Genomic DNA, 114,169 nt, shown 5'->3' with positions numbered 1-114,169 from the left:
ACCGCCCGCGAGGCGAGGGCGACCACCAGTGCGGCGATCTCCTCCGGGGTCGCGTCCCCACGGACGATCTTCAAATGGCTCATCGGGCTCCTTCCGTCGGCCTGTGCCCACCGGTCCGCTCGCTCATGACGCCTCCGCCGGCTACAGCGGGATGTTGCCGTGCTTCTTCGGGGGCAGCGTCGCGCGCTTGTTGCGCAGCGCGCGCAGGGCCCTGACGATCTGGACGCGGGTCTCGGACGGGCGGATCACGGCGTCCACATACCCTCTTTCGGCCGCGAGATACGGGTTGGCGAGCGTGTCCTCGTAGGCGGTGACGAGCCGGGCCCGCTCGGCGTCCGGGTCGCCCGCCGCGGCCAGCTCGCGCCGGTAGAGGATGTTGACCGCGCCCTGGGCGCCCATCACCGCGATCTGCGCGGTCGGCCAGGCCAGGTTGACGTCGGCGCCCAGGTGCTTGGAGCCCATGACGTCGTAGGCGCCGCCGTACGCCTTGCGGGTGATCACCGTGACCAGCGGCACGGTCGCCTCCGCGTAGGCGTAGAGCAGCTTGGCGCCGCGGCGGATGATCCCGTTCCACTCCTGGTCCGTGCCCGGGAGAAAACCCGGTACATCAACAAATGTCAGGACTGGAATATTGAAAGCATCACATGTCCGTACGAAACGGGCGGCTTTCTCCGAGGCCGCGATGTCCAGCGTGCCGGCGAAGCTCATCGGCTGGTTGGCCACCACCCCCACCGAGCGCCCCTCGACCCGGCCGAAGCCCACCAGGATGTTCGGCGCGAACTGCGCGTGCATCTCCAGGAACTCGCCGTCGTCCAGGACGCGCGCGACCACCTCGTGCATGTCGTACGGCTGGTTGGCCGAGTCGGGGATCAGCGTGTCGAGTTCGAGGTCCTCGCCGGTGGCCTCCAGGACCGGGTCGGTCTCGAAGACCGGGGCGTCGTCCATGTTGTTGGAGGGCAGGTAGGACAGGAGGGCGCGGGCGAACTCCAGGCAGTCGGCCTCGTCGGCCGCCTCGTAGTGCGCCACGCCCGACCGGGAGTTGTGCGTGTGCGCGCCGCCGAGCTCCTCGAACGTCACCTCCTCGCCGGTGACCGTCCTGATGACGTCCGGGCCGGTGATGAACATGTGCGACTTCTCGGAGACCATGAGGACGAAGTCGGTGAGCGCGGGGGAGTAGACCGCGCCGCCCGCGCAGGGACCCATGATCAGGGAGATCTGCGGGATCACCCCGGAGGCGTGCACGTTCCGCTTGAAGATCTCGGCGTAGAGGCCGAGGGAGACGACGCCCTCCTGGATGCGCGCCCCGCCGGAGTCGTTGATGCCGACCACCGGGCAGCCGGTCTTGAGCGCGTGGTCCATGACCTTGACGATCTTCTCGCCGAAGACCTCGCCCAGCGATCCGCCGAAGACCGTGAAGTCCTGTGCGAACACCGCCACCGGGCGGCCGTCCACGGTGCCGTGCCCGGTCACCACGCCGTCGCCGTACGGGCGCTCGTTCTCCAGGCCGAAGCTGGTGGAGCGGTGCCTGGCCAGCGTGTCGAACTCCACGAAGCTGCCGGGGTCGAGGAAGGCGAGCACGCGCTCGCGGGCGGTCATCTTGCCCTTGGCGTGCTGGCGCTCCACCGCGCGGGCGGATCCGGCGTGGGCGGCCTCGTCCAGGCGGCGCTCCAGGTCGGCGAGCTTGCCCGCCGTGGTGTGGATGTCGATCTCCGCGGATACCGGTTCGGCGCTCATCGGTCGCTCACCACTCCTCATTCGCTACGCGGCCCGCTCGTCCCTCACGAGCCGCTCTGCTCACCGTGCCGGGCTCGCTCATGTCCAGCAGGGTAACCGTCTGCTGACATCCCGAACTATCGGGGGCGGCCGTTCGTTGCGAAGGAGAAGCCGGAGATCATTAAAGTGGATATATGACAAAGTAGGGGCCATGACGGACATTACGGATGCCGTGCGGACGCAGGGCCTGTTCAAGCGGTTCGGGCAGCAGGTGGCCGTCGGCGGGGTCGACCTCGTGGTCCCCCGGGGCAGCTTCGCGGGCCTGGTCGGACCCAACGGGGCGGGCAAGACCACCACGCTGAGCATGGTCACCGGTCTGCTCCGCCCGGACGCCGGGCTCATCCGCATCGACGGCGCCGACGTCTGGCGCGACCCCGTCGCGGTCAAGGCCCGCATCGGCGTCCTGCCCGAAGGGCTGCGCCTGTTCGAGCGCCTGTCCGGCCGTGAGCTGCTCTCCTACAACGGCCAGCTCCGCGGCATCCCCAAAGCCGAGGTGGAGCGGCGCGCCGAGGAACTGCTGCGGGTCATGGACCTGGCGGACTCGGCCGACAAGCTCGTCGTCGACTACTCCACCGGCATGCGCAAGAAGATCGGCCTGGCCGCCGCGCTGCTGCACAACCCCAAGGTGCTCTTCCTGGACGAGCCCTTCGAGGGCGTCGACCCGGTCAGCGCCAACACGCTGGTCGAGGTGCTCCGGCGCTACACCGCCTCGGGGGCGACCGTGGTCTTCTCCAGCCACGTCATGGACCTCGTGGAGCGCCTGTGCGACTGGGTCTCGGTGATGAGCCGCGGCCAGATCGTCGCGCAGGGCCCGCTGGAGGAGGTGCGCGGCGGCCGGAGCCTCAACGAGGCCTTCCTCGGCCTGGTCGGCGCGGGCGCGAACGGCAACGGGGAGGAGGGGCTGTCGTGGCTGGGAGCGACCTCGGCATGAGCGCGGACACGGCGGGCACGGGCCCGGCGGCGGGTACGGCCGGCACGGGCTCCGGCGGGCCGCCGCGGGACCCCGCCGGGGCGGGGACCGCGCGGGTCGGCCCCCGGCTCTTCGTCCGGCTCAAGCTCCGGCTGATCGCCGGGAACCTGCGCGGCGACACCACCCGCCTGCTCGGCTTCGTCTTCACCGTGCTCGCCGCCCTCGTCGTCGCCTCCTTCGGCTTCCTCCTGATGGCGATGCTGCGCATGGCGCCCGCGGGGGTCGCGGCGGACGTCGGGACCGTGCTGTTCACCGTCCTCCTGCTCGGCTGGACGCTCGTCCCGCTGCTCGCCTTCGGACTGGACGACACCCTCGACCCGTCCCGGCTCGCGCTGCTCCCGCTGCGGACCCGGCAGCTCGCGACCGGCATGTTCGCCTCCTCGGTCACCGGCGTCTGGCCGCTCGCCACGCTGGTCGTCACCTCCGGCGCGATCGCGGGCCTGGCACGCGGGCTGGGCGGCGTGCTCGTCGGCGTCGTCGCGGTGCTGCTCCAGTTCACCCTCTGCATCGTCGTCTCCCGGCTGGTCACCACCTCGCTCTCCGGGATCCTGCGCACCCGCCGCGGCCGGGACGTGCTCGCGATCTCGGTGATCTTCGTCATCCTGGGCGCCCAGCTCCCCAACCTCCTGCTCAACCGGGGCCTGACCGGCGACCCGCTGGTGATGCTGGACGGCGTCGCCTCGGCGCTGCGCTGGACGCCGCCCGGCATGGCCGCGCACGCCATCGCCGACGGCGGCCCCGCGGCCCTGGCCGAGCTGGCCTTCCTCGCCGCCCTGGCGGTCGTGCTCGGGTGGCTCTGGATCGTCGCGCTGCGCCGGTCCCTGGTCACCGCGGACGCCTCCACCGAGGCCGCCTCGGTCCGCAACTCCAGAGGGCTGCTGGCCCGCCTCCTGCCCGACGGGCAGCTCGCCGCGGTCGCCACCAAGGAGCTCAGGTACGCCCGGCGCGACCCCCGGGGCCGGGTCGGCTGGTTCGCCGCCCTCGCGGTCACCGGGATCATGGCCTTCTCCCTCGGCGGGCAGGAGGGCCCCTCGCCCGGTCCCGCGCTCGCGATCGGCCCCGCCTGCATCGGCGCGCTGATGATCGGCCTGCAGGCCTGCAACTCCTTCGGCATCGACGGCCGCTCGTTGTGGATGAACTCCGTGGTGTACGGCACCGCCCGCGACTGGCGGACCGACCTCGCCGGCCGGCACCTGGCCGTCGCGACGATCGGGGTCCCGGCGCTCGGCCTGCTCTCCCTGGTCGCGGGCCTGATCGCCGGGAACGCCGCCTGGGCGGTCCCCGCCATGTTCACCGCCTGGGGCGTGCTGGGCGTCGGGCTCGGCATGGGCGCGCTGACGAGCGTGCTGCTGCCGTACACGGTCCCCGAACGGCTCAACGCCTTCACCGGCGCGGCGCCGGGCCAGGGCGGCGTCGCGTTCCTGGCGTCGTTCGGCGCGATGATCGGCACCGGCCTGCTGGCGCTGCCCGTCGTGCTGCCCATGCTGTTCGGCCTCGACTGGGTCGTCGCGCTCGCCGCGCCGTACGGGGTCCTGGTCTCCTGGGGCGGGCGGAGGATCGCCGGGAACCTCGGGTTCGCCCGGTATCCGGAGATCCTCGGGGCGATCTCCAAGGCCACCTGAGCTGCTCGCGATTGGTCTAGTCCAATAGGTGAGACCGGCCTCCGCCCCGGAAATCGCTCTCGCTACGCTGGCAGACATGTCCGCCAGCGCGCCCCATCAGGCCGAACGTTCCTCCGCCGTCACCGAGATGCCCGACGAGCTCCGCGCGGACGTGCGGCTGCTCGGCGGGCTCCTGGGCCAGGTCATCGCCGAGCACGGCGGAGACGACCTGCTCGCCGATGTCGAACGCCTCCGCAAGGCCGTCATCGCGGCCCGCCGCAGGGAGATCTCGGTCGACGAGATCACCGCGATGGTCGCCGAGTGGCCGATCAGCCGGGCGGTCAAGATCGCCCGGGCCTTCACCTGCTACTTCCACCTGGCCAACCTCGCCGAGGAGCACTTCCGCATCCGCACGCTCCGGGTCCGCGACACCGGCGACGAGCCGCTGCCCGAGTCGCTGGCCCAGGCCGTGCAGGAGCTCGGCGGCGAGCGCGTCGCCGAGCTCGTGGAGGGCCTGCGGCTGCACCCGGTGCTGACCGCGCACCCCACCGAGGCGCGCAGGCGCGCGGTGGTCACCGCGATCCAGCGGGTCAGCGGCCAGCTCGCCGCCTACAACAGCCCCGAACGCGGCGCGGCCGAGCGCGCCGAGACCCGGCGGCGGCTGCTGGAGGAGATCGACCTGCTCTGGCGGACCGCCCAGCTCCGGCACACCAAGCTCGACCCGCTGGACGAGGTCCGCACCGCGATGGCGGCCTTCGACGAGACGCTCTTCCGGATGGTCCCGCACGTCTACCGCGCGCTGGACTCCGCGCTCGGCGAGGGCAGCGGCACCCGTGAGCCGCTGGCCCGCCCGTTCATCCGCTACGGCAGCTGGATCGGGGGCGACCGCGACGGCAACCCCAACGTCACCGCCAAGGTGACCCGCGACGCCGTCCTCATCCAGGCCGAGCACGTGCTGATCGCCCTGGAGAACGCCACCCTGCGCATCGGCCGCAGCCTCACCGTGACCGCCGAGTACACCCCGGCCTCGCCGGAGCTGCGCGCCGCGCTCGCCGCCGCCGAGAACGACCACCCCGAGCTGGTCTCGGAGATGGCCACCCGCTCGCCGCGCGAGCCGCACCGGCAGTGGCTGCTGTACGTCGCGGCCCGGATCGCCGCCACCCGGCAGCGCGGCCTGGACCTGGCCTACCGCTCGCCGGAGGAGTTCCTGGCCGACCTGCGCGTCGCCCAGGCGTCCCTGGCCGCCGCCGGGGCGAGGCGGCAGGCCTACGGCGAGCTGCAGCACCTGATCTGGCAGGCCGAGACCTTCGGGTTCCACCTGGCCGAGCTGGAGGTGCGCCAGCACTCCCAGGTGCACGCCGCCGCGCTGGCCGAGATCGCCGAGGGCGAGACCTCCGAGCGCACGGACGAGGTCCTGGCCACCATCAGGACGATCAGCTGGATCCAGGAGCGGTTCGGCGTGACCGCCTGCTCCCGCTACGTCGTCTCCTTCACCCGCTCCTCCGACGACATCGCCGCCGTCTACGAGCTGGCCCGGCACGCCCTCGGCGAGCGGGCGCCCGCGCTCGACGTGGTCCCGCTCTTCGAGTCCGGCGCCGACCTGGCCGCCGCGCCCGGCGTGCTCTCCGGGATGCTGGAGATCCCCGCCATCCAGGAGCGGCTCGCCGTGAACGGCAGGCGGCTGGAGGTCATGCTCGGCTACTCCGACTCCGCCAAGGAGCTCGGCCCGGCGGCCGCCACGCTGAAGCTGTACGAGGCGCAGGAGGCGCTGGCCGCCTGGGCCGCCGAGCACGACGTGGCGCTGACTCTCTTCCACGGCCGGGGCGGCGCCCTGGGCCGCGGCGGCGGACCGGCCAACCGGGCGGTGCTCGCCCAGGCCCCCGGCTCGGTCGGCGGCCGGTTCAAGGTCACCGAGCAGGGCGAGGTCATCTTCGCCCGCTACGGCCACGAGGCCATCGCCCGCCGCCACCTGGAGCAGGTCACCTCCGCGGTGCTGCTCGCCTCCACCCCGGCCGTCGGGGCCCGCACGGCCGAGGCCGCCGCGCGCTTCCGCACGGTGGCCCAGCAGGTCGCCTCCGCCTCGGAGAAGGCCTACCGCTCGCTGACCGAGGCACCCGGCTTCCCCGAGTGGTTCTCCCTGGTCAGCCCGCTGGAGGAGATCGGCTCGCTCCGGCTGGGCTCCCGCCCCGCCCGCCGCGGCCTGGGCGCGCCCCGCTCCCTGGACGACCTGCGGGCCATCCCGTGGGTGTTCGCCTGGGCGCAGACCCGGGTCAACCTGCCCGGCTGGTACGGCCTGGGCAGCGGCCTGTCGGCGGTCGTCTCCGAGACCGGGCTGGACGGCCTGCGCGCCGCCTACCGGGAGTGGCCGCTGTTCGCCTCCCTGCTGGACAACGTGGAGATGTCCCTGGCCAAGACCGACCGCGACATCGCCTCCCGCTACCTCGCGCTCGGCGGCCGGGACGACTTCATGGAGCAGGTCCTGGCCGAGTACGACCTGACCCGCCGCCTGGTCCTGGAGGTCACCGGTCACACCCGGCTGCTGGAGAACCGCCGGGTGCTCTCGCGCGCGGTCCAGCTCCGCGACCCGTACGTGGACGCCCTCTCCCACCTCCAGCTCCGCGCCCTGTCCCGGCTGCGCGCCGACGAGGACCTGCCGGAGGAGGAGCGCGACCGGCTGTCCACGCTGCTGCTGCTGTCGGTCAACGGCGTCGCCGCCGGCCTGCAGAACACCGGCTGACCGCCCTCGCGGGCCGCAGCGCCCGGCGGGCCGGCACGCGGAGCCGGCCCGTCAGGCGCCGAGCAGTTCGCGCACGCGGCCGGCCCCGGCCGCCAGCAGCAGCGGCGGCAGCCGGGGCCCGCTCCCGCGGCCGGTCAGCAGCCGGTAGAGCAGCGCGCAGAACGCGCGCTGCGCCGCCTTCAGCTCGGGGGTGGGACCGGCGCCGGCGGGCAGCCCGGCCCGGATCCTCGGCACGCCGTACACCAAGGCGGTCAGGCCGTCGAGCGACCAGTGCCCGTCCAGGCCGTCCAGCAGGAGCCGGATCGAGGCGCGCTCGGCCGGGCCGAGCGAGGCGAGCAGGCCGGCGTCGGGCCTGTCGCGGAGCCGGACGCGGTGCCCGGCCGGGACGCGGGCCCCGATCCAGCGCGCGGCCCGGTCGAGGCGCGGCCGGACCTCGTCCAGGGAGGCCACCGGGTCCTCCGGGTCCAGGCCGCGCAGGAGGCGCAGGGTCTCCTCGTCGCGGCCCGCGGTGAGGCCCGCGACCGCGGCCAGCAGGCGGTACGGCAGCGGCCTGGGCGTGACCGGGAGCGGCCGGGGCTCGACCGGGCGCGGCGGGGACGCGGTGGGGAACGGCCAGGCGACGGCCGCGACCGCGCGGCGGTGGGCGGCGGCCTCGGCGGGCTCCGCCGTGCCGTCGGCGGCCTTCCGGGCCAGGGCGTCCCATTCGTCGTAGGTCCGCTGGAGCTCCCGGCCGAAGGAGACGGCGAGGGGCCGGTCAGGCGGCTGCCGCGCGTACAGCCAGCGCAGCACCGGCGCCTCCACGAGCTCCAGCGCCTGCCCGGGGGTCGGCGTGCCGCCCCGCAGACCGGTCGCCAGGACCGGGCCGGCCTGCGCACGGTACCGGGTCAGGACCGGGTCGATCCTCCCGTGCCCGGGCCCGTCCACGGCGAAGGGCAGCTCCTCCCGGTAGGCGGCGGACGTCCGTACGAACTCCTGGCTGATCGAGTAGGGCGCGACGCCCAGCGCGGCGAGCGCGTCGATCATCGGCGCCTCCCAGTGGTACGCCCAGTTCAGGTAGGCGCTCCAGGGCGGCGGCGGCACCGAGGCCAGCGGCTTGCCGAGGTGTTCCCGCCACGCCCGCGGCGTCCCCGGCGGGAGCGCGCGCAGCGGGGCGAGGTCGTTCCAGAACAGGACGTGCACGCAGTCGCGGCCCCGGCGCTGGATCTCGTCGGCCACCAGGTGCGCGGTCATGACCCCGCGCAGGTCGCCGAGGTCCATCGGCCCGGACGGGGTGAGCTCCGAGGTGCAGGGGATCGTGCCGCCCGGAGCGCGCCGCTCCGCCTCGGCGACGACCTCGTCCGCCAGGCGGGAGACCCAGTCACCCCCGATGCCGTGAGCCGCTCCCCGCACGTCCCCTCCCCTCCGGCACGCAGAGGATAGGACAGAACGGTATGCCTGTCGCGTCGCCGATGAGGGGGCCCGGCATGGACATCCGGCTGGCTTGTCCCGATAATTCGGTGAATCTGCGGATCGCGACTTCCGTCATCGCGGCTCCCCGTCAACTCCCGGTGACCTCCCACGCCCGGGTGACAGAAGGGCTGCCCCCATGAAACGGACCTCCCGCCTGCTGACGCTCGCGGTGTCGATGCTGCTCGCGCTCGCGGGCGTCCTCATCGCGCAGACGTCGGCCCACGCGGCCAACCTGCTCGACAACCCCGGCTTCGAGAGCGGGACCCTCTCGCCCTGGTCCTGCGCCGGCGGGCTGGGCTCGGTGTCCGGCTCCCCGGTCCGCTCCGGCACGAAGGCGCTCACCGCCGCGGTCAGCGGCTCCGACACCGCCCGGTGCACCCAGAGCGTGGCCGTACGGCCGAGCACCGCCTACACCCTGAGCGCCTGGGTCCGCGGCAGCTACGTGTACCTGGGCGTGACCGGCGGCCCGTCCCGCTGGACCCCGTCGGCGGCCGAGTACACCCTGCTCACCGTCTCCTTCACCACCGCGGCGAACCAGACCACCGCCGAGGTCTACCTGCACGGCTGGTACGGCCAGGGCGCCTACCACGCCGACGACGTCAGCCTCGACGGGCCCGGCGGCACCCCGACCGCCACGCCCACGCCCACGGTCTCGCCCACGCCCACGGTCTCCCCGACGGTCTCGCCCACGCCGACGGTCTCGCCCACGCCCACGCCCACGGACGGCACCTGCGCGGTGAAGTCCCGGCCCGCGGGCAAGGTCCTCCACGGCTACTGGGAGAACTGGGACGGCGCGATCAACGGCGTGCACCCGCCGTTCGGCTGGACCCCGATCACCGACCCCCGCATCCGGCAGCACGGCTACAACGTGATCAACGCCGCCTTCCCGGTCATCCGCTCCGACGGCACCGTGCTGTGGGAGGACGGCATGGACGCCACCGTGAAGGTCGCCACCCCGGCCGAGATGTGCCAGGCCAAGGCCGCCGGCCTGACGATCCTGATGTCCATCGGCGGGGCGACCGCGGGCATCGACCTCAGCTCCAGCGCCGTCGCCGACCGCTTCGTCGCGACCGTCGTGCCGATCCTGAAGAAGTACAACTTCGACGGCATCGACATCGACATCGAGACCGGCCTCACCGGCAGCGGCGACATCAACCGGCTCTCCCCGTCGCAGGCCAACCTCATCCGGATCATCGACGGCGTGCTGGCCCAGATGCCGTCCAACTTCGGCCTGACCATGGCCCCCGAGACGGCCTACGTCACCGGCGGCAGCGTGACGTACGGCTCGATCTGGGGCGCCTACCTGCCGATCATCAAGAAGTACGCCGACAACGGCCGCCTCTGGTGGCTGAACATGCAGTACTACAACGGGAGCATGTACGGCTGCTCCGGCGACTCCTACGCCGCGGGCACGGTCCAGGGCTTCACCGCCCAGACCACCTGCCTGAACAACGGCCTGGTCATCCAGGGCACCACGATCAAGGTCCCCTACGACAAGCAGGTCCCCGGCCTGCCCGCCCAGCCCGGGGCAGGCGGCGGACACATGCCGCCCTCCCTGGTGGCCCAGAGCTGGAACGCCTTCAACGGCGGCCTCAAGGGCCTGATGACCTGGTCCATCAACTGGGACGGCTCGAAGAACTGGACGTTCGGCGACAACGTCAAGGCCCTGCAGGGCCGTTAGCCGCATCCGGGAGGGCCGCTCCAGGCCGGGAGCGGCCCTCCCCACCGGTCCAGGGGCGGCCCGGGAACCGGTCACGGCCCGACGCGCCCGGCTCCCGCGTAGACGTTGAAGCGCTCGCCGCGCAGGAACCCGACCAGGGTCATGCCGAACTCCCTCGCCAGGCCCACCGCCAGCGAGGAGGGCGCGGAGACGGCGCAGACCGTCGTCACGCCCGCGGCCAGGGCCTTCTGCATGATCTCGTAGCTCGTCCGGCCGCTCACCATCAGCACGTGCCCGGCCAGCGGGAGGCGCTCGCCCAGCAGCGCCCAGCCGGCGAGCTTGTCCACCGCGTTGTGGCGGCCCACGTCCTCGCGGAGCGCCACCAGGCCGCCGTCGGGGGTGAACAGCCCGGCGGCGTGCAGGCCCCCGGTCCGGCCGAACACGCCCTGCGCGCGCCGGAGCGTCTCCGGCAGGCCGTACAGGACCTCGGGAGAGACGCGCGGGCCGTCGGAGACGGGCAGAGGAGGGCAGCGGTCGCGCAGGGCGTCGAGGCTCGCGCTGCCGCAGACGCCGCAGGCGCTGGAGGTCACGAAGGTCCGGTCGAGGGCGGGCAGGTCGGGGAGCCGCTCGCCGCGCAGCCGTACGGTGACCGTGTTGTAGCGCGCTTCGGGCGGCACGTCCTCGTCGGTGCAGTAGGAGACGGACGCGACGGCGCCGGGCGCCGCGACGCCCTCGCCGTGCAGGAACCCGGCGGCCAGCTCGAAGTCGTGGCCGGGGGTCCGCATGGTGATCGCGACGGTGCGGCGGTGCCGCCCCGCCCGGATCCGGATCTCCAGGGGCTCCTCGGTGGCCAGGTCGTCGCGGCGGTCCCGGACGGCCCCGCCGGAGAACTCCCGGATCCGGACGCGCGTCACCGGCCCGGGCCGCCCGGGCTCCTCCGCCGGGGCCGGTCCGTCCGCGGTCCCGCCGTCCGCGGCGGTCACGAAGGGAGCTTCGCGATCGTGACGAGGGCGTTGTAGTCGGGGATCCTCGCGTCGGGGGAGCGGCGGGCGGCGTCGAGCAGGACGTTCCCCTCGGGCCAGTGGATCTGCAGGTTGCCCGGGGTCAGCGGGGCGCGCAGCACCCGGCCGCGGAACGTGCGCCCGCCGGCGAGCGAGCGCAGTTCCACCGGGGTCCCGTCGGGCAGGCCGAGCCGGTCGGCGTCGTGCGCGCTCATCAGCACGGCCTCGCGGGTCGCGCCGTTGAAGCCGTCGCGGCGCTCGTGGACCATGCTGTTGAACTGCTTGCCGCGCCGGGTGGCGACCATGAACGCCCCGTCCGGCCGCTCCAGGACGGGCAGCGCGACGGCAGAGAAGCGCCCCCGCCCGTCGGGGGTGGGGAAGCGGCCGCCGGGGCACAGGTGGCGCCCGCCGTACTGGACGTTGTCGCCGAACGCCGACAGGCCGGAGACGCCCGCGTAGAACGGGACGGCCCGCTCGATGTCGGCGCGGATCTCGGGGGTGCCGGAGTAGCGGATCAGGCCGGCCAGCTCCGGCCGGGCGCGGGCGGCCAGCTCGGTGAAGATCTGCCATTCGGGCCGGGCCTCGCCGATCCGGGGGCCGGGAACCTCGGGGGAGAAGATGATCCGCCGCTCGGTGGAGGTCTCGGTGACGCCGCCGGCCATCTCGTAGCGGGTCTGGGCGGGCAGCAGCAGCACGTCGCCCCCCGAGCCGTCGGGGCCCTCCGGGGGGACGAGCATCTGCGAGGAGAGCACGATGTCGATGTGCACGCGGAGCTTCAGGCGGGACAGGGCCTCGCGGCAGTGGTCCGGGTCGGGCAGCACCTCCAGGAAGTTGCCGCCGCTGGAGACCAGCACGTCCAGCTCGCCCGCGTGGGCGCGGTCGATCATGTCGGTGGTGGTCAGGCCGGGGGCGGTCGGCACCTCGAAGCCCCACAGCTCGCCGAAGTGCCGGGCGTTCTCCTCGGTGATCGGCAGGCCGCCGGGCAGGCCGGTCGCGTAGGCGCCCATCTCGGCGCCGCCCTGCACGCCGCTGTGGCCGCGGATCGGCATCAGCCCGCACCGGTCGCGGCCGACGAAGCCCCGGGCCAGCGCGAGGTTCACGATCGACTGGACGTTGTCCTCGCCGTGGGTGTGCTGGGTGACGCCCATCGACCAGACGAGCACCGCCGAACGCGCCTGGCCGAGCAGCTTCGCCAGCTCGAACATGCTCTCCCGGCCCGCCCCGGACAGCGCCTCCAGCTCCTCCCAGGACTGCTCGGCGACCGCCCGCCGCACGTCCTCGAAGCCCGTGGTGTGGGCGTCCACCCACTCCTCGTCCACCCAGTCGTTCTCGACCAGGTGCTTGAGCACGCCGTTGAGGAACCCGATGTCGCCGCCGATGTTCACCCCGAAGAAGTGATCGGTGATCTTCGTGCCGAAGACGGCGGACTCCGCGTTGGACGGCACCCAGTACTTGTCCATGCCGGGCTCGCGGTAGGCGTTGACCATCGCGATCCGGGTCCCGGCCTTCTTGGCGTGGTAGAGGTACTTCATCGCGACCGGCTGGTTGTTCGACGGGTTGGACCCGATGAACACGATCAGGTCCGAGCCGATCCAGTCGGTGTAGGAGCAGGTGGTCGCGGCCGCGCCGATCGCCCGCTTCAGCGTGACGGTCGAGGGCGAGTGGCAGATGCGGGCGGCGTTGTCGACGGAGTTGCTGCCGAGCGCCCGCACCGCCTTCTGCGCGGCGAAGTAGTTCTCGTTCGGTATGCCGCGGCTGGTCAGGAAGACGCCGAGCCGGGAGCCGTCGCGCAGGTGCGGCGCGGCCAGGTCCAGTGCCTCGTCCCAGCCGATCCGGGTGAAGCCGGCCTCGCCGGCGCGCCGCAGCATCGGGTACGGCAGGCGCCCCAGGTCGCGCAGCTCCGCGCTGCTCCTGCGCGCCAGGCCGGAGACGTCGGCCAGCGCCGCGACGTCGAGGGCGGGCATGGTGTTCAGCTTGAGCAGCCGGAGCCGGATGTTGCACAGGTGGATCTCGTCCATGGTCCAGTCGCGCATGCCCTTGGTGCCCAGCGCGCATCCGTCGCAGGTGCCCTGCCTGAGAAGCCGCAGGGCGTAGCGGCGGCTGCCCTTCACCGACCGGAACGCCTTGACCAGCTCCAGGTAGTTGTTCGGCTTGCGCTCGCCGATCCCGAAGGGTTTCCAGCTCGCCCAGTTGCGCGGGTCAAGACGTTTGCTCATGGGTCCATTTTCGCCCCATCGGACCGGTGCCGACAGCGGGGAGCCCGTACATCCGTGCACCGTATGGTCGTGATATTTGCTGGTCATCGCCCTGATTGTGCGACAGGTGTCTGCGCGGGGAGGGAAGATGGAGGGGTGCTGGACTCCCCCTTCACCGATCTCGACCGCCCGCCGCTCTCCCAGGCGGCGCTCACCCGCGCCCTGGTCCGCCCCGGCGGCCTGTGGTCGGACATCGCCGTCGTCGACAGGACCGGCTCGACCAACGCCGACCTCGCGCAGGCCGTGCGCGACGGCGCCCGCCAGGGGGCCGTGGTCGTCGCGGAGTCGCAGTTCGCCGGGCGCGGCCGGCTCGGCCGGACCTGGTCCGCGCCGCCGCGCTCCAGCCTGACGTTCTCGGTGCTGCTCCGGCCCGACCCGCCGCCGCACCGGCAGGGCTGGCTGCCGCTGCTCGCCGGCCTGGCCGCCGCCTCGGCGGTGCGCCGGGTGGCCGAGGTGGACGTCCGGCTGAAATGGCCCAACGACCTGCTGGTCGGGGAGCGCAAGCTCGCCGGGGTGCTCGCCGAGCGGGTGGACCGCGCGGTGGTCGTGGGCGTCGGGCTCAACGTGAGCCTGCGCGCCGACGAGCTGCCGGTGGAGACGGCCACCTCGCTTGTCCTGGAGGGCGCCGCCTGCGCCGACCGCGACCCGGTCCTCCGCGCGGTGCTGCGGGAGATCGAGGTGCACTACCGGGAGTGGTCGGAGGCGGACGGCGACGCCGACGCGTGCGGGCTGCGCGCCGCCTACCTCGGGGTGAGCGCGACGGTGGGGCGGCGGATCCGGGTGGAGCTGCCCGGCGAGCGGGTGCTCACCGGGCAGGCCGTGGGCGTCGACGCGTCCGGGCACCTGGTCGTGGAGTCCGGCGGGCGGGAGCACACGCTCAGCGCGGGCGACGTCGTGCACGTCCGCCCGGACGGCTCCTGAGCCGTCCGGTCCCCTCCTCGGGGGGACCCGGGCGCGGGCCGGGGAGTGCGCCCCCCTGACGGGGCGGGCGCGGGCGTGCCACGATTTGCTCCATGGGTCTCCCCGATCACCATCTGACGGAGGGGGAGCGGCGCATCCGGTCGTTCCACCCGCACTGGAAGCGCCTGGCCGTCCCGATCCTGGCGCTGATCCTGATCGTCGCCGCGGCCGTCGCCGCGATGTTCCTCATGCCCGGCTTCGCCTACGAGGGCTACGCGCGCGCCGCGGTGGCCGCGCTCGCGGCCGGGCTGCTCACCGTGTGGTCGCTCGTGCCGTACCTCCAGTGGAGGAACACCTCGTACGTGCTCACCTCGCACCGGTTCACGATCAGCGCCGGCGTGCTGAGCAAGTCCCACGACGACATCCCGATGAGCAAGGTCAACACGGTCAGCGCGGACCAGACCCTGATGGAGCGGATCCTCGGCTGCGGCACGCTCGTCGTCGAGTCGGCCGGCGACCAGGGCCGGATCGTCCTGCGGGACATCCCCGACCTGCAGAACGTCCGGGCCGAGCTGTTCCAGGCCCTCGACGACGCCGAAGGGGAAGCGCCGCCGGCGCGACGGGAGGGGTGATGTGGCGTAACCTCCTGTGCCGGAGGGAGAAGATGGACGGAGAGGAACCGGCGGGGCGTCCGACCGCCGAGCAGATCGAGCGCCTCTTCGTCGGCCCGCCGCCCCGCTACACGCGTTTCCAGGTGGCCGAGGTCGCCGGAGTCCCCCAGGCGCTGACCGAGCGGATCTGGCGCGCGCTGGGCTTCGCGACACTGGCCGACGACGCGGTGGCCTTCACCGACGCCGACGTGGCCGCGCTGCGGCGGGTCCGGGCCATGATGGAGAGCGGCCTGCTCGACGAGCAGACGGTGATCCGGATGACCAGGGCGCTCGGCCAGACCACGGCCAGGCTCGCCCAGTGGCAGGCCGAGATCATGATCGGCGCCACGCTCGACCCGGGCCGGCCCCCCACCGACGCCGACCTGGCCGCGGTCATGGAGACCGCACGCCGGCTGCTGCCCGACTTCGAGCAGGTCCTGGTGCACGTCTGGCGTTCCCAGCTGGCCGCCGCCGGCACCCGGCTGCTGGCCATCACCGACATGAGCGAGGAGGTCCTGCCCACCCGGCTGACCCTCGCGGTGGGCTTCGCCGACCTGGTCTCCTTCACCCGGGTCTCCCGGGAGCTGGACGAGTACGGCCTGGGCGAGCTGGTCGAGGGGTTCGAGTCCCGGGCCGCCGACGTGATCGCCGCGCACGGGGGGCGGCTGGTCAAGACGCTCGGCGACGAGGTGCTGTTCACCACGGCCGAACCGGGCAAGGCCGCCGCGATCGCGCTGGAGCTCGCCGACACGGCCGGAGGGAGCGGCCCCGAGGTGCGGGTGGGCCTGGCCTACGGCCCGGTGCTCCCGATGATGGGGGACGTCTTCGGGACCACGGTCAACCTGGCGGCGCGGCTGACGGCCGTCGCCCGGCCCGGGTCGGTCATCGTCGACGGGGGGCTGGCCGACGCCCTCGCGGACGTGCCGGGGCTGGAGACGCAGCGCATCCGCCGCAGGCCGGTCCGGGGGCTGGGGGTCGTCCAGCCGTACGTCCTGCGCGGGGCCTGACGCGGCAGGCGGGCGGCCGTACGGCGGCGCCGGGGCGCCGTACGGTGTGCGGCCGGGCCGGGCCGGGCCGGGCGACGGCCGGGGTGCGGGCCGCCGGCGAGGGGTTGATTTCCCCGATGGATTGTGGTTCCCCGGGACACGCGACCGTAACGTTCCGCGTGTCCTGAAGGGCCTCCCCGCTGAGCTGGGAATTTGTGGCCGAGCTCACATAGGCAAGCCTAACCATAGTCGGCTACCTTAGGTGTGCCTTACCTATGTGTTATGCTTCTTGAGAGGTCCTTCCCTCGCCATGTATGTGTGTGTCTGCCGTGCGGTTACCGAGAACGAGGTGCACGACTGCATCGCCGCGGGCGCGAAGAGTGCGCGCCAGATTCGCGACACCACCGGCGCCGGAGGCGACTGTGCTTCTTGCGTGCGCAAGATCTGTGCGATCCTGAAGCGGTCTGAGGAGTTGGCGACCGCATAGCAGAGGAGCTCGCCTATGCAGGGCGACAAGCAGATCATCGAATTGCTGAACGAGCAGCTCACCGCAGAGCTGACCGCCATCAACCAGTACTTCCTGCACGCCAAGATGCAGGAGAACTGGGGATACACCAAGCTTGCGAAGTACACCCGCGAAGAGTCCATCGACGAGATGCGCCACGCGGAGAAGCTGACCGACCGCATCCTGTTCCTGGAGGGCCTGCCCAACTACCAGCGGCTGGGCACGCTGCACATCGGCCAGACCGTCGCCGAGCAGCTCCGTGCCGACCTCGAGGTCGAGGTGGCGGTGGTCGGCCGCCTGCGTCCGGCGATCGCCCTCATGCGGGAGAAGGGCGACATCACCTCCGCCCGGCTCTTCGAGGAGATCCTCGCGGACGAGGAGCACCACATCGACTACCTGGAGACGGAGCTCTCGCTCATCGACGCCCTCGGTGAGCAGCTCTATCTGGCCCGCTACACGGAACCGCCGTCAGGTTCCTGAGAGAATCGCCCGGACACGCCCACTGGATCCGTTCTGGCTGGGCGTGTCCTGCTTTGTCGGTAACGCTCTTGGCGGCCCTGGTCTTTCCCGGGTGTCCCGAGGCGGACGCCGTACCCCCTCGTCGTGAACCGGTGCGGGATGACTATCCGGGATTTATCAGTGTTTGCCCAGGTCAATAGATAGGTCAACGGCACGTCAAACCGCGCGCTATGCCGGGGAAACGATCGCCTAAGGTCCTACGCTCTCAACATGACCTGCGTACTTCTCGCCGAGGATGACACCTCGATCTCCGAACCACTGGCGCGAGCGCTGCGCCGTGAGGGATATCAGGTGGAGGTGAGCCCCGATGGCCCGCAAGCCCTGGAGAGGGCTCTGTCGGGTGGCATCGACTTGATCGTTCTTGACCTGGGCCTGCCCGAGATGGACGGCCTGGAGGTGGCCCGGCGCATCCGGGCCGAGGGCCACGGCACGCCCGTGCTGATCCTCACCGCCCGCGTCGACGAGGTGGACACCGTGGTCGGCCTCGACGCCGGGGCCGACGACTACGTGACCAAGCCGTTCCGCCTGGCCGAGCTGCTGGCCAGGGTCCGCGCCCTGCTGCGGCGCGGCACGTCCGAGACACCGGTGGTGCAGGGCGTCCGCATCGACGCCGACTCCCGCCGCGCGTGGATGGGCGAGAAGGAGCTGCACCTGACGACCAAGGAGTTCGACCTGCTGCGCGTCCTGGTCCGCGACGCCGGGAAGGTGGTCACCCGCGAGCAGATCATGCGCGAGGTGTGGGACACCAACTGGTGGGGCTCCACCAAGACCCTGGACATGCACATCTCGTGGCTCCGCCGCAAACTCGGCGACGACGCCGCCAAGCCGCGCTACATCACCACGGTCCGAGGGGTCGGCTTCCGATTCGAGCGCGAGTAGGGGATGCGTCGCCGTCTGCTCTCCTCCACGCTGCTCGTCGCGGTCATCGCGGTGCTGCTGCTCGGCGTGCCGCTGGGCGTGGCGGTCAACCGCCTGATCCAGGAGGAGGCGACCCAGGAGCTCTCCGGGGAGGCCAAGAGCCTGCTCAACGACGTGGAGTACGCCCGGATCCAAGAGCAGCCGATCGATCCCGACCAGCTTGAGAGGAAGTATCCCGACCGCCACATCCAGATCTACGCCGGGGGCACGCCCCCGCAGGTGACGGCGGTGGGCACCGAGCCCGAGCAGGAGAACCGGCTGAGCGCGGACGCCCAGTCGGAGAGCGGGGTCTACGTCGTGGTGAGCCGCGACCGGACCCAGATCGAGCAGCAGGTCCACGCGTGGCTGCTGCTCATCGTGGTGCTCGCCGCGGTGGCGATGGCGGTGGCGGTGGGGCTCGCCGTGGTGCAGTCGCGCCGCCTGACGCTCCCGCTCCGGGACCTGGCCATGATCGCGGAACGGCTCGGTTCTGGGGAGGCCCGGCCCAGCAAGCACCGCTACGGCATCCAGGAGCTCGACCGGGTGGCCGAGGTGCTGGACCGCTCCGCGACCCGGATCGCCGACCTGCTGGCCAGGGAGCGCGAGTTCGCGACCGACGCCTCGCACCAGCTGCGCACCCCGCTCACCGGACTGACGATGCGGCTGGAGGAGATCGTGGCGGCCGCGGACGACCCCAGCGTCGTCAAGGAGGAGGGCGAGGCCGCGATCGTGCAGGCCGAGCGGCTGACCGCGGTGATCGACGAACTGCTCGCCGCGGCCCGGCGGCAGCGCCACGCCCAGACCGCGGTGGTCGAGCTCGACGCGCTGCTGGACCAGCAGTTCATCGAGTGGGGACCGGCCTTCCGCCGGGTCGGGCGGAAGCTGGTGCTCGCCGGCACGCGCGAGCTCAAGGCGCTGGGCACCAGCGGCGGCATCAGCCAGGTGGTCTCCACCCTGCTGGAGAACTCCCTCAAGCACGGCGGCGGGCCGGTGACGGTGACCACCAGCAACACCGAGAAGTCGATCGTGATCGAGATCGCGGACGAGGGGAAGGGCATTCCCGAGGACATCGCCCCCCGTGTCTTCGAGCGGAACATGAGCGGGGCCGGCGGGACCGGTCTCGGGCTCACCCTCGCGCGGGCGCTGGCCGCCGCCGACGGCGGCCGCCTGGAGCTGGTACGGCCCCGCCCGGCGGCGTTCGCGCTCTTCCTGCGCCCGGTCGGCGACCGGGGCCGGAACCGGGTGGTCAGCGGTCCCGCCTGAGCCGTTCCGGGTGACCGGCCGGCGGCCCGGCCCGCGCCCGCCCGCCCGGACGGGCACGCGCCGGATCCGTTCCGGCCGGCGAGCGGGTCAGAGCAGCGTGAGCGCCTTGGCCACGCCCGGGTCGCGCCCGGTGGCCAGGTCGAGGGCGGTCATGGGGGCGTAGTGGTCGACCGGCACGCCGATCGTGTCGATGATCTCGCGGGAGGGGCCGAGGTGCCGGACCCCGGGCAGGATCAGGACGCTGCCGTCGTCGAGGAGGTACCCCTTGCCGGGCCCGGAGACGGCCCCGGCGGTGCGGGTCCCGACGAGGGTGCCCAGGCCGTTGCCCTTGACGGCCGCGCTGAAGTCGTCGCAGGCCGAGGCGCACGCGCGGTCGGTGAGGACGATCAGGCGCGAACCGAGCAGCGGGACGCTGTCGTCGGTCCGGTTGGGCACGCAGTCGCCCTTGAGCGGGCAGAAGTAGCTGGTGACCTTTCCGTGCGCGAACGCGCCGAGCAGCCGCGTCACCTCGCGGGGCGACCCGCCGCCGTTGCCGCGCAGGTCGAGGACCACCGCCTCCGGCTTGCCCTGCAGCTTGGCGATGACCTGGTCGGCGGCGCCCTCGTAGAATCCGGGCAGCCGGACGTAGAGGGCGCCACCGGGAAGCGTCTTCGACGTCACCGCCGGGGGCTGCCGGGTGATGGGGCCCTGCTTGATCTCGACGGTGCGGGTCCGTCCCGTCGTGGGGCGCTTGAGCGTGAGCCGTACCGGGTCATCAGAGGCGAAGAGGTCGACGATGCCCTGGTTCACGGTGTCCCCGATGACCGTCGGCACACCGTTGACCTTGACCATGATGTCGCCGGGCCGGACGTCGGCCTTGGCGGCGGGGCTGCCGGGCAGGACCCGGGTGATGAACAGCGGCGGCCGGGCCGCCGGGTCGAAACGCGGGCCCTGCTCGGCCGACACGCCCACGATGCCTATCCCGACCGGCCCGCCCTCCGGCGGCGGGGTCGGCCTGATCGAGCGGGCGTGGTTGTCCTGCAGCCCGGCGACCATGCCGGTGATCGCGGCGCGCAGCGCGGCGGGGTCGCCGTCGCCGAGGGCCTCGGCGAAGGCGGCCCAGTCGGTGTCGCGGTTCCCGGTCAGGGCGGGCATCCGGAGTCCGGGCCGGTCGGCGCCGCGCCTGATCAGGTCCTGGGTGTAGGCGGCCATGGCGCTCTTCAGCAGTGCCCTGGAGTCCATGGCCGGGCCGCTGTAGTAGTTGTCCAGCACGCAGAAGTACGCCTGCCGGAGCGTGTTCACCGAGGTCGGCGGCGGCGACTGCGGCGGCGGCGCGGTGGCGGGGGCGCAACCGGCGCCGCCCGGGGTGGAGACCGGCTGGGAGGTCGGGGCGGACGCGGACATCGCGCAGGCCGTAACCAGGACGGCGGCGCAGAAGGTTCTGATCATGGCCGCCAGCGTGGCCGGGAGCGGGTTGCACGGCCGTGAACGCGACGGTTAACACCGCTGTAACCGCCGCTCGTGTAGGAACGTCGGTATGCGGGTGCTGGTGGTGGAAGACGAACGCGATCTGGCCGATCTCGTGGCGGTGGGGCTGCGCCGCCACGCCATGGCCGTCGACGTGGTGTACGACGGGGCCGCCGCGGTGGAGCGGCTGGCGGTGCACGACTACGACGTCCTCGTGCTGGACCGGGACCTGCCCGAGATGCACGGCGACCTCGTCTGCCGTGAGCTGGTGGCGCGCGGGAGCCGTACGCGGATCCTGATGATGACGGCGGCGGCATCGGTGCCGGAGCGGGTGGCGGGTCTCGGGATGGGGGCCGACGACTACCTGCCCAAGCCGTTCGACTACGCCGAGCTGGTCGCACGGGTGCGGGCCCTGGGACGGCGCAGCCGGCCGCAGGCGCCGCCGGTGCTGAACCGGCACGGAATCGTGCTCGACACCCACCGGCTGCAGGCCGCGCGGGACGGGCGGCACCTGCACCTGTCGCTCAAGGAGTTCGCCGTCCTGGAGGTGCTGATGAGGGCGGACGGCGCGGTCGTGAGCTCCGAACGGCTGCTGGAGGAGGCGTGGGACGAGCACACCGACCCGTTCACCACGGTGGTGCGGGTCGTCGTCAGCCGCCTGCGGGCCAAGCTGGGCGACCCGCCGTGCATCCAGACGGTTCCCGGCGCGGGGTACCTGCTGTGACGACGATCCGGGTACGGCTCACGCTGATCTACTCCGGGCTGTTCCTGCTGACCTCGGTCGTGCTGCTGGTCACGGTCAACCTCCTGCTGCGCCAGGCGCTGGCCACGCGGGTCGCGCGGCTGCCCGGGGCGGCGGTGGCACCGGTGGCGCCGACGCCGGGGAGCCCGGCCGAGCGGCTGCCGCACCGGCCGCCGCTGCCCGAGCTGGTGGACGATGTGATCGCCTACCAGTGGGAGGTGACCGCGCTGACGGTCGGGATCCTGACGGTGGTCTCGCTGGTGGTCGGATGGCTGGTCGCCGGGCGGATCCTGCGGCCGATCCACCGGATCACCGCCACCGCGCGGCGGCTGTCCCTGTCGACCCTGCACGAGCGGATCGCGCTCGCCGGGCCGGAGGACGAGCTGAAGGAGCTGGCCGACACCTTCGACGCGATGCTCGACCGGCTCGAACGCTCCGTCGAGGGGCAGCGCCGGTTCATCGCGAACGCGTCCCACGAGCTGCGGACCCCGCTGGCCGTCCAGCGGGCGGCGATCGAGATCGGCCTCCCCGAGGACGTCGGCGAGATCCGCGACACGCTCCTGCTCCACAACCGCCGCGCGGAGAACCTCATCGGCGCCCTGCTGGTTCTGGCCCAGGCGGAGCACGGCCTGGACGACAGGAAACCGGTGGCGCTGGAGGAGGTGGTACGGCTCGTCGTGGCGGAAGGGGGTTCGCACGACGCCACCGTGACGGCGCGGACCGAGCCGTTCACCGTCGACGGGGACCCCGTCCTGCTGAACCGGCTCGTCACCAACCTCCTCGACAACGCGGTCCGCTACAACCGCCCCGGCGGGACCGTCGAGGTGACGCTCTCCCGTGGCGTCCTGACGGTCCGCAACACCGGCCCGCACGTGCCACCGGAACGTTTCGGCGACCTCTTCGAGCCCTTCCGGCGGCTGCACACGACCCGTGAGCAGGGCGCCGGGCTCGGATTGTCGATCGTCGCGTCGATCGCGAAGGCGCACGGGGCCGACGTGCGGGCGAGCCCCAACCCGGGGGGCGGACTGGAGATCGTCGTGGTTTTCACGGGACGTGAGGGCGCGGCGTCCGCCACGGACGGAGGCCTGTCCGCGGAGCACGGGGCGACCGGTTGACTGCTCCCGGCCGGGGCTCCGGCCGGGAGCTCCGGGGGGTGCCCGGGCCGGACGCGTCACGGCTCACGCCGCCGGCCCGCGGGCAGGCGGCGCCGTACGGTCAGTAGATCTTCGTCTTGCCGGGGAGCTCCTGGGGGATCTCCTCCGTGACGGCGGTGGCGGCGAGGAAGACCCAGCGCTTGTACGACCAGAACCGGAACAGCGTGCCGAGGGCCGTGCCGACCAGGAGCGCGGCGTTGTAGCTGATCGGGTCGTCCAGGCCGAGCGTGTAGGTCACGAAGCCGATCACCAGCATCGAGATCAGCAGCCCGACGCCGTTGAGCAGGAAGAACAGGAAGTACTCGCGGGCCAGGCCGCTCTGCTCCCGGTGCCGGAAGGTCCAGTAGCGGTTGCCCAGGTAGGCGAAGGTCGCCGCGACGACCGTGGCGATGACCTTGGAGGTCAGCGGGCCCCAGTCGAGGCCGAAGCGGAGCAGGTTGGTGCCGCTGAAGTCGATCACGAAGGCGATGGCCCCGATGGTCCCGAACTTCGCCAGCTCGCGCGCCAGGACGGCGAACCGCTCGTAGGCGTGTCGAAGAAACTGCACGTCTTCTGCACGGTCCTTTCAGGGTCGGCTGCGGATCCGCCGGCGGGAGGATCTCGGCACTCGCCCCAGGCTACCGGTGGCGTCGCGAGGCCGGTGCGGGAGTCTGCCAGGTCGGTACATCCCCGTTGCTCAAGAACATTTCAATAAATGTCACACAACGACGGATAAATCCGTGCATCCGACGTTACCCTGGTCGGGTAGATCGCGGGAAGTCCGGCACGCCCCCTTCCGCGATCGGTCCAGACGGATCGCCGCACGTGACGGCCACGAACCCCCGGGACCACCCCTTGCCCCGCCGACTGACCGCCCTGCTCCTGAGCCTGTGTGCGCTGGCGGGCTGCGGCGTGCAGACGGAGGGCCGGGCCGCGGCTCCCGGCGCCGGGCCGTCGCCGGAGGCATCCGCCCGTACGGTCGGGCGCGCAGAGGCGGCCCAGGCGTTCGAGCTGCTCCGGCGGCTCGACGACGCCTGGCGGGACCGCGACTGCGCGGCGGTGGAGAGGCTGACCGCCTGGGCGGAGAGTACGCTGGGCGGCCGTGCCTGCGAGGCAACCCGGAACGGCCGCCCAGCTCCCGCCCGCAAGGAGTACTCCGACCCGGAGTTCTTCCTGCCCGCCACGGCCGGAGACGACCGCTGGTTCGCCGCCCTGGCCCGCGAACCCGGCCCGGCCTACTTCCTCTTCGTCCACCAGGGCGACCACTGGCGCCTCGCCGCCGGTCCCGTCCCGGTGGACGGCGGCGACGCCCCGGAACCGGTCGCGGATCCGGACGGCGGGGCGGCGGCGAGCGCGGTGCCCGGCGACGACCCCTCCACGGGGGTGCGGGCCCGGCTGGTGCCGCAGCGCTACCTGACCTACCTCACCGACCCGGCAGGGGTGAGCGGGGTGCGGTTCGCCAAGGGCGACGCCGCCGCGGACCTGCTCAAGGAGCTCGGCGAGCGGCCGGGGAGGGTCCGCCCCGACCGGCTCACCGCCGACGTCCGGCTGGTCGTCGGCCCGCAGCGGGCACTGGCGCTGCCGGAGGGGGGCGCGCTGGTGTTCCACGCCCTGGAGATCGAGTACCGGCAGCGGCCGGGAGCCGGCCGGTCCACGCTCGCCCACCCGATCTACGGCAGGGACGACCTGCGCGGGTTCACCGGGGGCGCCAGGGCCGCCGAGCTGACCGGCACCGAGATCCTGCTCGCCGTCACCGAGGTCACCGCCCGCGGCAGGCTCTCCACCGTCGCCTTCCGCCGCGCCCTGGCCGAGCTGTCCACCGGCTGACGGCCACCGTACCCGGGGCCGGTAAGCTCAACGGACGTGAGCAGCGCTTCCCCAACCGGCCCCGTCGTCGGCATGATCGGAGCGGGCCAGCTGGCCCGGATGACCCAGCAGGCGGCCATCGCCCTCGGCGTGGAGCTACGGGTGCTGGCCGACTCCGCCGGCGACAGCGCGGCCCGGGTGGTCGCCGACGTGCGGCTCGGCGACTACCGCGACCTGGCCGACCTGCGCGACCTCGCCAAGGGCTGCGACGCGGTCACCTTCGACCACGAGCACGTGCCCACCGAGCACGTCGCCGCGCTCGCCGAGGACGGCGTCGCCGTGCACCCCGGGGCCGCGGCGCTCGTGCACGCCCAGGACAAGGCCGTGATGCGCGAGCGGCTGACCGCGATCGGCGCCCCCTGCCCGGCCTGGCGGCGGATCTCCGCGGCCGCGGACGTCGAGGAGTTCGCCGCGGAGCACGGCTGGCCGGTCGTGCTCAAGGCCGTGCGCGGCGGCTACGACGGGCGGGGCGTCTGGGTCTGCCGGTCGGCGGAGGAGGCCGGGGAGGTCCTGGCGAGCGGGGTGCCGCTGCTGGCGGAGGCGTTCGTGCCGTTCGAGCGGGAGCTGGCCGTGCTGGTCGCCCGCTCCCCGCACGGGCAGGGCGTCAGCTACCCGGTCGTGGAGACCGTGCAGCAGGACGGCATCTGCGTCGAGGTCCTTGCCCCGGCGCCCGGCCTCGACCCCGAGCGGGCCGCGGTCGCCCAGGGCGTCGCCCTGAAGATCGCCACCGAGCTGGGCGTCACCGGCCTGCTCGCCGTCGAGATGTTCGAGACCTCCTCCGGGCTGGTGGTGAACGAGCTGGCCATGCGCCCGCACAACAGCGGCCACTGGACCATCGACGGCGCCCGCACCTCCCAGTTCGAGCAGCACCTGCGCGCCGTCCTCGACCTGCCGCTCGGCTCGCCCGCGCTGTCCGCGCCCGTCGTCGTCATGGCCAACCTCCTCGGCGGCGACGATCCGGACGTGTTCTCCCGCTACGAGCACGTGATGGCCCACGATCCCGGGATCAAGGTCCACTTCTACGGCAAGGACGTACGGCCCGGCCGCAAGATCGGGCACGTCACCGCGGTCGGGACCGACCTGGAGGAGGTCCGGGCCCGCGCCCGGCACGCCGCCGCCTACCTCGCCGACGGCGTCTACGTCTGATCGGGGACCCCGGCTCCGGCCGGGGCGGGAAGTCAACTCACACGACACGATCGGACACGGGTCCGGTGAAGGAGAGCGCATGGCCACCGTCGGCATCGTCATGGGAAGCGACTCCGACTGGCCGGTGATGCGGCTCGCCGCCGAGGCGCTCGCCGAGTTCGGCGTGGACTTCGAGGCCGACGTGGTCTCCGCGCACCGCATGCCGCAGGAGATGATCGAGTACGGCGCGCGGGCGGCTGAGCGCGGCCTGAAGGTGATCATCGCCGGGGCCGGGGGAGCCGCCCACCTGCCCGGCATGCTGGCCTCGGTGACCCCGCTCCCGGTGATCGGCGTGCCCGTCCCGCTGAAGTACCTCGACGGCATGGACTCCCTGCTCTCCATCGTCCAGATGCCCGCCGGGGTCCCGGTCGCCACCGTCGCCGTCGGCGGGGCGCGGAACGCGGGGCTGCTGGCCGTACGGATCCTCGCGGCGGCGGATCCGGGGCTGCGGACGAGGATGGAGGAGTTCCAGGCGGAGCTGAAGGAGCAGGCCCACGCGAAGGGCGCCCGGCTCCGCGAGGAGGCGGACCGGCTGACGGCCGAGGTCGCCGGGGGCCCCGGACGGGCCCGCTGACCTCGCCGGACCGTACCGATCGGTCGGCGTTTCCCGCGGCGCGCGGTCTCTATTCCTGGAAGCGCGCCTCCAGCTCGGGGGCGGTCCTCGACGGGACGAACTCGGTCACGCGGTAGACGCACACCCCGGCCGTGACGAAGGGATCGGTCGAGGCCAGGGACTCGACGGCGCCCCGGTCGGGGCCGGTGGCGAGGATGATCCCCCCGTCACGGGGGACCTTGCGGCCCGAGGCCAGGAAGAACCCGGCGGCGTACTGCTCGTCCAGCCAGGCGACGTGCTCGTCGAGCACGGCGTCGACCTCTTCGAGGGGGGCGGTGTAGGTGAGTTCCAGGACGAACATGCCCTCATTCTTCCACCCGGTCCTTGATCCCCGGATTCGGCATGACGGGCGTCGAGGCGGGCGGATACCGTGTACGCGGGCCGCGTCGGCTCCGAGGGCACCGCGCCGAGGTCGGGCGGCCCGACGACGAGGGGATGACGACATGGAAGCGGATCTGAGCGGGGCCATCTGGCGCAGGGCTGTCCCGGACGGCGCCGGAGACGACGGCGGGAACTGCGTCGAGGTGGCCGTGGTGGACGCCCCCGGCACCGGCCACAAGGCGGGTCTCGGCCCGCTGTACGTGCTGCGCGACTCCAGGGACCCCGAGGGGCCCAAGCTCTTCTTCACCCAGTCCGAATGGGACGCCTTCGTCGGCGGCGTACGGCTCGGCGAATTCGACGTCTGACGGAGCCATGGCCAAGACCACCGGTGCAGCATTGCCGGTGGTTTTGGCCCACCCCCGACTCCTCGCCGGTCTGTGAGTGCCTGGCCATCCGAACCGCCGGGAAGCAGGTGCAAATCCCCGAGTCTCGTACGGGAGGTTTGCGATGATGGACGCAATGACTGATCCGGGGTCACGGAAGGAGCGAGACGGTGACGTACGACCCGAAACTGGCTGCGGCGTTGTCGGGTGCGACCCTCCGTCAGCTCGCGCACTGGCGCAAGCCCAGCGCGAGCCGGGGCGCGGTCCTGGTTCCGGAGATCTCCGCCACCCGGCCCGTCCTCTACTCCTTCCGTGACGTAGTGGCGCTGCGGACCTGCGTCAAGCTGCGTAACGACGCGTCGCTGCAGAAGATCCGGCGAGCGCTCGACACCCTCCGTGACGATCTGAAAGAACGAGACCACCTGTCGTCGCATCGACCCGACCCCGGCCGCCGCCTGCGCGTCGTGGACCCGGTCCTCGACCCACCGAAGTTCTGGCCCGACACGATGTAGGTCCTGGGCTCTCCCGCCGTAAGCAGGGCTGGGACAGGAGGGGGGCGTTGCGGCGGCCGGCCCCGTGGGCTGGAGGGGCGGGCCGCCGAGGAGAGGACCGGGGTCGGCGGGTGGCGCCAGGTGGCGGAGCCGTACGGACGAGACCGGAGCGGTGGGCGCTACGGGCGGCCGAGGGCGCGGTAGTGCCAGCCGGCGGCGCGCCAGGTCTCGGCGTCGAGGGCGTTGCGGCCGTCGACGACCTTCCGCTCGGCGACGACGGAGCCGAGCTCCTCGGGGTCGAGGTCGACGAACTCCTGCCACTCGGTCAGCAGCAGCACGACGTGCGCGTCGCGGGCGGCCTCCAGCGCGGATTCGCCGTAGAGGAGCTCGGGGTGGGCGCGCCGGGCGTTGTCCAGCGCGATGGGGTCGTAGACGGTCACCCGGCCGCCCTGGCGGCGGATGTTGACCGCGACGTCCAGCGCCGGGGAGTCGCGGATGTCGTCGGAGTTCGGTTTGAACGCCGCGCCCAGCACCGCCACCGTGCAGCCGGCGAACGACCCCCCGGTCAGCTCGCGCGCCAGGTCCACCATGCGGGCCCTGCGGCGCATGTTGATCGCGTCCACCTCCCGCAGGAACGTCAGCGCCTGGTCGGCGCCGAGCTCCCCGGCCCGCGCCATGAACGCCCGGATGTCCTTGGGCAGGCAGCCGCCGCCGAAGCCCAGCCCGGCGTTGAGGAACCTGCCGCCGATCCGCTCGTCGTAGGAGAGCGCCAGCGAGAGCTGCTTGACGTCGGCGTGCGCGGCCTCGCACACCTCGGCCATCGCGTTGATGAAGGAGATCTTGGTGGCCAGGAAGGCGTTGGCCGCGACCTTGACCAGCTCGGCGGTGGGGTAGTCGGTGACCACCAGCGGCGTGCCGTACCCCAGCATCGAGGCGTAGACCTCGCGCATGATCTTCTCGGGTTTCTCCGACTGCACGCCCAGCACGATCCGGTCCGGGTGCATGGTGTCCTTGACCGCGAAGCCCTCGCGCAGGAACTCGGGGTTCCACGCCAGCTCGGCGGCCTCGCCGACCGGTGCCAGTCGCGCCAGCCGGTCGGCCAGGCGCTGCGCGGTGCCGACCGGGACGGTGGACTTGCCGATGATGAGGCACTCGCGCTGCAGGTGCGGGGCGAGGGAGTCGATCACCGCGTCCAGGTAGGAGACGTCCGCGGCGTACTCGCCCTTCTTCTGCGGGGTGCCCACGCAGACGAAGTGCACGTCGCCGAAGGCCGCGACCTCCTCGTAGGAAGTGGTGAAGCGCAGCCGGCCGCTGGCGAGGTTGCGGCGCAGGATCTCCTGGAGCCCGGGCTCGTGGATGGGCAGGTCTCCGGCCTGCAGGCTGGCGACCTTGTCGGCGTCGACGTCGAGGCCGAGCACTTCGAAGCCCAGCTCGGCCATGCACGCCGCGTGAGTGGCGCCCAGATATCCGGTCCCCAGCACGGTCAGGCGGTGAGCCACTGCGGATCCTTTCGGTTCTACCCAATCCATCGCGGACAGGTTACCGGCATCCCTTGACTCCCACTTTGCCACCTGCGCAAACACAGAGCGGCACATATCACACGGGTGGAGCGGTCCACACTTTGTTGGACGTCCTACTATTTTCGCATGAGCTTCCCTCTCTACGCGCTGCCCGAAGAGCACCAGATGCTCCGGGAGACCGTCCGCGCCCTCGCCGACGAGAAGATCGCCCCTCGGGCCGCCGAGGCCGACGAGACGGGGGAGTTCCCCTGGGACGTCTACAAGGCCCTCGTCTCCGCCGACCTGCACGCCGTGCACGTGCCCGAGGAGTACGGCGGCGCGGGCGCCGACGCGCTCGCGACCGTGATCGTCATCGAGGAGGTGGCGCGGGCCTGCGCGTCGTCCTCGCTGATCCCGGCGGTCAACAAGCTCGGCACCGTGCCGCTGCTGCTGTCGGCCTCGGAGGAGCTCAAGCAGCGCTATCTCGCGCCGGTCGCGCGGGGTGAGGCGATGTTCTCCTACGCGCTGTCGGAGGCCGAGGCGGGCAGCGACGCCGCGGCGATGAAGACCCGCGCGGTGGCCGACGGCGACCACTACGTGCTCAACGGCGCCAAGATGTGGATCACCAACGCCGGGGTGTCGGAGTACTACACGGTGATGGCCGTGACCGAGCCCGGCGCCGGCGCGCGCGGCATCTCCGCGTTCGTGGTGGAGAAGTCCGACGAGGGCGTCAGCTTCGGCCCGAAGGAGAAGAAGCTCGGCATCAAGGGCTCCCCGACCCGCCAGGTCATCCTGGAGGACGTCCGCATCCCGGCGTCCCGGATGATCGGCGAGCCCGGCACCGGCTTCAAGACCGCGCTGGCCACCCTGGACCACACCCGCATCACGATCGCCGCCCAGGCGCTCGGCATCGCCCAGGGCGCGCTGGACTACGCCATCGGCTACGTCAAGGAGCGCAAGCAGTTCGGCAAGGCCATCGCGGAGTTCCAGGGCGTGCAGTTCATGCTCGCCGACATGGCGATGAAGCTGGAGGCCGCCCGCCAGCTCACCTACGCCGCCGCCGCCAAGTCCGAGCTGGCCGCGCACGGCGAACCCCAGGCCGACCTGACGTTCTTCTCCAGCGCCGCCAAGTGCGCCGCCTCGGACGCCGCCATGGAGATCACCACCGACGCGGTCCAGCTCCTCGGCGGGTACGGCTACACCAGCGAGTTCCCGGTCGAGCGCATGATGCGCGACGCCAAGATCACCCAGATCTACGAGGGCACCAACCAGGTCCAGCGCATGGTCATGGCCCGCCAGCTCCTGAAGTAGGGGTGGACCGGCGGAGGCCCTGCTTCCGCCGAGGCCGTTCCCCGGCCGCTCCGGCCCTGCCGCGGGCGGGTGGTGTCCGCGGCCCGCCTCACGCGCCGGACGGGTCCGTGCCGGGAGGGTCGTCGCAGGTGTCGCGCCAGGCGCGCTGGTGCTCGACGACCCGCTGGAAGGTGTCCTTGAAGGCGGTGTAGGCGTCGGAGCCCAGCGCCTGCCGGTGCCGGTGCTCGATCGCGGCGAGGATGGCGCGGGCTTTGGCGATCTCGTCCATGCCGTGCTCGGTGGGCACGACGAGCTTGGCGCGGCGGTCGCGCGGGTCGGGCTCGCGCCGCACGTATCCGAGGCCGACGAGTTCGTCGACGATGGTGCCGACGATCTGCTTGTGCTGCCCGGACCGGGCCGACAGATCGGTGGCGCGGACCCCCTCGGGGTGGAGGAAGGCCAGGATCGAGCCGTGGCGGGGCCGTACGTGGGGGTGCCCCTGCCCGGCCAGGGTCTGGAACAGCTCCTCCTGGATGGCGCGCATCAGTTGTCCGGTCAGCATGCCCAGATCGGGATCCTTCTTGGCGGTGCCCATCATGTCCTCGATCGATCATGGTTATTGACTGTCACGATACATGACCATGTATCGTGCCGACGCCCCGGCGGCGGAGTGGCGCCGCGGGCGCTTCCGCCGGTCCTTCCGGGCGGGGCCGGTCCGGGGCGTCGTGCCGCGGCCGATCCGCAGCCGTGCGACACAGTGTCGCCAGATCGTCCCCAGGGGTTACTTCATGCGCGTTGTCCGAGGTGGCCCCGGGTCCGCAAGCTGATCGGCAACACGATCAGAAAGGCACCCCCCATGCCGCGGACCTCCTCCCTGCGCGCCCTGCAGCGCATCGCCTCCGACCACCGCGCCGCCCGCCGCCTCGGCCTCCCCGTCGACGAGCTGCGCGGCCTGCGCGCCGAGGCGGCCGCCGAGCCCGGCGGCATCGCCCGGCGCGAGCTGCTCAGGAGGGCCGCGCTCCTCGGCCTCGGCGCGGCGGGCCTCGGCGCGCAGGCCGCGGCGGCCCGTACGGCCCGTGCCGACACCGCCGCTCCGCAGGCGAGGCCGCTCAAGCCCGCCCGCGTCGCGGTGATCGGGGCGGGCATCGCGGGGCTCACGGCGGCGCTCACCCTGCGGGACGCCGGGGCCGCGCCCGTCGTCTACGAGGCGAACCCCTCCCGGGTCGGCGGCCGGATGTACTCCCAGCGCACCCTCTGGGCCGGCGGGCAGACCTCCGAGATCGGCGGGGAGCTGATCGACGTCGAGCACAAGAAGATGCTCCAGCTGTGCCGCCGCTTCGGCCTGCCCACCGTGAACTTCGCCGGATCCGGGCCGAACGGGGCCGAGGAGGTCCTGCACGTCAACGGCGCCTACTACCCGCGCTCCCAGGCCGACGAGGACTTCAAGGACGTCTACCACGCCCTGCACTCCGACCTGATGGCCGCCGGGGAGGTGATGTGGAACCAGACGACCCCCGAGGGCACCGCGCTGGACGGCATGTCCATCCGGGAGTGGATCGACTCGCGCGTGCCCGGCGGTTACGCCTCGAACCTCGGCCGCTTCCTCGACGTCGCCTACAACGTCGAGTACGGCGCCGAGACCGCGGACCAGTCGTCCCTCGCGCTGGTGCTGCTGATGGGCTACCAGCCCAACCCCGGCCACTTCAACGTCTGGGGGCTGTCCGACGAGCGCTACCGCATCGTCGGCGGCAACGATCAGCTCCCGCAGGCGATGGCGGCCTCCCTGCCGCCCGGCTCGCTCCAGCTGGGTTGGAGGCTGCTGGCCGTACGGGCCAACTCGGACGGCACGCAGACGCTCACCTTCGACGAGGGCGGCACCACCAGGACCGTCACCGCCGACCACACGGTCATCACCGTGCCGCTCCCGGTCCTGCAGGGCCTGGACCTGTCGCGCGCCGGGTTCGACGCCCGGATGACGAACCTGCTGCGCGACGCGCGGATGGGCTACGTCACCAAGCTCAACATGCAGTTCTCCACCCGCACCTGGCGCGGCACCGGCCCCTGGCCGGGCGTCTCGGCCGGCGACTGCTTCACCGACCTGCCGTTCCAGCAGTGCTGGGACACCACCAAGGACCAGGCGGGCACGTCCGGGGTGCTCATCCAGTACGGCGGGGGCGACGCGGCGTTCGCGCTGAACCCCTCCACCCCGTTCCCCACCCACTCCGACGCCTACGTCCGCAACCTGGTGCCGTCGGTCCTGACCCAGATCGACAGGGTCTTCCCCGGGACCGGGGCGAAGTGGAACGGGCGCGCGCAGCTCTCGGCCTGGCACAGGAACCCGTACGCGCTCGGCGCCTACTCCTACTGGCCCGTCGGCTACCTGCACCGGTACGCGGGCTACGAGGGGGTACGGCAGGGCAACGTCCACCTGGCCGGGGAGCACTGCTCCTACGACTTCCAGGGCTTCATGAACGGCGGCGCCACCGAGGGCGAGCGGGCCGCGAACGAGGTCATAGCGGATCTGCGGTGACCGGAGCGGGCCGCCGTCCGGGAGCGTGCCGGGCCTCGACGGCGGCCTTCAACCCGCGGAGCCAGCGCTCGTGGCCGGCGCGGAGCCTGCTCTCGCCGTAGACGTTTTCTTCCGGTGCTCCTCGCGGGCTGCGGGCCCGCGACCGAGGCGTCGGCGGGGCCGCGGGTCAGGTGGGGCCGCGGGTCAGGAGAGGGCGCACGCGGCCGCGCGGTTCAGCAGCGCGGCGCGTTCGGGGGCGTTCTGAGTGAGGGAGGCCGCGCGTTCGAACTCCGCACGGGCCTCCTCCAGGCGGCCGAGCCTGGCCAGGAGGTCGCCGCGCACGGACGGCAGCAGGTGGTAGTTCTTGAGCGACGGCTCGGCGACGAGCGCGTCGACGAGCTCCAGCCCGCGCTCCGGGCCGTACGCCATCCCCAGCGCGACCGCCCGGTTGAGCTGCACGACCGGCGAGGGCGTCAGCCGTACGAGCACCTCGTACAGGGCGGCGATGCGCGCCCAGTCGGTCTCGCCGGCGGTGCGGGCCTGCGCGTGGCAGGCGGCGATCGCGGCCTGCAGCACGTACGGCCCGGGCGGCGTGCCGAGCTTCTCCGCGCGCAGCAGCGCCTCGAAGCCGCGCCGGATCAGCAGCCGGTCCCAGAGGGCGCGGTTCTGGTCGAGGAGCTGGACGGGTTCGCCGGACGGGCCGGTGCGCGCCCGGGAGCGCGAGGCCTGGATCTCCATCAGCGCGACGAGCCCGTGGACCTCGGCCTCCTGCGGGGCGAGCTCGGCCAGGATGCGGCCCAGGCGCAGCGCCTCCTGGCACAGGTCCAGGCGCACCCACGCGGTTCCGCCGGTCGCCGCGTACCCCTCGTTGAAGATCAGGTAGACGACCTCCAGGACGGAGGCCAGCCGGTCGGCGCGCTCGGCGCCCTCGGGCACCTCGAACGGCACGCCCGCCTCGGCGAGCGTGCGCTTGGCGCGGACGATCCGCTGGGCGACGGTCGGCTCGGAGACCAGGAACGCCCGCGCGATCTCCTCGGTCGACAGGCCTCCGAGCATGCGGAGCGTGAGCGCGGCGCGCGCCTGCGGGGAGAGGACGGGGTGGCAGGCGGTGAACACCAGCCGGAGGATGTCGTCCTCGATGGGCTCGGTGTCGAGGACGGCGTCGAACTCCGGTGCGGGATCCGCGCTCTCCAGCCCGTGCCCGATCTCCTCCAGCTTGCGCTCCAGCCGCTCCTGGCGGCGGATCCGGTCGACGGCCCGGCGCTTGGCGACGGCCATGAGCCAGGCGCCCGGGTTGTCCGGCACGCCTGACTCCGGCCACTGCTCCAGCGCCGCGACCAGGGCGTCCTGCGCCAGCTCCTCGGCGAGGCCGATGTCGCGCACCAGCCGGGCGAGACCGGCGATGATCCGGGCCGACTCGATCCGCCAGACCGCGTCGACCGTGCGATGGATGTCAGAGGCCGTCACCCGGACGATGAGAGCACCCGTGCCGCGCCCGGCGCAAGCCCGGGCGGGAACCCCGCCCGGGCGCAGGCCTCCCCGGGCTCACCGCCCGGCCTGCAGGTCCTCCGGTCCGAACACCTGCTGGATGACGCCCTTGCCGTCGCCGACGATCTGCCAGAAGCGCCTGGACAGCTCGATCGCCTCCTCCTTGGTGCGCGTCTCGATGAGCGCGAAGCCGACGACGACCTCCTTGGCCTCGGCGTACGGGCCGTCGGTCACGGTGATCTTGCCGCCGGAGGACTCGATGTGGATGGCTCGGGGGTCCAGCCCGCCGGTCGCCAGCAGCACCCCCGCCCTGCTCATCTCCTCGATGAACCGGCCCATCTCGGCCATCATCCGCTCGTCCGGGGGGTTGCCCGCCGACGCGTTGTCGTCCGTGGTCATCATGAGGAACCGCATCGCGGTGCTCCTTTCGTTTCCGGCCGGTCCTTCCCGGCCTCTGCTGACGCGTCGAACGGCGGGTCCCCCGATCGACACGGCTCACGAGATTTCTCCGGACTTTCTGCCGGCGGTCCCCGCCGCGGGGAGCCGGAGCCGTGTCCCCGCAGGTGAGGACCGTACGGCTCCGGGCTCCCGTCACCGCGCCCGGTGGACGGTGAAGTCGTCGAAGGAGACGGTGAGGAGGCCGTCGCCGCCCTCGGGCACCTGGGCGATCACGCCCGCCTGGCTGTTGCCCGCGCCGGGCAGGCCCTGGGCGTCGGTGGCGTCGAGCACCCGGGTCCCGTCGACCCAGAAGGTGAGGCGGACCCCGGCACCGGTCCGGCGGCACGCGGCCTGCAGGCGCACCGTCCGCCCCGTGCCCGGCGCGTCCGCCCGTACGGCGGGCGCCACGTCCAGGCGGTCGCCCTGCGCGGTCCTGGTGACCCGGGCCGTGCCGTCGAATCCGAGGAGGAACCGGTATCCGTTGGGCACGTTCTCGTCCCACCAGCACAGGAGCCCGAGTGCGCCCGTCCCGGTCGAGCCCTCTCTGACCTGGGCGGTCGCCCCGATCAGCACGTCGCGCTCGGGGGAGGACAGGGCGACCGGAGTCTTGGCCGGGACCGGGGACAGCGCGGGGTTGGACGGGTAGGAGGAGTCGGCCCGGAGCGAGAAGACCCCGCGGTCGATCTCGTAGCCCCTGTAGGTGCGTTCCTCCTCCGGGGCGTCGGGGTTGAAGGTGTACCCGTCCCACCCGGTCCGCTCGCTGAAGTCGTCGCTGTACAGCGGCGTGCCCGCCGCCTCGGCCGCCGGATCGCCGGCTCCGGGCCGGAGCGTGAGGACCGCGACCGTGACGAGCACTGCCGCCAGTACGGCGGACGCCCCCCAGACCCAGCGCCGCACCGGTGTCCCGGCCGGCCGGGCGAGGGCGGCCCGGAAGCGCCGCGTGGCCCGCGGTCCGGCGACGGGCTCCCCGGGCAGGAGGGCGGTCGCGCCAGGGACGGCGGCCTCCCCGGCGGGGGAGGCGGGCGGGACGGCGGCGGGCCGGGTCTGCGCCTCCCGCCACGACCGGGAGAACTCCCCGCCGCCCGCTCCGTCGTCCCCGATCAGGCGCAGCAGCGCCTCCCGGGCGGTCGGGCGTGCGTCCGGGTCCTTGTCCAGGCAGGCCGTCACCACCTCGCGCAGGTCGTCGGGGAGCGCGGGGAGCTCGGGTTCGGCGTGCAGGATCCGGTACATGACCGCCGGGACGGTGTCCTGCCCGAAGGGCGGGCGCCCGCCCGCCGCGTAGGCCACCGTCGCCGCCCAGGCGAACATGTCGGAGGCGAACCCGACGCGGTCGCCGGACACCTGCTCGGGCGACATGTACGCGATGGTGCCGATCACGTGGCCGGTGGTCGTGGTGGCGGTGTCCCGCAGCCGGGCGATCCCGAAGTCGATCACTCGCGGCCCGTCCGGGCCGAGCAGCACGTTGGGCGGCTTGAAGTCCCGGTGCACGATCCCGGCCTGGTGGATGGCGGCCAGCGCGGTGACGGTCCCCACCGCCAGGCGCCGCAGGGCGCCCCCCGCGCGCGGCCCGCCCGCGGTGACGGCGGCCCGGAGGGAGGGACCGTCGACGTACTCGCTGACGATGTACGGCCGCTCGCCGCCGAGGTCGGCGTCCAGCACCTCCGCCACGCAGAACGACGACACCTGCCGGATCAGCTCCGCCTCGCTCGCGAAGCGCCGCCGCCCGGCCGGGTCGGAGCTCGACGCGGCGTTCAGGGCCTTGAGCGCCACCGGCGTCCCGGAAGGACCCTCGGCGAGGTAGACCGTGCCCTGGCCGCCCTCGCCCAGGCGGCCCAGCAGCCGGTAACCGCCCATCCGCTCCGGATCTCCCGGCTGAAGAGGCTCCATCACACTCCCGTCCGTCCCTCGGAGCGGCGGCCCGGACGCTCCGCCATGAAGCGTTCCAGGAAACGGTCCCGCCGGGAAGCGGATCGGCCCCGGACATCGGGCGCGCCGTCCGGGGCCGATCCGCCGGCGGAGCCCTAGGAGGCGTGGATCAGCGTGCGCAGCACGTCGGGCCTGTCGGTGATGACGCCGTCCACCCGGTGGGAGACCAGGCGGCGCATGGTGCTCCTGCCGTTCGCGGTCCAGGCGAAGACCTTCATGCCGTGGCGGTGGACGTGCCGGACGTAGTCCCGGGTGAGGCCGGCGTACGGCGGGTTGATCTGGTCGGCGAACCGGGCCAGACCGGCGAGCCGGGAGACCGGCGGCATGCCGAGCAGGCCGACCGGGACCCGGGGCATGATCCGGTGGAAGCGGCGCATCGATCCCCAGTCGAACGACTGCACGGCGAGCCGGCCGCCCCTCAGCCAGGAGGGGTTGCGCCGCAGCTCGTCGGCGACGCGGCGCTCGATGCCGGGGTAGAGCCGCGGCGCCTTGATCTCCAGCAGCAGGCCGAGCCCGCTGCCCTCCATCGCGCGCAGCGCCTCCCCGAGCGTGGGCACCGGTTCGCCGCGGTGCTGGGGGCCGGACCACGAGCCCGCGTCCAGCCGCCGGATCTCCGCGAGCGTGAGGTCGCCGACCCGCCACGGCGCGCGGCCGGGGAAGACGCTCTCGGCGTCGGTGGTCCGGACCAGTGTCGTGTCGTGCATCAGGACCAGCCGGTGGTCCCTGGTCTCCTGGACGTCGAGTTCGAACATGTCGGCGCGCTGCGCGGCCGCCAGCTCGAAGGCGGCGACGGTGTTCTCGGGCGCGTACGCCGACGCCCCGCGGTGGGCGACGTTGACCGGGGGCGGCGGCGGCGCGGCGGCCGCCCCCGGAAGGGGGGCCGCCAGGACGGTGAGCACGGTCATGATGACGAGGCCGGGTCGCCGGAGCATGGGTCTCCTCAGGCTGTGGGAAACGGCATACGACCCGAACTTGACAACGTGTCATGACATTGGGCTGATGAGAGGGTAACTCCCGGGTGCGGAACGGGTGAGCATCCGGCGCCGGGCGGTTCCTCCGTGTCGCGGCCGGCCCGGCGCCCGGCGGGGCGTCTCAGCCGCGCTCGACGGTGTCCTCCAGGACGATCCGGCCGATGATCTCGTACCGCTCCGGCCTCCTGGCCCGCAGGTAGAGCGCCAGGGCGGCGCCGAGCACGGCGACGCCGAGCACGATCCACGGGATCAGGGTGAAGAACAGCGTCTTGGAGGCGTCCCCTGCCGCGGTCTCCTGGTTCTGGAAGAGCAGGAGCACCACGTAGGACATCGCCAGGCCGCCCGCGAGCGGGGCGAGCAGCGTGCGCCACCAGGAGGCGGTCTCGGGGTGCTTCCTCCTGACGTGGAAGTAGCCGACGACGGCGAACGAGCACATGGTCTGGACGATCAGGATCGCCAGCGTGCCCAGCACCGCGAGCAGCGTGTAGACGTGCAGGTAGGGGTCCATCCCGGTGAAGAAGAACGCCAGGACGATCACGACGGAGACGGCGGTCTGCACGAACCCGGCGATGTGCGGCGAGCCGTGCCTGGGGTGCGTGGCCCCGAGGGTTCTGCGCGTGCCCGGGATGAGGCCCTCGCGGCCGATCGCGTACAGGTAGCGGGAGGCGCAGTTGTGGAAGGCCATCGAGCAGGCGAACGAGCCGGTGAGGATGAGGACCTTGAACAGGTCGACCGCCCACTGGCCGACGAGCTCGCCGGTCGGGATGAAGAAGATCCCGGCGTACTCCCTCGCCGCGATCGCCGGTGCCCCGGCGCCGTTGGCCGCCACGGTCATCCAGGAGACGAAGGTGTAGAACAGGCCGATGCCGACCACGGAGACGAGGGTCGCGATCGGGATGATCCGCTTGGGGTCGCGGGACTCCTCGCCGTACATCGCGGTGGACTCGAAGCCGACCCACGACCAGAAGCACATGAACAGTCCGAGCCCGACGGCCCCGCCCTCCAGCCCGGTGGTGGTGAAGGCGCCTGCCGGGTTGAGGGTGTGCGCCATCAGCCCGTCCGGCCCGCCGCCGTTGAGCAGGGCGGCGACGGCGGTCAGGCCGAGCATGAGGATCTCGGTGATGAGGAAGACGCCGAGGACCTTCGCGGTCAGGTTGATGTCGAAGTAGGTGAGGACCGCGTTGAGGGCCAGGCCCAGGGCGGCGAACCAGAGCCAGTGGATGTCGGCCCCGGTCAGGCTCTTGAAGGTGTCGTTGGCCGAGTAGGCGAAGAACCCGATGATGGACGCCTCGAAGACCACGTAGGCCATCGTGGCGAGCAGTCCGGCGACCATCCCGGCGACCTGGCCGAGGCCGTGGGAGATGTAGCCGTAGAAGGCGCCGGCGGAGGTGATGTGCTTGGCCATGGCCACGTAGCCGACGGAGAAGACCGTGAGGACGAGGGTCGCCACGAGGTACGCGGCGGGAACCCCGAGGCCGTTGCCGAAACCGACGACCATGGGGACGTTGCCGGTCATGGCGGTGATGGGGGCGGCGGTGGCGACCGCCATGAAGATGACGCCGACGAGTCCTACCGCGTTCTTACGGAGACGGCTGATGCCTTCGGTCTGCCCGGCCTGCCCGGCCGGGTCGGTGGGCTTCTCGGTGATGCTCAATCGCGTGCGCCTTTCCAGGACCAGCGCCTGACGGGGGGATGGCGGTGATCCTGGCATTTATACAGGCCGACGAGATAGGCGGATCCGCCGCGAAACGGTTACGGGATGTCAGGTCCCGGACGGGGCGGGCGACGAGGGGACACCGTCGGCGCGGGAGACGGAGCGGCCGCGGAACGCCGGGCGCGCGGCGGCGCGCCGGCTCTCCGGGGGACGGCGGGCGACCCGCGCTCCGCGGGGTTCAGGCGGCGGCGTCGAAGGCCTCGTGCAGGGTGCCGCACGTCTCGAAGTGGCGGTCGAGACTGGTGATCGAGAGCAGGCGGGTGATCATCCCGGGGGTGAGCACGAGGATGAGGCGGCCGTGGGAGTCCCTCATCCGGGTGAGCGCGTCCACCAGGGTCCCCAGTCCCACCGAGTCGCAGAACGGCACCTGGGTCAGGTCCATCACCAGGCAGGAGCGGTCCGATCCTTCCAGCGCCCGGTCGACCTCGGCCCTGAGCCGGGGGGCGACGTTCATGTCCAGCTCGCCCGCCGCCCTGATCACTACGCAGGGACCGTTCTGCCATGTCTGAACGTCGAACACCGGAATCACGATCATCACCTCCGTCGGTTCTCACCTGCCCGGAGGGCCGGGGGTTATGCCCCTTGAATCACTTTTTACAGATGTTCTGTGTCGCGGTCCTGGCTGCCGGAGTGGAGGACGGAGCGGCGGACGGGGACGAGGCGGGAGCCGCCTCCTCGACGGTGACCTTCTTCACCTCCGGGCGGTCCTGGCCCGCGATGACCTCGATGGTGTCGCCGAGGTCGTCGATCAGGCGGACGTCGGCTCCGGGGAGGGCGGCGGCGAGGGTCCTGGCGGAGTCCTCGCGGCCGGGGCCGTACCGGATGACGGTCTTGTCGTAGTCCCTGCGCTGGGTGTCCCCGGCCTGTTCGGGGACGAGGAAGCCCGCCTTCAGCAGCTGCTCCCGGGTGCGCGCGCCGAGGCCGGTGACCAGGGTGCCGTTGAGCACCTTGACGGAGATCCGCGAGGGCGGCACGGTCAGCCGGGTGGCCGAGGGGGACGGCGTCGCGCCGGTCTCGGGCGCGGGGGTCGCGGATGCCGCGGGTGTCTTGGCGGGCCCGGTGAGCTGCTCGTCGGCGGCGATCCGGCGGAACAGCTCGCGGGCGGCGGGCTTGTCCCAGAGCACCGCGGACTCGCCGGTGGGCGTCCGGTAGTCGACGTCGGCGATCGGCACGGTGGCGAAGGCCACGTCGTCGGTGGAGACGGTCTTGAGCTGGTCGGCCAGGCCGAGCAGGTTCCCGCGGAGCGCGTCGTCCACGCGCAGGGTGCCCAGGGTGGTGTTGACGAACCGGGTGAGCTTGACCGGGTTGGTCAGTGTGTCGCCGCTCAGCGCCTGGCTCAGCAGGGCCGAGATGACCTGCTGCTGGCGGTCGATGCGGTCGAGGTCGGAGCGGGCGGTGGCCCGGGTGCGGGCGTAGGCGAGGGCCTTGGCGCCGTCGAGGGTGTAGGTGCCCGGCTGGAGCTGCAGGGCGGTCTTCGGGTCGTCGATCGCGACCGGGGTGCAGACCGTGACGCCCTCGAGCGCGTCCACCACGTTGATGAAGCCGAGCACGTTGACCTCGACGTAGTGGTGGATCGTCAGCCCGGTGGCGTTCTGAACCGTGCGGGTGGTGAGCTTGGGGCCGCCGAGCTGGTAGGCGGCGTTGATCTTGTGGTCGCCCTTGCCGGGGACGGCCGTCCAGGTGTCGCGGGGCAGGCTGACCACGGTGACCCTGCGGTGGTCCTCCGACAGGTGGATCACCATCATGGTGTCGGTGCGCTGGCCGGTCTCGCGGCCGAGCTTGAGCTGGTTCTGCTGCTTGCGGGTCAGGTCGTCGCGCCTGTCCACGCCGACGAGCAGGATGTTCATCGCGCCGGTGGACTGCGAGCCGGGGACCCCCGCGTCGACGGACTCGATCCTGCTCGCCGCGTAGTTCGGCAGCGACCAGGCGGCTCCCGAGCCGGCCAGGACCAGGGCGGAGAGCGTGCCCGCGATGATCAGGTTGCGCCGCCGGGAGCGAGCGCTCCTGGCGGACCTGCGGTCGCGCCTGGGAGCCACCCGGACGCCTCCGTAGGCGTCGCCGCCCACGTGCACACCCGAGTCCTCGTCTTCCGGGTCGCGCATCAGCCCCCCTCGGCTTCATCTGGGTCGATGAGGTACCCGTTCGTACAGTAGCGTGAGCGACGCCATGAAGCAGTTCCCCGACTCGCCCGTGCCGGCGCCGTCTTCCGAGACGCGCGTCTGGCCCCCCGTCTCGGTCGTCATCCCGGTGCTCAACGAGGAGCGCCATCTGCGGGAGGCGGTCCGCCAGGTTCTGTCCCAGCGGTACGGAGGGCCGATCGAGGTCGTCCTCGCCATCGGGCCGTCCCAGGACCGCACCCAGGAGGTCGCCGACGCGATCGCGGCCGAGGACCCCCGGGTGACCGTGGTCCCCAACCCCACCGGCCGCACGCCCAACGCGCTCAACGCCGCCATCGCCGCCTCCCGCAACGGGATCATCGCGCGGGTGGACGGCCACGCCATGCTCCCGGAGGACTACCTCCGGGTCGCGGTGGAGACGCTGGAGGAGACCGGCGCCGACAACGTGGGCGGGATCATGGCCGCCGAGGGCGTCACGCCCTTCGAGCAGGCGGTGGCCCGCGCCATGACCTCCAAGATCGGCGTCGGCGGCGCCCGGTTCCACACCGGCGGCACCGCGGGCCCGGCCGACACGGTCTACCTGGGCGTGTTCCGCCGCGAGGCGCTGGAGCGGGTCGGCGGCTACGACGAGCACTTCCAGCGCGCCCAGGACTGGGAGATGAACCACCGCATCCGCCAGACGGGCGGCCTGGTCTGGTTCCAGCCCCGGATGCGCGTCTCCTACCGGCCGCGCCCGAACCTGGCGGCCCTCGCCAGGCAGTACTTCCACTACGGCCGCTGGCGGCGCGTGGTGGCCCGCACCCACGAGGGCACGATCAACCTGCGCTACCTGGCCCCGCCGACGGCGGTGCTGGCCATGCTCGCGGGTCTGCTGGTCTCGCCGTTCTTCTGGCCGGGCCTGCTCGTCCCCGGCGGCTACGTCGCGGCGATCCTCGCCGGTTCGGCGGTGACCGGCAGCGGCCTGCCTCCGGCGGCGCTGGTGCGGCTCCCGCTCGTCTACGCCACCATGCACGTCTCCTGGGGCTGGGGCTTCCTCACCAGCCCGCCGAGCCTCGGCAAGCCGGCGGCCGACCCCGGGCGGTGACGGGCCGGGGCCGGGTGCTCAGCGCCCCGGCGCGCCGTCGCCGAGGCGCAGGAGCGTCTCGGCGACGAGGACGTCCACGGGGTGGGTGACCTTCATGTTGCGCTCGCTGCCCGGCACGATGTGGATCGGCACGTCGGGCAGGTAGCGCAGCACGACGCCGCAGTCGTCGGTGGCCTGCCGCCCGGCGAACCCGGGGTCGGCGAAGGCGCGCTCGTAGGCCTCGCGGATCACGGGGAGCCGGAAGCACTGCGGCGTCTGGGCGCGCCAGATCCGGGCCCGGTCGGGCACCTCGCTGACGACCTCCCCGTACGGCCCCGGCGCGGTCACCACGACCGTGTCGGAGCTCGGGATCGCCACCTCCACCGCCGGATGCACGCGCAGCGCCGCCACGCACTCGGTGATGATGCGCGGCTCCAGCAGCGGGCGCGCGGCGTCGTGCAGGAGCACGTCGCAGTCCTGCCCGCCCAGCGCCTCCAGTGCCCGCCAGGTGGTCTCGGTACGGCTCGCGCCGCCCTCCAGCACCTTGCCGACCTTCGTGAACCCGCTGCGGGCGACGAGCCGCTCCGCCTCCCCGGTGAAGCCCGGCGCCATCAGCACGACGACCTCGTCGATCTCCGGCGCGGCGTCGAACACGGCGATCGTGTGCTCGATGATCGTCTTGCCGGCGATCTCGATGAGCTGCTTGGGGGCGTCCCGGCCGACCCGCCGGCCGACCCCGCCCGCGAGGACGACTCCGACGGCGCGGCGGCGCGGTTCAAGGGCGGTCACGGCGGGCCTCCTCCGAGGGGTCGGTACAGGCCCGAGGGTAACGGGTGATCACCCGGAGACGCGCCGCGCCGGACCGGTGGTCGGCCGCGCTCCCGTGATATCGCGTCAGGATCTCGCTACGCTGGGTGCGCACTCCCGATTCGCGCGGTGATCCCGTCGGATGCGAAGGAGCCCCGCTTGCATGACACCGCATCATCCTTATCCTTTCCCCTCGGACCAGGCGCTCCACGGACGTCCGCCGTCGTGTTCGCCACCACCGCCGCGGCGAGGCTCCGCTGCCCCGACGGCACCCTGCTCGACCGGCTGACCGGCCAGCTCTCGGCGTTCCAGGTCCGGGAGGTGCACGTGGTGGCCAGGGCCGGCGACGTCGTCCGCGCCACCGACGGGTCCTACCTGATCGGGTCGGACGGCTCTCAGGGGATCTCCGACGACCTGCGCCGGGTCGCCCGGGTGGCGCGCGGCGCCGACGGCCCGGTGGCGGTGCTCGCCGGTGACCTGGTCGCCCACACCGAGGCGCTCGCCGGGCTCCTGGACCACCCCGCGCGCGGCACCGGGGCGGTGGTGGCCTGCTCCCCGGCGGGCGGGGACGAGCCCGGCCCGCTGCGCCCGCCCGTCCGGGTCGAGGGCGGCCGGGTGGCCGCCGCGGGCACGTTCCTGCACCGGGTGAGATCGGCCAACGGCACCTTCAGGGGTGCCCTCCAGGTCGGTGAGGCCGACCTCGGCGACCTGGCCGAGACCGCGGAGCGCCTGGCCGAGCTGGCCGAGGCCGGCAGGCTGGGCCCGGTGGACGGCATCGAGGCCGGCGACCTCCTCCTGGCCGGGCTGGTGCGCGCGGGCGTGCCCGTCCGCGTGGCCGAGCTGGGCCGGCTCCACTGCGACCGGGTGGCCGGCCAGATCGCCGCCGACGCTGCCCTCGCCCGGGTCGCGGAGGTGGACGTGAACCGCGTCTGGCTGGACGCGGCGGTCAAGACCGACGACGGCTTCTTCGCCACCTACTTCGTGAGCTCCTGGTCCCGGCACCTGGTCGCGCTGGCCGCCCGGCTCCGGCTGACGCCGAACGCGGTCACCGGGATCTCCGTGGGCCTGGCCGTGCTCGCGGCGGTCTGGTTCTCGGCGGGCACGCGGGCGGCGATGGTCGCCGGGGCGGTCCTGCTCTACCTGTCGTTCGTGCTCGACTGCGTGGACGGCCAGCTCGCCCGCTACACCCGCGCCTTCTCCCCGCTCGGCTCGTGGCTGGACGCCACCTCCGACCGGGTCAAGGAGTACACCGTCTACGCGGGTCTCGCCTTCGGCTACACCGCGAGCGGCGCGGGGGGCGCGGAGGGCTGGGGCGTCTGGCCGCTGGCCGTGGCCGCGCTGATCCTGCAGGCGCTCCGCCATATGATCGACTTCTCCTACGCGGACGCGGGCAGGGCGCGCGCCGCCAGGCGGGGGGCCCCGACCGGCACGGGCGTCCCGATGGTCCCGGCGCAGGCGCCGCCCCCGGGGGCGACCGGCGGCCGGCCCGCCGGGACCGGCCTCCGGAGCTCCGGGGAGGGGGAGACCGGCGCCGTCGTACGGCTCTCGCGCCGCCTGGAGCAGGACTCCCTCACCCGCTGGCTCAAGAAGATCGTCATCCTGCCCATCGGGGAGCGGATGGCGCTGATCGCGGTGACCGCGGCGGTGGCCGACGCGAAGACGACGTTCGCCGCCCTCCTGGGCTGGGGCGGTCTCGCCGCCCTCTACACGCTCGCCGGCCGGACGGGCAGGTCGCTGGCATGACGGCCGACGTCCCGGACCCCCGTCCCCCGGCGGCCCCGCGCCTGCCGGGGTTCTCCGCGCGCAGGGCGACGGCGCCGCGCGGCGCCGTCGCGACCTACCGCGACGACGGCCCGGCGGCCCGGGCGATGGGCGTGCCGGCGGCGGGGGAGCTGCCGCCGCTGCCGCCCGTGCTCGTCGGCGCGTTCGTGACCGGCGTGCTGCTGAGCGTCGGCGCGGCCGGCACCGACGGCCTGACCGCGTTCGCCCCGGTCGTCGCGCTGCTGCTGCTGGCCGGTCTCGGCAGCTCGCACCCGCACGGCGGGCGGCTCGACTGGCTGGTCCCGCCCGTCCTGCGCCTGACCGAGTACGGCTTCGCGGCGGCGGCGGGCTTCGCCCACGGCGTGCCGCCGTGGCTGCTCTTCCTGTTCCTGGGCGCGCTGGTCTTCCACCACTACGACGTCGTCTACCGCGTACGCCAGGGCCTGCACCCGCCCGCCTGGCTGGCCGCGGCGGGCTTCGGCTGGGACGGCCGGATGCTGCTGCTCGCGCTCGGCGGCCTCACCGGGCAGCTGACGGCGGTCCTCGCGCTCCTGTCGCTCTACCTGTGGGGGCTCTTCGGCTGGGAGAGCCTCACGTGCTGGCTCGCCGTCCCGCGCTCGGGGGTGGACTCCGCCGAGCTCGGGGCGGACGATTGAGAACGCCCGGCAAACCCCGGATTACACGATCAGGGTCCAAAGGCAACTAACCTTTGGGGCCAGGAGTGCCCGCCGAGGGTCTCATTCGAACGAGGAGTGCACGTTGCTGGGAATGGTGCTGGCCGCCGGGGCCGGACGACGCCTGCGGCCGTACACCGACACGCTGCCCAAGGCGCTCGTGCCGGTCGACGGTGACACCACGATCATGGACATCTCGCTGCGGAACCTCGCGGCGGCCGACCTCCGCGACGTCGTGGTCATCGTCGGCTACCAGGCGCAGGCCGTACACGAGCGCAAGGCCGAGCTGGAGCGGCGGCACGGTGTGAAGCTCACCCTCGTGCACAACGACAAGGCCGAGGAGTGGAACAACGCCTACTCCCTGTGGTGCGCGCGCGACTACTTCGACCAGGGCGTGCTGCTGGTCAACGGCGACACCGTGCACCCGGTCTCGGTCGAGCACACGCTCCTGTCGGCCCCGGTCACGAGCGACATCCTGCTCGCGGTGGACGACGTGAAGAAGCTCGCCGACGAGGAGATGAAGGTCACCCTCGACGGCGGCGGCCACCTGAAGCAGATCACCAAGCTGATGGACCCCGCCTCCGCCGCGGGCGAGTACATCGGCGCGACCCTGATCCGCCCGGGCGTCGGCGCGCGCCTGGCCGACGCGCTGCAGGCCACCTTCGAGCGCGACCCGCAGCTCTACTACGAGGACGGCTACCAGGAGCTGGTCGCCCGTGGCGAGAAGATCGCGGTCGCCCCCATCGGCGACGTCTCCTGGGTCGAGGTCGACAACCACGACGACCTGGCCAAGGCGCGGGAGATCGCGTGCCGATACTAGCCAGGATGCTGCCCGCCCCGCTGACCATGGAGGTACGGCGGGGCGCCATCGCGCAGCTCGGCTCGCTGCTGGCCGACAGCCGGGTGGCGACCTCCGGGCGGGTGGCGGTGGCGGTGGGCGCCGGGCAGGGCGACCGGATCACCGAGGTGATCGCGCCCTCCCTCGGCGAGGCCCAGGTCTTCCGGGTGCCCGACGGCTCGGTCGACGCGGCGGTGACGCTCGGCGCCGACCTGCGCAAGGGCGCCTACGAGGCGCTCGTCGGCATCGGCGGCGGCAAGACGATCGACGCGACCAAGTACGCCGCGTCGCTCGCCGGGATCCCGATGGTGGCGGTGGCCACCAACCTCTCGCACGACGGGATCTGCTCGCCGGTGGCGTCGCTGACCCACGAGAGCGGCAAGGGCTCTTTCGGCGTGCCGATGCCGCTGGCCATCGTGGTCGACCTCGACTTCGTGCACGACGCCCCGCCGTCGCTGGTCCGCTCCGGGGTCGGCGACGTGGTCAGCAACCTCTCGGCGATCGAGGACTGGCAGCTGGGCAACGTCGAGCGGGGCGAGCCGATCGACGGCCTGGCCTGCTCGATGGCCCGCACCGCGGCGGAGGCGGTGGTCGGCAGGCGCGACTCGATCGAGTCCGACGCCTTCCTGACCGTGCTGGCCGAGGCGCTCATCCTGTCGGGGATGTCGATGGTCATCGCGGGGTCGTCCCGTCCCTCCAGCGGCGGAGACCATGAGATCCTGCATGCCGTGGATCAGCTCTTCCCCGGCACCTCCAACCACGGCGAGCTCGCCGGGATCGGTGCCGCCTTCTGCTTCTTCCTCCGCGAGGACTCGCGGAGGCTGACCCAGGTCGTCGAGTGCCTGCGCGGGCACGAGCTCCCGGTCAGCCCGACGGACGTCGGGCTGACCGCCGAGCAGTTCACCGCCGCGGTCATGCTGGCGCCCTCGACCCGCCCCGGGCGTTACACGATCCTGGAGCACCTGCGCCTGTCGGAGTCGGAGATCAGGGATCGGGTGGAGGACTATGTCCGGGCCGTCGGTCGCTGAGCTCCGTGCGGTGGCCCAGCCGCACTCGACGATGGAGCGCAACAGCGGCGAGCACTGGGCCGGCGTGCTCTACATGCGCAAGCTGTCGATCTACGTCACCTGGTTCCTCGCCAAGACGCCGATCACGCCCAACCAGACCACCTGGCTGATGATCCTGTGCGGTCTGGCGGCGGGCGGCGTCCTGGCGCTGCCCGGCCTCTGGGCGGCGGTGGGCGCGGCCCTGCTGGTCCAGGTCTACCTGCTGCTCGACTGCTCCGACGGCGAGCTGGCCCGGTGGACGGGGCGGACCTCCATCACCGGCGTCTACCTCGACCGGGTCGGCCACTACTTCGCCGAGGCGGCCCTGCTGATCGGGCTGGGCTTCCGGGCCTCGGAGACCCTCCCCGACTGGTACACCGTGGCGGGCTTCGCCGCGGCGCTCGGTGCGATCCTGATCAAGGCGGAGACCGATCTGGTCGACGTGGCCCGGGCCCGCTCCGGGCTGGTGGCGGCGACCGAGGCGGCGGCCGAGCAGTTCCACTCGCGGGGCCTGAGCCTGGCGCGGAAGGCCGCGGCGGCGCTCAGGTTCCACCGGATCGTCCAGGCGGTGGAGCTGTCGCTCCTGGTCGTGGTCGCCGCGGTCTGGGACCTGGTGAGCGGGGGTCTGGCCGCGACCCGGGTGCTGGCGGTGGCCTGCGTCGCGGTCGCGGCGCTCCAGATGGTCCTGCACCTGGTCAGCATTCTGGCCTCCAGGCGGCTCTCATGAGGAACCGGACGGCGTCCCGGTGCGTCGTAGGTGCGAGCACCTCACTGTTCGGTGGGTGTTCGCTGACGGTTCCGATACGCTTGTCCTCTGGTCAATCCCAGGCCCGCATGTCCGCCAGAATTGCCCGCCCCAGCAGACTCGGTGATCATGAAAGTATGTTCCGCACGTGCTCTCGACGCGTCAAGGCGATGACGCGTTGAAGATCTCGTGCGTCATCCTCACCATGGGAAACCGGATCCCGGAGCTGGGCCGGGCGGTCGAGTCCGCGCTGAACCAGGACGACGGCGACGTCGAGGTGGTCATCGTCGGCAACGGTGCGGACGTCCCCGAGCTCTCGGTCGCCGTTCCGCCCGGCTCCTCGGCCTCGATCAAGACCGTGCGCCTGTCGCACAACGCCGGCATCCCGGCCGGGCGCAACCGCGGGGTCGAGGAGTGCTCCGGCGACGTGGTGCTCTTCCTCGACGACGACGGCTGGTACGGGGCGATGGACGTCGTCTCCCACCTGCGTGAGCGCTTCTCGACCGAGCACGACCTCGCGGTCGTCTCCTTCCGGGTGATGGACCCCGACGGCGGCGTCGGCCAGCGCCGCCACGTCCCCCGGCTCCGTGCGGGCGACCCCGAGCGCTCCTCCCCGGTCACCACCTTCCTCGGCGGCGCCTGCGCGATCCGCCGCTCCGCCTTCCTCCAGGTCGGCGGCCTGCCCGAGCGGTTCTTCTACGCCCACGAGGAGACCGACCTGGCCTGGCGCCTGCTCGGTGAGGGCTACCGCATCGAGTACGACGCCCAGACCGTCATGTACCACCCGCAGGTCCCGCCGACCCGGCACGCCGACTTCTACCGCCTCAACGCCCGCAACCGGGTCTGGCTGGCGCGTCGCAACCTGCCCTGGTCCCTCGCCGTCCTCTATCTTCTCAACTGGGTGGTCCTCACCCTGCTCCGGGAGCGTTCTCGGCCGGCGCTGCGCGCCTGGTTCAAGGGCTTCAGGGAAGGACTGAGAGAACCTGCGGGCGAGCGCCGTCCCATGGGCTGGAAGACGGCCTGGCGCATGCTCCGCCTGGGCCGCCCGCCCATCGTCTGATCCGTACGGGTGCCGCGAAAGGGTTCCGGCGTGGACGTCTACACCCTCGGCGAGGCCTTCGGCGTCGTCACCAGCGGCCGGATCCGGCACGAGCACGAGGCACGGCTGGACGTGACCGGCGCCGAGCTCGCCGTCGCCGTGGGGCTGGCCAGGCTCGGGCACGAGGTGAGCTGGCTGGGCAAGGTGGGCGAGGACGAGCTCGGCGTCAGGATCCTGTCGGCGCTGCGCGGCGAGGGCGTGGACGTCTCCGACGCCCGGGTGGCCGGAGGGCTCCCGACCGGGATGATCCTGAAGGAGGCGCGCACCGGCCAGGCGGCCCGGCTCACCTACTACCCGACGGCCGTCCGGCTGGCCCAGGGGAACGTCCCCGTGGACCGCGTCACCCAGGCCCGGTTCCTGCACGTCAGCGGGGTCACCGCCGCGCTGAACGCGCGCGACGCCATGAACGCCGCGGTCCGGGCGGCCCGGACCGCGGGGGTGGCGGTCTCCGTGGCGGTCGACTACGACGAGCGGCTCTGGCCCGATCTGAAGGAGGCCGAGGAGATCCTCGGCGCGCTGGCCCGCGCCGCCGACGTGCTGTTCGTCCGCCAGTGCGAGCTGGACCTGGTCAAACCCGCGCTCAACGGCGACCGGGAGGTCATCGTGAACCGGGGGACCCGCGGCGCGAGCGTCCGGGTGAACGGCGTCCGGTACGACGCGTCCGGTGTCACCGCGCCCGTGGTCGACCCCACCGGGTCGAGGCCCGCCTTCGTCGCGGGCTATCTCAGCGCCCTGCTGGAGAGCCTGCACCCCGCCGACCGGCTGCGCCGAGGCGCCCTGCTGGCCGCCTTCGCCGCCTCCGGCCCCAGCGACTGGCAGTCCCTGCCCACCCGGGACGAACTCCCCCTCCTGGAGACCGACGGCTGAGAGCCCGCGCCTGCGTACACGTCTGCCGCCGTTTCACGTCGAAGTCCTGCTTCAGGCTCTCCGGGCCGCACCCACTACCTGGCAGCCGCGGCCGCTTTCGCCGAGGAGACCGGCATCACTCACCTCGCCATCCGGGACCCTTCGGTGACCGGCGCTGTCCACTGTCCGGCTCTCCGAAGCGGACGCACTGGGAGACGCGCAGTTCTCCGATGGAGGTCCGTGACGACCTCTTCGCCGCCGCCCGAGGATTTCTGAACGATCTGCAGCAGGTGTGCGAGGACCAGATCGTGGATCCGAACCTCCGGATCCACGCGGCGCTGGCCGCGATCGGAGCCGTCTCCGGAGACCTTGCGAACACGGCCTGACCGAGGGGCCGGCAGAGCGGATCCCGCCTTCCCTACAGCGCCTTCGCCTCGCCGAAGGACATGGAGGTGTGGGCGACGGTGGCGGTGACCAGGGCCCGCCTGGGCAGGCCGAGCTCGCTGAGCTCCCTGGCGACGGGGTGGTTGCCCAGCCGGACCAGCGCGCCGCCCGGGCGGACGCGGACGCCGCGCGGGGTGAAGGACCAGGGGATGCGGCGGGTGACGCCGTCCAGGTGGCTGTAGGCGTCCAGGCGGCCCGCCGCGCCGGGCACCGGGACCCCGGGCCGGATGAGCATGTCGACGACCATGCGGTCGTCCTTGCGGACGATGCACCGCTTGTACGGCGAGGCCAGGCGGAGGTCGATGCCGGCCAGCTCCTTGGGGAAGCCCCAGATCGTCCGCCCCGCCTCCAGGGTGAAGCCCTGGTCGACGGGGAGCCAGTGCACGAACGTCCCGGCGCCGGAGCGGCGCAGCTCCGACAGGCCGGCGAGCAGGCCCCGGCGGGGTGCGGGCCCGGCCTCGGGCGGACGGACCAGGAAGACGACCCCGAACTCGTGGTAGGCGTCCAGGTCGCCGTCGGTGTAGTCGACGAACGCCAGGGAGCAGACGGCCCTGCCGGGCAGGACCTCGGCCACGTCGAGCCCGGTGTAGGCGATCACCGCCCGGGCCGCGTCGGCCCGCACGAGGTAGGAGGCGGTGCAGACGGCGGCGTCCCGGACGCGCACCGGCATGGCCACCTCGCGTCCCTGGATCAGATGGCGTGCCATGGTTCAAGTAGACCAAGCCCGCGGCCGCCCGTCACGGGTTTGCCCGCCCACTCCTCCAGGTGGCGGACGAACTCCTCCGCGTGGCCGGGCCAGTCGTGCTCGCGCGCCGCCTCGGCGTGGCCGCGTGCGCCCATCGCCGCGGCCTCCTCCGGGTCCTCCCGCAGCGCGAGCACGGCCGCCACCGCGGCGTCCACGTCCCCGAAGGGCACGACGACTCCGCATCCGGCCCGCTCGACCAGGGAGGCGGCCGCCGGGAGCGGGGTGGTGACCACCGGCAGGCCGCGGGCCATGTACTCGACGACCTTGGTCGGCATCGACCGCCGGTAGTTGGGCAGGTCGTGCAGGAGGGAGAGCCCGGCGAGCGCCCCCTCGGCCATCCGCAGCGCGTGCCGGTTGGGCACGTATCCGTACCAGTCGAGCACTCCCTCCCGCTGCGCGTCCCGCAGCAGCGGCCGGACCTCGGCGTCGGCGGCGCCGATCAGGTCCAGCCGGATCCCGTGCGGGAGCAGCCGCCGGGCGAGCTCGATGAGTTCCGCCGCGCCCCTGGCCCGGGAGAGGTGGCCCACGTGGACCACCCGGTCGCGGCCGGGCGGGGGAGGCGGTCGCCGGGGCACGTAGGTGGTGTTGCGGACGACGGGGTGGGCGGAGGCGAACCGCTCGCGGTAGGCCTCCTCGGCCAGGATCAGGTGGAGGCGGCGCTCGGCGCGGGCCTCGATCCGGCGGACCAGCGCGGGCAGGAGCAGGCGCAGGGCCGCGGGCAGGTAGTCCTTGGCGGCCAGGGCGGCGGCGGTGTCCTCGTGCACGTCCCAGACGGTGACGGGGCGGCGCCTGGGCAGCCGGAGCAGCAGCTCGATGTCGTGGACGATCAGCAGGTCGGCGCCTTCGGAGCCGCGCTTCAGCGCCCGGCGGGCGGCCCTGAGCGCGCGCCGCCGGCGGCGGCCCGTCGCGCGGGGCACGTCCACCGCCCGGATGCCCGGCTCCGGGGTGACGTTGCAGTCGGTGAAGGGCGCGACGTAGGTGACCTCGTGCCCGGCCTCGATGAGCGCCCGGATCTGCCGATGCATGATCCGGGCGTCTTCGGGGTGATGAACGATTGTCCCGACGCATACCCGCATATGCCGATGCTGGGTGTCGCTTCCGTCATCACCGGATGTGCCGGGTTAATTACCGGGTAACTGCCGCTGAACTCTCCTTGGCCCCGGCCGGGGCGTCCTTCTCCGCGGAGGGTTCGGAGGGGCGCCGGTAGAGCCAGACCAGGCGGGGCTCCAGCAGCCACTTGAAGAGCGTGCGGGTCTCCGGCAGGCAGAGCACGATGGCCAGCGCCACCGAGCTCGACATGATGGCCAGCACGCCCAGCGGGCCGTGCAGCCAGGAGAAGTTCAGCCAGCCCTGGTCCTTGGCGACGAGCACCACCACGCCGTGCAGCAGGTAGGCGTAGAGCGTGCGGGTGCCGAGGTCGGAGAACCAGGTCTCGCGCCGGGGCACCAGGGCCAGCAGCGCGAACGTCAGGACGAGCGCCGCGACCAGGATGGCGCCGCGGACGCCGAGCCCGATCCACCAGTCCATGTCCATCTTCTTGAAGCTGTAGCGGAAGTAGACGGGCTTGAGGCTGACGCGCGGCGCGATGACGATCGCCACGGCGGCGGCGCCCGCCATCACGACGCCCGCCGTGATCCGCACCCAGAGCGGCTTGAGCAGGTCGAAGTGCTCCGGCTTGAGCATCATGCCGAGCACGTAGAACGGGAGCAGCCCGAAGAACCGGTCGAGGCTGAAGTCGCCGGAGATCTCCGAGAACCCGGCCATCATGTAGATGGCCACCGCGACCAGCAGGGGCTGCCGCATGCGGGTCCAGATGGGGGAGGAGATCCGCCAGAGCACCAGGGCCAGCAGGTACCAGTTCAGCCAGGCCGGGTCGATGATCGTCAGGGTCCACTTCTGGCCCACCGCGGCGCGGAGCAGCGCGTAGCCGATCTCCACGACCACGTACGGCACCAGCATGGTGTCGACCAGCTTGTTGATCTTCGCGTTGGAGTTCCAGAAGTTCCGGCCGAGATAGCCGCTGATCAGCACGAACGCCGGCATGTGGAACGTGTAGATGAACAGGTACACGGACTTGGCCGAGTGCGCCTCGAACGTGGGCACGAGCGCGTGCCCGGTGACGACCATGGCGATCAGCACGAACTTGACGTTGTCGAGGTACGGCTCGCGCTTCTTCCTGGCCGGGGGAGCCTCGGGCTCCTCCTCGGGACCCGCTCCGCCCCCGTGCCGCGGCTCCTCCCCGGGGTGGCGCCCCCACGCCCCGCTCCACGAGGCGGGCTCGGGCTCCCGCTCCGGGGAGCTCCCCCAGTAGGAGAAGGGCCGCTCGCCGGGGGCGGTCTGCGGGACCGGAGCAACCTGCGGGGCCGGAGCGGCCTGCGGGACGGGGAGCCCGCCGACCTCCAGCGGGCCGGACGGCCGGGGCTCCTCGTAGACCGGGTAGCCCCACGCGGTGACCTCGCCGGGCGACTCCTCCTCGCGCGCCCGGCGCCCGCGCCGCCCGGAGACGGCCGGCCCGGAGTCCGGCAGCTCGGGCCAGGCGGGCTCGGGCCGGGCCGACGGAGAGGGCTGCGCGTTCTCGGGCATCGGCCACGGTGCGGGCTTCCGCCCCTGTCCGGCGGCGAACCCGCCGGGAACGCCGCCGGAGGCGTCGTCGTCCCTGGGCGCCGGAACCGGGAAGGGGGGTCGGGTGTCGCTCACGAGGGGGATGCTCAGCTATCTGTCGGAGACGGAGGTCGCTGCCCGCCGGGACGGACAGGTCGTCGGACACGCCGGCGAAGGTGCCCCGGGGACGGTGACCGCGCGGGGTTTCGCCTCGCCGACCCGACTCGACCACCCTAAACCGGTGGCGTGCGGACTGTCGCACGACCGGGGATGTTCGAGCCGGTTAACGGGAAATTGTAATTGTTCGGCCGCCGTGGGACCACGCCGGAGGCGCGGCCCCACGGCGGCCGCGGGCTCACTGGCAGGGGTCGGTCTTGGTGTCGACCACGGAGTCCTTGAGGGAGTCGGGGATCTTGGTGGGGACCCGGACGCCCTTCCAGTCGTCGCCGATGACCAGCTGGACGACCGGGCCGGCGGGGGTCTCGGTGATCGGGGTGGCCGGCGCGTACTTCGTGATGGTGCCGGGCTTGACCTTGCCCTCGGTCGGGGCGAGCTTCTCGCCGGAGAGCCGCGCGGCCAGCGCGTCGGCGTAGGCCGGCCCCTCCGCGGCGTCCTTCTTGCCGTAGCGCACCGCGGTCGCGGGCACGTTCCCCGCGGCCGTCGTGGCGTCGCCGACGTGGGTCACCACGAAGCCCTGGGCGGCCAGCTTCCCGGCGACCTCCGTGGCCAGCCCCGGCTTGCCGGTGCCGTTGAAGACCTGGACCCGGACCTGCTCGTGCTTGACGGCCGGCTTGGCGGGGCCGCTGCTGGGAGAGGCGGTGGGGACGACCTCGGTGTCGTTCTTGATGGACTCGAACAGCTCGTTCGCCTGCGGCTGCTTCCAGACGACCCGGTTCTTGTCGGCCGGGTCCGCGCCCCACGGGACGGTGATGAACTTGACGCCGCTCGCGGTCAGCGCCTTGGCGCTGGAGGCGATGTCGACCAGGGTCTGGGGGTCCTTCGCCAGTTCCTCGTCCATCCGGACCGACCTGGCCGCCTGGGTGACGAAGTCGAGGAGCCTCGCGGGGTCGGTGAGCAGGTCGCTGCTGGTCGCCTTCTGCACCACCTTGGTGAGGAAGACCTGCTGGCGCTTGATCCGCTGGATGTCGCTGCCGTCGCCGTAGTCGCGCAGCCGCACGTAGCCCAGGGCCTTCTCCCCGTTGAGGTTGTTCCAGCCCGCGGGGAGGGTGAGCTTGGCCTTCTTGCTGTCGACCGGGCTCTTCAGGCAGATCCTGATGCCGCCCAGGGCGTCCACGATGTTCTTGAAGCCGGTGAAGTCCACCTCGACGAAGTGGTCGATGCGGATGTCGGTCAGAGCTTCGATCGTGTCGATCGTGCAGGTGATGCCGCCCACGTTGTAGGCGGAGTTGATCATGTCGTGCCGGGCGGCGACCGGAGCGCCGTTCTCGTTCCTGCAGGCGGGCATGTCCACCATGGAGTCGCGGGGGAAGCTGACCAGCGTCGCCTTGTCGCGGTTGGGCGAGATGTGCATGAGGATGATCGTGTCGGTGCGCTTGCCCGCGTCGGCCATCTTCTGGCCGTATCTGAGGTTGTCGCCCTCGCGGGTGTCCGAGCCGACCAGCAGCACGTTGAGCGCCCCGGTCTGGTTGACCGGCCGGTTCTCGCTGAGCTTGTCCTTGATCGAGACGCCCTCGATGTTGCCGAGGGTGTCGCGGTAGAGCTTGTAGCCGCCGAGGGTGCCGAGCACCAGGAGGCCGGTCAGGCCGATGCTGGCCCAGCCGCCCGGGCCGATGCGCCGGGTCCGGCTCCCTCTGCCGCCCCTGCCGCGGGGCGGCTCACCGCCCCGCGCGCGGTCCTCCGGCGGCGGGCCGCCGTCGCCGGCGCGCCGGGAGGCCCGGCGGCCGGGCACGGCAGGTACGGCCTGGCGCTCCTTCACGGCGACATGCCGGTGGTCGCTCATGCGATCCCCTCGCTTGGCGGCAACACACTGGGCTGCTTGAACTCGCTCATCGCGCCCAAAGAGTAGGTCACGCGACGCGCGCGGGGAGCCGTGATGGGCTGAATTTGGCCATGGCGGTCCCCCTCGCCGTCCTGATGATCCGGCCGCCAAGCATACTCAAATTCGGACATTTCATGGAATGTTCTTGAAAAAAGCTTTACCCGTGACCAGGGCGAGGGCCAGGCAGGCGAGCGGCACGGCGGGCAGGACGTACCGGTAGTCGAACTCCGCCACGGCCGGAGGCACCACGAGCAGGGCCACCGCCGTCACCCAGGGCAGCGCCCACGCCGCCGAGCCCGCCCCCGGGTCCGCGTCCGCCGCGCCGCCGGAGGCGTCCGCCGCCCCCCTCCGGGCACGCCGCCACCGCAGGCCCGCCAGGGCCGGCGGGAGCAGCAGGACCACCAGCAGCACCGCGCCGGGCAGCCGGACCGCGTCCTGGTAGGACCGCATCCAGCCGGCGTACGGCTCGGCGATCACGGTGGAGATCGGCCCCCGCTCGTAGCGCTGCGCGAACTCCGCCCCGACCGTGGCCGGGTACCGGCCCGGCGGCGGCGGGGTCGCGGCCGGGAACCGGTAGTAGCCGTAGACCTCCGCGTCCGGGTAGACCGGGCGGTCCCAGGTGAAGGAGCGGGCCAGCTCCGACAGGACCGAGCCGGCGTAGTCGAGCGGCTGGCTCCGGATGGCCAGCGAGGCGAACCGCCCGGCCAGGGTGTCGGTCTCCTCGGTGAAGGTGATGCCGGGCAGCTTCACCAGCGCGGACTCGGAGCTCCAGATGTACTCCTGCGCGGGGGGCCGCTGCGCCGGCGGCCGGGGGTCGCAGAGCACCGCCAGGTCCGGCGGGGGGTCCATCACCGAGCAGTCGGCGAACGTCATCGTCTTGGAGTAGAGGAAGACCCCGTTCGCGCCCACGATGCCGACCCGCTGGTAGGTCGCGTGGAACCACACCCCGTAGCCCAGGACCGGCAGCGCCGCCGCGGCCAGCATGACCCCGGCCGCCAGGACCCGGCCCCGCGCCCGGTACAGCAGCCAGGCGGCGAAGACCGCGACCAGCGGGAGGCCGACGGTCCTGGTGAGCGTCGCCGCCGCGAGCAGCAGGCCGATCCCGCACGCCGTACGCCATGTCAGGCGCGGGGAGACGGACAGGCGGGCCGCCGCCACGACCAGCACGGCGAACAGGGTGTCGGAGACCAGCAGGTGCTCCAGCTCGACCTGGTAGGCGTCCAGGAGCGCGGGCGCCGAGGCGAGCGCCGCGGCCCACCCCGCAACGCCCGCCCGCCGGGCCGTCAGGTAGACCAGCACGCCGACGAGGAGCCCGAGCAGGTGCTGGGCCAGGGCGACGGCGGCGAAGCTGTGCAGCGGCTCCAGCAGGCGCAGGAACATCGAGTACCCGGCGGGGCGGACCAGGTCGGGGCGGGGCCTCAGCGCGGTGACGACGTAGGTGTAGGAGTCGGGGAACCAGAGCGCCGGCCGGTAGCCCAGCATCGTGACCGCCCGCAGGACGGCCCCGGCCCCCAGCACTCCCAGGAACCACCGGTGGTCGCGGAGCGACGGCGGCCGCCGGTCCCCCCGCAGCCGCGGCGCACGCCCGCGCGACGGCCTCCGCGCGAGGTCGCCGATCCGGGCCGTCCACCGCCTCCACGCCGCAAGCGCCCGGTCCCGCCGCACCAGCCCGACCACCCGCCGCCCCTTTCGCACGTCCCGCGTACGTTATCGGCTCCGGCGGGTCCGGGCCGGTCGCCGGCGGCGGGATCGCGAGGCGGGCCGTACCGGCCGCTGCCGCTACCCTCGGTCAATCATGGAGGCCGGTCTGCTGGATCGTGTGCGGAGACCCTCGGCGGGACGGGTGCTCGCCGCGGTGTCGGCCGCGCCCGCGCTCGTGCTCGCGGGCTGGCTGCTGGCCGGGCTCCCGCTGCTGCTGCTCGGCCGGTTCCACCCGCTCGTCGCGGTCCCGTCGGGCACGGCCGCCGCCGTTCTGCTCTGCCGGTACGGCCTGCGCCGCCTGCCCGCGATCCCCGGGGCGACCGCCCGGCAGACGGGCGGGGTGCTGGCCGCGGCGCTGGGCTCGTGGGTCGTCAACACCGTCCTCCACAGCGAGCAGCTGATCGTCCGCCGCGACCCCGCCACCTACGCGCAGTACGCCGCCTGGCTGGCGGAGCACGGTTCCCTGCCGATCCCGTACGGCGAGGCGGCCTTCGGCGGGCCCGACCCGGCACTCCTCTTCGGCAGCGTGGGCTTCTACGACCACGACGGTGCGGTCGTGCCGCAGTTCATGCCGGGGCCGCCGATGCTCCACGCGGCCGGGCACTGGCTGGGCGGCCTGCCCGGGCTGCTGCTCGCCCCGCCGGTGCTGGGCGCCCTGGCGGTGCTGGTCTTCGCCGGAGTGGTGGCCCGGCTGGCCGGGGCGCGCCGGGCGCCGGTCGCGGCGCTCGCGTTCGCGTTGAGCCTGCCGATCCTCTACACGTCCCGGACCTCCTTCAGCGAGATCCCGTCCCTGATCATGCTGTTCGGCGGCATGACCCTGCTGCTCGACGCCCGGTCCCGGCTCCCCGCGCCCTCGGGCGGGGCCGACGGAACCGCCGGAGGGGGCCGGGGGGCCGCCGCCGGGGCCGCCCTGGCCGGGCTGGTGCTCGGGCTGGCCGTCCTGGTCAGGATCGACGGCCTGCGGGACGTGCTGCCCGTGCCGGCCTACGCGGGCCTGCTGATCGCCCTGCGCCGGGTGGAGAACGGCGCGGAGGCGGCGCCGGACACCCACGAGGCGGAGCCACCCGGTGCCGAACGGACAGGACCCGGTCCGCGCCCGGAGGCGCGGCTCGGGGCGCCGCTGCTGGCCGGACTGCTGGCCGGGGCCGGTCTCGGCCTGGGCGCCGCCTCCCTGCTCTCCCGGCCGTACCTGAACTACCTCTCCGGCTCGCTGAAGCCCCTGCTGGCGGTCTGCGGAGCCGTCCTGCTCCTCACGCTGGCCGGAGCCGCGCTGGCTCCCCGGCTCGCGGGCCCGCTGCGCCGGGCCGCCCGGATCCGGCGGCTGCCCGGGATCGCCGGCGGGGCGGTCGCGGGCGTCGTGGCCCTGTTCGCGGCCCGGCCGTGGCTGCAGACCGTGACCCGGCACGCCACCACCCCCGAGGACCTGCTGACCTCCGAGTTCATCGCCAAGACCCAGCAGGCGAACGGGCTGCCGGCGGACGGCACCCGGCTCTACTACGAGGATTCGCTGCACTGGGTGGTCTGGTACGTCGGGCTCCCGGCCGTGGTGCTCGCCACGGCGGCGGCGGCCGTACTGACCCGGAGGGTGGCCAGAGGGGCCGCTCCGGAGTGGCTGCTCCCGCTGATGGTCATCGGCTGGACGACGGTCACCACGCTCTACCGCCCGGCCATCACCCCCGACCACCCCTTCGCCGCCCGTCGGCTGGTCCCCGTGGTGATCCCCGGCATGATCCTGCTCGCGGCCTGGGGCCTGCGCCGGATCGAGGAGAGGATCCGGGAGCCGGAGCACGCCGCCGCCCGGCTCCCGTCCGCGGTCAGAGACCTCCTGGCGGCCGTCCGGTCCTGGTTCGCCGCCGCTCCGGCCCGGTTCGCCGTCCTCGGCGCGGCGCTGCTGCTCGTCCCCCCGGCCGTCACCTCCATCGGTACCGCCTTCACGCCGGTCGGGCGGGGGGAGCGCGCGGCGGTCGAGGCCATGTGCGCCGCCCTCCCGGAGAACGCCTCGGTCCTGCTCGCGGAGCGGGTGACCGCCGACCGGTTCACCCAGCTCGTCCGGGGGCTGTGCGGCGTGCCCGCCGCCGGGGTCGCGGTCGTCCCCGGCACCAGCCTCCCGGCCCCGGCCGACGTCACCCGCCTGACCGGCCGGATCCGGGCGGCGGGCCGTACCCCGGTCCTGCTCGCCGCCGAGGCGGGTCAGCTCACGCCGTACGGCACGCCGGTGCGGGTGATGGCCCTGCGCACCCGGCAGGACGAGCGCTCCCTGGTCAAGGCCCCGGACGGGACCTGGTCCCTCGCGGTCGACGTCTGGATGGCGGTGCCCTGAGGCGCCCGGCGGCACCCGGCCCCTCTCGATCGATGTCCGTATGGTCATCGCCTGGTGGTGTTTGGCATAGTCGGCCCATGTCGTTTCCCGATCATGGTGAACCGTCCTCCGGGTACGAGGAGCTCTCCTTCGGCTCCGGCGACCCAGACCGGGAGCCGCGGCTCCAGCTCTGGCTGCGGGCGCACGCCCGGCTGCTGGCCGTCTGCGCCGCGGTGCTGGTGGTGTTCGGGGCGGCCGGAGCCGGGGGCTGGTACCTCTACGAGCGGTCCCTGCGCCCGCTGCCCCCGCCGGATGCGGCGTTCCCCGAGCCGTTGCGGTTCTGGGTCTCCCTGTGCGGCGGCTACGGGCCGGGAGGGGGAAGCTGCCCCGGCAGGCCGAAGGCCACGGAGGCCGACTACCGGAAGGTGGCCGACCGCATGCGGGCCATGCCTGAACTGGCCGAGGTCGTCTTCAAGGACGAGACGATGGTCCGCCGGGCCATGATGGCCCGCTACACCGCCATGGACGAGCAGACGATGCTCGCCGGTGCGGTCTTCGCGCCCTCCCTCACGGGGACGCTGCGCCGGAGCGGCGACTTCGCCGTGGTGGCCGCGCGGCTGAAGGCGTTCCCCGAGGTCGAGACGGTGCTGCCGGAGCCTTCGAACTTCTGGGCGGGGAAGGCGGATCTCGAGATCGTCCTGTGCGCGAAGGACGACCGGTTGAAGAAGGAGTGCGTGGAGAACCGTCCCGCCGGAGTCGAGGGCGCCGCCACCGAGGCGGAGAAGGAGGCGGTCGTCGCCCGGTTGTGGGACCTGCCGGGAGCCGAGACGATCTACCTGCAGGACCGCGGGCACCTCATGAGACTGATGCGGCACCACGAGTCGGAGGCCCTGCGCCTCATGAGACCTCTCGGGCCGGACCAGATGTACAGGTTCCACTTCGGGGGGCCTCGCCGCCCGGACCAGATGTACGAGACCTTCTACGTGAAGCTCTCCACCCCGATCGACCCCACCGGGACGGCCGGGATCGCCAGGGCGCTGAAGCTCCTGCCCGGTGTCCTGGCGGTGTATCCCGTCGAGGCCGGCGAGTAGCGGCCGCCCGGCGGGGAGGCGGTGTCACCGCGGACGCCGGTGGTCCCCGCCGCCTTCTCCGGAGGCGGCGTGAGGTCGCCGAACGGGGTGATGTGGATACGGGGCCAAGCTGGGCAGAGTATCCTCGCCCGTCGTGAGCACGCCCGAGACCCCCGAGAGTGAACCAGCTGTGGACGCAACGCCGTACGTCACGATCGTCCTGCCCTGCTACAACGAGCAGGACCACGTCATCGACGAGGTCGAGCGCATCTGCCGGGCCATGGACGACAGCGGCTACACCTACGAGCTCGTGGCCGTGGACGACTGCTCCACCGACCAGACCCTCGCCCGCCTGCGGGAGGCCGCGCCGCGCTTCCCGAACATGCGGATCAGGGCGTTCCACCGCAACGGCGGCTCGGGAACGGTCCGCAGGATCGGCACGCAGGAGGCGCGCGGCGAGATCGTCGTGTGGACCGACGCGGACATGACCTACCCGAACGAGCGCATCCCCGAGCTGGTCCGGATCCTGGAGAAGGACACCGCGATCGACCAGGTCGTGGGCGCGCGGACCACCGAGGAGGGCTCGCACAAGTTCCTGCGGGTCCCGGCCAAGCTGGTCATCCGGAAGATCGCCGAGATGCTGGCCGGGCAGAGGATCCCCGACCTCAACTCCGGGCTCCGCGCGTTCCGCAAGTCGGTCGCCCGGCCGTACCTGCGACTGCTCCCGCCCGGGTTCTCCTGCGTCACGACGATCACGCTGTCGTTCCTGTCGAACCAGCACGACGTCTACTACCTGCCGATCGAGTACAGCAAGCGGGCCGGGAAGTCGAAGTTCAGCTTCGTCTCCGACGCCTACCGCTACATCCTGCAGGTGCTGCGGATGGTGATGTACTTCAACCCGCTCAAGGTGCTCATGCCGCCGGCGATCTGGCTGGTCGGGCTCGGGATCGCCAAGGGGGTCTACGACAACGTCAAGACCCCGTTCTACCTGGCCAACAACACGATCATCATCTTCGTGACCGGGCTGCTGATCGGGTCGCTGGCGCTCCTGGCCGACCTCATCGTGCGCTCCAGGAGCGAGTAGGCATGCGGATCGCGATCGTCGGGCCGACCTACCCCTACAAGGGCGGCGGCGCCGCGCACACCACCGAGCTGGCCCACCGCCTGAGCGCCGCCGGGCACGACGTGGTCGTCGAGTCGTGGCAGGCGCAGTACCCGTCGTTCCTCTACCCCGGCCGCCAGACCGTGGAGACCCCCGACGGGGAGCCGTACCCGAGGTCCTTCCGGCGGCTCGACTGGCGACGCCCGGACGGCTGGGTCGCGTGCGGGCGCCGGCTGCGCACCGCCGACCTGGTGATCCTCGCCGTGCTCAGTCCCGTGCAGGTCCCGCCCTACCTGGGCATCCTGTACGGCCTGCGCCGCGGGACGCCGGTGATGGCGCTGTGCCACAACGTGCTGCCGCACGAGCGCAAGCCGTACGACGCGCCGCTGATGAAAGCGCTGCTGCGCCGGGTGGACGGGGTGCTCGCGCACTCCGAGGCGCAGGCGGCGCTGGCCCGCGAGCTGGCGCCCGTGCCGGTGGCCGTGGCGCAGATGGCCCCGCACCTGCCGGTGAAGGCGCCGGAGAGCGGCTTCGGGAGGCCCCGGCCGATGGGGGCGCGGGGGCGGCTGCTGTTCTTCGGGCTGGTCCGGCCGTACAAGGGGCTCGATCTGCTGATCCGCGCGCTGCCCGAGGGCGTCTCGCTCCGGGTGGCGGGGGAGTTCTGGGGCGGACTGGAGGAGACGCAGTCGCTGGTCGACGGGCTGGGGCTCACCGACCGGGTGGAGCTGCGGCCCGGCTACGTCGCGGCCGAGGACGTGCCGGGACTGTTCGAGGACGTGGACGCGCTCGTGCTGCCCTACCGGAGCGGTACGGCCAGCCAGCAGGTCTGGCTCGGCCACGAGCAGGGTGTGCCGGTGGTCGCCACCCGGGTGGGGACGCTGGGCGAGCACGTCACCGACGGGGTGGACGGCCTGCTGGTCGAGCCGGGCTCGGTGGAGGCGCTGCGCGAGGCGCTGGAGCGCTTCTACCGGCCGGGCGAGCCGGAGCGGCTGCGCGCCGGGGTGAAGGCCGTGGACCCGGAGCCCTACTGGGCGGCGTACGTCGAGGCGCTGCTGTCGGCGGGCTCCGCCGGGCGCTGAGCCCGGCGGCCGAGCAGGAACCCGAGTCCGGCCCAGGCCACGTCGGCGAAGGTGAAGACCAGGCGGGAGAGCACGGCGGCGACGAGGGCGTTGGCCGTGCCGACCGTCGGCGCGAGGACCAGGAGCATCGCGCCCTCGCGCACGCCCACCCCGGCCGGGATGAAGGCGAACAGCAGGCCGGTGGCCCAGGCGAAGGCGTAGGCGCCCGCGCCGAGCAGGTAGAGCGAGAAGTCGCCGGTCAGGTCGCCCATGACCAGCCAGAGGTGCAGGCCGTACACCAGCCAGCCGGTGACCGTCCACGCCGTGACGGCCGCCAGGGTGCGGCCGGAGAGCACCTCGTCGAAGGGCTCCCTGCGGGCGATCCGCAGCGCCTGGTTCAGGCCCCAGGCGAGGACCCTCGGGTGCAGGCAGACGACGATCACCGGGATGACCAGCGCGAGGTACCAGGTCTTCTCCGCCACCTCCCGGGCGGTGAACGGGAGGGTGGCGGCGGCCAGGCCGACCGCGCAGCCGAGGGAGACCACCAGGGCGATCGAGGTGCCGCCGAAGGTGCGCCGGGGCGGGCAGCCGTGGTCGCGGCCCAGCTCCATCATCGCGGCGTAGGCCCAGACCGAGCCGGGGACGTACTTGCCGAGCTGGCCGACGAACAGCACGCGCGCGGCCACCCGGAGCGGGAACTCGGAGCCGAGTCCGGCCAGGGTCCGCTGCCAGGCGATCATCATGATCCAGATTCCGGCCGCCACCGCGGCGCACGCCCCGGCCACCGACCACCAGGACAGCCTGGCGAGCGCGGAGACCGTGTCGTCCCAGTTCCGGGCCAGGCCGTATCCGACGAAGGCCAGCGCGACCAGCGCGAGCAGCACGCGGAGCAGGCGGCTCGATCGCAGTCGGCCGAGCAGTCGGGTGAGCATCGGCCAAGCGTACGACGTTGTCGTTACCCGGCGGTAGGGTTCGGCCGCGCCGGTAGCCTAGGGCCCCGTGACCGAGCGGGCCCGCCGCGGGCGCGGCGGGTCGCGAGGACCGGTGCGCCCCGGCGGGCGGGCCGCAGGCATCGTGGACGGCGGATGAGGAATGGTGAGCGGCCGATGGGCGCGCAACGGCAGGCGCAGCTTGAGTACTCCGAGTTCCAGGCGGCGATGCTGGACGAGGCGAAGCGCCGCAGGAAGGCCGCGAAGATCGTGGCCGTGCTCGGCCACTTCCTCGGCCGGGAGTCCGACGTCCTGGCGGGCCTGACCGTCGCCGACATCGGCTGCTCGGCGGGGTTCATCGCCGACGAACTGGCGAACGCGGGCGCCGCCAGGACCTTCGGCGTGGACATCGACGTGCCCGGTCTGCGCAAGGCGGCCGCGCGCTTCGGCGAGCGGGTCGAGTTCGTCTGCGCCGACGGCACCGCGCTGCCCTTCCCCGACGGCTCGATCGACGTGCTGGTCTTCAACCACATCTACGAGCACGTGGTCGACCCCGACGCGATCATGGCGGAGATGCGCCGGGTGCTCAGCGCCGACGGCGTGCTCTACCTGGGGCTGGGCAACCGGCTCGGGGTGATGGAGCCGCACTACAGGCTGCCGTTCCTGTCCTACCTGCCGCCCGCCCTGGCCGACCGCTACGTGCGCCTGTCCGGCCGGGCCGACAGCTACTACGAGCGCTACCGGACCCGCCGCGGCCTGCGGAGGATGGTCCGCGGCCTCCGGGTCTGGGACTACACCTTCCCGGTGCTCGCCACCCCCGCGGCCTTCGCCGGGTCCGAGCTGTTCCCCGGCGCGGTCGGCCGCGCCGCCGGGGGCGTGCTCTCCCGGCTGCCGCGCCCGGTGCTGCGCGCGCTGCTTCCGGTGGTGCCGACCTACCTGTGGGTCGCGACCAAGAGCACCCGCCGCCCGGCCGGGGCCCGCCTGCCCCAGCCGCCCGACCCGGTCCGGGCGCTGTGAGCCCCGACCCGGTGACCTCCGGGCCCGGGGCTCCCGGCCCCGCGGTCTCCGGTTCCGGGGCTCCGGATCCCGCGGCGGCCGTCCCCCCGGAGACCTCCCCGGCCTCCGGGGACGCGGGGCCGGGGCGCCCGTCCCCGGTCAGGCGGCTGGTCCGGTCGGCCTTCCTGCTGGTGGCCCTCGGCTTCGGGGCATGGGCGGTGGCGAGCCAGTGGGAGGCCGTCCGCGCCGGGTTCGCCCGGCTGTCGTGGCAGGCCCTGGCGCTCTCGCTGGTGGCGGTGGTCGCGGCGCTGTGCGGCGGGATGATGACGTGGCGGGCGCTCCTGGCCGACCTCGGCTCGCCGCTCCCGCTCCGCCCGGCCGCCCGGGTCTTCTTCGTCGGGCAGCTCGGCAAGTACATCCCCGGCTCCGTCTGGCCGGTCCTCGCCCAGATGGAGATGGGCCGCGAGCTGGGCGTCCCCCGGCCGCGCAGCGCGGCGGCGTTCTTCCTGACCATGCCGGTCCAGCTCGGCAGCGGGCTGCTGGTCTCCGCGGTGACGCTGCCGGCCGCGCTGCCCGGGGCCGCGGCGCCGTACACGTGGGCGTTCCTGCTGCTGCCGGTGCTCGCGGTGGCGTTCGAGCCGCGGGTGGTCAACGCGGTGATCGGGTTCGGGCTGCGGAGGCTGGGCCGGGAGCCGCTGGAGCGCCCGCTCACCCGGCGCGGCATGCTCACCGCACTGGGCTGGGCGCTGCTCGGCTGGACCGCGTACGGCCTGCACCTGGCCGCGATCATGCACGAGCTCGGCCCCTCCGGCCTGCCGGCGGCCGTGTTCTCCGTCGGGGCGTTCGCGCTCTCCTGGTGCCTGGGGATCATGACGTTCGTCGTCCCGGCCGGAGCCGGGGTGCGCGAGGGGGCCATGGTGGTCGTGCTGGCGCCCGTCCTGGACCGCGGGTCCGCCCTCGCGGCGGCGCTCTGCTCCCGGGTGGTGATCGTCCTGGGGGACCTGCTCTGCGCCGCCGCCGCGGGAGCGGCGGCCCGCCGTGCGGCCGGCCCCGTGAACAGCCCCGTGAACAGCCCCGTGAACGGCCCCGCCCGCCGAGAGGGCGGGTGACTCGTGCGAGGCACATGTGCGCGCTTACCGGCGAGCCGCCGGATAGTCGGTTAATCTCACGGGATGGCAGAGACCTCCGTGCGGGAACTCGAGGCGATCCTTCTTGTCGGAGGACAGGGGACGCGCCTGCGCCCGCTGACGATCGGCACGCCCAAGCCGCTGCTCCCCACGGCCGGGGTGCCCTTCCTCGCGCACCAGCTCGCCCAGGCCCGCGCGGCCGGCGTCCGGCGCATCGTGTTCGCCACGTCCTACCGGGCGGAGATGTTCTGCGAGGCGTTCGGGGACGGCTCGGCCTTCGGGCTCACCCTCGAGTACGTGACCGAGGAGACCCCGCTCGGCACCGGCGGCGCCATCCGCAACGCCGCCGAGGCGCTGACCTGCGGCCCGGACGCGCCGGTGGTGGTGCTCAACGGCGACATCCTGTCCGGGCACGACATCGCCGACCAGGTCGCCCGGCACGTCGAGCGGGGCGCCGCCCTCACCCTGCACCTGACCGAGGTCGAGGACCCGTCGCGGTTCGGCTGCGTGCCGACCGACGACGAGGGCCGGGTGACCGCCTTCCTGGAGAAGACGCCCAACCCGGTCACCAACCGGATCAACGCGGGCTGCTACGTCTTCACCCGCTCGGTGATCGACACGATCCCGGCGGGCGAGGTCGTCTCGGTCGAGCGGGAGACCTTCCCCGGGCTGATCGAGGCCGGGGCCCTGGTGCTCGGCTACGCCGACGCCTCCTACTGGCTCGACGTGGGCACCCCGGCCGCCTTCGTCCAGGGCTCCCGCGACCTGGTCCTCGGCCGCCTGCCCTCGCCCGCGCTGCCCGGCCCGGCCGGGGACCTCCTCGCGCTGCCCGGCGCCGTGATCTCACCGGAGGCCAAGGTGTGCGAGGGGACGGCGGTGGGAGCCCGCGCGGCGGTGCATGCCGGGGCCAAGGTCACCGGGAGCGTGCTGGGCGACGACTGCGTGGTCGAGTCCGAGGCGATCGTGGCCGACTCGGTGGTCGGGGCCGGGGCGCGGGTGGCCTCCGGCGCGGTCCTGCGCGGCGCGGTGGTCGGCGACGGCGCGGTGGTCGGCCCCGGCAACGAGCTGCTCGCGGGCAGCCGCGTCTGGCCGGGCGTCGTGCTTCCCGAGTGCGCGGTCCGCTTCTCCAGCGACGTCTGAGAGCGCTCGGTGGATCTCCGGTACGGCCCGGCTCCGTCCGCGGGACCGGAGGCCGCGACGCCGTCGGCGGGACCGGAGGGCGCGGAATCGCCCGGAGGACCGGAGGGTGCGGAGCCGTCCGGAGGAGCGGAGGGCGCCGCCGGGCGGTCCGGGGCCCGTGAGCGGCGCTGGCGGCCGGAGGGGCCGCTGGACCTCCGGCTCACCCTGCACCCGTACCGGCGCGGCGACGGGGACCCCACCTGGCGCGTCACGCCCGGCGGGGCGATCTGGCGGACCTGCCGCACTCCGTGCGGGCCGGGCACCCTCCGGCTCTCCCCGCAGGGCGGGGAGGTCCTGGGATCGGCGTGGGGGCCGGGGGCGGGGTGGCTGCTGGAGACGATGCCCGCCCTGCTCGGTGCGGACGATGACCTGTCCGGGTTCGTCCCCGGGCACGAGGCGGTGCGCCGGGCGGCCGGGAGCCATCCGGGGCTGCGGATCGGGCGGACCTCACGGGTGCTGGAGGCGCTGGTGCCCGCGGTGCTGGAGCAGAAGGTCGTGCTCGCCGAGGCCCGGCGGGCGTGGCGGTGGCTGCTGGCCCGGTACGGCGAGCCGGCGCCGGGTCCGGCTCCCGAGGGCATGCGGGTCTTCCCCGAGCCCGAGGTGTGGTGGTCGATCCCGTCGTGGGACTGGCACCGGGCCGGGGCGGAGGCCGTACGGGCCAGGACGATCGCGAACGCCGCCCGGCACGCGGCGAAGCTGGAGGCGGCCGGGGAGAGCGCCGGGCTGGACCTGCTGCTGCGGGCGCTGCCCGGTGTGGGGGTGTGGACCTCGGCCGAGGTGCGCCAGCGCTCGCACGGCGATCCCGACGCGCTCTCGGTGGGCGACTACCACCTGCCGTCACTGGTCGGCTGGTCGCTGACCGGGCGGCGGACCGACGACGCCGGGATGCTCCGGCTGCTCGCCCCCTACCGGGGCCACCGCCACCGGGCCGCCCGCCTGCTCGCCCTGACCGGCCGCAGGCCCCCGGCCCGGGGCCCCCGCACGGCCCCGCGCGACTACCGCTCCTTCTGAGCCGCCCTCCGCGGTCCGGATCTGAGCCGCCCTCCGCGGTCCGGAGAGGCGTGGTTTCCCGGACGGGGTGGAGCCGCCGGGTCAGCCGACCGCCGGCGCCGAGCGGCGGGCGGCCACCCGCTCGCGGGGCGCGGGCGCCGGTACGGGGTCATCGCCCGTGCCGAGGCCGTACGGGTCGGGGTCGTAAGGGGCGGTGGGTTGCCAGTCGCGACCGTCGCGTGTGTCGGCTCCGATCAGCGGGGCGAGGGCGGCGACGGCGGCGAGGGCGAGGAGGAACCAGATCATTTTCGTCTCCTGGTGGGTGTTCCGGTGGGATGCCCCAATCTTATGCACTTGCATTTATTTACGTCTATCGAGATTTCCTTCAGCCCTCTGTTTAGACTCTCTGAAGTATCTGGGTCTATCGGCCGGACCCCGGTACCGGTGCAGCCTGCGATGCGCCGTAATGTGCGCCTATGAGCGTGAACCCCACCGATGCCGCGATGCGCAGGGCCCTGGCACGGGCCCGAGACGGCAAGACCCTCGACCAGGCCGAGGCCACCGTGCTGCTGCACGCGAGGGGAGAGGCCCTCGACACCCTGCTCGGCCACGCCGGCCGGGTCCGGGACGCGGGCCTGCAGGCCGCGGGGCGGCCAGGGACCATCACCTACAGCCGCAAGGTCTTCATCCCGCTGACCCGCCTGTGCCGGGACCGCTGCGGGTACTGCACGTTCGCCACCGCGCCGCACAAGCTCGACAGCCCGTTCCTCGGCCCGGACGAGGTCCTGGAGATCGCCCGGCAGGGCGCGGCCATGGGGTGCAAGGAGGCGCTGTTCACGCTGGGCGACCGGCCGGAGGAGCGCTGGCACCAGGCCCGCGGGTGGCTGGACGCGCACGGCTACGACGACACGCTCTCCTACGTGCGGGCGATGGCGATCCGGGTGCTGGAGGAGACCGGGCTGCTGCCGCACCTCAACCCCGGGGTCATGACCTGGCGGGACCTGCAGCGCCTCAAGCCGGTCGCGCCCTCGATGGGCATGATGCTGGAGACGACCTCGCGGCGGCTGTTCGAGGAGAAGGGGCAGCCGCACTACGGCTCCCCGGACAAGGACCCCGCGGTACGGCTGCGCGTGCTCCAGGACGCGGGGCGCTCCAACGTCCCGTTCACCAGCGGCATCCTGATCGGCATCGGCGAGACGGTCGAGGACCGCGCCGAGTCGCTGTTCGCGCTGCGGAAGGTGGCCCGCGAGTACGGCGGGCTCCAGGAGGTCATCGTCCAGAACTTCCGCGCCAAGCCGGACACCGCGATGCGCGGCATGCCCGACGCCGACCTGCAGGAACTGGCCGCCACGATCGCGGTGGCCCGCCTGGTGCTGGGACCGAAGGCGCGCGTCCAGGCCCCGCCGAACCTGGTCGAGTCCGAGTACGGCCTGATGATCCGGGCCGGGATCGACGACTGGGGCGGGGTCTCCCCGCTCACTCCCGACCACGTCAACCCCGAGCGCCCCTGGCCGCAGATCGACGAGCTCGCCGCCCGCACCGCCGCCTCCGGGTTCACGCTGCGGGAGCGTCTGACGATCTACCCCGAGTACGTGCTCGCCGGGGAGCCCTGGCTCGACCCCCGGCTGAACGCCCACGTCGCGGCCCTCGCCGACCCGGAGACCGGTCTGGCCAGGGAGGGCGCCGAGCCGGTCGGCCGCCCCTGGCAGGAGCCCGACGGCGGCTTCACCGCGCTCGGCCGCACCGACCTGCACACGGCGGTGGACGGCGAGGGCCGCTCCGCCGACCGCCGCGACGACTTCGACCACGTCTACGGCGACTGGGAGGCGCTGAAGGACCGCCTCCAGGACGGGGAGGCCCCCGCCGCGCCCGGGGGCGCCGCGGTGCGGCTGGGAGAGGTCCGGCAGGCGCTGCTGCGGGCGGAGAGCGACCCCGCCGGGCTGACCGAGGCGCAGGCGCTGACCCTGCTCGGGCTGGCGGGGGACCACACCGGGGCCGGGGCGGACGACGCGGCCCTGGACGAACTCTGCCGGATCGCCGACGGCCTGCGCCGGGAGGCCGCGGGCGACGACGTCACCTACGTGGTCAACCGGAACATCAACTTCACCAACGTCTGCTACACCGGCTGCCGGTTCTGCGCCTTCGCGCAGCGCCGCACCGACGCCGACGCCTACACCCTCTCACTCGACCAGGTCGCCGACCGGGCGCAGGAGGGCTGGGAGGCGGGGGCGACCGAGGTGTGCATGCAGGGCGGCATCCACCCCGACCTGCCCGGGACCGCCTACTTCGACATCGCCCGCGCGGTCAAGGCGCGCGTCCCGGGGATGCACGTCCACGCGTTCTCGCCGATGGAGGTCGTCAACGGCGCCAGCCGTACGAACCTGTCCGTCGCGGACTGGCTGACCGCCGCGAAGGAGGCCGGGGTCGACTCGCTGCCCGGCACCGCGGCGGAGATCCTCGACGACGAGGTGCGCTGGGTGCTGACCAAGGGCAAGCTGCCCGCCGCCGAGTGGGTCGAGGTCATCACCACCGCCCACCGGCTGGGCATCCCGACCACCGCCACGATGATGTACGGCCACGTGGACACCCACGCCCACTGGGTCGGGCACATCCGGCTCATCCGCCGCATCCAGGAGGAGACCGGCGGGTTCACCGAGTTCGTGCCGCTGCCGTTCGTCCACCACAGCGCCCCCATCTACCTGGCCGGGATCGCCCGCCCGGGCCCGACCGCGCGGGAGAACCGGGCCGTGCACGCGCTGGCCCGCATCCTGCTGCACGGTGCGATCGGCAACATCCAGTGCTCCTGGGTGAAGCTCCGCGACGACCTGTGCCGCCAGGTGCTCCAGGGCGGGGTCAACGACCTGGGCGGCACGCTGATGGAGGAGACGATCAGCAGGATGGCCGGGTCGGAGAACGGCTCGTTCAAGACCATCACCGAGATCGCGGCGATGGTCGCCCCGACCGGGCGGCCGCTCCGGCAGCGGACGACCTCGTACGGCGCGCCGGGTGAGGAGCGGCTGGCCGCGGCCAGGGCGAGCGATGGAGTTTGTCAAAGTGTGCGTAACTTCGTACCACTAGATCGTCTATAACAAGTTCTATAGGCACTTGCGCGTTGTGCTGGGTTCATTGGGACAATCATCACTCCCCTGACGAGAGGTCCCCGCCTTGTCCTTCTCACCCGGTCGGCACCGCATGGCCGCCGGCGCCGAGAGCCGCCGGCGGCAGGCACGCCGCCGTCTCGCATTCGCCGCGGTCGCGCTGGCGGTGGTGCTCGCGGGGACCGCGGGGCTGGTGGCGGACCGGGTGGGCGGGCCCTGCGGCGGTGATCCGGTCCTGGTCGACGTCGCCGCCGCGGTGGACATCGCGCCGACCGTGATGGAGGCGGCCGGGCGGTTCAACGCGGCCAAGGCCGGCGTCGACGGGCGGTGCGTGCTGGTGCAGGTCACGGAGCAGCCGCCGGCCACCGTGCTGCGCACCCTGATCGGCGGCACCGCGGGCGTGCTGGCGGCCCGCCCCGACGGCTGGATCTCCGACTCCTCCGCCTGGATCCGGCTCGCGCGCAAGCAGGGGGCCGAGGACCTGGCGGGGACCGAGACCGTGATGGCGACCTCGCCGCTGGTCTTCGCCACCCGCAAGTCCCTCGCCGACCGGTTCGCGGTCGGCGAGACCGACATGAACTGGCGGATGGTCTTCCCCGCGACCACCCGGGGCCGGGTCAGGCCCAACGAGAACGAACCCGACGTGGTCCGCGTCCCGGACCCGTCGCTCGCCGGGGCAGGCATCGCCACCGTGGCCGCCGCCAGGGACGTCGTGGGCACCGGGCCCGAGGCCGACCAGGCGCTCACCGCGTTCGTGCGCTGGGCCCAGGCGGGGGCGGCGCCCGACTACCGGAGCATGGTCGAGGCGGTCGACGAGCGCTCCTTCTGGCAGCGCCCGGTGGTGATCGTCCCCGAGCAGTCGGTCTGGTTCCACAACCGGCAGCCGTCCGCGGACCCGCTCGTCGCGCTCCATCCCCGCGAGGGGACCATCAACCTCGACTACCCCTACGTGGTCACCTCGGGAGACCCGGCCAAGGCGGCCGGGTCGCGGGCCTTCGCCGCCTGGCTCCGCTCCCCGGAGACCCAGGACGCGGTACGGCGGGCGGGCTTCCGCTCGGCCGACGGCAGCCAGGGCCCCTACTCGCCGGGACCGGAGATCCCGACCGTGTCGCCCCGCACCCGCCCGACCATCCTGCCCGCCAGGATCGACGAGGCGCTGGAGGCGTGGAGCAGGCTGGCCCCGCCGACCAACATCCTGGTCCTGTCCGACGTCTCCAAGCGCATGGCCGAGCCGATCAAGGGGGCGAAGGGCAAGACCCGGCTCTCCGTCGCGCTCGACGCCGCCCGTCTCGGCCTGCAGCTCTTCCCCGACTCGACCCACATGGGCATGTGGGAGTTCGCCGACGCCAAGGGCTCCGGCGGCGACCAGCGGGAGCGGGTGAAGCTCGGCCCGGTCAACGAGCCGGACGGCGGCCAGGTCATCCGCCGCAGCCTCCTGGAGGAGCTCACCCTCACCCTGCGGGCCGACGCCAAGCGGAACAGCTCCCTGCACGACTCGATCCTCGCCGGGTTCCGCGAGGTGACCGGCGCCTACGACGAGCGGATGAACAACACCCTGCTGGTCATCACCGCGGGCAAGGACGACGGAAAGGGCCTGTCCGGCACGGAGCTGGTCGAGAAGCTCCGCGAGGAGTGGGACCCGGCCTACCCCGTGCAGATCGTCATCCTCGCCTTCGGCGACGACCTCGACCGGTCCGTCCTCTCCCAGGTCGTCGCGGCCACCAACGGCTCGCTGCACGTCGCCCGGGAGCCCGGCGAGATCATCGACGTCTTCCTCTCCGCCCTGGCCCGGCGCCTGTGCCACCCCACCTGCCGCAAGGCCCCCTGACCCCTTCCCCCGGAGGTCAGCGGGTGACGATGAAGTCGGCGGCCTTCCTCGGGGCGCGGTCGCGGGGCGGGGCGGCGGGGCGGCCGATGGCGACGGCGCCCATCGGGTCCCAGGAGGCGGGGAGGCCGAGGACCTCGCGGACCGTGTCGCGGCAGAACATGGTGGAGGAGACCCACGCCGAGCCGAGGCCCTCCACCGCGAGCTGGACGAGGAAGTTCTGCACGCCCGCGCCGGTCGCGACCACGAACATCTCCCGCTCGGCGGCGTTGCGGCGCCCGTCGCGGTAGGTGTGCGAGCCCTCCATGACCAGGCAGGGGACCGCCAGGTAGGGGGCGTTGCGCAGCACGTCGCCGCGGCGGACCCGCTTGGCGATCGACTCCTCGGAGAAGCCGTCCCCCCGCAGGTCGGCGATCCACGCCTCGCGCATGGCGTCGAGCAGCTTCTCCCGGACCTCCGCCGACTCCAGCAGCACGAACCGCCACGGCGTGGTGTGGTGCGGGGCGGGTGCGGCGATCGCGGCGTCCACCGCGCGGCGGACCTTGGCCCCGTCGACCGGCTCGGCGGAGAACTCGCGGATGGTGCGGCGGGCGAAGAGCACGTCGCGGGAGCCGTACCGGAACATGTCCTCCCCGGACTGGCGGACCACCTCGCGGATGCCCGGGCCGTCCTCCTCGGTGGTGTACTCGGACATGCCGCGGATCACCGCGACCGGGGTCTGCGCGAGCTTGCCCTTGACGAGGTCTCCGGCGGCGGCGAACTCGTCGGCGACGGCGGTCAGGGTGACCTCCAGCGCGTTCCCGTGGTCGTCGGACATCCCCCGGTAGTCGAGCATGGGAGGCACTCCGGCGACGCCGATGGCCAGGTCGGTCTGGCCGTTGCGCCAGGGGCGGCCGAAGGTGTCGGAGACGACCACGCCCACCGAGACGCCGAGCCGCTCGGCGATGCCCGCGCGCAGGACCCGGGCGGAGGCGTCGGGGTCGGCGGGCAGCAGCACGACGGTGCCCGGCTCGGTGTTGGAGGCGTCGACCCCGGCGGCGGCCATGACGAAGCCGTGGGAGGTCTGCGCGATCACGGTCTCGCCGCGCCGGGCGACGACCCGCTCGGTCTCCTCCTCGATCGCCTCGGCGCGGTCGACGCCCCGGCGGGTCCGGCCCTCGGCCTTGCTCATCACCTTGGAGGTGACCACGAGGATGTCGCCGTCGCACAGGTCGGGCCGGGCGGCGGCGACGAGCGCGGCGAGGTCGTCGCCCTCGCGCACCTCGGGGATGCCGTCGATCGCGAAGACCTCGATGCGGACCTGGGCGGAGTCGTCCCGCCGGGAGCGGCGGATCCTGCTCATCGGGAACCCTCCGAGAGCTCGGCGGCCAGGTCCAGGGCGGCGCGGGCGATGGCGGCGGCGGACTCCGCGTCGTGCATGATCAGCGGCCGGGCCCGGACCAGGACGCCGTCCAGGGCGACCCCGGCGTCCTCCTCGGCGACCAGCCAGCCGTCGACCAGCGGCGAGCCGTACAGCTCCAGGACGGCCTGGGCGGTGGTCTCCACGCCGATCGCGGTCAGGCAGGCGTCGGCCATGCCGCGGACCGGGGCGCCGCCGACGATCGGGGAGACCCCCACGACGGTCTTGCCTTCCAGCGCCTCGCGGATGCCCTTGATCTGCAGGATCGTGCCGATGCTGACCACCGGGTTGGACGGCGGGAGGACCACCGCGTCGGCCTCGGCGATCGCCTGGAGCACGCCGGGGGCCGGGCCGGCCTCGCCGGCGCCGACCAGGACGATCTGCTCGGCCGGGACCGAGGCGCGCAGGCGGACCCACCACTCCTGGAAGTGCACGGCCCGGCGGCCCCGCTCGTCGGTGATCACGACGTGGGTCTCGGTCCGGTCGTCGCTCATCGGGATCAGCCGCACGCCCGGCTGCCAGCGGGCGCACAGCGCCTCGGTGACGGCCGAGAGGGGATACCCGGCGTCGAGCATCTGGGTCCGCACGATGTGGGTGGCGACGTCGCGGTCGCCCAGGCCGAACCACTGCGGCTCCACGCCGTAGGCGGCGAGCTCCTCCTTGACGGCGTGGGTCTCCTGGTCGCGCCCCCAGCCCTGCTCCTCGTTGATGCCGCCGCCGAGGGTGTACATCACCGTGTCGAGGTCGGGGCAGACCCGCAGGCCGAACAGGGTGATGTCGTCACCGGTGTTGCCGATGACGGTGATCTCGGCGTCGGGGGCCGCGGCGCGGAGGCCGCGCAGGAAACGGGCGCCGCCGATTCCGCCGGCGAGGGACACGATGCGCATGGCGAACAGTCTCCCACTCCCCGGCGACGGGCCTGTTCGAAGGGGAGCCGCCGGATCCGGGCGATCTTGGCGTGATCGTTACGGCGGCTGTCTCCGCAGGCAGAGTTGCCTCACGTCCTGCCCTAAGTGTCCATAAATGGTGGTTGATGAGATACTTATGAGATTGATGTGCTTCCTGGGTCCACCGACAGCAAAGTCGGCCATGTGCAAAACTTGGCCCGGGTTTACCCGAGGACCCTATGGGGGTAATTGTGATCAATGTCGAGGTCGGCCGACTCCGAGAACCGGCCGCGTGGCTCATGGTCGCCGCGGCGTCCGGAAGCGTTCTCGTCGGCATCGAGCGGCTGCTCTTCGGCGGGTCCTCGTTCGGTGAGGCGTCGTTCGCCGTCCGTGCGGCCGGATACCTGTCCGACCTCACCTCGCCGGTGGCCGTCGCCCTGCTCGTCGGGGCCGTCCTGCTCGCCGGAAACCTCGGCCCGGCCGTCCGGCGGCTGAAGCCGATGGTCTACGTGGCGGTGGGCACGCTCGGGCTCTCGGTGCTCTTCGGCGTGATCGGCCTGCTGGGCGGGGTGTTCACCGGCGCCACGGACTTCCTGGAGAAGGTGGAGTTCCTCCTCGTCCACCTCCCCCTCCTCGGGCTGACCGCCCTCGCCCTGGTCTACCTGCTGCCGAAGGCCGCCCCGGCCGCGTCCCCGGCGGGCGGGTTCCCGTCCGCCCCGGGGGCCGCGGGCTTCGCGGGCGGCGGAGGGTTCCGCCCCGACGGCGGCCTCGGCGGCAACCCGCAGCAGCCCCAGCCCTCCTACGCGCCGGGTACGGCGCCGCAGGCCCCGTTCCCGGCGCCCCAGGGCCAGCCGCAGGGGCAAGCGCAGGGGCAGGCGCCCTACCCGGCGCCGGGCCAGCCGCAGGGCGCTCCCGTCTTCCACCAGGAGCCCGCGGCCCCGGCCTTCCACCAGGAACCCGCCGCTCAGGCCTTCCACCAGGAGGCCCCGGCCCCGGCCTTCCACCAGGAGGCTCCGGCGGCGCCGTACGGCCAGCCCGCGCTCCCGCCCGCGCCGGCACACGCCGCGGACCCGGCCGAGACGTACGGCCGGCAGCCGGAGAGCGGCTTCGCGCCCCAGGAGAACGCCTACGCGTCCCAGTCCGGCGACGGTTACGCCGCCGCCCCCGCGCCGTACGGGACCGGGTCCGAGGGCCTGCCGTACGACGCCCGGAGCGCCGGCTACGGCCAGGCTCCGGCGCAGCCCGCCGAGCCGCAGGCCTACACCCCGAGCCCGTACGTCGCCGCGGACGTCCAGCCGCCGGCCCCGGCCGCGCCGTACGACCCGCCGGCGAGCGCCTACGACCCGCCGGCCCCGGTCTACTCCGCTCCCGCGGAGCAGCAGGGGTACGGTGAGCCGCAGCAGGCCTACACCCCGTCCTCGACGGAGCCGCAGCTCCCCTCCTACGGAGGGCAGGACCCGCAGTTCTCCTCCTACGGGCGGCGGGAGCCCCAGTTCCCGGCCTACACCCCGTCCTCGACGGAGCCCCAGCTCCCCTCCTACGGAGGGCAGGACCCGCAGTTCTCCTCCTACGCTCCGGCCCAGCCCGAGCAGCAGGTCCCGTTCTACGAGCCGCAGGCGCCCGCCGCGCAGCCGTACACGCCCGCCGACAGCCAGCCCCGGCTGCCCTTCGACGGACAGGCGCAGGCCTCCTTCCCGCAGCCGCCGGAGAACTACGGCCAGCCGCTGACCGGCTACTCCGGCGCGGAGTTCGCCCGGCAGAACGAGGCGGAGCCGCACTACCCGGCGCCCGACCCGGTGGACGCCCGCTCCCAGCAGATCGCCCACGCCTACCAGCAGGCGGAGAGCTACCAGCAGCAGGCCCACGGCGCCGAGCCGCAACTGCGGGTGCCGGAGTACACCGCCTCCCCGTCCGGCGGGTACGACCAGAGCGGGTACGACCAGAGCGGGTACGACGCCCCCTTCGGGCACCCGCAGACGCCGCAGAGCGGCCCCTCCTGGGAGGTACCGCAGGAGACGCCGCAGAGCGCTCCCTCGTGGGACGTGCCGCAGGGGGCGTCCCAGAGCGCTCCCTCCTGGGACGCGCCGAGGGAGGCCCCGCCCGCCGAGACGACGGTCCGCTTCGATCCGGCCGCCTACCAGGGCGACCCGCTCGGCGGCCCGGCCCCGGCGGCCCAGACCTGGGACTCCCAGCCCATCGACCCCACGGCGATCTACACACCGGAGCGTTCGGGTCAGGCAATGACAGGGGAAAACGGGGATAGAGAAAGGGTGGCCCCCGGTCAGGAACAGAACACCTCCTGGTACGGTTCCGACCGAAGAGAGCACTGAACACCCCAGGTGATCGTCAGAATCACCTAGGAGATCGCCGCCAGCGCGGGCAGCAGCCCGTATACCGGGGAGGGCAGGTCTTTCCCCGGATACCGGCATGCCGCTTGACGCCACACCAGCCGCACGCGTGTAATTACAAGCATGTTGTTACGCCTCTCCCCGGGAGGGTAAGGGGGAGGCGTTCATAGGGGGGCTCCATTGCGGGCGGGCGGCAGGGAGGTGTGCAGTGGCCGACCTGGTCATCGCACAGGACGACATCGCTGAAGAGCAGCTTGGCTGGCAGGAGCGCGCACTGTGCGCGCAGACCGACCCGGAGGCGTTCTTCCCGGAAAAGGGAGGATCCACTCGGGAGGCCAAGAAGGTGTGCCGTTCCTGTGAGGTGCGTGCGGAGTGTCTTGAGTACGCACTCGAGCATGACGAGAGGTTCGGCATATGGGGGGGCCTGTCCGAGCGGGAACGCCGCCGGATCAAGCGCCAGGCCGTCTGAGGACGGCATGCCGGAAGTGTGAAGGACATCTCAGGCGCCCTGCGGGGCGCTCGGTGATATCTCGGATGAGGTCACGCGGCCGTCGGCCGCGTGGCCTTTTTTCGTGAGGGGGTTTCGTCCAGGGGACATAGCCGGATATAAGGTGCCGTATCGTAGTCGCCCTGATCGCCGCCCTCTGAACTCCGGGACGTATGTCCATCACCGACCCCGACCCCCGCCGCCCCCGCCACACCGTCACCGCGATCGTGGTCTCCCACGACGGAGCCCGCTGGCTGGGGGAGACGCTCGGCGCGCTGCTCCGGCAGACCCGTCCGGTGGACCGGATCGTCGGGGCGGACAACGGCAGCCGCGACGGCAGCGCCACGATGCTGAAGGACGCGCTCGGCCCCAACGCCGTGCTCACCCTGCCCCGCTCCACCGGCTTCGGCGAGGCGGTCGCCGAGGTGCTGGCGCGGCTGGAGCCCGTCGGGGGGCGCGAGTGGATCTGGCTGCTCCACGACGACTGCGCGCCGGACGCGCAGGCGCTGGAGACCCTGCTCCGGGCCGCCGACGCCGATCCCAAGGCCGGAGTGCTCGGCCCCAAGCTCCGCGACTGGCTGGACCGCCGGCTCCTGCTGGAGGTCGGCGTCACCGTCGACCGGACGGGCCGAAGGGACACCGGGCTGGAGCCCCGCGAGTTCGACCAGGGGCAGTACGACGGCGTCCGGGACGTGCTCTCCGTCTCCACCGCCGGGATGCTGATCCGCCGCGATGTCTGGGACGAGGTGGGCGGGCTCGACCCCTTCCTGCCGATCTTCCGCGACGACCTCGACCTGTGCTGGCGGGTCCGGGCGGCCGGGCACCGGGTGCAGAACGTCACCCGGGCGGTCGCCTGGCACGCCGAGGCCGCCTCGCGGCGGCGCCGCCGCATCACCGTCAGCGGCGACCACCCCCGCCGGCTGGACCGCCGCAACGCCATCTTCGTGGTCCTGGCGAACCTGCCCTTCCGTCCGCTGCTGTGGGCGCTGCTGCGCAACGTCACCGGGTCGTCCTTCCGCACGTTCCTGTTCCTGCTGGCCAAGCAGCCCGCCAACGCGCTGGACGAGATCGTCGCGCTCGGCTCGATCCTCGCCCACCCGATCCGGCTGATCAGGGCCCGCAGGGCCCGGGCGAAGGGGCGCAGGCAGCACTACGCCGCGATCGAACGGCTGCTCACCCCGCCGGGTGCGGGGTACCGGCGGCTCGCCGACCGGATCCAGGGCTACCTGGCCGGATCCGGGTTCGTGGAGTCCGCGGGCCGGCACCACGCGGGGGGATCGTCGGCGGAGGACGACGGGGACGAACTGCTCACCGACGACCACGGGATGATGCGGCGCGTCCTCGGCAACCCGGGCGTCCTGCTCTTCCTGGCCCTCACGCTGATCGCGCTGGTCGCCGAGCGCGGCCTGGTCGGCGGGACCCGGCTGGGCGGCGGCGCCCTCGTCCCCGTGACCGGCGGCTCGGCGGACCTGTGGACCCTCTACACCGAGGGCTACCACCAGGGCGGCCTGGGCAGCGACGGCTGGGCCCCGCCGTACGTGGCGGCGCTGGCCGCGCTCTCCTCGGTGCTGCTCGGCAAGACCTGGCTGGCGGTCTCCGTGCTGCTGCTCGGCTGCGTGCCGCTGGCCGGGCTCTCGGCCTACGCGGCGACCCGGTCGATGATCCCCGGCCGGTGGACCCGCGTCTGGCTGGCCTCCTCCTACGCGCTGCTCCCGGTCGCCACCGGGGCGGTCGCGGCCGGGCGGCTCGGCACCGCGGTGGTCTTCGTCCTGCTGCCCGTCTACGCGGCCCTGGCCACCGCCGTGCTCACCGCCGAACACCGCCGGGCCCGCCGCGCGGCCTGGGCCCTCGGCCTCGCCCTGGCGGCCGGTACGGCCTTCGCCCCGCTGGTGTACCCGCTCACCCTGCTCCTCGGGGCTCTGGCGGCGCTGGCCTTCCCCCGCCGGGGCGTCGCCGCCTCGGTGGCGATCGCGTTCGGCGTGCCGGTGGCGCTGCTGCTGCCCTGGCTGGCCGAGGTGGCCGCCGACCCCGGCCGGCTGCTGCTGGAAGCCGGGCTCCACCGGCCCGAACTGGTCGACCCCGCGCTGCCCGCCCGGTCCCTGCTGCTGCTGAGCCCCGGAGGCCCGGGCATGCCGCCGCTCTGGGTGACCGGCGGCCTCATCGCCGCGTGCCTGGCCGCCCTGCTCATGCGCCGCAACCGGATGGTCATCGCGATCGGCTGGGGCGTGGCGCTCTTCGGGGTGCTGGTGGCCATCCTGGTCAGCCGGACCCCGGTCGCCTCGATCAACGGCGACACCGAGGCGCCGGCCTGGCCGGGCGTGCCGCTGGCCTTCGCCGCCACCGGGATGCTGGTGGTGGCCGCGCTCACCGCCGACCGGATCGTGGAGTTCCGCGCCGCCGGAGGTCTGCGCCGGATCGCCGCGCTGCTGGTCGCGGTGGTCGCCTTCTCCACCCCGCTGCTCGCCGCGGGCATGTGGATCACCACGGGCGTGACCGGGCCGATCAGCGGGAACGTGCGCGACGTGGTGCCCGCGCTGGCCGCGGACGCCGCAGGCGACGGCCGGCGGATCCTGCTCCTGCGCTCGGAGGACCACGGCGGCCTGACGTTCACCGTGCTGAGCGGCCGCACCCCGGTGATCGGCGAGGCCGACATCCCCTCCCCGGCCGGGCCGCGCGACCTGGTCGGCGTCGCCGCCGCGGGGCTGGCCTCCGGCCGCGGCGGCGACGACGCCCGGGTGCTGGCCGCGCACGGCGTGCGGTTCGTGGTGGTGACCAGCCCGGTGCGCCCGGAGGTCAGCCGCGCGCTGGACTCCCAGCCCGCGCTGGCCAGGATGAGCCTGTCCCGGGGACTCGGCGTCTGGCGGCTGACCCAGCCGGTGGCGACGCCCCCGGCCCCGCCGGGAGACCCCTGGCGCTCCCGCTGGCTCTGGGTCCAGGGGCTGCTCGTGCTGCTGGTCGCGGTCCTGGCCGCGCCCGGTTCGCGCGCCGCCGACCGGGAGGCCGTCCCGCAGGAGCCGTCCGAGACCGCGAGGGAGCTGGCGACCCGGTGAAGTCACTGATCGAGAACCGGTTCGGCCTGCTCGTCCTGGTGCTGGTCGCCCTGGCCGCCCTGTACGGTGTGGCCTCCGCGACCCGGCCCGCCCCGGCCGCCGGGCAGGTCCCCGGCCCGAGGAAGGTCCCGGTCGCCTCCGTGACGACCGTCTGCCCGGCTCCCGACGGGGCCCAGGTGGGCGTCGTCACCCCGCCGGGCGGCGAGGCCACCGGTACGGGCGCCACGACGGTCGCCGCCGGGGAGAAGGTCCTGGGCACCGTGGACGCGCCGGGGAAGCCCTGGTACGAGGAGGCGCCGGACAAGACCGGCCCGGTCACGGTGAGCGCCACCGGGAGCGGCGCGGCGGGCCTGGAGTCGGCGCAGACGCGCAGGGAGACGTCCGGCGGGCAGCGCGGCCTGGCCGGGATCAGGTGCGCGGAGCCGGCCGCGAGCACCTGGCTGGTCGGCCCTGGTCCGGCCGCGGCCGACGTCACCCTGCACCTGGCCAACGCCGACCTGGCCCCGGCCATCGTGGAGGTGCTGGTCTACTCCGGCGAAGGGCTGGTGACCGGCGGCACCGGGGACACCCTCACCCTCGAACCCGGCCGGAGCCGTACGGTGAACCTCAAGGACCTGGCCCCGTCCCCGCTGGTCGTGGCGGTCGAGGTGCGGACCGTCTCCGGCCGGGTCACCGCCGCGGCCCGCGCGGTCATGAACGGCGGGCGAGGCGTCGACTGGCTGCCGGTCGCCGCGCCGCCGGCCACCCGCGTCGTGGTCCCGGGCGTCCCCGGAGGGGGCGGCAGGCGCGAGCTGCTGGTCGCCTCTCCCGCCGAGGTCGACACCCTGGTCGAGGTCCGGGCGCTGACCCCGGACGGGACCTACGCCCTCAAGGGCCGCGAACTGGTCGACGTGCCCGCCGGGTCCGTCGCGGCGGTCGACCTGTCCACCGGCATCGCCGGCCAGCCCGCCGCGCTCGTGCTCACCTCCGAGACGCCGATCGTGGCCGGGCTGGTCGTCACCGGGACGGGGAAGAGGCCCGACGTGGCCTTCACCGCCGGGGCCGCCCCGATCGACCTGGGCAGCGTCGTCGCCGACAACCGCACCGGCGGGAAGAAGAGCTCCCGGCTGCTGCTGGCCGCGCCGGAGACCGCGGGGAAGGTGAGCGTCCAGGTGCTGCCGCGCTCGGGCGAGGCACCCGAGCCGTTCGAGCTGAGCATCGCCGCCGCCCGGGTCAAGGAGGTCAAGCTGCCCGGGACGGACGGCGCCTTCGCGGTGGTGGTGCAGCCGCTGCCGGGCTCGGGACCGGTGTACGGCGGGCGGGTGATGGACGAGAAGCTCAAGGACGGGCTCGCGCTCACTGTCCAGCCGCTGGCCGCCGCCCGCATGTGGGCGCTGGTCCCGCCGGTCACCGAGTCGGCCTCGGTCATCCTGCCGTGAGCGGCTCCCCGGGGCGGGGGCCGGGTCAGCCGCGCTCGCCGTAACCCGGGTCCACGGACTCGGGGGAGAGCCCGAGGAGACCGGCGACCTGCTCCACCACGGTGTCGTGCACCATCGCGCCGAGCTGGTCGCGGTCGTGGGCCCGCGCCTCCAGCGGGCGCCGGTAGACGACGACGGACGCGGGGCGGTCGTCCGCGGCGGGCTCGGCCCGGCCGAACGGGATCGGCTCGCCGGTGAGCAGCTCGGGGCCGTCGCCCAGGTCGTCGGCGGGCGGCACCTCCTCCACCGCGAACTCCACGGCCGCCAGCTGCCGGCCCCAGCGGGGCCTGAGCCGGTCCACGGCGTCCAGGACGAGGTCGTCGAAGCGCTCGCTGCGGGACTTGGCGATCGGCACGTGGGAGGGGGCCAGCGGGCCGCGCATGCCGCGGCCGTGGCGGTCGCGTCTGCGAGGGGAGCGGGGTCTTCCGGGTGCCGGGCTCACGGGCCAAGCTTAGACGGGCGCCGCCGGGGCAGGGAGTGCCGTCGGGCGGAAGCCCCGCCGGGCGCTCGGGAGGGGCGCGGGCCGTACGGGCGGGCGGGAGCCGCGATGTGTGTCCGGATTGTGGCGACACGCTCGTTAAGAGCGCTCAGATAGTGGCGCCCCGGACGCTTACCGGATACGGTCACCACCGTGAGCCCCGTCCGCCGCTGTTCCCGCACCGCGTGCAGTCAGCCTGCCGTTTTCACGCTCACGTACGTCTACGCCGATTCGACCGCTGTTCTCGGGCCCTTGGCTACGTACGCCGAGCCGCACTGCTACGACCTGTGCGCCGAGCACGCCGAGCGCCTGACGGCACCGCGCGGCTGGGAGGTGGTCCGCCTCCCCACCGACGGCGCCTCGCCGAGCACGGACGACCTGGAGGCCCTCGCCAACGCGGTGCGCGAGGCCGCCCGGCCCGCCCCGGCGGGCACCGAGCCGGTCGGCCAGGCGGTCGAGGTCGGACGGCGGGGACACCTGCGAGTGCTCCGCTCGGCGCAGCCCCAGCGCGACCGCTGAACCCCTAGGCTTGGGTCCAGCAGAGACGACACAGGGGGCGGAGCTGGAGTGGGCGACCTCGCCAAGATCTTCAAGGCGTACGATGTGCGCGGCGTCGTGCCGGACGAGTTCGACGAGGACGCCGCCGAGGCCGTCGGCGCGGCCTTCGCGGAGGTGACCGGGGCGGACCGGCTCGTGGTCGCCCACGACATGCGCTCCTCGTCCGGGCCGCTGGCCGCGGCCTTCGCCCGGGGGGCGACCTCGCGGGGCGCCGGCGTGGTCGACGCCGGGCTGGGCTCCACCGACCTGCTCTACTACGCGAGCGGCAGTCTCGGGTTGCCCGGGGTGATGTTCACCGCCAGCCACAACCCGGCGCGCTACAACGGCATGAAGATGTGCCGCGCGGGCGCCGTGCCCATCGGCGGGGAGACCGGGCTCACCGAGATCCGCGACCGGGCCGCCGAGATCCTGAAGGCCGGGGGCGCCGCGGCCGGTGCGACCGGCGGGGGCCCGGCGGAGAAGGGCACCGTCACCGCGCAGGACATGCTGGCCGGCTACGCCCGGCACCTGCGGACGCTGGTGGACCTGTCCGGCATCCGCCCGCTGAAGGTGGTCGTCGACGCGGGCAACGGGATGGCCGGGCACACGGTCCCCGAGGTGTTCGGCCCGGGGGCGGACGGGACGGGGCTCCCCATCGAGCTGGTCCCGCTCTACTTCGAGCTGGACGGCACCTTCCCCAACCACGAGGCCAACCCCATCGAGCCGGAGAACCTGCGCGACCTGCAGAAGGCCGTGATCGAGACCGGCGCCGACCTCGGGCTCGCCTTCGACGGCGACGCCGACCGCTGCTGGGTGGTCGACGAGCGGGGCGAGTCGGTCTCCCCGTCCACGATCACCGCCCTGGTCGCCGCCCGCGAGCTGGTCAAGCACCCCGGTTCCGTGATCATCCACAACCTGATCACCTCGCGCGGCGTCCCGGAGATCGTCGCCGAGCGCGGCGGCACGCCGGTCCGGACCCGGGTGGGCCACTCCTTCATCAAGGCGGAGATGGCCAGGACCGGCGCGGTCTTCGGCGGCGAGCACTCCGCCCACTACTACTTCAGGGACTTCTGGTTCGCCGACTCCGGCATGCTGGCCGCGCTGCACGTGCTGGCCGCCCTGGGCGAGCAGGACCGGCCGCTCTCGGAGGTCCTGGCCGACTACGCCCGCTACACCGCCTCCGGTGAGATCAACAGCACCGTCGCCGACCAGGCCGCCGCGACGGCCCGCGTCCGCGAGGTCTTCGCGCGGCGCGACGGCGTCACCTTCGACGAGCTGGACGGCCTGACCGTGTCCGGCCCCGGATGGTGGTTCAATCTCCGTCCGTCCAACACCGAGCCGCTGCTCCGGCTGAACGCCGAGGCGGCCGACGAGATTCAGATGGCAGCGATCAGGGACGAAGTCCTGGCTGTCGTGAGGAGCTGACCGAGTGAAGATCGACGACTGGCTGCTGGAGATCCTGGCCTGTCCGAGCTGCAAGTCCCCGCTGCGCGCCGAGCCGGAGGCGGACGAGCTGTCCTGCACCTCCGCCGCGTGCGGGCTGGTCTACCCCGTCCGCGACGACATCCCGGTCCTGCTGGTGGACGAGGCGCGCAAGCCGTGAGCTGGGACGCCGACCGGCTCGACGACCTCAAACTGCTGGAGGACGCCGACTCGGGGGGCATGCTGCGCGCGGTGGCGTCTTCTGCGGCCCAGGTGCGCACCTCCTACCGGGCGGCCCACGAGGCGGGCGTGCCGTCGCTGGCCGCCGACGGCCGTCCGCGGGCCATCGTGGTCGCCGGAATGGGCGGCTCGGGCATCGCCGGCGACGTGCTCGAGGCGGTGTGCGGCAACGGTGCCCCGCTGCCGATCGTGACCGTGCGCTCCTACCGGCTGCCGGGCTGGGTCGGGGCCGCCGACCTGGTCGTCGCGGTCTCCTGCTCGGGGACCACCGAGGAGACGCTCGCGGTGGCCACCGAGGCGGTGCGCCGGGGATGCCCCCTGCTCGCCGTGGGCGCCGCCGGCTCCCCGCTGGAGGACATCGCCCGCCAGGCGGGCGCCCGGTTCGTGCCCGCCGGCACGGGCGGACAGCCGCGCGCCGGGGTCTGGGCGCTCTCGGTGCCGCTGATCGTCGCCGCGTCCGCGCTGGGTCTGGTCCGGGCGGACGAGGAGGTGTTCGAGGCGGCGGCCGGGCGGCTGGAGGAGATCGCGCACCGCTGCCGCCCCGCGAGCGATACGTTCATCAACCCGGGCAAGTCGCTGGCCATGGAGCTGGCCGGGACGGTGCCGATGATCTGGGCCTCCTCCAGGATCGCCGGGGTCGCGGCCTACCGGTGGGCCTGCCAGCTCAACGAGAACGCCAAGTACCCGGCGATGTGGGGCGAGCTTCCGGAGGTCAGCCACAACCAGGTGGTCGTCTTCGACGGCCCGCTGGCCGAGCGGGACATCTTCGCCGACCCCGGGGACGGCGCGACGGGGCGGTCGCTCCGGCTGTTCGTGCTGCGCGACGTGGACGAGCACCCGCAGGTGGCCCGCCGCCGTGAGGTGTCCGTGCGGATGGCCCAGGACCGGGGCGTGCCGGTCACCGAGGTCGGGGCGGAGGGCCTGCATCCGCTGGAGCGGCTGGCCACGCTGATCGGGCTCGGCGACTACGCGAGCACCTACCTCGCCCTGGGATACGGCATCGATCCGACCCCGGTGTCGGCGATCGGTGAGCTCAAGGCGAGAATCTCCCAATAGGATCCTGTCTTGATTTTTCCGGAATTGACTTGAGTGGAGGCTGCCGTGAGCGCGAGCGGCGGTACTAAGGCGATCGTCGCGGCACTTGCCGCCAACCTGTCGATCGCGGCGGCCAAGTTCGTCGCGTTCGTCTTCACCGGCTCCTCGGCCATGCTCGCGGAGGGCATCCACTCCGTGGCGGACTCGGGCAACCAGGCGCTGCTGCTGCTCGGCGGCAAGCGGGCGGCCCGGGAGCGCACCCCCGAGCACCCCTTCGGCTACGGCCGGGAACGCTACTTCTACGCGTTCGTGGTGGCGGTCGTGCTGTTCACGATCGGCGCGCTGTTCTCCCTCTACGAGGGCTGGCACAAGATCTCCCACCCCGAGGACCTGGAGTCCCCGCAGTGGGCGTTCGGCGTGCTGATCTTCGCGATCATCGCCGAGGCGTTCTCCTTCCGCACCGCGATCAAGGAGTCGAACGCGATCCGGGGGAACCAGTCCTGGGTCTCGTTCATCCGCCGCTCCAAGTCCCCCGAGCTGCCCGTCATCGTCCTGGAGGATCTCGGCGCGCTGCTCGGCCTGATCTTCGCGCTCTTCGGCGTGACGATGGCCGTGGTGACCGGTGACGCCGTCTGGGACGGCATCGGCACCCTGATGATCGGTGTCCTGCTCGCGGTCATCGCCGTCATCCTGGCCGTCGAGACCAAGTCGCTGCTGATCGGCGAGGGAGCCGGTCCCGAGGTCGAGAAGCAGATCCGCACCGCGCTGGAGGGCTCGCCCGAGGTCAACAAGGTCATCCACATGCGCACGCTGCACCTGGGCCCGGAGGAGATCCTGGTCGCCGCCAAGATCGCGGTGCCGCACGACGACACCGCCGCCGAGGTGGCCCGCGGCATCGACGAGGCCGAGCGCCGCGTCCGCGAGGCCGTCCCCGAGGCCCGCGTCATCTACCTGGAGCCCGACCTCTACCGCGAGACCGCCGCTTCCGGCGGCGGTGCTCCCTCCGGCTCCGCCTGATCCCGCCCGGCACCGGCGAACGCCGTACCGCCGCCCGCGGAGGTCCTCCTCCCGGCGCGCCGGTACGGCGTTCGCCGTCGCGGGGCCGGACACGTCTCTACGGACGGCCCTGAAGGAGGCGCAGGGCCTTCTCCTTCTCGAAGTCCAGGGCCCGGCGCGGGGCCTGCAGCCGGCCGATCCGCAGGCCCAGCTCCCGTACGGCCTGCGCCACCGCGGGCTCGCTCAGCACCCGCAGCGCGAAGGCCAGCTCGCTCGGAGAGATGTCGAAGCGCCGCTCCAGCTCCACCCCCTGGGCCACGGCGGCGAGCTCGTCGGGCCCGAACCGGCGGTGCGCCCCCTGCTCCCGCACCGGCGGGAGCAGGCCCAGCGCCTCGCGGTAGCGGAGCATCCGGGGGGACATCCCCAGCCGTCTGGCGGCCTCGGTGATACGCATTCTGACAATCTTATGTCACTTTCGGGCCATGTGGCGTGCGACAGGCGCTCGGGCGCGTCTAGACTCGCAGGCGTTGACTTTCCGGTAGAGGGGTAACACATGGACTTCAAGGTCGCCGACCTTTCCCTTGCGGCCTTCGGGCGCAAGGAGATCCAGCTCGCCGAGCACGAGATGCCCGGTCTGATGGCCATCCGCAAGGAGTACGCCGCCGCGCAGCCGCTGGCCGGGGCGAAGATCATGGGCTCGCTGCACATGACCATCCAGACCGCCGTGCTCATCGAGACGCTGGTCGCGCTCGGCGCCGAGGTCCGCTGGGTGAGCTGCAACATCTTCTCCACCCAGGACCACGCCGCCGCGGCCGTCGTCGTCGGCCCCGAGGGCACCGTCGACGAGCCCAGGGGCGTCCCGGTCTTCGCCTGGAAGGGCGAGACCCTGGAAGAGTACTGGTGGTGCACCGAGCAGGCCCTCATCTGGCCCGGTGGTGACGGCCCCAACATGATCCTCGACGACGGCGGCGACGCCACCCTCCTCGTCCACAAGGGCGCCGAGTACGAGAAGGCCGGCGCCGTCCCCAGCGCCGCCGAGGACGACCCGGAGGAGTGGAAGGTCATCCTCGACCTGCTCCGCCGCACCGTCACCGCCGAGAACACGTGGACCGAGATCGCCTCGCGCATCAAGGGCGTCACCGAGGAGACCACCACCGGCGTCCACCGCCTCTACGAGATGTTCAAGGCCGGCAGCCTGCTCTTCCCGGCGATCAACGTCAACGACTCGGTGACCAAGTCGAAGTTCGACAACAAGTACGGCTGCCGCCACTCGGTCATCGACGGCCTCAACCGCGCCACCGACGTGCTGATCGGCGGCAAGGTCGCGGTCGTGTGCGGCTACGGCGACGTCGGCAAGGGCTGCGCCGACGCGCTGCGCGGCCAGGGCGCCCGCGTCATCGTCACCGAGATCGACCCGATCTGCGCCCTGCAGGCGGCGATGGACGGCTTCCAGGTCACCACGCTGGAGGACGTCGTCGAGATCGCCGACATCTTCGTCACCACGACCGGCAACTTCGACATCATCACGGCCGATCACATGTCGCGGATGAAGCACAACGCCATCGTGTCCAACATCGGCCACTTCGACAACGAGATCGACATGGCCGGCCTGGCGAAGATCCCCGGCATCGTGAAGGAGGAGGTCAAGCCGCAGGTCCACACCTGGACCTTCCCCGACGGCCACGCCATCATCGTGCTCGCCGAGGGCCGCCTGATGAACCTGGGCTGCGCCACCGGCCACCCGTCGTTCGTCATGTCCAACTCGTTCACCAACCAGGTGATCGCCCAGATCGAGCTGTTCACCAAGACCGAGGACTACCCGGTCGGCGTCTACGTGCTCCCCAAGCACCTGGACGAGAAGGTGGCCCGCCTCCACCTCGACGCGCTGGGGGTGAAGCTCACCGAGCTCACCAAGGCCCAGGCCGACTACATCGGCGTCCCGATCGAGGGCCCCTACAAGGCCGACCACTACCGCTACTAGGCCGCAGCGACCCGGGCCCCCGCAGTCCTGCGGGGGCCTTCGGGCCATCTAGGGAGAGACGTGGACAACGCGCTGGGCCAGGCGGGGGAGCGGCGGATCGGCTGGGCGGCGCGGGCGATGCCCGTGCTCACCGCGCTCGGGACGCGGTTCGCGGCCGAGCGGCCGCTGGAGGGCCTGAGGATCGCCGCGTGCCTTCACGTCACCGCGGAGACCGCGGTGCTGATGGGGGCGCTGCGGGCCGGCGGGGCCGAGATCGCGCTGGCCGCCTCCAACCCGCTGTCCACCCAGGACGACGTGGCCGCCGCGCTGGCCGATTACGGGGTCGCGGTGCACGCCCGGGCCGGGGTGGACCGGGAGACCTACTACCGGCACATCCACCAGGCGCTCGACATCGCCCCGGAGATCGTCCTGGACGACGGCTGCGACCTGGTGAACATCCTGCACACCGAGCGCACCGAGCTGCTCGACGGTGTCCTCGGCGGCTGCGAGGAGACCACGACCGGAGTCATCCGGCTCCGCCAGATGGCGGCCGAGAAGGCCCTGAGGTTCCCGATGGTCGCGGTCAACGACACCAGGACCAAGCGGATGTTCGACAACCGGTACGGCACCGGCCAGTCCACGATGGACGGCATCATGCGGGCCACCAACACCCTGCTCGCGGGCAAGACCGTGGTGGTCGCCGGGTTCGGCTACTGCGGCAGGGGCGTGGCCGAGCGGGCCAGGGGCCTCGGCGCGCGGGTGGTGGTCACCGAGATCGACCCGGTCAAGGCGCTGGACGCCTCGCTGCAGGGCTACGAGGTGCGGCCGATGGCCGGAGCGGCCCCCGAGGGGGACGTGTTCGTCACGGTCACCGGCAACCGCGACGTGATCAGGGGCGAGCACCTGGTGGCGATGAAGGACGGCGCGATCCTGGCCAACGCGGGCCACTTCGACGTCGAGATCGACGTGCGGGCCCTGGACGAGCTGGCGCAGGCCGTGCACCGGGGGGTGCGCCCGAACACCGACGAGTACGTCCTCGCCGACGGGCGCCGGCTCCTGCTGCTGGCCGAGGGGCGCCTGGTCAACCTGACGGCGGCGGAGGGGCATCCGGCCGCGGTCATGGACATGTCGTTCTCCGCCCAGGCGCTGGCCGTCGCGTGGCTGGCCCGGGACCCGGTGCGGCCGGCGCCCGGCGTGCACGACGTCCCCGGAGAGGTGGACGTGGAGGTCGCGCGGCTCAAACTGGCCGCGGCCGGGATCGAGGTGGACGAGCTGACCGGCGAGCAGGAGCGGTACCTCCACTCCTGGCGGGCCGGCTCCTAGCCCCGGACCGGCCCCGCGGGAGTACGGGACACGGCGCTCCGCACTCCGCCCGGCGCCGGTCCGAGGAGCCGGAGGCGGGCTCAGAGCGTCGCCCGGATCCGGAGCATGTGGCGGATCTCGGCGCTCTGGGTCGCGGTGACGTCACCGGCGAGCTCCTGGATCCTGATGTGCGACCCGCCGGTGAAGACCCGCTCGGACATCGTGATCGCACCCTGGTGGTGGGCGATCATCAGCTGCAGGAAGAGCCGGTCGAACTCCGTCCCCGCGGCGGCCTTCAACGCCCCCATCTGCTCCGGGGTGGCCATGCCGGGCATGCCCTCGTGCGCGGTGTGGTGGCCGTGCGGGCGCTGCCCCTGCTCCTGCAGCCAGGAGGTCATGAACTGGATCTCGGGACCCTGGGTGTCCTTGATGCGGGAGGCGAGGCCCTTCAGCTCCGCCGACCGGGCGCGGGAGGGGGCGAGCAGCGCCATGTCGAGGGCCTGCCGGTGGTGGACGATCATGTCCCGGGTGTACTCCACGTCCACGGCGTTGGCGACCGGGGTGGGGACGAGCGTGCGGGCCTCCTGCGGATCGGCCGTCCTGGCGCTCTCACCGGGCCCGCCGGGGACGATGACGGGTACGGCGGGTCCCGCGGAGGGCCGCGGCCCGGGCGCGGAGCTGCAGGCGGACAGGGAGACGGTCAGGGAGAGCGCGGCGACGGCCGCGAGGACGAGCGGAACGCGCACCCGGCCTCCTTCGCGGATAGGGTCCGTGCGCAGCAACGTAACCCGTGGTGATCCGCCGGGTAAAGACGGGCGGTGAGGGCTCCCGCGCCCGGAGGGGACCGTGTGTCCGGTACGGCGGGACACGGGAAGGAGCGGTGGTAGACCGTACAACCGATGACCGTCATGGTAAAGGTGTCACCATAGATGTTTCTCCTTACAGCCTGACGTCTGGCCGGGTTGACCGACGAGGCTGACAATTTGCTGGTTTCTGTGTGCCTTCTCCCAGTTCTCCCAGGAGGCTCCGAGTGCTCATCCCCCGAAGAGCGGGCCGTACCCTCATCATGGCGGCGGCCGCGGTGGCGTTGCTCGCGCCCACCGTGTACGCCCAGGCGGCGGAGATCCCGCCGCCGGACCAGATCGTCACGAGTCCCAACGTCTCGCACGTGACCACGGTCGCGAAGCCCGACGGGCTGGCCAACACCATCAACACCGACATCGCCTTCCAGGACGGCTACGCCTACGTCGGCAACTACGGCGGCTTCTCCATCTACGACGTCCGCGACCCGAAGCGGGCCAAGGCCGTCGGCTCCGTCGTCTGCCCCGGCTCGCAGATGGACGTGGCGGTCTACGGCGACCTGCTGTTCGGCGCCGTCGACTCCTCCCGCAACAACGACTCCTGCAGCAGCACCGCGCAGTCCGCGGCGGTCAAGGAGTCGTGGGAGGGCGTCCGGATCTTCGACATCAGCGACAAGGCCAACCCGAAGTACATCAAGTCCGTCGAGACGAACTGCGGCTCGCACACCCTGACGCTGGTGCCGGGCAAGGGCCGGGACAAGCGGCGCAACGTCTACCTCTACGTCTCCTCCTACCTGCCGAACGTGAACTTCCCCGACTGCCAGCCGCCGCACGACAAGATCTCCGTCATCAAGGTGCCGCTCAGGAGCCCGGCGGACGCGGCCGTCGCGGCCACCCCGGTGATCTTCCCCGACGGCGGCAACGAGACCCAGCCAGGCCTGCTGCTGCCCACCAGCGGCTGCCACGACATCACCGTCTACGCGGAGAAGAACATCGCCGCGGGCGCCTGCATGGGCGACGGTGTGCTCCTCGACATCTCCGACCGGCTGAACCCGGTGGTGACCGCCCGCGTGACCGATCCGAACTTCGCCTTCTGGCACTCGGCGACGTTCAACAACTCGGCCACCAAGGTCGTCTTCACCGACGAGCTCGGCGGCGGCTCCGGCGCCACCTGCAACGAGGCCACCGGCCCGAACCGGGGCGCGGACGCCATCTACGACATCGTCAAGGGCCAGCTCGTCTTCAAGAGCTACTTCAAGATCTCCCGCCACCAGGCGGACAACGAGAACTGCGTCGCCCACAACGGCTCGCTGATCCCGGTCAAGGGCAAGGACATCATGGTCCAGGCCTGGTACCAGGGCGGCATCTCGATCTGGGACTTCACCGACTCGGCCAACCCGCAGGAGATCGGCTTCTTCGAGCGCGGGCCCGAGTCCCTCCCGGGCGGGGGCGGCATCTGGTCGGCCTACTACTACAACGGCTACATCTACGGCAGCGACTTCCACAAGGGCTTCGACGTCGTCAAGATCGATGACCGCCGCACCGATCCGGCGCGCCGCGTCCGCACGGGCCTGCTGAACGTGCAGACACAGGAGTCCTACCGCGGCCACGGCCACTGGTAGCGCCTCCGCGACCCGGGGGGACGGCGGCCCGCCCGTCGTTCCCCCGGCGTCACCGCCGGAGCGGACGGAGGACGGTCCCGGAGCACGACCGCGGCGGCCGACCGCGTGCCCGGAGGTCAGAGGGGAGGGGCGAAGCCGCCGGGAGAGGCGGGCGGCGGCGCGGCCGTTCGGGGCGGGGCGGGGCCGTCCGGCTGGGCGAAGACGGCCGGGTACGGCTGCGCGGGGCCGTACGAGCGGGCAGGGCCGTGCGGGTGGGCGGCGGAGCGGGCGGCGGCGCGGCGCAGCAGGCGGTCCAGGTGGCGCCGGCGCCGTTCGGCCAGGACCGCGGAGAGGTAGGCGTGCGGCGGCACGCCGGGGGGCGGGGGAGGGGAGACGAGGGCGATCGTCCGGGCCGCGATGCGGGCGCCCATCTCGTGCTCGGCCGCGGGGGAGAGGTCGTCCCGGCGCGTGAGGTACTGCCGGGCGGTGTGGATGAGGTCCTCGGGAAGCTGGGAGAGCTCCAGGGTCGCCGCCCATCCGGCGAGCTGCGGCGGCATCTGCGGCGGCGGGCCGACGGCGCGCGGGCCGCGCTCCGAGATCACCATCGTCCCGGCGAAGACGTCGCCGAGCCGCTTGCCCTTGGCGGAGACGAGCGAGCAGATGACGGCGGGGCCGCCGCTGAACGCGTAGATCTCGACGAAACCGGCCAGCGCGCGGAAGAGCGCCTGGCGGAACAGCTCCGGGCCGCCGTCGTCGCCGACCACCCGCAGTCCGAGGGCGAGCTTGCCGAGGGTGCGCCCCCGGGTGAGCGTCTCGGTCAGCACGGGGTAGCCCACGAAGACCAGCACGACGAACAGGATCAGGAGCGCCTGGGCGAGCGAGGAGTCCGCCACGGTGGTGGAGTTCGTCACGACGAGGACGACGAGGGTCATCGCCACGGCCTGCACGAGGAGATCGATCAGGAAGGCGGCCACCCGGACGGGCAGCTGCGCGGTCTGCACGTCGACGACGACGGCGTCACCGGTCACCAGATCGGACACACGACCGACCCTACCGCCCGCGGCGGCCGTACCGGGATTCCGCCCTGTCGCGGGGGCGGGGGCGGGGGCGTGAGGCGGCGTGGCGGGTCCGGGGCGCGGCCAATAGGCTCGGGACGTGGACATCGACGCCTTCGTGACCGTCAACCAGCCGACCTGGGACCGCCTGGAGCAGCTCGTACGGCGGCGGCGGTCCCTGGACGGGGCGGAGGTCGACGAGCTGGTCGAGCTCTACCAGCGGGTGGCGACGCACCTGTCCATCGTGCGCTCGTCGTCCCACGACCCCCTCCTGGTCGGGAGGCTGTCGTCCCTGGTGGCCAGGGCCCGGTCGGCCGTCACCGGGGCGCACGCGCCCGCCTGGCGGGAGTTCGTCAGGTTCTGGACTGTCTCGTTCCCCGTCGCGGCCTACCGGTCCTGGCGCTGGTGGCTGGGGGCGACGCTCGCCTCGGCGGCGGTCGCGGTGGCCGCCGGGGCGTGGGTGGCGGGCAGCCCCGAGGTGCAGGCGGTCCTCGGCACCCCCGAGGAGATCCGGCAGCTCGTCGAGCACGACTTCGCCGACTACTACAGCGAGAACCCCGCGGGCTCCTTCGCCGCGCACGTGTGGACGAACAACGCCTGGGTGGCGGCGCAGTGCATCGCGTTCTCGGTCCTGCTGGGCGTGCCGATCCTGTACGTCCTGCTGATGAACGCGCTCAACGTCGGGGTCACGGGAGGCCTGATGGCGGCGGCGGGCAAGAGCGACATCTTCTTCGGGCTGATCATCCCGCACGGGCTGCTGGAGCTCACCGCCGTCTTCCTCGCCGCGGGGGCGGGCCTGAAGCTCGGCTGGACCGCCGTCGACCCCGGGCCGCGCCCGCGCGGCCAGGCGCTGGCCGAGCAGGGACGCGTGATCGTCAGTGTCGCGATCGGCCTGGTCGTCGTGCTGCTCGTCTCCGGCCTGATCGAGGCGCTGGTCACCCCGTCCCCGCTGCCGACCTGGGCGCGGATCGGCATCGGGGTGGCCGCCGAGGCCGCCTTCCTCGGCTACGTGGCGTACTTCGGCCGCCGGGCGGTCCGGGAGGGCGAGAGCGGGGACGTCGAGCGCGCCCCCGACGTCGTCCCGGCGGGCTGACGGCCCGGCCGGTACGGCCCGCGCGCGGCGGCCCCGAGGCCACCGGCGTCCGTGCGGGCCCGAAGGACGGTCGGCTCCGTGGGCCGGGCACCGCCCGGAGCTTCGTGCGGAGGCCCTTCAACCCGGGGCGCTAAGCGCTCAGCACCTCGCGGAGCAGCTCCCCGAACTCGGCGGGGTGCGTGCTGAGGCCCGTGTGCCCGCCGGGGAAGTGGACGAGCTCGGTGCCGAACCGCTCGGCCAGGAAGGCGGCGGGACGGTAGGGCAGTTCACCGCGTGAGTCCGCTCCGCCCGCGAGCACGAGTCGGTCCGACAGGGCCTCCAGCCGGTCCACGTCCGGGGTGTAGGCCATGAAGCTCGGTACGATGCGCCCGAGGAAGTAGGGCATGTCCGCCATCGTCCGCTCGACTCGCGCGGTCGCCTGAGGCGGTGGTCCGGTGGCCGCCCGGGCGCCGGCGGGATCGGCGCCGGGCCGCCTGAGGCCGGCCGCGAAGACGGCCGCAGCAGGCATCGGCCCGTCGCGGCGGAACGTGTCCTGGACGCGGGCGAGCAGCGCGCGGTGCTCGGCGGCGTCCGGCAGCACCTCCACCACCGGCGGTTCGTGCGCCACGACGCGTTCGATCCGCTCGGGACGGGTGGCGAGCAGGTGCAGCGCGACGATCGCCCCCGAACTGCAGCCGACCACGCGGGCGGGCCTGTCCGGGGACAGCAGATCCAGCAGCCGGAGCGCGTCGTCGGCGTGCTGCGCGACCCGCTGCGGGGCCTGCGGGTCGTCCAGCGGGCTGCGGGACAGGCCGCGCGGGTCGTAGGACGCGACCGTGTGATCGGCGGCCAGGCCGTCGGCGACGCCGTCGAAGGAGGCCGCGCCGCCGGTGCCGCCGGGGATCAGCAGCAGAAGCGGGCCGCTGCCGCGCACCTCGTAGCGCAGGGTGGCGCCGTCCGCGCGCAGGCGGCCGATGGCCGGCTCGGTCATGGCGCGTCTCCTTCACGGTGTGCGGGCCAGCGCTCCAGGAGGGTGTGCAGGGCGTCGAGGCAGCGGACCCAGGAGTCCCCGGCCGGGCGGGCGTGCGCGAACCCGCCCGCGGCCTCGAGGTTGACGAAGCCGTGGAGGGCGCTGCGCACCAGCCGGACCGCGTCGGTCAGGTCGGGCTCGTCCAGGGCGTACGCGCGCAGCATGCTGTAGGTCAGCTCGACCGCGCGCCGCGGCCCGGGCGCCCTGGCGAGGAGCTCCGGGTCGATCTTCATCGGGATCTGCGTCGCCGTGTACCGGCCCGGGTGGTCGTGGGCGTACTCCCGCCAGGCGTTCGCGTACGCCGCCAGCGCGTCCTTCCCGGCCCGCCCGGCGGTGGCCTCCGCGATGCGGACGGTCTTCTCGTCCGCCGCCAGCAGCGCGATCCGCCCGCGCAGGTCCTCCAGGTTGCGGACGTGCGCGTAGAGGCTGGCGTCCTTCACCCCGAGCCGCCGCGCCACCGCCGACATGGTCACGTGCTCAAGCCCGACCTCGTCGGCCAGCTCGGCGCCGGCGAGCGTCACCCGGTCCGCGGTCAACCCTGCCCGCGCCATACCCGCACCATCCTCACCCTAGATATATTCGACTATAACTAATATAGCAAGTTTTTGCCTAGGGATCCTAGATTCGTGGGATGAGCCGTACACCGGCCGGAGAACCGCCCGCGACGCAGGCGGCCTTCCTTGCTGCGCGGTGTACTTCAGGCGGGCGGTCCGGGACGTCGAGCGCGCCCTCGACGTCGTCCCGGCTGGCTGACGGCCTGAATCGGTACAGGCCGGCCTCGGGTGCCCGTGGAGGTCCTCCCCCAGACCGAGCCGGCCCGCCGCGCAGGCATGACCCAACCGCAGATCTCCACCATCGAAGGCGGCGACTCCGTACCCACTCTCGCCCTGCTGACCCGCCTCGCCGGAGCCCCGGACGCCTCCCTGAGCATCCGACTGGACGACGGCGACTCGACTTTCGTCTTCACGCCGCATCACCGTCCCCAGCCGGACGAGACATCCACCGGCGGCCACTCTTCGGCGGCCTGAACCGGACATCCGTTCAGAGCCGTCCGGCGGCCTTCAGGGCCAGGTAGGCGTCGGCGAGGGCGGGCGCGAGCTGGTCGGGGAGCGCGTCGACGACCTCGACGCCGTGGCGGCGCAGCCGCGAGGTCATCCGCCGCCGCTCGCCGCGCAGGTGCTCGGCCGCGGCCGCGTCGTAGACCTGCTCCAGCGTGTCCCTGCCCTCGGCCATGGCGGCGACCCGCGGGTCGGAGACCGCGGCGAGCAGGACCAGGTGGCGGGAGGCGAGCTGGGGGAGTACCGGGAGCAGGCCCTCCTCCAGGGAGGCCGGGTTCAGGTCGGTGAGCAGCACCACCAGGCAGCGGTGGGCGGCCCTGGACATGATCGCGGTGACCATGCCCTCGGAGTCGGCCTCGACCAGCTCCGCCTCCATCGGCGCCATGGCGTTGACCAGGACGGACAGCAGCTCGGTGCGGGAGGCGCCGGGCACCCAGGCGCGGACCGCGCGGTCGTGGGCGAGGAAGTCCACCCGGTCCCCGGCGCGGGCCGCGAGCGCGGCGAGCAGCAGCGCGGCGTCCATCGACCAGTCGAGGCGGGGCCAGCCGGACGGGTCGCCGGAGGCCGGGTCCAGCCCGACGCGCCCGGCCGAGGTACGGCTGGTGTCGAGCACGATCAGCACGCGCCGGTCCCGCTCGGGCCGCCAGGTCCGCACCACGACGTCGCTGCGCCGGGCGGTCGCCCGCCAGTCGATGGAGCGCACGTCGTCGCCGGCCACGTACTCCCGGAGGGAGTCGAACTCGGTGCCCTGGCCGCGGATCAGCACGGGGTTGCGCCCCTCCAGCTCCCGCAGCCGGGAGAGCTTGGCCGGCAGGTGGGTCCGGCTGAGGAAGGGCGGCAGCACCCGGACCGTCCACGGCACGGCGTGCGAGCCCTGCCGCGCGGCCAGGCCCAGCGGCCCGACCGAGCGGACGGTGACCCCGGCGGACTCCCGGTCGCCCCGCCGGAGCGGGGCCAGCGTGGTGACGATCCGGCGGCGCTCCCCGGCGGGGACGTCCAGCGGCTGCTCCGCCGGCCGCGCGCGGGCGCTGGGCGGCCAGGCGTCCCTGACCCGGCCGCGGACCCGCCGCCGCCCCGGGTTCTCCACGGTCAGGACCATCTCGACGGAGTCGCCGAGCCGTACCCTGCGCTCCCCCGCGCGCTCCAGCCGGAGCGGGCGGACGGACCCGGCGAGCAGCAGGTCCACCGTGACCAGCGCCGCCAGGAGCAGGAGCAGCCCGAGGACGGCGGCGCCCGGCTGCGGGGCGAACAGCACCGCGAGCGCGCTCACGGCGGCGAGCAGCCCGGTGCGTCCGGTGAGCGCCATCAGCGCGGCACGGGGACGGCGGCGAGGATGCCGTCGAGGACGCCGTCGGGGGTCGCGCCTTCCAGCTCGGCCTCGGGCCGGAGCTGGATCCGGTGCCGGAGCGCGGGCAGGGCCAGCGCCTTGATGTCGTCCGGGGTGACGTAGCCGCGGCCCGACAGCCAGGCCCAGGCCCGGGAGGCGCCCAGCAGCGCGGTCGCGCCGCGCGGGGAGACGCCCATGCGCAGGGACGGCGACTGCCGGGTGGCGCGGGCGATGTCCACGGCGTAGCCGAGGACCTCGGGGCCCACGTGCACCTGGGCGACCGCCGCGCGCCCCACGGCCAGGTCCTCTGCCGAGGTCACCGCCTTGATCTGGGACAGGTCCCTGGGGTCGAAGCCGTGCGCGTGCCGCTCCAGCACCGCGATCTCCTGCTCGCGCGAGGGGAGCGGCACGGTGAGCTTGAGCAGGAACCGGTCGAGCTGGGCCTCGGGGAGCTGGTAGGTGCCCTCGTACTCGACCGGGTTCTGGGTGGCCGCGACGATGAACGGGTCGGGCAGTCTGCGGGGTGTTCCCTCGACGCTGACCTGCCGCTCCTCCATGGCCTCCAGCAGGGCGGCCTGGGTCTTGGGCGGTGTGCGGTTGATCTCGTCGGCGAGCAGCAGGTTGGTGAAGACCGGACCCTCGTGGAACTCGAACTCCGAGGTCTTCGCGTCGTAGACCAGCGAACCCGTCACGTCTCCCGGCATCAGGTCCGGGGTGAACTGCACGCGCTTGAAGTCCATGGACAGCGCCGTGGCCATGGTCCGGACCAGCAGGGTCTTGGCGACGCCGGGCACGCCTTCGAGCAGCACGTGGCCCCGGCAGAGCAGGGCGATCACCAGGCCGGTGACCACGGCGTCCTGGCCGACGACGGCCTTGGCGACCTCGGCGCGCAGCGCGCCGAGCGAGGCGCGGGCCGCGTCACCGCCCGGGCCGCCGGCCGGGCCCCGGTCCGCGCCGGGGATCCGGTTCGGGTAGGCGATGGTCTGCTGGGGGCTCGGATCGGGCCCCGCCCCGGGCATGGTCACGCGTTCTTCTCCCCCGTGCTGATGTGCTCGCTCACGCGGCCTCCTCCGTCGGTCGCGTTCGCGACGCTGCTGTGTCCATGGCTCGCTCGCTCCGCTCGCTCACGCGGCCTCCTCCGTCGGTCGCGTTCGCGACGCTGCTGTGTCCATGGCTCGCTCGCTCCGCTCGCTCACGCGGCCTCCTCCGTCGGTCGCGTTCGCGACGCTGCTGTGTCCATGGCTCGCTCGCTCCGCTCGCTCACGAGTCTCGTACCTGTCTTTCCAGGGCGTCGAGGTGCCGGGCCAGGGCCACGAGCCCCGCGTCGTCTCCGGGCGCCGCGCCGTACAGCACGGCTCCCGCCTGCTGTGCATCCTGCCCGGTCCGCATGGCGACGGCGGCCACGACCCCCGCCGGGGTGACGTCGCCGGCCAGCCCGAGACGCGGGACGATCCGGTCCAGCGCCGCGGCCCGCAGGGCCGCCGCAGCCCGGTCGCGGGCTCCGCGGGACCGGTAGAGGCGTCCCCGCCCCTCGGCGGTCTCCGCCGCGCGCACCACGACCGGGAGCCGTTCGGCGACCACCGGTCCGAGCCTGCGGACCCGCCAGAGGGCGACCAGCACGACGGCCGCGAGCAGCTGCACGGCGGCCCACGTGACCCCCGGCGGGATCAGGTCCGCCAGGGAGGTCTCGCCGTCGGCCGGACCCGCCTGCGGGAACGTGGGCGCCAGCCAGACCACGACCGGACGGGTGCCCGCCAGGTTCATCGCGAGGGCGGCGTCGCCCTCCTCGGCCAGCCGCCGGTTGCTCATGAACTCGCCGGAGCCGAGGACGGTGACGGTCCTGCCGCCGTCGGTGTAGCGGATCACGCCGCCGCCGTAGCAGCTCGTCGCGCCGGAGGGGGCGTTGTAGGAGACGCCGCCGGTCACCGCGGTGCCCGCCTTCACCGCGGCGGGCAGCGCGCAGCCCGGAGCGCGCGGCTCCACGTCGGTCAGCGCGCCCGCGCCGAGGCCGGGGGCGAGCGACTGCAGCGCCTGGGTCACGGGCTCGACGAGCAGGCGGTCGCCGGGCACCGTGGCGAGGTCGTCCATCAGCCACCCGGCGGCGAGGAACTCGGTCCTCGTCACCAGCAGCAGCGAGTCGGGGGCGGCCAGCTCGCGGGCCTCGTCGACGGTGCGCGCGGGCCGTACCTCCACGCCCTGGTCGCGCAGGAGCCGGGCGAGGGCGTGCGCGCCCCCCGGGGTCGTCGCCTCGGGGTCGAGGTAGCCGCCGGGCCGCGGCTGGGTGACCAGCGCGGTCAGCGCGGCGAGCACGACCATGAACGCCAGGACGCCGAGCACCCCCCGCCAGCGCCGCCAGAGGTCCTGCGCGCGCGGTGAGGCCGGCGCGCTCGGGGACGGGGCGCCGGGGGACGGGACGCCCGGGAGGGGGGCGCCGGGCGCGCTCACGGGAGCGGCCTCCGGCACGGGCGCGGAGGCGGGCGCGTCCGGGGTCATCCCGGGGCTCCCGACAGCGCCGGCCTGGCCTGGAGGACGAGGTCGTCGAGGTCGGCCATGCGCCGGTAGCCCTCGGCGGTGCCGGGCAGGTCGCCGTAGGTGACGTCGTCGAAGAGGCGGGCGCCCTCGGCCAGCGCGGCGGCGGCGCCGGGGAGCATCCGGCCGGCCTCGGCGGCCAGCTCGTCCGCGGTACGGCCGGGCAGCCGTTCGAGGAGGGCCCGGTCCTCCAGGGTGCGGGCGATGGCCCGCAGCCGCTCCCTGATCGCCTCGGACCACCGGCCCGCGGCCGCGTGGGCCTCGGCGACGGCGCGGTGCTCGGCCGCGGTGCGGGCGCGCCCGCCGAGCAGTTCGCCGGCGCCGCCACCCGTCCGGGCGCGGCTGGCCCTGCGGGCCATCGACAGGACGGGCAGGGCGACGCCGAGGATGACGAGGACCAGCAGGATGATCGAGAACCAGCCGCCGGGCACGCCGGAGGCGGAGTCGATCAGGTCGGACAGCCAGTCCCTCACCCCCTCCAGGAACCGGTCCCACCAGGATTCCTTGGGGTAGATCGACGTGGCCAGCTCGCGGACGGCCGCCTCCCGGGCGTCCTCCCGCGTGATGTCGACCGGGACGTCGGAGATCACCGGGGCCAGGCTCCCGGATCCTGGGGCGGGTGGCCGTAGCCGTGGGGGCCCTGCGGTCCCTGGGGCGGCTGGCCGTAGCCGTAGCCGTAGCCGTAGGGCTGGGCGCCCGCGGCGTGGGACGGGTGCCACAGGTCCTCGGCGGCCGGACCGTGCACGCCGCGCTGGCGGTCCGTGGCGGCGGTCTGGAGGACCAGGTCGAACGCCTCGGCGCGCATCCGCCGGTCGGTGTAGAGGAGCGCGGTGACGGCGGCGGAGAAGGGGTTGGTGATCGTCCCGGAGACGATGGCGCCCAGCGAGCTCAGGATCAGGGAGACCGTCAGCGCCGTCTCGAAATCCTGGTCGGTGGGGGAGATCAGCCCGCTGGTGAGGGAGAACGGCACGCTCACGGCTCCGCCGACCAGGCCCGCGATGATCGCGGTGAGGAGCAGGATGCCGAAGACCCGCCAGAAGTCGCCCTTGACCAGGCGGAACGACCGGCCGATGGCGGTGAACGCCCCGGCGCGCTCCAGCACGATCACCGGTCCGGCGAGGCTGAGCTTGGTGTAGAGGAAGATCGCGCCGGCGATGCTGCCGAGGCCGAGGACGAGGCCCACCACGACGGCGAGCGCGACCGGCGCCTCCGCCGCGATGATCACACTGATCAGCACGGTGGCCACCGCGACGAGCGCGATCATGAGCCCGAAGACCATGAGGACCTGGAGCAGCGCCAGTCCCAGCAGCGGCAGGATCCGGCCGGCGGTCAGCCGCCAGGCCTGTCCCACGGAGACCGGCTCGCCGAACACGGAGCGGCCCAGCACGCTGGTGAGCATGCCGCTCAGCACGATGATCGCGATCATCTGGAGGACGGCGCCGACGAGGGTGCCCAGGAAGAAGGTGGTGAAGGCGCCGAAGAGCTGCGAGGGGTCCCGGGTGAACGCGGTCGGGTCCGCGGCGGCGTCGGCCAGCATGCCCAGGGTCGGGAGCTGCACGAGCAGCCCGATGATCGCGGAGACGGCGGTCACCGCCGCGGACAGGCCCAGGGTGGCCCTGGGGTTGCTCCGGATGAACTGGACCGCGCCGTTGTAGATGTCGCCCAGGGCGAGCGGGCGCAGCGGGATGATGCCGGGCTTGAGCGCGGGCGGGGCCCCGTAGGCCGGGGCGCCGTACCCGTAGGGACCCGGTGCCCCGCCGTAGGGCTGCTGGCCGTAGGAGCCGGGTGCCCCGCCGTAGGGCTGCTGGCCGTGGGGCCCTGCTCCGCCGGGTTGCCGGTCGTACGGGCCGGGTGCTCCGCCGTACGGGTTCCCCGGGCTCTTGGGGGGAGTGCCGCCGGAGCCGGGAGTGGCCCACGGCTCCGGCCCCTGGCCGCCGTAGGGCGGGGGCTGGTTGGACGCCCAGCCCGGTGGCGTGTCGGGGTTGAAGCCGTGACCGTCTGACATATCCCAATCCTGGCACGAGGGGCCGCTGATTGGGCTGTTCGGGGGGATTGTTCGCCGCGATTGCACGGCCGGGGACGGCGAGAGAGGCCATGGGGATGGCCGAGCAGCGCCGTTTACCGCAGACTGGGGGGTGACCGCTCCCATCCGGCATCGGGGTGCCGAGGCCGGAAGCGGCCATCCGGGGGCGCCGCCGCACACTCCGCACCGCGCGGGCCTAAAATTCGGCATCCGGATGCCGACCATCTGACTGTGCCATCCGGTGGTCGGGCAAGGGTAACCTTCAGTAATCATACGGTTTGCCGTAGAAACTCCCTAGCTGCGTAAAACGAATGAGGGGCCATGAAAGGACGCGTGCTGGTCGTCGACGACGACGCCGCTCTCGCCGAGATGCTCGGCATCGTGCTGCGCGGAGAGGGTTTCGAACCTTCCTTCGTCTCCGACGGGGACAAGGCGCTCGACGCGTTCCGCGACACTCGGCCGGACCTGGTCCTGCTGGACCTGATGCTGCCCGGCGCCGACGGCATCGACGTCTGCCGCAGGATCCGCGCCGAGTCCGGCGTTCCCATCGTCATGCTGACGGCCAAGAGCGACACCATCGACGTGGTGCTCGGGCTGGAGTCCGGGGCCGACGACTACATCGTCAAGCCGTTCAAGCCCAAGGAGCTCGTGGCCAGGGTCCGCGCGCGGCTGCGCCGCACCGACGAGCCGACCCCGGAGATCCTGCAGATCGGCGACATCACCATCGACGTCGCCGGCCACTCCGTCAAGCGGGCCGAGGAGACCATCAACCTCACGCCGCTCGAGTTCGACCTGCTGGTCGCGCTCGCCCGCAAGCCCCGCCAGGTCTTCACCCGGGAGGTCCTGCTGGAGCAGGTCTGGGGCTACCGGCACGCGGCCGACACCCGGCTGGTCAACGTGCACGTCCAGCGGCTCCGCGCCAAGATCGAGAAGGATCCGGAGCACCCGGAGATCGTGGTGACGGTCCGCGGCGTGGGCTACAAGGCCGGCCCGGCCTGAGCCGAGCCCGGCCGCCCTCCCCCCGGATCCCGACATGCCTCCCGTGAAGAAGCGCCGCCGTACCCCGCGCCAGCTGGCGCGGGGCGTACGGCGGCGCACCCGGCGCGCGGCCGGCCGCCTGCGCCGGGTCTTCTGGCGGTCCCTGCAGCTCCGCGTGGTCACCAGCACGCTGGTCATCTCCATCGCGGTGGTCGCCGTGCTCGGGGTCTTCCTGGAGCAGCAGATCAGCGCGTCCGTGCTGAACGACCGCGTGCGGGCCGCGACGAGCGAGGCGCAGGCCGACCGCAGGACGGTCCTCGGCTTCCTCGCCCAGCCGGAGAGCGAGGCGTCCAAGCAGTCGGGGGACACCGGCAAGACGCTCCAGCACAGCGGGGAGAGCCCGCTGGGCGAGGCGACCGAGGCGCTGGCGAACCGGGCGGGGTCGGCCGGCCGCTACTCGGTGGTGATCCGCAACAGGAGGCTGCCGGGAGCCTTCTTCGGCACGATGAACATCGACGAGCGCAGCGTGACGGAGAAGATGCGCGAGGAGGTGCTCAAGAAGGACGCCGGCGAGAACAGCCCCTGGTTCAGCGACCTGTACTACGAGGGCCGCGAGGGCCGGCCGGTCCCCGGCCTGGTGATCGGCACGCGCCTGGACACCACGGGCACCCCCCTGGTCGACGACGGATACGAGATCTACCATCTGGTCCCGCTGGACAAGGAGGAGAAGACCCTCACCTCCGTCCGGCAGATGCTCGTCGTGGTCGGCGTCGGGCTGGTGCTCCTGCTCGCCGCGATCGCCTCGCTGGTCACCCGCCAGGTGGTCACCCCGGTACGGCTCACGCGCCAGGCCGCGGAGCGGCTGGCCGCCGGGCGGCTGGACGAGCGGCTCAGGGTGCGCGGCGAGGACGACCTCGCCCGCCTGGCCATCTCCTTCAACGAGATGGCGGCGAACCTGGCGCTGAAGATCCACCAGCTGGAGGAGCTCTCCCAGGTGCAGCGGCAGTTCGTCTCCGACGTCTCGCACGAGCTGCGCACCCCGCTGACCACCGTGCGGATGGCCGCGGACCTGCTCTACGACGCCCGCGAGGACTTCGACCCGATGGCGGCGCGCTCGGCCGAGCTGATGCAGAACCAGCTGGAGCGGTTCGAGTCGATGCTCGCCGACCTGCTGGAGATCAGCCGCTACGACGCGGGCGCGGCCACGCTCGACGTCGACTCGGTCGACGTCAGGGACGTGGTGCTGCGCGCGGTCGCCGACTCGGAGGCCCTCGCCGAGCGCCACTCCACCCGCTTCGACCTGCGCCTGCCGGGTGAGCCCTGCATGGCCGAGATGGACAGCCGCCGCGTCGAGCGCATCCTGCGCAACCTGCTGTTCAACGCGATCGAGCACGGCGAGGGCCGGGACATCGTCGTCTCGGTCGGCGCCGACCGGGACGCGGTGGCGGTGGCCGTACGGGACCACGGGGTGGGCCTGAAGCCGGGCGAGGAGAACATGGTCTTCGACCGCTTCTGGCGGGCCGACCCGTCCCGCGCGCGGACCATCGGCGGCACCGGGCTCGGCCTGGCCATCTCCCGCGAGGACGCCATGCTGCACGGCGGCTGGCTCCAGGCGTGGGGATCACCGGGGGAGGGCTCGCAGTTCCGGCTCTCGCTGCCCCGGGCGGCCGGGACGGAGCTGAGGGGGTCGCCGCTGCCGCTGGTGCCGCCGGAGGTGGAGATGCGGCGGACATGGCGGGGACAGATGACGCCGATGCTGACGCCGGCGACGGCCGACGGGGGACGCGATGCCGACTAGGGAGTCCGGGCCGGCCAGGGAGTCCGGGGCCGGGGGACCCCGGAGGGGCCGGGGCCTGCGGGCCGCGGCCGCGGCCCTCGCGGCCCTCATGCTGGTCTGCGCGACCGGGGCCTGCGCCGTCATCCCCACCGGCGTCAGGGCCGGGGCGGTGGAGGACGCGGGACGCGGCAACCCGCTGGACTCCCCGTACGCGCGGGGCATCGCCATGCCGCCGAACGACGAGTGGGACCCCGAGCAGCTCGTCAGGGGGTTCCTCGCCGCGATGGCGAGCACCGGCGATCCCGGGCACGCGGTGGCACGCCAGTACCTCACCGGCGGCTTCGCGGGGAGGTGGAGGCCGTCGGGCGAGGTGACGATCTACGAGCAGGACGGGATCGAGGCCGACGAGCCCGTGGCGGACGACACGACCGAGGTCCGGGTCACGCTCAAGGGCACCGTCACGGCGACCATCGGCCGGGACGGCCTGTACCGCCCGAGCAGCGGTGACCTGAGGGAGCCCTTCACCCTCGTCAGGGACGGCGGGAAGCGCTGGCGGATCGACGCGGGCCCCGACGGGCTGCTGCTGTCGAAGGCGGACGCCGAGCGCGCCTACCGCGGGGTGGACCTCTACTTCCTGGACTCCAAGCGCAAGGGCCTGGTGATCGACCAGGTCCAGATACCGGTGAACCCCGCCTCCACCCGGGCCAAGGCCACGGTGGAGCGGCTGCTCGCGGGGGCGAGCGGGGCGCTGCAGGGCGCCGTCCAGACCGCCTTCGCGCAGGACACCCGGCTCATCGACGTCACCACCGAGAACGACCGCGTCGTCGTCAACCTGACCAAGAGGGTGAGCTCCGACAACGTCGCGGCGATGTCCGCCCAGCTCTCCTGGACGCTCTCGGAGATCGTCAGCGGTTCGAGCTTCGAGGTGCGGGTGAACGGCGAGTCCTACTACCCCGGCTCGCCGCTGATGATCGACGCCCAGAAGCAGCTGGGGTTCGACCCGTGGACGACCCCGGCGGACGTGCGCCCGATCTACCTGCAGGACGGCACCCTGCACCAGCTCGGCAAGGAGAACGTCGGCGAACCGGTGGCGGGTGAGGCGGGCGCGGAGAAGAGCCCGCGCATCCGCCCGGCGGTCAGCGGGCACGTCCTGAAGCAGGTGGCGGCGCTCTCCGAGGACCGCAGGAGCATCTCGGTCGTGCCGCTCGTCCCGGACGGGCAGTGGAAGGAGTGGGTGACCGGCACCGACCTCGCCCCGCCCTCCTGGGACCGCTACCACTCGCTGTGGACCGTGACCCACCCGGAGCCCGGGACCTCGGTGGTGCTGCGGCACTACTACGACGACGCCAAGCAGGAGGTGAAGCAGTATCGCGTCTCCGCGCACGACCTGGACGAGGTCGAGGTGACCGCGCTGAAGGTCGCCCGTGACGGCGTGCACGTCGCGGTGGCGGTCAGGGACGGGCAGGGCGACGAGGAGGTCATGATCGGCACCGTCGTCGGCGAGGGGGCGGGCAGCCGCATCGACAACCTGTGGCCGGTGGACCGCGTCGACGACAAGCAGAAGATCAAGGACATCGCCTGGAAGGACGGGAAGACCCTCTACGTGCTCACCGGCAAGTCCGAGCTGCTGGAGGCCTCGCTGACCGGTGAGTCCAAGCCCCTGGTCCCCTACGCCGGCATCGAGAGCATCACCGCCCTGGACCGCGCCCTGCTGGCCGGGGCCGCGGACGGGAAGAAGCGGCAGATCCTCTACTGGGACTCGGCCAAGTGGCAGCCCCTGGTCAAGGACGAGAACGGCTCCACCGGCTTCGTCGAGGACGGCCCGTCCCACCCGGCGTTCCCCCTGGGCTGAGCAGGCCGCCGGACCTGCGGCCGGTCTGTCGGTGGGACCTGGCACCGTGGAGCCGTGACGACCGCTCTGCTCGACCTGGTCCTGCCGCCACGCTGCGCCGGATGCGACGCACCCGGCGCGCTCGTCTGCCCGGCCTGCTCCGCGGAGCTCCGCGGCGAGCCCGCGTGCCGGATGCCGGTCCCGGCCCCGCCGGGGCTTCCCGAATGCTGGTCCGCCTCCGACTACGCCGGCGCCGCACGCCGGGCGATCATCTCCTACAAGGAGCGGGGCCGTACGGCTCTCGCCCGCCCGCTGGCCGGGGCGCTGGCCCTGACGGCGGGCACCGCGGTGGGCGCCCACCCCGTGGTCCTCGTCCCCGTTCCCAGCGCCCGTCCCGCCCTGCGGCGGCGCGGGCACGACCCGGTGACCCGGCTGGCGGAGCTGGCGGCCGGCTACCTCCGGACCGCCGGCTGGCCCGTGATCGTGGCCGGGATGCTGGCCCACCGGCGCCGACCGGCCGACCAGGCGGGCCTGAGCTCGCTCCAGAGGGCCGAGAACCTGGCTCTGGCATATCGGGTCTCCCCCCGGTGGGGCGACGTCCTGGCGGGCTCCTGGGACGGCGCAGGGGTGGTCGTGCTCGTCGACGACGTCGTCACCACCGGGGCCACGCTCGCCGAGGCGGCCCGGGCCCTCCGGGCGGCGGGGGTGCAGGCTCCGCTCGCCGTGACGCTCGCCGCGACACGCCGCAGGGGCCGGACCGGAAACGGTGACGGAGAGTAAAGAATCGCCCGGATATCGGTCTCGCTTCGGACCTGCGCCTCCCCGTCCCAATCAGGGACGCGGATCGGCTCTGCGGACGCGAGAACCCTTCACATAAAGGGCGGCCCGCGCGGAAAGCGGTCATCCCGGCAGGAGGAGGAATCCTAAGAAAATCACACAAAGTGATCCTCTGGCCGATCGCCAGGCTGACATTCGGCCGGGATACGGATAGCGTCGGAGCATGGCACCCGCTCGGGTCCGTGGTTGCGCCGGGCCGACTCCCGCAAGGGGGCCGGCCGGGTTAGCCGATGCCAGCCGCAGGCGAAACGGTCCACGTAAGACGACTCTTTGTCGATCGATCACGGTGCGGCTTAGAGGTAAGTCCTGCCTTCCCGAGGAGCCAGATGTTCCTCGCCAGAAGAGAAGGGCAGTAGTGGCAGAGAGCTGCGAAACCCTCAGCAGGCGGATGTGGGGACGAAGACCAGGTCGGCCGAGCGGGTGTCGCTGTTCCACCGTCGAGAGCCGAAGGGGGGCTGTGCATGGACATCATCGTCAAGGGTCGGCACACCGGAGTGAGTGACCGATTCCGCGACCATGTGACGACCAAGCTGGCCAGGATCGAGCGTCTGGACCACAAGCTCATCCGCGTTGACGTGGAGGTGTCCAAGGAGCGCAACCCGCGCATCCCAGAGCAGCGCGAGCGGGTCGAGCTCACGATCCACTCCCGCGGCCCCGCGGTACGGGCGGAGGCCTCGGCGGACGACCGCTTCGTCGCCCTGGACCTGGCCCTCGGCAAGCTCGAAGGAAGGCTCCGGCGCATCGCCGACCGGCGCAAGGTCCACCACGGAAACCACGTCCCGCCGTCGGTCGCCGAGCTGACCGCCTCCGCACTCGCCCGCTCCCTCGAGTCCGAGACGGTCCCGGCCCAGGCCAAGCCGGCGGAGCAGGACCTGGAGGTCGACTTCGACCTCCCCGAGGACAAGACGATCGTCCCGATCGAGATGGAGGGCGACGGACCTCTGGTGGTCCGCGAGAAGTTCCACGAAGCAGAGCCGATGACCATCGACCAGGCGCTCCTGGAGATGGAACTCGTCGGGCACGACTTCTACCTCTTCCGAGACAAGGAGAGCGGACATCCCAGCGTCGTTTACCTGCGGCAAGGCTACGACTACGGCGTGTTGCGGCTCGTCGAGCCCTGATCGCGGTGCTCTGAGACCTCTCCGACCATCCCGAGGACCCTGAAAGCCGTGTAATCATGGCGGTCCAACGGCTCTGGCCCCCCGAGGAGGAGGCGTGACGGAACCCGACGAGGCGGCCCGCCCTGCCGGCGGCGACCCGATCCGTGTGCTGATCGTTGACGATCACGCGCTGATCCGCCGCAGCCTGGAGATGGCGCTGGCCGCGGAGGCGGACATCGAGGTGGTCGGCGAGGCGAGCGACGGTCAGGAAGCGGTCGAGCTCGCCGACCGCCTGACACCGGACGTCGTGCTCATGGACGTCCGGATGCCCCGGCGCAGCGGCATCGAGGCCACGAGGGAGATCAAGGCCTCGGCGCCCAGCGTCCGGATCATCATGTTGACGGTGAGCGACGAGGAGGAGGACCTCTTCGAGGCGATCAAGGCGGGGGCCACCGGGTACCTGCTGAAGAACGTGCAGCTCGACGAGGTCCCCGAGGTCGTGCGCGGCGTCCACGAAGGGCAGTCGCTGATCAATCCGGCCATGGCCGCCAAGCTCATCAGCGAGTTCGCGACCATGAGCCGGAAGGAGGCCGAGCGGCCTCCGCAGCTGCCCGTCCCCCGGCTGACCGACCGGGAGATGGAGGTGCTCCGCCTGGTGGCCAAGGGGATGAACAACCGCGAGATCGCCAAGCAGCTGTTCATCTCCGAGAACACCGTGAAGAACCACGTCCGCAACATCCTGGACAAGCTCCAGCTGCACTCCCGGATGGAGGCGGTGGTCTACGCGGTCCGCGAGCGGATGCTGGAGATCACCTGACCGGCGGCCGATCCCGTGGGCGGCCCGCTCCCCGCCCCCCGCTCACGGGATCTCCGCCAGGAGCGCCTCCCGCAGGACGGGCTCCGCGCGGTCGATGCGGACGGCGTCGCAGCCGACCCAGCTCGCGGCCTCGCGGAGGGCCTCGGCCAGCGGCCCGGCGGCCTTGCGCGGGTCGACCCCGGGCTCCAGGCCGATCTGGCGGGCGACGAGGGTGGAGCCCTCGCGCGCCGGGTCGACGCGGCCGATCAGGCGGCCGCCGGCCAGGACGGGCATCGCGAAGTAGCCGTGGACCCGCTTGTCCTTGGGGACGTAGGCCTCCAGGCGGTGGTTGAAGCCGAAGACGCGGGCGGTGCGGGCGCGGTCCCAGACGAGGGAGTCGAACGGCGAGAGCAGGGTCGTGCGGTGGCGGCCGCGGGGACTGCCCTCCAGGGCGGCGGGATCGGCCCAGGCGCTCGCGGAGCGCTCGGGCCAGCCGGGCACGCGGACCGGGACGAGACCGGTGCCGCCGTCGAGCAGGGCCGCGTCCAGCAGCGCGGCGTGCGAGGCGTTGAGCCGGAGGAAGTCGACCAGGTCCGCGCGGGTGGCGACGCCGAGGGCGCGGCCGGCCAGGCGGGCGAGGCGGGTGACGCACTCGGCGTCGGACAGGTCCTCCCCCAGGAGATGACCGGGGACGGCGCGCTCGGCCAGCTCGTAGACGCGGCGCCAGCCGACGCGCCGGGTGCAGACGACCTGGCCGGTGTCCAGCAGCCACTCGATCGCGATCTTGGAGTCGGACCAGTCCCACCAGGGCCCGCCGTTCTTGGCGCCGCCGATGTCGGCGGTCGTGACGGGGCCGTTCAGGCGGACCTGCTCCAGGACCTTGTCCACGGTCGGGGGGACCTCGTGCCAGCGGTACCTCCGCTCGCGGAACGCGCGGCGCCGGAAGGCGTAGAGCGGCCAGTCCTCGATGGGCAGGACGCAGGCGGCGTGGCACCAGTACTCGAAGGCGCGGGCGGGCTCGTCCCAGTAGGCCCGCTCCACCTGCCGTCTGCCGACGGCGCCCAGGCGCGCGTAGGCGACGAGCTCGTGGGAGCGGGCCAGCACGGAGATCGTGTCGAGCTGCACGGCGCCCAGGCGGCGCAGGGCCGCGGACGGGCCGCCTCGGCGGCCCTCGGCGCACAGGAAGCCCTGGGCGCGCAGGATGATCCGGCGGGCCTCGTCGGCCGGGAGCGTGAGGGTCACGGCTGCTCCAGGGGGAGGCGGCGCGTCGTCGCGCGGCGGGTCGGCATGGGCCGAGCGTAGCGACTCACACCGACGAAAATGTTATGCCGGTGTCAAGGGAGGAGGGGGACGTGGTGCGCGGACGGCGGGGCTAGTCGAGGACGCCTTCCCTGCGGCCGAAGGGGGCGCGCGGGGAGTCGAGGATGACGTCCTCGAAGGCGCCGAAGGCCAGCAGGAGGATTCCGCCCAGCACGCAGACCGCCGCGCCCATCCAGAACACGAACCAGTTGGGGCCGGCCGTCAGCGCGATCCCGCCGATGGCGAAGCCGAGTACGCTCACGGTGACGGCCAGCCAGGACGAGGCCCGGCCGCCGTGGCTGACCTCGGGTGTCTCCGCCATTGGTCGTGTCTCCTCATGGACGGTGAGGCGCTCGCGGGCTCTATCTCCGGCGCCGGAGGTGATAGGTGCCGCATACCCCATCATTGGTGTTCTTACTCCTCAAAACGGGCACAGGGAACCGTAGAGGCGGCGAGAGCGTCGTTCATGGTGGCTGTGTCTGGTGGTGGAACCGCCTACGATGGCAGCGGAGAACCATGTCTCGTCCTCATCCGGGCCCCTGAAGGCCGCGGAAGACCTGCGAGGAGCTTTACCTAAAGTGCCAGCCTTTCTCGACAAGATTCTTCGCGCAGGCGAAGGCAAGCTTCTGCGTAAGCTCAAGCGGATCGCCGACCAGGTCAACTCCATCGAGGACGACTTCACGAGCCTGACCGACGCCGAACTGCGCGCGCTCACAGCGGAGTACAAGCAGCGCCACGCCGACGGCGAGTCCCTCGACGATCTGCTTCCCGAAGCCTTCGCCACCGTCCGCGAGGCCTCCCGGCGCGTGCTGGGCATGCGCCACTTCGACGTGCAGATCATGGGCGGGGCCAACCTGCACATGGGCAACATCTCCGAGATGCGCACCGGTGAGGGCAAGACCCTGACCTGTACGCTCCCCGCCTACCTCAACGCCGTCTCCGGCAAGGGCGTCCACGTCATCACGACGAACGACTACCTGGCCAAGCGCGACGCGGAGGAGATGGGCCGCGTCCACCGCTTCCTCGGCCTCGAGGTCGGCGTGATCCTGGCCAACATGGCTCCGGACGAGCGCCGCAAGCAGTACGACGCGGACATCACCTACGGCACGAACAACGAGTTCGGCTTCGACTACCTGCGCGACAACATGGCCTGGTCGCTGGAGGAGTGCGTCCAGCGGGGCCACAACTTCGCCATCGTCGACGAGGTCGACTCGATCCTCATCGACGAGGCCAGGACCCCTCTGATCATCTCCGGTCCCGGTGAGCAGTCCGGCAAGTGGTACGGCGAGTTCGCCAAGATCGTCCCCCGGCTCCGCAAGGGCACCGAGGGCAAGGACGGCGAGGAGAGCACCGGCGACTACGCCGTCGACGAGAAGAAGCGCACGGTCGGCATCTTCGAGTCGGGTGTGGAGAAGGTCGAGGACTGGCTCGGCATCGACAACCTCTACAAGCCCGAGCACACCCACCTGGTCGGCTTCCTCAACAACGCGCTGAAGGCCAAGGAGCTCTACAAGAAGGACAAGGACTACATCGTCGTCGACGGCGAGGTCCTGATCGTCGACGAGTTCACCGGCCGCGTCCTGCACGGGCGCCGCTACAACGAGGGCATGCACCAGGCCATCGAGGCGAAGGAAGGCGTCAAGATCAAGGACGAGAACCAGACTCTCGCCACGATCACGCTGCAGAACTACTTCCGCCTCTACAAGACGCTCTCCGGCATGACCGGAACCGCGGCCACCGAGGCCAACGAGTTCCACCAGACCTACAAGCTCGGCGTCGTCCCGATCCCGACCAACAAGCCGATGATCCGCAAGGACCAGGCCGACGTGGTCTACAAGACCGAGGACGCCAAGTTCATGGCGGTCGTCGACGACATCGCCGAGCGCTACGACAAGGGCCAGCCGGTCCTGGTCGGCACCACGAGCGTGGAGAAGTCCGAGCGCCTGTCCAAGGAGCTCAAGCGCAGGGGCGTCAAGCACGAGGTCCTCAACGCCAAGAACCACGCGCGCGAGGCGGCGATCATCGCGGAGGCGGGCCGCAAGCACGCCGTCACCGTCGCCACCAACATGGCCGGCCGCGGCACCGACATCAAGCTCGGCGGCAGCACCGAGTTCCGCG

At 73.0% G+C, this 114,169-nt stretch carries 100 protein-coding genes (2 of these 100 cut by a window edge); 60 read left to right on the top strand and 40 right to left on the bottom strand.

Going from position 1 to position 114,169, the window contains the following annotated elements:
• Both FHS22_RS39560 and FHS22_RS07180 read right to left on the bottom strand, forming a co-directional pair.
• Positions 1–83: the beginning of an acyl-CoA carboxylase subunit epsilon gene (locus FHS22_RS39560; RefSeq protein WP_184939482.1), read on the bottom strand. 115 nt of this gene lie to the left of the window's left edge; 83 of the gene's 198 nt are visible here — the first part of the coding sequence; its start codon is at positions 81–83; its stop codon lies beyond the left edge, outside the window.
• A gap of 58 nt (positions 84–141) precedes the next feature.
• Positions 142–1,734 carry an acyl-CoA carboxylase subunit beta gene (locus FHS22_RS07180; RefSeq protein ID WP_184939481.1) on the bottom strand — a complete coding sequence of 531 codons (1,593 nt, stop codon included), beginning with the start codon at positions 1,732–1,734 and terminating at the stop codon, positions 142–144.
• A gap of 190 nt (positions 1,735–1,924) precedes the next feature.
• On the opposite strand from FHS22_RS07180, the gene FHS22_RS07175 reads away from it, so the two are divergent.
• From FHS22_RS07175 to FHS22_RS07165, 3 genes are all read left to right on the top strand, one after another.
• Positions 1,925–2,704: an ABC transporter ATP-binding protein gene (locus FHS22_RS07175; RefSeq protein ID WP_184939479.1), complete on the top strand. Its 780-nt coding sequence runs from the start codon at positions 1,925–1,927 to the stop codon at positions 2,702–2,704.
• A complete protein-coding gene (locus FHS22_RS07170; protein WP_338047640.1) occupies positions 2,680–4,365 on the top strand; it encodes a hypothetical protein in 1,686 nt (561 codons plus the stop codon). Before FHS22_RS07175 ends, FHS22_RS07170 begins: the two co-directional genes overlap by 25 nt.
• Positions 4,366–4,441: 76 nt before the next feature.
• Positions 4,442–7,081 (top strand): phosphoenolpyruvate carboxylase, encoded by a 2,640-nt coding sequence (locus FHS22_RS07165; protein ID WP_184939477.1) that lies wholly within the window; start codon positions 4,442–4,444, stop codon positions 7,079–7,081.
• 51 nt (positions 7,082–7,132) lie between these two features.
• On the opposite strand, the gene FHS22_RS39160 is transcribed toward FHS22_RS07165, so the two are convergent.
• Positions 7,133–8,470, bottom strand: a complete 1,338-nt coding sequence (locus FHS22_RS39160; RefSeq protein WP_338047639.1) for a lysine--tRNA ligase — start codon at positions 8,468–8,470, stop codon at positions 7,133–7,135.
• A 196-nt stretch (positions 8,471–8,666) separates the two neighbouring features.
• On the opposite strand from FHS22_RS39160, the gene FHS22_RS07155 reads away from it, so the two are divergent.
• Positions 8,667–10,211: a glycosyl hydrolase family 18 protein gene (locus FHS22_RS07155; protein ID WP_221473311.1), complete on the top strand. Its 1,545-nt coding sequence runs from the start codon at positions 8,667–8,669 to the stop codon at positions 10,209–10,211.
• Between the two features lie 71 nt (positions 10,212–10,282).
• Here FHS22_RS07155 and fdhD read toward each other — a convergent pair whose 3' ends face one another.
• Together fdhD and FHS22_RS07145 are read right to left on the bottom strand one after the other, a co-directional pair.
• Positions 10,283–11,173 (bottom strand): formate dehydrogenase accessory sulfurtransferase FdhD, encoded by an 891-nt coding sequence (gene fdhD, locus FHS22_RS07150; RefSeq protein ID WP_338047638.1) that lies wholly within the window; start codon positions 11,171–11,173, stop codon positions 10,283–10,285.
• The gene (locus tag FHS22_RS07145) at positions 11,170–13,407 is read right to left on the bottom strand and encodes an FdhF/YdeP family oxidoreductase (RefSeq protein WP_184939475.1); all 2,238 of its coding nucleotides are present in this window, start codon (positions 13,405–13,407) and stop codon (positions 11,170–11,172) included. The genes fdhD and FHS22_RS07145 overlap by 4 nt, the downstream gene beginning before the upstream one ends.
• A 135-nt stretch (positions 13,408–13,542) precedes the next feature.
• Between FHS22_RS07145 and FHS22_RS07140 the strand changes: the two genes are divergently transcribed.
• The 7 genes from FHS22_RS07140 (at position 13,543) to FHS22_RS07110 (ending at position 19,166) form a co-directional block, all read left to right on the top strand.
• Positions 13,543–14,367 carry a biotin--[acetyl-CoA-carboxylase] ligase gene (locus tag FHS22_RS07140; protein WP_184939473.1) on the top strand — a complete coding sequence of 275 codons (825 nt, stop codon included), beginning with the start codon at positions 13,543–13,545 and terminating at the stop codon, positions 14,365–14,367.
• A 92-nt stretch (positions 14,368–14,459) separates the two neighbouring features.
• Entirely contained in the window at positions 14,460–14,978 is a 519-nt protein-coding gene (locus tag FHS22_RS07135; RefSeq protein WP_184939471.1) for a PH domain-containing protein, read from the top strand.
• Positions 14,978–16,003, top strand: a complete 1,026-nt coding sequence (locus tag FHS22_RS07130) for an adenylate/guanylate cyclase domain-containing protein (protein ID WP_260407725.1) — start codon at positions 14,978–14,980, stop codon at positions 16,001–16,003. Before FHS22_RS07135 ends, FHS22_RS07130 begins: the two co-directional genes overlap by 1 nt.
• A 289-nt stretch (positions 16,004–16,292) precedes the next feature.
• A complete protein-coding gene (locus FHS22_RS07125; RefSeq protein WP_084779571.1) occupies positions 16,293–16,469 on the top strand; it encodes a (2Fe-2S)-binding protein in 177 nt (58 codons plus the stop codon).
• A 15-nt stretch (positions 16,470–16,484) separates the two neighbouring features.
• Positions 16,485–16,967: a bacterioferritin gene (gene bfr / locus FHS22_RS07120; protein WP_184939470.1), complete on the top strand. Its 483-nt coding sequence runs from the start codon at positions 16,485–16,487 to the stop codon at positions 16,965–16,967.
• 249 nt (positions 16,968–17,216) lie between these two features.
• A complete protein-coding gene (locus FHS22_RS07115) occupies positions 17,217–17,885 on the top strand; it encodes a response regulator transcription factor (RefSeq protein WP_043620820.1) in 669 nt (222 codons plus the stop codon).
• 3 nt (positions 17,886–17,888) lie between these two features.
• On the top strand, positions 17,889–19,166 hold the full coding sequence (locus tag FHS22_RS07110) for an ATP-binding protein (RefSeq protein ID WP_184939468.1): 1,278 nt from the start codon (positions 17,889–17,891) through the stop codon (positions 19,164–19,166).
• Between the two features lie 87 nt (positions 19,167–19,253).
• Here FHS22_RS07110 and FHS22_RS07105 read toward each other — a convergent pair whose 3' ends face one another.
• Positions 19,254–20,594 carry a S41 family peptidase gene (locus FHS22_RS07105; RefSeq protein ID WP_184939466.1) on the bottom strand — a complete coding sequence of 447 codons (1,341 nt, stop codon included), beginning with the start codon at positions 20,592–20,594 and terminating at the stop codon, positions 19,254–19,256.
• An 88-nt stretch (positions 20,595–20,682) separates the two neighbouring features.
• On the opposite strand from FHS22_RS07105, the gene FHS22_RS07100 reads away from it, so the two are divergent.
• Positions 20,683–21,336 (top strand): response regulator transcription factor, encoded by a 654-nt coding sequence (locus FHS22_RS07100; protein ID WP_184939464.1) that lies wholly within the window; start codon positions 20,683–20,685, stop codon positions 21,334–21,336.
• Complete coding sequence (locus FHS22_RS07095) at positions 21,333–22,469, top strand: HAMP domain-containing sensor histidine kinase (RefSeq protein ID WP_184939462.1); 1,137 nt, start codon at positions 21,333–21,335, stop codon at positions 22,467–22,469. Before FHS22_RS07100 ends, FHS22_RS07095 begins: the two co-directional genes overlap by 4 nt.
• 100 nt (positions 22,470–22,569) lie before the next feature.
• Here the strand turns inward: FHS22_RS07095 and FHS22_RS07090 are convergent, their stop codons facing one another.
• Positions 22,570–23,055, bottom strand: coding sequence for a GtrA family protein (locus tag FHS22_RS07090; RefSeq protein ID WP_184939460.1), 486 nt, complete (start codon positions 23,053–23,055; stop codon positions 22,570–22,572).
• A gap of 287 nt (positions 23,056–23,342) precedes the next feature.
• Between FHS22_RS07090 and FHS22_RS07085 the strand changes: the two genes are divergently transcribed.
• From FHS22_RS07085 to purE, 3 genes are all read left to right on the top strand, one after another.
• Complete coding sequence (locus FHS22_RS07085) at positions 23,343–24,314, top strand: DUF8094 domain-containing protein (RefSeq protein WP_184939459.1); 972 nt, start codon at positions 23,343–23,345, stop codon at positions 24,312–24,314.
• Positions 24,315–24,350: 36 nt separating this feature from the next.
• Positions 24,351–25,499 carry a 5-(carboxyamino)imidazole ribonucleotide synthase gene (locus tag FHS22_RS07080; protein WP_184939457.1) on the top strand — a complete coding sequence of 383 codons (1,149 nt, stop codon included), beginning with the start codon at positions 24,351–24,353 and terminating at the stop codon, positions 25,497–25,499.
• A 79-nt stretch (positions 25,500–25,578) separates the two neighbouring features.
• Complete coding sequence (gene purE / locus FHS22_RS07075) at positions 25,579–26,112, top strand: 5-(carboxyamino)imidazole ribonucleotide mutase (protein WP_184939455.1); 534 nt, start codon at positions 25,579–25,581, stop codon at positions 26,110–26,112.
• A 49-nt stretch (positions 26,113–26,161) separates the two neighbouring features.
• On the opposite strand, the gene FHS22_RS07070 is transcribed toward purE, so the two are convergent.
• A complete protein-coding gene (locus FHS22_RS07070; RefSeq protein ID WP_184939454.1) occupies positions 26,162–26,452 on the bottom strand; it encodes a YciI family protein in 291 nt (96 codons plus the stop codon).
• A gap of 142 nt (positions 26,453–26,594) precedes the next feature.
• Here FHS22_RS07070 and FHS22_RS07065 point away from each other — a divergent pair, with 142 nt between their 5' ends.
• The gene (locus tag FHS22_RS07065) at positions 26,595–26,837 is read left to right on the top strand and encodes a DUF397 domain-containing protein (RefSeq protein WP_184939453.1); all 243 of its coding nucleotides are present in this window, start codon (positions 26,595–26,597) and stop codon (positions 26,835–26,837) included.
• 188 nt (positions 26,838–27,025) lie between these two features.
• Positions 27,026–27,367: a MerR family transcriptional regulator gene (locus tag FHS22_RS07060; RefSeq protein ID WP_260407724.1), complete on the top strand. Its 342-nt coding sequence runs from the start codon at positions 27,026–27,028 to the stop codon at positions 27,365–27,367.
• Between the two features lie 158 nt (positions 27,368–27,525).
• On the opposite strand, the gene FHS22_RS07055 is transcribed toward FHS22_RS07060, so the two are convergent.
• Positions 27,526–28,875 carry a UDP-glucose dehydrogenase family protein gene (locus FHS22_RS07055; protein WP_221473310.1) on the bottom strand — a complete coding sequence of 450 codons (1,350 nt, stop codon included), beginning with the start codon at positions 28,873–28,875 and terminating at the stop codon, positions 27,526–27,528.
• A 117-nt stretch (positions 28,876–28,992) separates the two neighbouring features.
• Here FHS22_RS07055 and FHS22_RS07050 point away from each other — a divergent pair, with 117 nt between their 5' ends.
• Positions 28,993–30,156 carry an acyl-CoA dehydrogenase family protein gene (locus tag FHS22_RS07050; RefSeq protein WP_184939449.1) on the top strand — a complete coding sequence of 388 codons (1,164 nt, stop codon included), beginning with the start codon at positions 28,993–28,995 and terminating at the stop codon, positions 30,154–30,156.
• An 88-nt stretch (positions 30,157–30,244) separates the two neighbouring features.
• Here the strand turns inward: FHS22_RS07050 and FHS22_RS07045 are convergent, their stop codons facing one another.
• Positions 30,245–30,733, bottom strand: a complete 489-nt coding sequence (locus FHS22_RS07045; protein ID WP_260407723.1) for a MarR family winged helix-turn-helix transcriptional regulator — start codon at positions 30,731–30,733, stop codon at positions 30,245–30,247.
• Positions 30,734–30,991: 258 nt separating this feature from the next.
• Here FHS22_RS07045 and FHS22_RS07040 point away from each other — a divergent pair, with 258 nt between their 5' ends.
• A complete protein-coding gene (locus tag FHS22_RS07040) occupies positions 30,992–32,665 on the top strand; it encodes a flavin monoamine oxidase family protein (protein ID WP_184939448.1) in 1,674 nt (557 codons plus the stop codon).
• 183 nt (positions 32,666–32,848) lie between these two features.
• Here the strand turns inward: FHS22_RS07040 and FHS22_RS07035 are convergent, their stop codons facing one another.
• The 7 genes from FHS22_RS07035 to FHS22_RS07005 all read right to left on the bottom strand — a co-directional run bounded on the left by FHS22_RS07035 (position 32,849) and on the right by FHS22_RS07005 (position 41,283).
• Complete coding sequence (locus FHS22_RS07035) at positions 32,849–34,111, bottom strand: RNA polymerase sigma factor (protein ID WP_184939446.1); 1,263 nt, start codon at positions 34,109–34,111, stop codon at positions 32,849–32,851.
• Between the two features lie 78 nt (positions 34,112–34,189).
• On the bottom strand, positions 34,190–34,546 hold the full coding sequence (locus tag FHS22_RS07030; RefSeq protein WP_184939444.1) for a YciI family protein: 357 nt from the start codon (positions 34,544–34,546) through the stop codon (positions 34,190–34,192).
• Between the two features lie 177 nt (positions 34,547–34,723).
• Positions 34,724–36,457 carry a serine/threonine-protein kinase gene (locus FHS22_RS38925; protein WP_184939443.1) on the bottom strand — a complete coding sequence of 578 codons (1,734 nt, stop codon included), beginning with the start codon at positions 36,455–36,457 and terminating at the stop codon, positions 34,724–34,726.
• A 134-nt stretch (positions 36,458–36,591) separates the two neighbouring features.
• Positions 36,592–37,428 (bottom strand): glycerophosphodiester phosphodiesterase, encoded by an 837-nt coding sequence (locus tag FHS22_RS07020; RefSeq protein WP_184939441.1) that lies wholly within the window; start codon positions 37,426–37,428, stop codon positions 36,592–36,594.
• 160 nt (positions 37,429–37,588) lie between these two features.
• Entirely contained in the window at positions 37,589–39,121 is a 1,533-nt protein-coding gene (locus FHS22_RS07015) for an APC family permease (protein WP_221473309.1), read from the bottom strand.
• A gap of 238 nt (positions 39,122–39,359) precedes the next feature.
• Entirely contained in the window at positions 39,360–39,701 is a 342-nt protein-coding gene (locus FHS22_RS07010) for an STAS domain-containing protein (protein WP_338047636.1), read from the bottom strand.
• Between the two features lie 67 nt (positions 39,702–39,768).
• Positions 39,769–41,283, bottom strand: coding sequence for an LCP family protein (locus FHS22_RS07005; RefSeq protein ID WP_184939438.1), 1,515 nt, complete (start codon positions 41,281–41,283; stop codon positions 39,769–39,771).
• Positions 41,284–41,347: 64 nt separating this feature from the next.
• On the opposite strand from FHS22_RS07005, the gene FHS22_RS07000 reads away from it, so the two are divergent.
• Positions 41,348–42,382, top strand: a complete 1,035-nt coding sequence (locus tag FHS22_RS07000) for a glycosyltransferase family 2 protein (protein ID WP_184939657.1) — start codon at positions 41,348–41,350, stop codon at positions 42,380–42,382.
• A gap of 18 nt (positions 42,383–42,400) precedes the next feature.
• On the opposite strand, the gene FHS22_RS06995 is transcribed toward FHS22_RS07000, so the two are convergent.
• Complete coding sequence (locus tag FHS22_RS06995; protein WP_184939436.1) at positions 42,401–43,150, bottom strand: IspD/TarI family cytidylyltransferase; 750 nt, start codon at positions 43,148–43,150, stop codon at positions 42,401–42,403.
• A gap of 243 nt (positions 43,151–43,393) precedes the next feature.
• Between FHS22_RS06995 and FHS22_RS06990 the strand changes: the two genes are divergently transcribed.
• The 8 genes from FHS22_RS06990 (at position 43,394) to FHS22_RS06955 (ending at position 50,563) form a co-directional block, all read left to right on the top strand.
• Entirely contained in the window at positions 43,394–44,911 is a 1,518-nt protein-coding gene (locus FHS22_RS06990) for a CDP-alcohol phosphatidyltransferase family protein (RefSeq protein WP_338047635.1), read from the top strand.
• The gene (locus FHS22_RS06985; protein ID WP_221473307.1) at positions 44,908–45,585 is read left to right on the top strand and encodes a DUF5941 domain-containing protein; all 678 of its coding nucleotides are present in this window, start codon (positions 44,908–44,910) and stop codon (positions 45,583–45,585) included. Before FHS22_RS06990 ends, FHS22_RS06985 begins: the two co-directional genes overlap by 4 nt.
• A 103-nt stretch (positions 45,586–45,688) precedes the next feature.
• The gene (locus FHS22_RS06980) at positions 45,689–46,423 is read left to right on the top strand and encodes a phosphocholine cytidylyltransferase family protein (RefSeq protein ID WP_184939433.1); all 735 of its coding nucleotides are present in this window, start codon (positions 45,689–45,691) and stop codon (positions 46,421–46,423) included.
• Between the two features lie 5 nt (positions 46,424–46,428).
• Complete coding sequence (locus tag FHS22_RS06975; RefSeq protein ID WP_184939653.1) at positions 46,429–47,469, top strand: iron-containing alcohol dehydrogenase family protein; 1,041 nt, start codon at positions 46,429–46,431, stop codon at positions 47,467–47,469.
• Positions 47,447–48,214, top strand: coding sequence for a CDP-alcohol phosphatidyltransferase family protein (locus FHS22_RS06970; RefSeq protein ID WP_184939430.1), 768 nt, complete (start codon positions 47,447–47,449; stop codon positions 48,212–48,214). Before FHS22_RS06975 ends, FHS22_RS06970 begins: the two co-directional genes overlap by 23 nt.
• A 196-nt stretch (positions 48,215–48,410) precedes the next feature.
• Complete coding sequence (locus FHS22_RS06965) at positions 48,411–49,292, top strand: glycosyltransferase family 2 protein (protein WP_184939652.1); 882 nt, start codon at positions 48,411–48,413, stop codon at positions 49,290–49,292.
• A gap of 30 nt (positions 49,293–49,322) precedes the next feature.
• On the top strand, positions 49,323–50,198 hold the full coding sequence (locus FHS22_RS06960) for a sugar kinase (RefSeq protein ID WP_184939429.1): 876 nt from the start codon (positions 49,323–49,325) through the stop codon (positions 50,196–50,198).
• Positions 50,199–50,407: 209 nt separating this feature from the next.
• Complete coding sequence (locus FHS22_RS06955) at positions 50,408–50,563, top strand: hypothetical protein (RefSeq protein ID WP_184939427.1); 156 nt, start codon at positions 50,408–50,410, stop codon at positions 50,561–50,563.
• Between the two features lie 32 nt (positions 50,564–50,595).
• On the opposite strand, the gene FHS22_RS06950 is transcribed toward FHS22_RS06955, so the two are convergent.
• The 5 genes from FHS22_RS06950 to FHS22_RS06930 form a co-directional block, all read right to left on the bottom strand.
• Positions 50,596–51,327, bottom strand: a complete 732-nt coding sequence (locus tag FHS22_RS06950; RefSeq protein WP_184939426.1) for an acetoacetate decarboxylase family protein — start codon at positions 51,325–51,327, stop codon at positions 50,596–50,598.
• Positions 51,312–52,442 (bottom strand): glycosyltransferase, encoded by a 1,131-nt coding sequence (locus tag FHS22_RS06945; RefSeq protein WP_184939424.1) that lies wholly within the window; start codon positions 52,440–52,442, stop codon positions 51,312–51,314. The genes FHS22_RS06950 and FHS22_RS06945 overlap by 16 nt, the downstream gene beginning before the upstream one ends.
• A 49-nt stretch (positions 52,443–52,491) precedes the next feature.
• Positions 52,492–54,063 (bottom strand): acyltransferase family protein, encoded by a 1,572-nt coding sequence (locus FHS22_RS06940; RefSeq protein WP_184939423.1) that lies wholly within the window; start codon positions 54,061–54,063, stop codon positions 52,492–52,494.
• A 259-nt stretch (positions 54,064–54,322) separates the two neighbouring features.
• Positions 54,323–55,927, bottom strand: coding sequence for an LCP family protein (locus FHS22_RS06935; RefSeq protein WP_184939421.1), 1,605 nt, complete (start codon positions 55,925–55,927; stop codon positions 54,323–54,325).
• A 171-nt stretch (positions 55,928–56,098) separates the two neighbouring features.
• Positions 56,099–57,661 carry a hypothetical protein gene (locus tag FHS22_RS06930; protein WP_338047634.1) on the bottom strand — a complete coding sequence of 521 codons (1,563 nt, stop codon included), beginning with the start codon at positions 57,659–57,661 and terminating at the stop codon, positions 56,099–56,101.
• A 124-nt stretch (positions 57,662–57,785) separates the two neighbouring features.
• On the opposite strand from FHS22_RS06930, the gene FHS22_RS06925 reads away from it, so the two are divergent.
• The 4 genes from FHS22_RS06925 (at position 57,786) to FHS22_RS06910 (ending at position 63,217) form a co-directional block, all read left to right on the top strand.
• Positions 57,786–59,987 (top strand): hypothetical protein, encoded by a 2,202-nt coding sequence (locus FHS22_RS06925; RefSeq protein ID WP_338047633.1) that lies wholly within the window; start codon positions 57,786–57,788, stop codon positions 59,985–59,987.
• A gap of 77 nt (positions 59,988–60,064) precedes the next feature.
• Positions 60,065–61,057, top strand: coding sequence for a hypothetical protein (locus tag FHS22_RS06920; protein WP_184939418.1), 993 nt, complete (start codon positions 60,065–60,067; stop codon positions 61,055–61,057).
• Between the two features lie 133 nt (positions 61,058–61,190).
• Positions 61,191–62,120, top strand: coding sequence for a glycosyltransferase family 2 protein (locus FHS22_RS06915; RefSeq protein WP_184939416.1), 930 nt, complete (start codon positions 61,191–61,193; stop codon positions 62,118–62,120).
• 2 nt (positions 62,121–62,122) lie between these two features.
• The gene (locus FHS22_RS06910) at positions 62,123–63,217 is read left to right on the top strand and encodes a glycosyltransferase family 4 protein (protein ID WP_184939415.1); all 1,095 of its coding nucleotides are present in this window, start codon (positions 62,123–62,125) and stop codon (positions 63,215–63,217) included.
• On the opposite strand, the gene FHS22_RS06905 is transcribed toward FHS22_RS06910, so the two are convergent.
• Positions 63,163–64,128: a lysylphosphatidylglycerol synthase domain-containing protein gene (locus FHS22_RS06905; RefSeq protein ID WP_184939413.1), complete on the bottom strand. Its 966-nt coding sequence runs from the start codon at positions 64,126–64,128 to the stop codon at positions 63,163–63,165. The two genes, FHS22_RS06910 and FHS22_RS06905, sit on opposite strands and share 55 nt — an antisense overlap.
• Before the next feature lie 174 nt (positions 64,129–64,302).
• On the opposite strand from FHS22_RS06905, the gene FHS22_RS06900 reads away from it, so the two are divergent.
• From FHS22_RS06900 to FHS22_RS06885, 4 genes are all read left to right on the top strand, one after another.
• Entirely contained in the window at positions 64,303–65,142 is an 840-nt protein-coding gene (locus tag FHS22_RS06900; RefSeq protein WP_184939412.1) for a class I SAM-dependent methyltransferase, read from the top strand.
• A gap of 11 nt (positions 65,143–65,153) precedes the next feature.
• Complete coding sequence (locus tag FHS22_RS06895; RefSeq protein WP_338047632.1) at positions 65,154–66,230, top strand: lysylphosphatidylglycerol synthase domain-containing protein; 1,077 nt, start codon at positions 65,154–65,156, stop codon at positions 66,228–66,230.
• Between the two features lie 63 nt (positions 66,231–66,293).
• Positions 66,294–67,388 carry a mannose-1-phosphate guanylyltransferase gene (manB, locus tag FHS22_RS06890; RefSeq protein WP_184939410.1) on the top strand — a complete coding sequence of 365 codons (1,095 nt, stop codon included), beginning with the start codon at positions 66,294–66,296 and terminating at the stop codon, positions 67,386–67,388.
• A 186-nt stretch (positions 67,389–67,574) separates the two neighbouring features.
• Complete coding sequence (locus tag FHS22_RS06885) at positions 67,575–68,438, top strand: DNA-3-methyladenine glycosylase family protein (protein WP_184939647.1); 864 nt, start codon at positions 67,575–67,577, stop codon at positions 68,436–68,438.
• An 81-nt stretch (positions 68,439–68,519) separates the two neighbouring features.
• Here the strand turns inward: FHS22_RS06885 and FHS22_RS06880 are convergent, their stop codons facing one another.
• The gene (locus FHS22_RS06880; RefSeq protein ID WP_184939408.1) at positions 68,520–68,723 is read right to left on the bottom strand and encodes a hypothetical protein; all 204 of its coding nucleotides are present in this window, start codon (positions 68,721–68,723) and stop codon (positions 68,520–68,522) included.
• A gap of 197 nt (positions 68,724–68,920) precedes the next feature.
• On the opposite strand from FHS22_RS06880, the gene FHS22_RS06875 reads away from it, so the two are divergent.
• Positions 68,921–71,506, top strand: a complete 2,586-nt coding sequence (locus FHS22_RS06875; RefSeq protein ID WP_377295752.1) for a bifunctional FO biosynthesis protein CofGH — start codon at positions 68,921–68,923, stop codon at positions 71,504–71,506.
• Positions 71,507–71,582: 76 nt separating this feature from the next.
• Entirely contained in the window at positions 71,583–73,343 is a 1,761-nt protein-coding gene (locus tag FHS22_RS06870) for a substrate-binding and VWA domain-containing protein (RefSeq protein WP_260407722.1), read from the top strand.
• 16 nt (positions 73,344–73,359) lie between these two features.
• Here FHS22_RS06870 and FHS22_RS06865 read toward each other — a convergent pair whose 3' ends face one another.
• The gene (locus FHS22_RS06865; RefSeq protein ID WP_184939404.1) at positions 73,360–74,682 is read right to left on the bottom strand and encodes a coenzyme F420-0:L-glutamate ligase; all 1,323 of its coding nucleotides are present in this window, start codon (positions 74,680–74,682) and stop codon (positions 73,360–73,362) included.
• On the bottom strand, positions 74,679–75,626 hold the full coding sequence (cofD, locus tag FHS22_RS06860) for a 2-phospho-L-lactate transferase (RefSeq protein WP_184939402.1): 948 nt from the start codon (positions 75,624–75,626) through the stop codon (positions 74,679–74,681). Before cofD ends, FHS22_RS06865 begins: the two co-directional genes overlap by 4 nt.
• A gap of 251 nt (positions 75,627–75,877) precedes the next feature.
• On the opposite strand from cofD, the gene FHS22_RS06855 reads away from it, so the two are divergent.
• The 4 genes from FHS22_RS06855 (at position 75,878) to FHS22_RS06840 (ending at position 82,929) form a co-directional block, all read left to right on the top strand.
• Positions 75,878–77,956 carry a hypothetical protein gene (locus FHS22_RS06855; RefSeq protein WP_184939401.1) on the top strand — a complete coding sequence of 693 codons (2,079 nt, stop codon included), beginning with the start codon at positions 75,878–75,880 and terminating at the stop codon, positions 77,954–77,956.
• Between the two features lie 226 nt (positions 77,957–78,182).
• The gene (locus tag FHS22_RS06850; protein ID WP_184939399.1) at positions 78,183–78,443 is read left to right on the top strand and encodes a WhiB family transcriptional regulator; all 261 of its coding nucleotides are present in this window, start codon (positions 78,183–78,185) and stop codon (positions 78,441–78,443) included.
• Between the two features lie 191 nt (positions 78,444–78,634).
• Positions 78,635–81,511, top strand: a complete 2,877-nt coding sequence (locus FHS22_RS06845) for a glycosyltransferase family 2 protein (RefSeq protein WP_184939397.1) — start codon at positions 78,635–78,637, stop codon at positions 81,509–81,511.
• Positions 81,508–82,929, top strand: a complete 1,422-nt coding sequence (locus FHS22_RS06840) for a DUF5719 family protein (RefSeq protein ID WP_184939395.1) — start codon at positions 81,508–81,510, stop codon at positions 82,927–82,929. The genes FHS22_RS06845 and FHS22_RS06840 overlap by 4 nt, the downstream gene beginning before the upstream one ends.
• Before the next feature lie 25 nt (positions 82,930–82,954).
• Here the strand turns inward: FHS22_RS06840 and FHS22_RS06835 are convergent, their stop codons facing one another.
• Positions 82,955–83,350, bottom strand: coding sequence for a metallopeptidase family protein (locus tag FHS22_RS06835; RefSeq protein WP_184939644.1), 396 nt, complete (start codon positions 83,348–83,350; stop codon positions 82,955–82,957).
• 249 nt (positions 83,351–83,599) lie between these two features.
• On the opposite strand from FHS22_RS06835, the gene FHS22_RS06830 reads away from it, so the two are divergent.
• Genes FHS22_RS06830 through FHS22_RS06810 form a run of 5 tightly spaced genes read left to right on the top strand, consistent with a single transcriptional unit; the run spans position 83,600 to position 87,697 of the window.
• Positions 83,600–83,965: a DUF3499 domain-containing protein gene (locus tag FHS22_RS06830; RefSeq protein WP_184939393.1), complete on the top strand. Its 366-nt coding sequence runs from the start codon at positions 83,600–83,602 to the stop codon at positions 83,963–83,965.
• Between the two features lie 48 nt (positions 83,966–84,013).
• On the top strand, positions 84,014–85,408 hold the full coding sequence (locus tag FHS22_RS06825; protein WP_184939391.1) for a phosphomannomutase/phosphoglucomutase: 1,395 nt from the start codon (positions 84,014–84,016) through the stop codon (positions 85,406–85,408).
• A 4-nt stretch (positions 85,409–85,412) separates the two neighbouring features.
• Positions 85,413–85,586: a Trm112 family protein gene (locus tag FHS22_RS06820; RefSeq protein ID WP_184939389.1), complete on the top strand. Its 174-nt coding sequence runs from the start codon at positions 85,413–85,415 to the stop codon at positions 85,584–85,586.
• Positions 85,583–86,701, top strand: a complete 1,119-nt coding sequence (locus FHS22_RS06815) for a bifunctional phosphoglucose/phosphomannose isomerase (RefSeq protein WP_184939388.1) — start codon at positions 85,583–85,585, stop codon at positions 86,699–86,701. The genes FHS22_RS06820 and FHS22_RS06815 overlap by 4 nt, the downstream gene beginning before the upstream one ends.
• A 45-nt stretch (positions 86,702–86,746) precedes the next feature.
• The gene (locus FHS22_RS06810; protein WP_184939386.1) at positions 86,747–87,697 is read left to right on the top strand and encodes a cation diffusion facilitator family transporter; all 951 of its coding nucleotides are present in this window, start codon (positions 86,747–86,749) and stop codon (positions 87,695–87,697) included.
• Between the two features lie 97 nt (positions 87,698–87,794).
• On the opposite strand, the gene FHS22_RS06805 is transcribed toward FHS22_RS06810, so the two are convergent.
• Complete coding sequence (locus FHS22_RS06805; RefSeq protein WP_184939385.1) at positions 87,795–88,130, bottom strand: MerR family DNA-binding transcriptional regulator; 336 nt, start codon at positions 88,128–88,130, stop codon at positions 87,795–87,797.
• A gap of 99 nt (positions 88,131–88,229) precedes the next feature.
• On the opposite strand from FHS22_RS06805, the gene ahcY reads away from it, so the two are divergent.
• Positions 88,230–89,657: an adenosylhomocysteinase gene (gene ahcY / locus FHS22_RS06800; protein ID WP_184939383.1), complete on the top strand. Its 1,428-nt coding sequence runs from the start codon at positions 88,230–88,232 to the stop codon at positions 89,655–89,657.
• A 60-nt stretch (positions 89,658–89,717) separates the two neighbouring features.
• Positions 89,718–90,959 (top strand): adenosylhomocysteinase, encoded by a 1,242-nt coding sequence (locus FHS22_RS06795; RefSeq protein WP_184939381.1) that lies wholly within the window; start codon positions 89,718–89,720, stop codon positions 90,957–90,959.
• Between the two features lie 80 nt (positions 90,960–91,039).
• Here the strand turns inward: FHS22_RS06795 and FHS22_RS06790 are convergent, their stop codons facing one another.
• Positions 91,040–91,684, bottom strand: a complete 645-nt coding sequence (locus FHS22_RS06790) for a DUF305 domain-containing protein (RefSeq protein ID WP_184939380.1) — start codon at positions 91,682–91,684, stop codon at positions 91,040–91,042.
• Positions 91,685–92,004: 320 nt separating this feature from the next.
• On the opposite strand from FHS22_RS06790, the gene FHS22_RS06785 reads away from it, so the two are divergent.
• The gene (locus tag FHS22_RS06785) at positions 92,005–93,360 is read left to right on the top strand and encodes an LVIVD repeat-containing protein (RefSeq protein ID WP_184939642.1); all 1,356 of its coding nucleotides are present in this window, start codon (positions 92,005–92,007) and stop codon (positions 93,358–93,360) included.
• A 116-nt stretch (positions 93,361–93,476) separates the two neighbouring features.
• Here the strand turns inward: FHS22_RS06785 and FHS22_RS06780 are convergent, their stop codons facing one another.
• Positions 93,477–94,379 carry an RDD family protein gene (locus FHS22_RS06780; RefSeq protein ID WP_338047628.1) on the bottom strand — a complete coding sequence of 301 codons (903 nt, stop codon included), beginning with the start codon at positions 94,377–94,379 and terminating at the stop codon, positions 93,477–93,479.
• Between the two features lie 115 nt (positions 94,380–94,494).
• Here FHS22_RS06780 and FHS22_RS06775 point away from each other — a divergent pair, with 115 nt between their 5' ends.
• Complete coding sequence (locus FHS22_RS06775; protein ID WP_184939376.1) at positions 94,495–95,487, top strand: stage II sporulation protein M; 993 nt, start codon at positions 94,495–94,497, stop codon at positions 95,485–95,487.
• Between the two features lie 130 nt (positions 95,488–95,617).
• Here the strand turns inward: FHS22_RS06775 and FHS22_RS06770 are convergent, their stop codons facing one another.
• Both FHS22_RS06770 and FHS22_RS06765 read right to left on the bottom strand, forming a co-directional pair.
• Positions 95,618–96,457, bottom strand: a complete 840-nt coding sequence (locus tag FHS22_RS06770) for an alpha/beta fold hydrolase (RefSeq protein WP_184939374.1) — start codon at positions 96,455–96,457, stop codon at positions 95,618–95,620.
• Positions 96,454–97,047, bottom strand: a complete 594-nt coding sequence (locus tag FHS22_RS06765; RefSeq protein WP_184939373.1) for a TetR/AcrR family transcriptional regulator — start codon at positions 97,045–97,047, stop codon at positions 96,454–96,456. The genes FHS22_RS06770 and FHS22_RS06765 overlap by 4 nt, the downstream gene beginning before the upstream one ends.
• 279 nt (positions 97,048–97,326) lie before the next feature.
• Between FHS22_RS06765 and FHS22_RS06760 the strand changes: the two genes are divergently transcribed.
• A complete protein-coding gene (locus tag FHS22_RS06760) occupies positions 97,327–97,524 on the top strand; it encodes a hypothetical protein (protein ID WP_221473306.1) in 198 nt (65 codons plus the stop codon).
• A 13-nt stretch (positions 97,525–97,537) separates the two neighbouring features.
• Here FHS22_RS06760 and FHS22_RS06755 read toward each other — a convergent pair whose 3' ends face one another.
• The 5 genes from FHS22_RS06755 to FHS22_RS06735 form a co-directional block, all read right to left on the bottom strand.
• Positions 97,538–98,860: a DUF58 domain-containing protein gene (locus FHS22_RS06755; protein WP_184939371.1), complete on the bottom strand. Its 1,323-nt coding sequence runs from the start codon at positions 98,858–98,860 to the stop codon at positions 97,538–97,540.
• Complete coding sequence (locus tag FHS22_RS06750; protein WP_184939641.1) at positions 98,860–99,900, bottom strand: AAA family ATPase; 1,041 nt, start codon at positions 99,898–99,900, stop codon at positions 98,860–98,862. Before FHS22_RS06750 ends, FHS22_RS06755 begins: the two co-directional genes overlap by 1 nt.
• Positions 99,901–100,141: 241 nt before the next feature.
• Positions 100,142–101,374 (bottom strand): DUF4350 domain-containing protein, encoded by a 1,233-nt coding sequence (locus FHS22_RS06745; RefSeq protein WP_221473305.1) that lies wholly within the window; start codon positions 101,372–101,374, stop codon positions 100,142–100,144.
• Positions 101,371–102,000, bottom strand: coding sequence for a DUF4129 domain-containing protein (locus FHS22_RS37845; protein ID WP_338047627.1), 630 nt, complete (start codon positions 101,998–102,000; stop codon positions 101,371–101,373). The genes FHS22_RS06745 and FHS22_RS37845 overlap by 4 nt, the downstream gene beginning before the upstream one ends.
• The gene (locus tag FHS22_RS06735) at positions 101,997–103,415 is read right to left on the bottom strand and encodes a DUF7847 domain-containing protein (protein ID WP_184939370.1); all 1,419 of its coding nucleotides are present in this window, start codon (positions 103,413–103,415) and stop codon (positions 101,997–101,999) included. The genes FHS22_RS37845 and FHS22_RS06735 overlap by 4 nt, the downstream gene beginning before the upstream one ends.
• Positions 103,416–103,754: 339 nt before the next feature.
• Between FHS22_RS06735 and mtrA the strand changes: the two genes are divergently transcribed.
• From mtrA to FHS22_RS06705, 6 genes are all read left to right on the top strand, one after another.
• Positions 103,755–104,432, top strand: coding sequence for an MtrAB system response regulator MtrA (gene mtrA / locus FHS22_RS06730; protein WP_036327899.1), 678 nt, complete (start codon positions 103,755–103,757; stop codon positions 104,430–104,432).
• A 34-nt stretch (positions 104,433–104,466) separates the two neighbouring features.
• Positions 104,467–106,209, top strand: coding sequence for an MtrAB system histidine kinase MtrB (gene mtrB / locus FHS22_RS06725; protein WP_184939368.1), 1,743 nt, complete (start codon positions 104,467–104,469; stop codon positions 106,207–106,209).
• Positions 106,199–108,040: an LpqB family beta-propeller domain-containing protein gene (locus FHS22_RS06720; RefSeq protein ID WP_184939366.1), complete on the top strand. Its 1,842-nt coding sequence runs from the start codon at positions 106,199–106,201 to the stop codon at positions 108,038–108,040. The genes mtrB and FHS22_RS06720 overlap by 11 nt, the downstream gene beginning before the upstream one ends.
• A 54-nt stretch (positions 108,041–108,094) precedes the next feature.
• Complete coding sequence (locus tag FHS22_RS06715; protein WP_184939365.1) at positions 108,095–108,799, top strand: ComF family protein; 705 nt, start codon at positions 108,095–108,097, stop codon at positions 108,797–108,799.
• Positions 108,800–109,317: 518 nt separating this feature from the next.
• Positions 109,318–109,977, top strand: coding sequence for a ribosome hibernation-promoting factor, HPF/YfiA family (hpf, locus tag FHS22_RS06710; protein WP_184939363.1), 660 nt, complete (start codon positions 109,318–109,320; stop codon positions 109,975–109,977).
• Between the two features lie 94 nt (positions 109,978–110,071).
• Positions 110,072–110,773 (top strand): response regulator, encoded by a 702-nt coding sequence (locus tag FHS22_RS06705; protein WP_184939361.1) that lies wholly within the window; start codon positions 110,072–110,074, stop codon positions 110,771–110,773.
• A gap of 42 nt (positions 110,774–110,815) precedes the next feature.
• On the opposite strand, the gene FHS22_RS06700 is transcribed toward FHS22_RS06705, so the two are convergent.
• Complete coding sequence (locus FHS22_RS06700) at positions 110,816–111,994, bottom strand: winged helix-turn-helix domain-containing protein (protein WP_184939360.1); 1,179 nt, start codon at positions 111,992–111,994, stop codon at positions 110,816–110,818.
• A 130-nt stretch (positions 111,995–112,124) separates the two neighbouring features.
• Positions 112,125–112,373, bottom strand: a complete 249-nt coding sequence (locus FHS22_RS06695; RefSeq protein ID WP_184939358.1) for an HGxxPAAW family protein — start codon at positions 112,371–112,373, stop codon at positions 112,125–112,127.
• A 256-nt stretch (positions 112,374–112,629) separates the two neighbouring features.
• Between FHS22_RS06695 and secA the strand changes: the two genes are divergently transcribed.
• Positions 112,630–114,169, top strand: partial view of a preprotein translocase subunit SecA gene (gene secA, locus FHS22_RS06690; protein WP_184939356.1) — the 5' portion only. The gene runs 1,259 nt beyond the window's last position; the window shows 1,540 of its 2,799 coding nt (coding positions 1–1,540); its start codon is at positions 112,630–112,632; the stop codon falls past the right edge of the window.

This window comes from Thiemannella venezuelensis (assembly GCF_014203605.1).
In the GTDB taxonomy this organism is placed as follows: Bacteria; Actinomycetota; Actinomycetes; order Streptosporangiales; family Streptosporangiaceae; genus Planomonospora_A; species Planomonospora_A venezuelensis.
This window is presented reverse-complemented; position numbering and strand designations above follow the sequence as displayed.

Bases quoted from the DNA above. Each gene is read 5' to 3' on its own strand.
- FHS22_RS07180 (WP_184939481.1), bottom strand. From the start codon at position 1,734: ATGAGCGCCGAACCGGTATCCGCGGAGATCGACATCCACACCACGGCG.
- FHS22_RS07175 (WP_184939479.1), top strand. From the start codon at position 1,925: ATGACGGACATTACGGATGCCGTGCGGACGCAGGGCCTGTTCAAGCGG.
- FHS22_RS07165 (WP_184939477.1), top strand. From the start codon at position 4,442: ATGTCCGCCAGCGCGCCCCATCAGGCCGAACGTTCCTCCGCCGTCACC.
- FHS22_RS07155 (WP_221473311.1), top strand. From the start codon at position 8,667: ATGAAACGGACCTCCCGCCTGCTGACGCTCGCGGTGTCGATGCTGCTC.
- FHS22_RS07145 (WP_184939475.1), bottom strand. From the start codon at position 13,407: ATGAGCAAACGTCTTGACCCGCGCAACTGGGCGAGCTGGAAACCCTTC.
- FHS22_RS07135 (WP_184939471.1), top strand. From the start codon at position 14,460: ATGGGTCTCCCCGATCACCATCTGACGGAGGGGGAGCGGCGCATCCGG.
- FHS22_RS07130 (WP_260407725.1), top strand. From the start codon at position 14,978: ATGTGGCGTAACCTCCTGTGCCGGAGGGAGAAGATGGACGGAGAGGAA.
- FHS22_RS07125 (WP_084779571.1), top strand. From the start codon at position 16,293: ATGTATGTGTGTGTCTGCCGTGCGGTTACCGAGAACGAGGTGCACGAC.
- bfr (WP_184939470.1), top strand. From the start codon at position 16,485: ATGCAGGGCGACAAGCAGATCATCGAATTGCTGAACGAGCAGCTCACC.
- FHS22_RS07115 (WP_043620820.1), top strand. From the start codon at position 17,217: ATGACCTGCGTACTTCTCGCCGAGGATGACACCTCGATCTCCGAACCA.
- FHS22_RS07110 (WP_184939468.1), top strand. From the start codon at position 17,889: ATGCGTCGCCGTCTGCTCTCCTCCACGCTGCTCGTCGCGGTCATCGCG.
- FHS22_RS07105 (WP_184939466.1), bottom strand. From the start codon at position 20,594: ATGATCAGAACCTTCTGCGCCGCCGTCCTGGTTACGGCCTGCGCGATG.
- FHS22_RS07100 (WP_184939464.1), top strand. From the start codon at position 20,683: ATGCGGGTGCTGGTGGTGGAAGACGAACGCGATCTGGCCGATCTCGTG.
- purE (WP_184939455.1), top strand. From the start codon at position 25,579: ATGGCCACCGTCGGCATCGTCATGGGAAGCGACTCCGACTGGCCGGTG.
- FHS22_RS07070 (WP_184939454.1), bottom strand. From the start codon at position 26,452: ATGTTCGTCCTGGAACTCACCTACACCGCCCCCCTCGAAGAGGTCGAC.
- FHS22_RS07065 (WP_184939453.1), top strand. From the start codon at position 26,595: ATGGAAGCGGATCTGAGCGGGGCCATCTGGCGCAGGGCTGTCCCGGAC.
- FHS22_RS07055 (WP_221473310.1), bottom strand. From the start codon at position 28,875: ATGGATTGGGTAGAACCGAAAGGATCCGCAGTGGCTCACCGCCTGACC.
- FHS22_RS07050 (WP_184939449.1), top strand. From the start codon at position 28,993: ATGAGCTTCCCTCTCTACGCGCTGCCCGAAGAGCACCAGATGCTCCGG.
- FHS22_RS07045 (WP_260407723.1), bottom strand. From the start codon at position 30,733: ATGATGGGCACCGCCAAGAAGGATCCCGATCTGGGCATGCTGACCGGA.
- FHS22_RS07040 (WP_184939448.1), top strand. From the start codon at position 30,992: ATGCCGCGGACCTCCTCCCTGCGCGCCCTGCAGCGCATCGCCTCCGAC.
- FHS22_RS07030 (WP_184939444.1), bottom strand. From the start codon at position 34,546: ATGCGGTTCCTCATGATGACCACGGACGACAACGCGTCGGCGGGCAAC.
- FHS22_RS38925 (WP_184939443.1), bottom strand. From the start codon at position 36,457: ATGGAGCCTCTTCAGCCGGGAGATCCGGAGCGGATGGGCGGTTACCGG.
- FHS22_RS07020 (WP_184939441.1), bottom strand. From the start codon at position 37,428: ATGCTCCGGCGACCCGGCCTCGTCATCATGACCGTGCTCACCGTCCTG.
- FHS22_RS07005 (WP_184939438.1), bottom strand. From the start codon at position 41,283: ATGCGCGACCCGGAAGACGAGGACTCGGGTGTGCACGTGGGCGGCGAC.
- FHS22_RS07000 (WP_184939657.1), top strand. From the start codon at position 41,348: ATGAAGCAGTTCCCCGACTCGCCCGTGCCGGCGCCGTCTTCCGAGACG.
- FHS22_RS06985 (WP_221473307.1), top strand. From the start codon at position 44,908: ATGACGGCCGACGTCCCGGACCCCCGTCCCCCGGCGGCCCCGCGCCTG.
- FHS22_RS06975 (WP_184939653.1), top strand. From the start codon at position 46,429: ATGCTGCCCGCCCCGCTGACCATGGAGGTACGGCGGGGCGCCATCGCG.
- FHS22_RS06970 (WP_184939430.1), top strand. From the start codon at position 47,447: ATGTCCGGGCCGTCGGTCGCTGAGCTCCGTGCGGTGGCCCAGCCGCAC.
- FHS22_RS06955 (WP_184939427.1), top strand. From the start codon at position 50,408: ATGGAGGTCCGTGACGACCTCTTCGCCGCCGCCCGAGGATTTCTGAAC.
- FHS22_RS06950 (WP_184939426.1), bottom strand. From the start codon at position 51,327: ATGGCACGCCATCTGATCCAGGGACGCGAGGTGGCCATGCCGGTGCGC.
- FHS22_RS06945 (WP_184939424.1), bottom strand. From the start codon at position 52,442: ATGCGGGTATGCGTCGGGACAATCGTTCATCACCCCGAAGACGCCCGG.
- FHS22_RS06935 (WP_184939421.1), bottom strand. From the start codon at position 55,927: ATGAGCGACCACCGGCATGTCGCCGTGAAGGAGCGCCAGGCCGTACCT.
- FHS22_RS06920 (WP_184939418.1), top strand. From the start codon at position 60,065: ATGTCGTTTCCCGATCATGGTGAACCGTCCTCCGGGTACGAGGAGCTC.
- FHS22_RS06910 (WP_184939415.1), top strand. From the start codon at position 62,123: ATGCGGATCGCGATCGTCGGGCCGACCTACCCCTACAAGGGCGGCGGC.
- FHS22_RS06905 (WP_184939413.1), bottom strand. From the start codon at position 64,128: ATGCTCACCCGACTGCTCGGCCGACTGCGATCGAGCCGCCTGCTCCGC.
- FHS22_RS06900 (WP_184939412.1), top strand. From the start codon at position 64,303: ATGGGCGCGCAACGGCAGGCGCAGCTTGAGTACTCCGAGTTCCAGGCG.
- manB (WP_184939410.1), top strand. From the start codon at position 66,294: ATGGCAGAGACCTCCGTGCGGGAACTCGAGGCGATCCTTCTTGTCGGA.
- FHS22_RS06880 (WP_184939408.1), bottom strand. From the start codon at position 68,723: ATGATCTGGTTCCTCCTCGCCCTCGCCGCCGTCGCCGCCCTCGCCCCG.
- FHS22_RS06875 (WP_377295752.1), top strand. From the start codon at position 68,921: ATGCGCAGGGCCCTGGCACGGGCCCGAGACGGCAAGACCCTCGACCAG.
- FHS22_RS06865 (WP_184939404.1), bottom strand. From the start codon at position 74,682: ATGAGCAGGATCCGCCGCTCCCGGCGGGACGACTCCGCCCAGGTCCGC.
- cofD (WP_184939402.1), bottom strand. From the start codon at position 75,626: ATGCGCATCGTGTCCCTCGCCGGCGGAATCGGCGGCGCCCGTTTCCTG.
- FHS22_RS06845 (WP_184939397.1), top strand. From the start codon at position 78,635: ATGTCCATCACCGACCCCGACCCCCGCCGCCCCCGCCACACCGTCACC.
- FHS22_RS06835 (WP_184939644.1), bottom strand. From the start codon at position 83,350: ATGCGCGGCCCGCTGGCCCCCTCCCACGTGCCGATCGCCAAGTCCCGC.
- FHS22_RS06805 (WP_184939385.1), bottom strand. From the start codon at position 88,130: ATGCGTATCACCGAGGCCGCCAGACGGCTGGGGATGTCCCCCCGGATG.
- ahcY (WP_184939383.1), top strand. From the start codon at position 88,230: ATGGACTTCAAGGTCGCCGACCTTTCCCTTGCGGCCTTCGGGCGCAAG.
- FHS22_RS06785 (WP_184939642.1), top strand. From the start codon at position 92,005: ATGGCGGCGGCCGCGGTGGCGTTGCTCGCGCCCACCGTGTACGCCCAG.
- FHS22_RS06770 (WP_184939374.1), bottom strand. From the start codon at position 96,457: ATGACCGAGCCGGCCATCGGCCGCCTGCGCGCGGACGGCGCCACCCTG.
- FHS22_RS06765 (WP_184939373.1), bottom strand. From the start codon at position 97,047: ATGGCGCGGGCAGGGTTGACCGCGGACCGGGTGACGCTCGCCGGCGCC.
- FHS22_RS06760 (WP_221473306.1), top strand. From the start codon at position 97,327: ATGACCCAACCGCAGATCTCCACCATCGAAGGCGGCGACTCCGTACCC.
- FHS22_RS06755 (WP_184939371.1), bottom strand. From the start codon at position 98,860: ATGGCGCTCACCGGACGCACCGGGCTGCTCGCCGCCGTGAGCGCGCTC.
- FHS22_RS06750 (WP_184939641.1), bottom strand. From the start codon at position 99,900: ATGCCCGGGGCGGGGCCCGATCCGAGCCCCCAGCAGACCATCGCCTAC.
- FHS22_RS06745 (WP_221473305.1), bottom strand. From the start codon at position 101,374: ATGACCCCGGACGCGCCCGCCTCCGCGCCCGTGCCGGAGGCCGCTCCC.
- FHS22_RS06735 (WP_184939370.1), bottom strand. From the start codon at position 103,415: ATGTCAGACGGTCACGGCTTCAACCCCGACACGCCACCGGGCTGGGCG.
- mtrA (WP_036327899.1), top strand. From the start codon at position 103,755: ATGAAAGGACGCGTGCTGGTCGTCGACGACGACGCCGCTCTCGCCGAG.
- mtrB (WP_184939368.1), top strand. From the start codon at position 104,467: ATGCCTCCCGTGAAGAAGCGCCGCCGTACCCCGCGCCAGCTGGCGCGG.
- FHS22_RS06720 (WP_184939366.1), top strand. From the start codon at position 106,199: ATGCCGACTAGGGAGTCCGGGCCGGCCAGGGAGTCCGGGGCCGGGGGA.
- hpf (WP_184939363.1), top strand. From the start codon at position 109,318: ATGGACATCATCGTCAAGGGTCGGCACACCGGAGTGAGTGACCGATTC.
- FHS22_RS06695 (WP_184939358.1), bottom strand. From the start codon at position 112,373: ATGGCGGAGACACCCGAGGTCAGCCACGGCGGCCGGGCCTCGTCCTGG.